This is a genomic window from Methylocaldum sp. RMAD-M, from assembly GCF_017832375.1.
GTDB lineage: Bacteria > Pseudomonadota > Gammaproteobacteria > Methylococcales > Methylococcaceae > Methylocaldum.
This window is the reverse complement of sequence record NZ_JAFIBZ010000002.1, coordinates 1-111,114: the sequence shown is the minus strand read 5'-3', so window position 1 is coordinate 111,114 and position 111,114 is coordinate 1. Positions and strand designations below refer to the sequence as shown.

Here is a 111,114-nt window from a genome sequence, read left to right as displayed (position 1 = left end):
CCTGTGGCGGATCGGCAGGGTTTCCGGTAGCGCGTTTCTCGAGCAATGCGAGCGCTGTCAGACCGGCTGCGTCCCCGGCACTGCTGGGGTTGTTGTAGGCGCCTACGTTGGCTAAATATTCCAAGCCGCGGTCGATCGCCACGGCCACATCCTGCTCGAAAGGCGTGACCGCTTGCGCGCCCGTTCCGGCCAGGCTCAGCACCGTGCCCAGTATCACGGGTTTCAATCGTAAGTTTTTCATTGGTTTTCTCTCTCTCTTCTCAAACTCGTCTCGATAGGCTTCCCTGCGCCCATGTCCGGGAATCCCCTCTCTCCAAGCGATTCCGGAAACAAGGAGGTTCCGAGCAAGAGTCGAGCCACGATGAAAGGTGACTTAAAAATCAAGTGGGTGGCTGCTTTCTTTGAAAAAGTGTTCACGATCGAGCCAACTGCTGTAAAAAAAACTGACAGTGATCCGGGCCTTCACGAAAGGTTGATGTAGACTTGCCGCTTCACTAGCATTCCGATTCGTCAAAAGTCGATTGGTCATGGCAAGAGCAAGCCTTTTGAGCCGGCACGCGCTCCGGAACTGGACACCCAGCATTTATCTGAAACTGATGGTTCCCTTTTCGGTGGTTTTGCTGGTGACAGCCGCTATCGCTTGGTGGCTCACGACGCGTATGTTTTCCATAGCGCTGGAGGAGCGTGTCAACGAACAGCTTACGAATGTCGCGACCGTCTTGGCCAAGGGCAATCTTCCGCTGACCGACGATTTGGTATTCAAGGTTCGGCAATTGCTCGAGACCGAAATCGTGCTGATACAAAGGGATGGCTATATCGCGATGTCGACCTGGGGTAATGGCCGGGATGAAGCACATCGCCAAATATCGAAAATCTTCGCGCAGTGTCCTCAGGAAAGTGGCTGTATACGCCCGATACCGATGCAATTGCCAAGCGGTCTTTACAGTGTGGTTCTCAGGCTAGTTCCGGCAGGGCGCGACTCCCGCTATCGGGCGGTGGCCGTCCTGTCATCGCTTGCCGACGTTCAGTCGGCTACCCGCAATGCGGCGGTTTGGATCGGCGCAGCCACGCTGCTGGGGGGCATGCTGATCGCGTGGGCAGGTCAGCGGATTGCGGCGGGCATCATCAATCCGCTGCGCGATCTCGCTCGCATGGCCGAAAGACTCGCCGGAGGCGACAGGGATGTGCGCGTCGAGTCTCGTCGATCCGATGAGATCGGTGAATTGATGGGCGCTTTGAACACCATGGCGGAAAAACTCCAATCTTTCGAACAGGCCCTGTCGCGAAGAACCAGGCTGGAAGCCCTGGGCGAAATGTCCGCCCGTATCGCCCACGAGGTGAGAAACCCGCTCACGGCAATCAAATTGCAACTGCAACTGATGCAGGAGAATGTCGATGAGGCTCAGGCGGAACCGATACGACAAACGCTCGACGAGATCCGTCGTCTGGAATTGGTGGTCTCCGGTGCCCTGGACTTCGGGCGGCCCCGGAGTCTCGATCCGGTCGAGGTCGACCTGAACGATCTGGTCGGCGACGTAAGGCGCCTGTTCGGTCCGCAACTGCAACACCGGGCCATTTCTCTCGAATGCCGGCTCGACTCTTCGCTGCCGCAGGTTCGCCTGGATGCCGACCGCATCAAGCAGGTGTTGCTGAATCTGCTCGTCAATGCCGCCGAAGCAATGACGACGGGCGGGCTGATCCGAATCGGAACGTGCCGGACGGGAAGCGATCATGTCTCGTTAACGGTCGAGGATTCGGGTTCGGGGATCGATCCGTCGCGGATGGACTTGATTTTCACGCCGCTGCATACCGACAAAAAAGGTGGCTTCGGGCTAGGGTTGCCCATTTCCAAAGAGCTCGTCGAGCTCCATGGGGGCACTATAGAGATATCGCGAAGCGATTTGGGCGGTGCGCGTTTCGCCGTTTTGTTGCCGATTGAGTCGATCAGATGACCAAGATTCTGATCGCCGACGACGAACGCGCCATCTGCCTGGCATTCAGTCAGCTGCTGAAGCGGGACGGTTATGAGCCGCTCATCGCTTCCGGGGGACGGGAAGCGTTGGAGCTGGTCGAGAGGGAGAAACCGGCGGCCGTTTTTCTCGATGTCAACATGCCGGATTTGAGCGGTCTGGATGCCCTCGCTCAAATCCGCGCACGCGATCCGCAACTGCCGGTCATCGTCATGACGGCTTACGGAACCATGCAAAGCGCAATGGAGGCGATGCGGCTCGGCGCGTTCGATTATCTCGGAAAACCTCTGGAACTGTCGCAGATTCGAACGTTGCTGCAGCGTGCCCTGTCGAGCCGTGCCGAATCTGCCGCCGGAATCCCGGCTGAGGCTAGCCTGGATACGAATGGCAAAGGTGTCATGATCGGTCAGAGCAAAGCGATGCAGGAAATCTTCAAGCTGATGTCCCTGCTGACCACCAACGATCTCACGATTCTGGTAACCGGAGAAAGCGGCGTGGGCAAGGAATTGGTCGCGCGCGGCATTCATTTCAATAGCCCTAGGCGCGAGCATCCCTTCGTCGCGGTCAATTGCGCCGCCTTGCCCGAGAACATCGTGGAAAGCGAATTGTTCGGCCATGAACGCGGCGCGTTTACCGGAGCGGAGGCGAGACGCATCGGTCGATTCGAAGCGGCCGGCGAGGGTACGCTGTTTCTCGACGAAATCGGAGAACTTCCCCTTCAATTGCAGGGCAAGCTATTAAGGGTTTTACAGGAGCGAAACTTCGAGCGTGTCGGCAGCGTCGCGTCGATTCCATTTAAAGCCAGACTTATCGCCGCCACCAACCGGAATCTGGATGTCGAAACGGCCGCGGGGCGGTTTCGCGAAGATCTCTATTTTCGGCTCAAACTGATTACGGTCGAAATCCCGCCGTTACGAACGCGCCGCGAAGATATCGCGTTACTGGCTCGGCATTTTCTTGGACAGGCAAACAACGAACTCGGCCGGCAAATCACGGGTATAGAGGCCGACGCCATGAAAGCCATTCAAGCCCACGACTGGCCGGGAAATGTCAGGGAGCTGGAACATACGATCAAGCGTGCGGTGTTGCTCTGCCGGGGCAATTCGTTAAGCCTGCACGAACTCGGTATAAAACCGAAGGCTCGCACGGACGGCCATTCCCTGGATTCCACGGATTTGGACGATTTACTGGATGCCGCCCGGCGCGCGCTGCGCGACGCCATTAACGTCGATGGACCCAAAGATTCGACTTTGGGGGTTTTTTATACAGTGGTCGAAGCGGTCGAACGCGCGATTATCGACGAGGCTCTGCAAATCACGAAAGGAAATCAGGTAGCCGCTTCTGAACTTTTGGGCCTGCACCGCACGACCTTGAGAAAAAAATATTTCCCCTCCTGATGCAAAATTGTACAGCGGTACTTGTTTCCTTCTCGGATTCGAATTCCGCAGCTGTACCGGCTTTACAAGCGGTTTTGAGTAAAGACCGAAAAAGGGCGTCTGTACAAAAAACCGACACGCCAACGACCCGTCGTCAGCGTGCCCAAGAAAACCAGGTGATCTAAGTGTCGGAATTTACGGCAGATTCAGTCTTGAATCGGTGAGCTTTAAAACTTGGTCTATAGTTTGCTCTAAAATCAATCGAAAACTCTCTTCTCACGAAAGCCGACTCAATCTCTCTCCTGGGTCGGCTACTTTCTGGAACGGGTGAGCCGTGCGCGTTCTGGCTCGGAGTCCAAATTCCGACAGAGACACCTGCGCAGGTCCGGCGTCCGTACATCCAAGCCGCACGCTCGCCGGAGTTTCAAAGCCGGTAAACACCTGGGGCTGCTGGATCTACGGTCAGTGAGTTCTGTTGGTCAGCCCTCTGACTTTTTGCCTGGCACGCATCGAGCGGCCTATTCGCTTCCGCAGCGGTCGTCCGCGCCTGAAAAGGATCGTGCCTCGATCAAAACGATAATAAGGTTTCATAAAAATGGTCTCGAAAACTGGAGTTTTCATAATCGGTGCCTTGGGGGACATCGCAAACACGCTGTTCGTGGGGTGTTCGGCGATACGGCGGGGATTAGTCTCCGGCGCCGGACTCGTCACAGACCTGCCGCCTTTTGCCGATCTGAATTTGGTTGCCTTGGAGAATCTCGAATTCGGCGGGCACGACATTGCCGAGGGCTCCGTGCCGGAGTCCGCCGACCGCATTTACCGCGAGTCGCGGACCTTTTCGCGGGAAATTCTGGATGCGGTTCAGGCCGATCTGCAACGCATCAACGGTAACGTCGTCATCGATTCCTCCCTGCAATGGAACGTATTGAGTCCGTCAGACCGTCTGCCGCCGCTCGATGCGCTGATTGAACGGATGCGGGGCTATCTGCGCGGCTTCATCGACAAATTCGGTTTCGATCGTGTGGTGCTGGTCAATCTGACATCGGCCGAGCCGAATCCGCCGCTATCTGAATATCACCTGGATTTGACCGCTTTCGAAAGACTCCTGAACGAGGACAGAAAGGATTTGATTTCGCCGGGCATGGCCTGGGTCTACGCGGCCTTTTCCGAAGGCTGCTCTTACGTCAACTTCACCCCCAATCTGGGCGCGAACGTGGCGGCCCTGCAGCAGCTCGCCGAGGTAAAAGGCGTATCGTACTGCGGCAACGACGGCAAAACCGGCGAAACGCTGGTGAAAACGGCACTGGCGCCGATGTTCGCCTGCCGCAACCTTCGCGTCATGAGCTGGGAGGGCTATAACCTGCTCGGCAATAACGACGGGCGGACACTGAACGATCCCGACAACAGCAAAGCGAAAATCGGCAATAAGGAAGCCGTTCTGGAGAGAATACTCGGTTATCCGGTTCAAGCGGGAGTTTCCATCAATTTCGTGCCTTCCTTGGGCGATTGGAAAACGGCGTGGGACTTGATCCACTTTCAGGGATTCATGGATGTGCCCATGACGATGCAGTTCACCTGGCAAGGCTGCGATTCCATACTGGCCGCTCCCTTGGTACTGGATCTGATCCGTCTGATCCATTTCGCCGGCTGTCAAGGAGAGTCCGGACCGACGCCACACCTCGCCAGTTTCTTCAAGAATCCGATCGGCGTGGCCGAGCAGTCGTTATCCGCCCAGTTCGGGCTGTTGCTCGAGTACGTCGAGCGCCATCGGTCCAAAATTGCAGCCCAGTCAGGCGGTAAGCACCTCGCCGGATTAAGGGCAGCGACTTAGGGAATTCACGGCTAACAGCACGAAGGATGATAGCCGGCTATGTGGCGCGGAAATCCACTGGTGGCCATGATCCCGCCGTATCTGCTGGGAATCGGGATCTCGCTGCTGATGACGCTCGATTTTTGGCGTGGCGGCGAATCGGGTTCTTCCACGCATGCGCTATTTCTGTATGCGATAGTCGGCACGGCGGTCGGCTATATTCTCTACCCTGTCAAATCGTCGGTTTGTTCTAGCCCGCTCCTGGCCATTTTCGTCTGGAGTTCCGGAGCCGCCATTAGCGTCTTTGCGTTTTGGCTCGTGGTTTCGGTCACCCTGGCCCTGCCGCTGGTCATTCGGCTCGGCCTGGCCATCGGACTGATCCAAGCCACCATTCTTCTCTTGAGACACGTGATCGGCCGACGTTTTTCACAAGCTCGCGCCGGCGTTCTCGTCGCGGCTCTGACGATACTCTGCGCCTCATCGCCAATATGGCTGAGCCCATGGCTGGAATGGTCGGGCGAGCACAGCCCGTTGATGGATCTGGCATTGGCCATGAGCCCGCCGACCTGCTTTGCCGTGGCGCTTGACTACGATTACTTGCGGAGCCCCTGGTTCTACAAGCACACGGCCTACGCCATGCACCGATACGAATACCCTTCGGCGGGCCTACTGATTTTCGTTTACGGATTCCTGTGTCTGGCTGCGGTACGGATAGACCGCCGATTCCGGAAAAGCAGTCCGAACGAACCGTTTGGAAAATTCCAACATGATACGTAATCGTCCGTTAATCCGAATAAAGAGCCAAACTATGAAATATCTGCCTATATTGGTCGCGTTGATGATGTCGGCGACGACGGTTTCCGCTGCCGCCAAGGAAACGAATAAATCGACGTCACGGAAAACCATCGAAAAGACCGTGATGCAGCAGGATGAAAAGCTCGCGGAAGAGGCCAAGCGTGCCATCGATCGAGGACTTCATTATCTGCGCGAGAATCAGGCGGAAGACGGTTCCTGGTCCAAGAACGTCGGCATAACCGCCCTGGCGCTGCGGGCATTTTTGGAAAGCCCCCGGAAATACACCGAGGACGACGGCGCTTTCATCACCAAGCCTGTCCAATACGTTCTATCCCGTGTTCGAGAGGACGGGGCGATCAGCGGTGAAATGCAGAATCTGAGCTACAACACAGCAGTCGCCATTACGGCGCTTCAGGCCACCGGAAATCCGAAGTATCAAGAGGCCATCAAAGGCGGCCAGAGTTTCCTGAAAAAACATCTGATCGACGAGGGGGAGGGCTATTCGAAGGACCATAAATATTATGGCGGCATAGGCTATGGCGGCGATGAACGCCCCGACCTCTCCAACGCCTACCTGGCGCTCGAGTCGCTGAAAGCCACGGCCTTGGATCCCAAGGACCCGGCCTGGGAAAAAGCCCTGGTGTTCATCAACCGCTGTCAAAACCGCAGCGAAAGCAACGACCAGACTTGGGCAGCCAACGACGGCGGCTTTACCTATATGCCCGGATACAGCCCGCACGAAGCCACCGCCTCCTATGGCGGCATGACCCACGCGGGTCTGCTCAGCTTGCTGTTTGCCGGCGCGGACAAGCAAGATCCACGCGTTCAGGCGGCTTACGACTGGATTCGTAACCATTACAGCGTCGACGAAAATCCCGGAGCGCCTAATAAGCAGGGTCTTTATTACTATTACAACGCTTTTGCGAAGAGCATGTACGCCTACGGGGAAGCGGAAATTACCGACGGGAAAGGAAGCAAGCACAATTGGCGGGAAGATTTGATGCGCAAGCTCGTCAGCCTTCAGAATCCCGACGGATCCTGGGTCAACTCGACCACGAAATGGTGGGAGGGCGACAAGAATCTGGTCACGGCATGGAGCATCATTGCGCTCAATTTGGCAGTGCGCTGAGTTTGACGCGATGATCGGCCGTCCGCTTCTGAAGTTGCTTCCCGTCTTCTTGGCGTTGAGCCTCGACGCGGGAGCGGACGAGCCGGAACAACTGACAGCGAAAATCGCTTGGGGCGGGTATTTTCGGAGCGGCGTCCCGACCGAGATCGGGCTCACCCTGATTTCCGCCGAGGGAGGCAGGGCCGCCGTTCGGCTCGTCTCCGGAGATACGGCCCCGATCGACGCGGCATTAGCGGTAGACCCCGGCACTCCCCGGTTTATCTCGATACCCGTCACGCCATCCGCGGAACAACCGATTCGGATAAGCGGTTTCCTGCCGAACCGTCGGACTTTCGAAGCGGAGATCGCGGCCTCGTACCCGATCAGCGGCAGGGCGGTGGCGGTCGCGGCCGAAGGCGTCGAGACAAATAGCCTATTGGAATCCCTGGCCGGAACCGCCGCGGTCATAAGCGCGCACGCGTCCGACTTGCCCAGAATGGCTCAATCCTACCAGGTCGTCGACATGATTCTCCTGGGCGACCGGGAATTCGCCGAGCTCGATCCGGAGCAGTTCGAGGCTCTGTCGGACTATCTCCGGGATTGCGGGCGTCTCGTATTTCTGGGAGCGGAGGAAACCTGGGAAAACCTCGAAGCCGAGGCGGGATGCGGAGGTGCGTTCGCTATCCGCGCCGAACATCCCGGCCAGGGGGCGGAGCTTGCCGGTGAACTGCTCGACCGCGCGCAGCCGTCTCTGCCCGGCATTCAAGATCTCCGGGATTTGTCCGCGGCGCAGCCTCCCATGGCCTTGCGCACGGCGGCCGTTCTATTGTTTTGTTATTTCACCGCCTTGAGCGTGGCCGGCCTCACATCGTCGCGTCCCTGGCCCCTGTTTTTATTGCCCTTGGCTTTCAGCGCCTTGGCCGCGGCTTTGCTGACCGGCAAGCCGCCGGAGATGCGGCTGACCGGCTGGACCGAAACCAGCGTGGGAGACGACAACGCTCGCTTCGTCGCGCTCCTGACCGTGTCGGGCACCGGCCGCTGGCAAGGCAGGCTGCCGGCGCCGATCAAATTCTGGCTACCGAAGGCAGAGACCTACCCGGACATTCAATTGGACATCGACCGGCCCGAAACTCACGGGCTGGCGCTAAAGACCGAATTGTTTTCGTACGACGAGCTGCTGTTTCGGGGAACCATCCGCCGATTCCATCTGCCATTGACGCTCGATCTCGACCAGGATGCCGTCGCCGTCGCGAATCCCGGCGGAACGACTCAGCCGGCTGGACTGCTAGCCTGGGACGGCAAGCTGTTCGCTCTGCCGTCATTGCGTCCCGGCGAGCGCTGGTCTGCCGAGAACCAAGCTCCGGTCGCTCCTGACAGTCCCGAAGCCTACAAGCTGCGCCCCTACCTAAATCGGGATCGGATGGCGGCGCTGCTTATTCCCTATGCATCGCGCCTGTGGCGCGGGAACGAAGTGCCGGGCGATGCGGAATGGCTGCTTATCAAGGCCCGCTTATGAATTCGGTTCGCTTCGGTTTGTTGATGGCGCTGTTGTGCTGCGGACCCGTACTGATCTGGACGGCCGGACAATTAATGTCGGATTCGACGGCAGCGTCGGCGAAAACGGATGAGACGTTGAGAACTGCCGTCGAAGCGTTGTGGCTGGTTCAAGCTTGCGCGGCGGCGCTGATGGCAACGATGCCGGTCGAGAATGATCCGATTGAACACGCCCAAGGAATGCTGGCGTTCTGGCTCGTGCCGCTTCCCTTGCTTACCCTCGTTTGGGCAGGCGGTGCCGCGGATGCATGGATGTTGGCGAGAGGATTGGCGGCGGCTCTTGCATTCTCGTCGGCGCTTCTGGCCATTAATCGCGGGCTCGGGAGGATCAGTCACAGCTCTCCTTGGCCGTGGCACGGCGTCTTGAGTCTGGTGCTCGTCTATTTCGTCTGCCGGTTCGACAAGGTATGGCTCGGCTGGATCACCCATTAGCGCGTTTTTCACCCCGGTTTAGCGGTACGGGTCGGAAGATCGTAGGTCGGCAATCCATTGCCGACGCACAAGATCGGCAAGGGGTTTTGTCGGCAAAGGATTGCCGACCTACATTTGGGTTCCGCTACGCCGAATCGGAAAATGCACTAGTCGATTGCCCGAACCTTTCCGCGCTGCTTAAGACAACAGCCGCGCGGCTTCGGTGGTGCGGCGCGTGGAAGCTGTTCCGAATCGGGTCATGGTGTTCCGCTGTGCTTATGGCTCTGGCAGGGGCCGTTCATCTCGGGCTACGTCCGCTGCCGCTTTCTGCGACGTTTGCGATTTCATTACTGCCCGTACTGATTCCTCCCGTGTTTTTCATGTGCTTTTCCCGTTCCGATTATCGGAAAGCCGCAAAACGACTGGATGAAACATTCGACGGCAAGAACCTGTTCATTACGAGCCTCGATCTGGTGCTCCAGGATTCCGTCGACCGGAGCCGCATGAGGTTTTATGTGCTCGAGCAAGCTGAATTGTCCGCCGCCTCCTGGAAACAATATCCCGAGCGACTGCCCCGCCTCGAGGCCTGGTCCAATGCCTGGATACCGCTCGGACTGGGGCTGGGCGGCTTTTTCGTGCTGTTTTCCGTGGGCGCGGACCGAACATTTCCGGTTGCGGCCGATGGGAAGACGCCCCTTGAACAAGTCGGACAATTCACGCCGGAAAAGCCGATTTCGTTTTCCGAAAATCCCGATACCCACTCCAAGGTTTCGCAATTCGTTGCGGCGAGCAGTCTTCGTGAGGAAACGGAGCGAAATCCTCGACTAGCGCAGCCGCCGAAATCCCATACGAGCGAAACGCCGATTCGGAACGCCGCGAGTGCGAAAAACTCGGGACAGGAAACCGGGGGACGACAGTCCATAAGGTCCATGCCGTCGCCGGATCGATCCGGCGGGCAGTCGACGACATCGGATCACGTATCGCCCGATGATCGGGCCGCTCAAAAAACCTCTGCGGCGGGCGAGGGCTCGGATTTTTCGAGAACCTACGGCCGTAGCACGGAGCAAGCGGAACTCACGCTTCGTTGGACCGACCTCGAACGGGGCAAAGGCGAACACGCTTCGAACCGGCGCCGGGCGCTGAAGCACAGTTCGGTAACGCGGCCGGCATCGGGGAAACTCGCGCCGCCGTCCGGGGCGTCCAGACACGGAGAATCGCGAGCATTCGTTCCCTTGTCTCCGGCCATGCGCCGCTATTCGGACCGCTACTTTCAATTTTTGACGAAACACTCGGATTGACACCATGGCGCTATCGACTTCCCGTCGTGCGGACCCGGATATCGGAACGGCAATCAAGCATTTCCGGGATGATATGAATCGGCTGTGCGAATCCCTGGCCCGGGTCATCGTGGGCCAGGAAGCACTGATCCGGGATATGGTCAGCGCGATGCTGGCGGGCGGACACGTTCTGCTCGAAGGCTATCCCGGCCTCGGCAAGACCCATCTGGCCAAGGGGCTGGCCTGCTGTATCGGGGTTCCCATGTCGCGGGTGCAATGCACGCCCGATCTGATGCCCGCCGATATCACCGGGAGCGAAGTTCTGCTGAGAGCCGAGGATGATCGCGAACACCGTCTGGAGTTCCGGCCGGGGCCGATCTTCGCGCCCATGGTACTGGTTGACGAGATCAATCGTGCGACTCCGAAGACGCAGGCGGCGCTGCTGGAAGCCATGCAGGAGCGGCAAGTGACCGCCGCCGGCAGAAGCCATCGTCTACCCGATCCGTTCTGGCTCATCGCCACCCAAAACCCGATCGAGATCGAAGGGACCTTTCCGCTTCCCGAGGCACAAACCGATCGGTTTCTGTTCAAGTTGTCCGTGGGGTACCCGGCGGTGGACGCGATGCTCAGACTGATCGACATCTCCCTGGACGAAGAACCCACCGAAAACATGAACGCCGTGATCTCGCTTCAGCGGATCAGCGAGATGATGGCCTTGTGCCGCGAAGTCGTGATCGCCGACGAGATGAAGCGGGCGGCGGTTTCCTTGGTACTCGCCACTCATCCCGAGCACGGTGCGGGCAGCGAGGAGGCGCGCCGTCATTTTCGTTACGGCGCGAGTCCGCGGGGCTTGCAGGCTCTCTTGCGGGCCGCGCGCGTCCGAGCTTTGCAAAGCGGACGCGGGCACGTGGCTGCGGACGATATCGCCGGCGTAGCGCTGCCGGCTTTGCGGCACCGCGTACTCCTCAACATCGAAAGCGAAATGGACGGTATCGCGATCGACTCTGCACTGGAGAGAGTGATCGGCTCATGGCGACGTTCGATCTAGATGAATGCTTTATCGATGAGCCGACCCTCCGCAGACTTGCATCCGTAGCCGGACATCTGTTCCGCGGCCGGGCGGCGGCTCTGCCCGGACGTCGTCCGCGGCGAAGCCCCACCGCATCCGGCAACGATTTTCTGGGCTATCGCGACTATCGGGCGGGCGACGATCTGCGAGCCCTCGATTGGCGCGCTTCGGCGCGCGCCTGGCATCCCCAGGTGAAACAATTCGGAAGCGAATGCTCGACGCGTTGGTTCATCTGCCTGGATCGCAGCGCGTCCATGCGTTTGCCGGAAAGCGGCAAGTGGGCGCTGGCCTCGCATCTGACGGCAGCTTTCGCCTATGTCTTGCTCCACGCGGGCAACCGGGTCGGTCTGATCGTCTTCAGCGGCGGAATCGATACGCTGTGCGCGTCCGGAAGCGGACGGGAACAATACACCCGGCTGCTGGACGTCGTGCGCCGCTGCCGCCCTCGAGAGGAGGGAGGCGGTTCGAATCTGGCTGCCTGCATCCCCGCCCTGCGCGCCGATGCTTCCGTGTTGGTGATCAGCGACTTGCTGACGGAGGACGGCATGCGGCCCGCCTTGGACCTTCTGCTGCGGCGCGGCCACGAAGTGCAGGTCGTGCAGACGCTCTCGGCCGAGGAATGCACGCTGCATCGGACCGGGTCGACGCTTATCCGGGACGTCGAAAACGGCGTCGGTCTGCCCGTCGATGCTTCGGAATCCGGCCGAGCCGCCGCCCAAACTAGCTTAAACCGGTTTCGAGAATCGTCGGACGCGTATTGCCGTCGGCGCGGCATACCGTTCAGTTCCTGCGAGACCACGCGGACGTGGGACCGATGGCTGATCGATCACATCCGAAAGCTCGAGGCCTCGAATGATTGAGTGGTCCTCGCCCGGCTGGCTCTGGGGCCTCGTCGTTCTGCCGCTGGTTTGGGCTTTGCACAAACTGCGGGCCAGACGCGGAGAACTTGAGGTGTCCGCCGTTTTTCTGTGGCGATTTGCGGCATCCGAAGAAACAACGGGAAGTCGCTGGAGTTCCGCCGATCCGGCGTGGCGCCGACGTGCTCTGATCCTCGCCCTGCTGATTCTCGCCGAGGCCGGAGCCCGCTGGACCGATTCGCGCTCTATCGAAATCTGGCTGGACGATTCCGTGAGCATGCTGGTCGACGAGGGTGAAGCGAAGCGCCACGAGATGGCCTTGCAGGCTTTGCGCGAAGCCCTGGAAGACTTGTCTCCCTTCCGGGCGGTCATTCATTCGTTGACGTATCCCGGCCGTTCCGTCCGTTTTGATTCCTTATCCGCGAACCGCTGGGAAGGGGAAGTCGACAGTTGGTTTCAAGATCCCGGACCGGGTGTCCAGATGCCTCTGGCGATGGAAATGGGTCCCGACGCCGTTCATTGGCTGGTCACCGATGGGGCTGATTCCGATGTAAATCGCTGGGCGGATACCGCGCCATTGAGTCGTATCGTGCAAGTGGGCAGGGCGCGCGACAACCTGGCGCTCACCGCTCTCGCTCTGCGGCCGTCGCTCAAGAGCGAGAACGGATTGAACGGCGTTCTGGAATTGGCGAACACGGGCGATGCGGAAGCCCGGCGGACGATCGAGCTTTACGTGGGCGAACATATGCTTCGAAGCTGGTCGGTGGTCGTATCGAGCGGAGGCACCGAAACGCTTGCATTCGATCTGCCGGACCCGGTCGACGGTCCGCTCATTGCGCGCAGCAAACCGGCCGATGCGCTCGCTTACGACGACGAATTGGCCCTGGCTTATCCGCAAAGAATTCGTGCACGACTTTTCGGCGCTTGCGGGCGTCACTTATCGACGGCCTTGAGCGTGCATCCCGCCCTGACGTTTCCATCGGGCGACGGAAACGATGTCGATCTCGCCGTCGTCTGCGGAAACGGCGAAGCCGGCGCGAGCCGGGCGCGGCTTCGTTTTCAACGAACGGGGCGTTCCCACACCCTCGGTAAACCGGTCCTGTGGACATCCGGGGCGCGAGAACTGAAACACGTGTTTCTCGACCACCGATGGCTACGCGCTTTTCCCGCCGGTGCGTTTGGCCCCGATTCCGGCAAGGCGCTCCTCGCTGCGGGATCGGAGTGGCTGATCGCCTCTAATGAAAATCCCAGTGAGATTGATGTTCGCCTCGACATGGAATTTCAGGCGTTCGCGGAACAGCCCGAATATCCCGTGCTGATCGCCGGATTGATCGAACGGCTCTTGCCGGAGGCGCGTCTCGACCGGGTGCATGCGGCCCGGCGCTCGAGCGGCGAATCGCGGATAGCCCCCTTACCGATGCCCGAACCGATGGCTGGGCCGGATCGGATTTCAGGCGGAGCCGGTGTCGATCTGAGTCCTTATCTGATCATCGGAGCGATTGGGCTGCTGGTGCTGGATATGCGGCGATGCATCGGGCGGGCGGAAAAATTCGCCAAGCCGGTTTGAACGCCCATGACCGGTGATATCCCGTCATCCCGCGCTCTGTACGCCCGCTTGGGCGTTTTGGGCCTTTTGCTGCTGGCTCTGTTCAATCCGACGATATCCCGGAATACCGCCATCGAAGAGTTTTTCATTCTCCTGGACGACTCCGCGAGCATGGGGAACGGACTCGATACGACATGGCCGGTGTTGGCGCAACAGCTCGCCGAAGCTCCGGGCGCGGAACTCCATATCATCCGTTTCGCCGCCGCAGCGGTCGACGATTACTCCGCATCCATAGACGGACAGAAAGGGCGGGAAAAATTACTGTCGTCACCGAGTTATCCCCGGCGGCTGCCCTTGGACCGTAGCGCTACCGACCTCGAGACGGCTTTGCGAGCCGCGCTCCGGCGGGTTCGCCCCGATCGGTCATCCGCCCTGCTGGTGGTCAGCGACATGCGTGAAACCCGTGGCCAAGCGGAACATGCCCTGAAAATAGCCGCCGCATCGAGTGTTCCGGTCTACGGCTTTATTCCATCCGGTGAAGCCGACCCTGGAGATGGCGCGATTCTGGACGTCCAATACCCGACTTACGTTCATGCCGGGCAGAAGATTCCTGTCATCGTTCGCGTATCCGGCTCTCCCTCGACGACGGGGCGGCTGGCCTTGCGGGTGAACGGGCAGGATCGCGAAAGCATCGAAATCGATTTCGGGCGACGGGGCGAAAACGTCGCCCAGATTCCGATCGACCCCTGCCCGCCGGGCATATGCAGGCTCGAATTCTCACTTGAATCCGGTACGGACCGGGATTTCAGCAATAACGCGCGTATCGCACTGATCAATGCAGTCGACCCGCGGCCCATCCTTTACGTCAGCTCGGCAAACCGCCCGCCGCCCGCCGCGCTCGGCTTACAGCGAATAGGGCGGGCCGTGCGGATCATCCCGCCGGTGGAGTTTCCCCGGCGTGAGCTCGACATGCAAAGCTGGGGCGCAGTGGTTTTGGACGACGTGGCCATCGGCGACATGGTTCCGGATGCCTGGTCGGCCTTGATCGACGGCGTGCGTCGGTCGGGGCTTGGGCTCCTGGTGCTGGGCGGTGCGAACAGCTTCGGCGCAGGCGCTTACCGCCATTCGGCCCTGGAGAAAATCTTGCCGGTGACGGCCGAAGGCCGGGACACCCAGCAGGCGGCATCGGTTTTATTCCTGCTCGACAAGTCGGGCAGCATGGACCAGGACCGCGGCGGAGTCAGCCGCTTGGGCATGGCCCGTCGAGCCGTGCTGGAAACGGTCCGGGGTTTATGGGAGAGGGACCGCGTAGGTCTCACCGTATTCGACGCCGGCGTTCACGAGGTCCTGCCTCTCGGCGTTTACGAGGAGCCGGCGAAAATGCTGGAACGGACTTTGGCCTTCACGCCTTCCGGCGGCACCCGCTTGCTGCCGGCCCTCGAATCGGCGGTCGAACGTTTGTCACACGACGGGACCGAAAGGCGCATCCTGGTGCTGGTCAGCGACGGCCGCTTCCTGGAGGGCGATTTCGGCGGCATCGAGAAAAAACTCGCGGACGCCGATATCGAAGTGATCGCTCTGGCAGTGGGCAACCAAGCTGCCATGCCCGCGCTCGAGCGGCTCGCCCGTATGGGGCGCGGCAAGGTCATGCATGTTCGGCAATTGGCCCAACTTCCCCGGCTCATGCGGCGCGAAGTGGAAAAATACCGCGATGCGGCGGAATTGGGAAAAGTCGCTCCCCAATCGCGAAAAACGCTGCCTTTCTTTACCGATGTCGTGTCCTGGCCGGTCTTGTCCGGGTATATGGTCACCAGCCCCCAACCTGAAGCGACGGTCTTTCTGGAATCGCCGAACGGCGATCCGCTGCTGGCGGTCAGGCAGGTCGGCGGCGGTAAGGTCGCGGCTCTTCCGGCCGGCTTGAACGCGTGGGCCCCGGCTTGGCTGGCGTGGTCCGACTGGGGGCGTTTTTTCGGCGGTCTCATCGATTGGATCAGTGCCGCCACCCTCAGTCCCTTGCTGCATGCCCAAATCCATGACCGTCCGGGCCGTCTGGAGCTGGAACTCGAAGCTTTGGCTTCCGATAAGAGCGAGTGGGCCGAGTACCCGGCGGTTGAGTCCGTCGTCACCACGCCTTCGGGCGGCACGTACCGGATTCCCCTGAATCGCATCGCTCCCGGCCGCTATCGGGGCGATCTGCCGGTCAGTCTGCCGGGTATCTATCGCGCGGTATTCAAAGCCGGGGACCGGAGCCTGCAAACGGCGGCCCTGCATGAATCGGAGGAAGAGGCCGGTTCTTCCGGAAACGGCGAGTCCCTGGGGGATAGATGGTTTCGGGAGGGGCTGATTCGCCCTTGGCCGAGCGATGGCGAAATCGCCGTCGATTCGCCGGTCGCCGTGAGCTTGCGCCCCCTTTTGGCGGGGTTGGCGGGCGCGAGCTATCTGTTGCTGCTGGTTTGCGAAAGGGTCGGCGGTTTTCGGGGGTTTTTGTGCAAGAAGACAACAAAAAATGACTAAGCATCCCTTCACCTTCACATTGCTGACGATCAGCCTGATCAATGGATCTCCGGCCCGTGCCGATACGGCAAAGCGGGACTCACTATCGCCCGGAACCGAGTTCTTCGAATTTGCCCCGATCATGATCACCGGTACCCGGACCGATAAGCCCGCTTTCGATCTGCCTTACAGCACCGAGCGCGTCACCGACGGGGATATTCAGAACCGCCGCATGTCACGGACGGTGCCCGAAGCACTTAGCGGGATGCCGGGGGTTATGGTGCAAAAGACCGGCCACGGCCAGGGTTCGCCATTTCTGCGCGGCTTCACGGGTTTCCGGACCCTGTTCCTGATCGACGGCATCCGGCTCAATAATTCGGTCTTCCGCGACGGTCCCAACCAATACTGGAACACTGTCGATCCGCTCACCGTCCGGAGCTTGGAAGTCATCAAGGGGCCGAGTTCCGTGCTTTACGGCAGCGATGCCGTCGGCGGCACCGTCAATGCTTTGACCCGCGGCCGCGATGAGTACGGCGACGGTTTTCTGTGGGACCGGCGAGTCTATTATCGTTTCGCCGATGCCGAGGACTCCCACACCGGCCGGGCGGAAATCAGCGGCAGTTGGGATCAGCGCATCGGCTTCCTGGCCGGCGCGTCGATCAAGAGCTATGGAGATTTGGAGGCAGGCGAGCCTACCGGCAAGCAGCCGATGACCGGCTACGACGAGCAGGATGCCGATTTGAAGCTGGAGTATTTCCTCAATCCAGACCACAAGTTCGTGCTGGCTCATCAGAGGGTCGATCCGGACAATGCGTGGCGTACGCACAGAACCGCGTTCGGCAAGAGTTTCGCCGGCACTCAAGTCGGAACCGACCGGGAACTCTCCTTGGATCAGTATCGGGAGCTGACCTATCTCCAGTACCATGGCAGGAATTTCGATTCTTTCGTGGACGGCGCTCGGGTCAGCGTTTCCTATCATCTCCAGAGCGAGGACCAGTTGCGGGTCCGGAACAATCTTCGCAGCGAGCGAAACGGATTCGACGTGGGCACCACCGGCTTTTTCGCCCAGCTCGACAGTTTTAGCCCGGTGGGGTTTTGGACTTACGGCGTCGAGTACTACCATGACGAGGTGCGTTCCTATCAGAATAACTACAATGCCGCCGGGCGGTTGACATCGAAGGAAATTCAGGGCCCGGTCGCCGACGATGCGCGCTACGACACGCTGGGGGTCTTCGTTCAGGACGATATCAGGCTGATCGATTCGCTCGATTTGGTCATAGGCGGCCGTTACAACCACATCGAAGCGGGCGCCGATCGCGTCAAGCACCCCCTGACCGGCCGGCAGACACGGCTTGAAAGAAGCTGGGACAACGTGCTCGGGACTGTCCGAGCCACCTACCACGTCGACGATGCGGAACATTGGCACGTGTTCGGCGGCATCTCCCAAGGATTCCGCGCGCCGAACCTTTCCGACCTGACCCGCTTCGACATCGCCCGATCGGGGGAGTTGGAGACTCCGGCGCCAAATTTGAGGCCGGAAGACTTCATCGCCTACGAGTTCGGCATCAAGACCCAGCACGAAAACTTTTCGAGCCAGATTGCTTATTTTTACACCGACGTCGAAGACATGATCGTTCGAAAACCCACGGGCAGAACCGTGAACGGAAGCCGAGAGGTGACCAAGAGCAATGCCGGAGACGGATATATCCACGGCGTCGAAATCGCCGGGAGCTATCGGTTTCTGTCCCAGTTCACCGCGTTCGGCGCATTCACCTGGATGCACGGGCGTATCGACGGATATCCGTCGGCGAGTTCTTCTCCGACCGAGGAATACATCGATCGGCTGATGCCGACCATGGGCAACGTAGGGCTCCGATGGGATCATCCGGACGGCAAGTTATGGGCGGAAGGCGTGGTGACGGTCGCCGAGGAACAGGACCGGCTGAGTTCTTCCGATCGTGCCGACAATCAGCGCATTCCTCCGGGAGGAACGCCGGGCTACACGGTTTTGACGCTGCGCGGCGGCTGGCAAGTCTACCGCGACCTCAAGCTGAGCCTGGCCCTGGAAAACGTGACCGACGAAGACTACCGCATTCACGGATCGGGTCTGAATGAACCCGGCCGGAATTTCGTTTTGGCGGCCGACTGGAAGTTTTGATTGGGGGACTTAGATGCAGCTCGCGTATAGCACAAACGCCTTTACCCGCTTCGATTTGCCGGAATCACTCCGGCAAATCGCCTCGCTGGGATTCGCCGGCGTCGAGATACTTTGCGATCGTCCTCACTGGTTTCCGGGGCAGGTCGACCGCGGCGCGTTGGACGAAGTAAAGGCGATCTTGAACGAGACGGGACTGGGGGTAAGCAATCTGAATGCGAATACGGCCAATGGATACTATTCGCCTTCGCCGCCGGAAAACGTGTTCGAACCGGCTCTCACAAACCCGGACGAAAAGCTGCGGCGGTGGCGCGAAAACTACACCATCGAAGCTGTCCGGCTGGCCAGAGAGGTCGGCGCGCGCTGTGTGAGCGTGACCTCCGGCCGGCCGACGTCAGCCTGCGAACCGGAGCGGTCGATAGCCTATTTCGTCGAAAGCCTAGTCAGAATCTGTGGCGTGGCTGCCGATTACGGCGTTCGAATCGGCATCGAGTACGAACCGGGCTTGCTGGTCGAGCGGGCCTCCGAAGCGCTGGACGTGATCCGCGCCGTGGGTTCGCCTGTGCTCGGCGTCAACCTCGATATCGGCCACTCGTTCCTTGACGGCGAGCCTGTCGAGGAAACCGTTTCCGCTCTGGAGGGACGCATCTGGAACGTGCACGTCGAGGACATCAAAGACCGAAAACATTTCCATCGAGTTCCCGGCGACGGCGAACTGCCTTTCCAGCGTTACTTGCACGCCTTGCGGGGTATCGGCTACGGGGGATTTATTACCGTCGAACTCTACAGCTACCCCGATAAACCCGTGGAAGCGGGAAGCCGGGCGCTCGCTTATCTCACTGCGCTGTTGGGAGAAAACCCGTGATCGCCGAGAGAATCTGGCTGCCTTATTTGCAATTGGTGCGCATTCCCAACGCCTTTACCGCCGTTTCGAACAGCCTGGCAGCCCATCTGATTGCAACGGGTGGGCAGATACGCTGGGGAAGCTTGCTGCTTCTCATGCTGGCCTCGGCATTTCTTTATTCGGGCGGAATGGTCTTCAACGATTGTTTCGACTACGAGGAAGATCGCCGCGATCGTCCGTTCCGACCGCTCCCCTCCGGTCGAGTCCCGATTTCGACGGCATGGTTGCTGGGGGGGCTGCTCCTGGCGTTAGGCGTCGTCTCCGCGGGGATGGTCGGCGAGACTCAGTTGTATTGGGCGCTCGCGCTGGCCGCGCTCATCTTTATCTACGACGGCTTGGCCAAAGGGAGTGCCGTCGGCGCCCTGGCGATGGGCGGCTGCCGCTATTTGAACTGGGTACTCGGGTTGTCCATCGTCGATCTCGACGGCGCGCTGCTGTCCGTGCCCTTTGTGATCCTGATTTACGTGATCAGCCTGACTCGGCTCAGTTCCATAGAGACGTCCGGATTCTCCCGAAGGCCTATCGTGCAGTGCATTGTAGGAGTCATCGGCGCCGCTCTGCTTCTTGTCGGTCTGGTTATGTCGGGAACGCTGCCGCACGCTTGGCCTTTGGTCCTTTTGGTGCTCGCTCTATGGAGCGTTCTGCGGGAACTGATAGCGACCTACCGCGAGCCGACACCGGAGAGCGTGCAGCGTTCCGTCAAGAGCCTGGTGCTGGGCATCATTCCGCTCGACGCCTTGCTGGCTTTCTGCGGCGGACCTTGGTGGGGTGGAGTACTGGTGTTATTCTTCGTTTTGCCAAGCCGCCTGCTCGCCCGGCATATCAGGGTTACATAAACAAGAATCGATCGCTCCCGTGGCAGGCTTTTTACCGGATTCATCAATGACTGAGATGTTGAACAGCCTGGTCAGCGCGATTGGCGACGTTTGCTCCGACCAGCAGAATGACTGGCTGCGGGAAGCGCTGACTAAACTCGAGAACAGCAAAGCGCCGGCAACCGATCTAGGCCGGTGTTCAACCCAGGCCCGCCGGCAGCTTGGCCGCCAACCGCTTGGCGCCGGATATTCGCCTTTGATTAGCTCAGTCGGGCCGGTCGCGATAGATCACTGGGAAAGCGGCGACGCAGGCCGTATTGCCATGATTCTTCTATGTTTGCAGCGGGAGCCGGAGCAGGCGGAGACGCTGGTAACGAGCCTTTTTCGCCAAGGGGATGAATCCGAGCGTGCCGCGATCGTCAGAGGGCTGGCACTGTTTCCTTCCGCCGATCGCTTGAAGCCCCTGGCGCTGGAAGCCGGACGTGCCAACAGCCTTGTACTGGTTTCGTCGGTTGCACTGCTGAATCCTTATCCCGCAGCCTATTATTCCGATCGGGAATTCAATCAGATGGTGCTCAAGGCTCTCTTCGTACGCCTTAACGCCGATTTGATCTACGGTCTCGGACAACGCGTGAATTCCGAACTCTCGCGCATGTGCGAGGACTACGTCGACGAACTGTTGGCGGCCGATCGCGACGTGCCTCCGGAAATCTGGATGGCCCTTTTACCCTATGCCTCAGTGAAGGGTGTCGAGTTTGTAAGTCGTTATCTTGACGACCCGAATCCACTGCATCGGTACTACTCGGCGAAGGCCATGGTGCAGTCGTTAAAGCGGTTTCCGGAGCTGCGCGCCGCGCTCGATCAGCGGTTTAGCCTCGAAACGGACGAGCACGTGCGGGAAGTCCTAGGCGCCGCCGCAGGTGGTTGATATCAGTTGAAGTCCAGGAGTTTTTCATGCGCTATTTCGACCCTCACATCCATATGCTTTCCCGTACCACCGACGACTACGAGAACATGGCCGCCGCCGGCATCGTGGCCTTAGTGGAACCCGCTTTCTGGCAGGGGCAACCGCGTACCCAGCCGGGCACTTTTATAGATTACTTCGACTCGCTCGTCGGTTGGGAGCGGTTCCGGGCCAGTCAGTTCGGCATTCGGCATTATTGCACTATCGGACTGAACCCGAAGGAAGCCAACAACACGGCTCTAGCCGAAGAGGTCATGAAACTCATACCGCTTTATTGCGAGAAGGACGGTGTCGTCGGCGTAGGCGAGATCGGCTACGACGACATGACCGACGGGGAAGAGCGATTCTTCGCCGAGCAGTTGCAAATCGCCAAGGACTTGAACCTGCCGGTGCTGGTGCACACCCCCCATCGGGATAAAAAGCGCGGCACCGAGCGAACCATTGCCCTCATTCGGGAGATGAACATGGATGAAGAAATGGTGTTGATCGATCATCTGAACGAGGAGACGCTGCCTTTGGTTTTGGAGACCGGTTGCTGGCGCGGACATTCGGTATATCCGCACACCAAGATGAGCGAGGACCGCATGGTGGCCCTGCTGCAGAAATACGGGTTGGAAAAGATGGTCGTCAACAGCGCCGCTGACTGGGGGCGGAGCGATCCGCTCAAAGTGCCGAAGACGGGCGAAGCCATGCGTCAGGCCGGGTTCAACGAGGATCAGATCGAGTACGTGCTGTACGTCAACCCAATCAACTTTTATGCGCAGAGTGGCCGCATTTCCCTGGAAGAAGTGGGACCTGTCAAAATCGACCAGACCCGACTCTGGGAGAACAATTCGGTGCTGCGCGGACAACTACCGGTCGTGCAGTGAGTGACGCATCTCGACCCAAATGGCATCGCCATGAGCTCACTTATTGCGCCAACGTTCACCCGGGAGAAACCTTCGACGAGGTTCGCCGCGTAATCAGCTATTCGGTCAACGGCGTGCGCGAGCGTCGCCGGATTGCATCCATGGGAACCGGGCTCTGGCTCAGCCAAAGCGTTGCGGCAGAGTTGCGGGAAATATCCCGGCAGGGCCTCGAATTTATCGATCTTCTCAATCGATGCAGGCTCGAACTCTTTACCTTGAACGGGTTTCCATACGGCGGATTTCACTCGATCTCGCTCAAGGAACGGGTCTACCTGCCCGCTTGGACGGAACCGGCACGTTACGATTACACCCTCGATCTCGCCCAATTGCTCGCGGCATGCTTACCGGAATGGCAAAGCGAGGCCACCATATCGACGGTTCCCCTTGGATACAGGTATGGGTGGACGATCGAGCAAACCCGAAAAGCGGCAGATACTTTGTGCAGACTTGCAGCAGCACTGGAACGGCTGCACGAAGTCAGCGGCAAACGTATCCGCGTGTGTCTGGAAATGGAGCCCGATGCCGCACTGGAGTCCACCGATGAAGCCATTGTTTTTTTTCAGCGCGATCTCCCGGAAGCGGCACAGCGCGCACGCCTGAAACCCGAACTGATTCGCGAGTACTTGGGCGTATGCCTCGATGTCTGCCACCAAGCCGTCATGTTCGAAGATGTTGCCGCGTCATTGGCTCGACTTCGAAACGCAGGCATTGAAATCGGAAAAATTCAGCTTTCCAGCGCATTGGAGGTCATCGACCCGTCGGACCCGGAAGTTCGGCAAGTTTTACAAGGTTTTGCCGAGCCGCGGTACCTTCATCAAGTACGTTCGCAACTTGGCGATGGACGAGTAATAGGTGCAAGGGATCTTCCCATCGTATTGAATGACTCCGCTTGGGCGGCGCATGCACCTTGGCGTATTCACTTCCATGTCCCGTTACAAATCAGCGGGTTCGGAAATGGAGCATTAGGAACGACCCGTGATCAGATCGGTAAGGTGTTCGACTTTCTCAGGAACACGTCGGACTCAAAACCGCACCTGGAAATTGAAACCTACACCTGGCATGTTCTGCCCGAAGAGCTAAGACCCCAGACCGAGGACGGTCTTCTGACAAGCCTTGTGCAGGAAATTCAATGGGTTGAAGCAGAAATGAACGAGCGAGAGCTGCTTCATGGCTCGGAGTGTGATCAAGAAATAAGCATGTAAGACGAGGATATTCTTGATGCAACGGGTCTATCAAAGGGTAAAGGTCTGTGCCACGTCTCGATCCTGTCTAAGGACCTGTCTTCAAACCTAGCACTTGGTTAGAGCAGCGAGGTTTGAAAAGAATGTGGTCCAATGAGCGAGGCGGCCATGTGCCAAGCGACTTGAAAGATGCGTATTGTCCTTTCTTGATCCCATCCGGTCCCTTTGCCGGTGTTCCAGCCGGCACAAAAAGGGCGAGCCGCGGTTATGTGCCGCCGGCAAGGAGGTGATCCCAAATCGCTTTCAATAAGGCATTAATTTTTGTAGGGTGGGTTAGGCCGCAAGGCCGTAACCCACCGAGCGACCTCGAATCGGTGGGTTACGCTGCGCTAACCCACCCTACGATTAATGTTCACTCGAATGCCGAATGGAATCAGACCGCTTGGTCGTGGCCTACATGCGCTTCAGAGAAACAACTCCATGCTCGGTTTTTTCCACCAACCCCTGCGCCAGCAGGTTTTTCCAATCGCGGCTTTCCGTAGCTGCAGAAACATTGCGGTAAATAGAGCGATACCAAAGATTGCGTTCATAAAGCTTAATTCCGCTCGGACGGGACGCCAAATATTCCAGTACCTGGTACTGTCGTGGGTTGATTTCTTTACTATTCAACAGCTTTTTAATGCTTCTAGTTTGGCCCCGACGCGAAACGTGAATGGTCCTGCCCGATGGGTTTCGACAGTGATGTCCGACATTGGTGAACACTTTTGTGCAAGTCAATATGCAAACGTATTATGTTGATTTTTTTATAAAAAAGAGAACTTCGCGCCAAATGATGCAAAGTTGTGTGCAAAGCATCTTGCTAGATGTCGCTTGTCACAAGACATGATCTTTTGATCAATCATCCGATAAAAACCCGGCCAAACCGGGTTTTCCGCCCGATAAACATAACCAAGAAGGAGAGTTAGCGGTGCTTCCCCCCCGTAATTTCCTGTATTGATCGTGTAACGCCCCGAGCGCATTCTCTCGCCGGAGTGGGCAGCGAAATCCATCCTGGGGATTTCGAGGGCGATCATTCGGTCTTTGCCGAGACTGCCGATCGAGGAAACGCTCCGAATAACGGCGGCCTGAGTATGGAGAAGTAAGGGGCCGTGAGGCCAACAACAGGGAGGAACGATGGCAAAGGACGACAGCACCGAATCCGGCAAGACGGCCGCGTCCTCTGATGAGGGGACGGCGCAGCATCAAGCTTCTATGTCATACGAATATTGGCTGGACATCGCCAGCGCGATCCTGCTGTCGGTTGCGGCTCTGGCTTCGTCGTGGGCCGGTTACCAGTCCAAACGCTGGAGCGGCGTTCAATCGACCAACTACAACACTTCCTCCATACGGTGGGTCCAAGCGACCCGCATGTCCACGTTCGCCTATCTTTACCGATCCGTCGACCTGGAGCTTTTCATCGAGTGGCTCAATGCCTATAAGGACGGCGACAAAGAACGGGCGAGATTCTTCGAACAACGCTTTCGACCCGAATTCAGGCCGGCCTTCGAAGCCTGGATAGCCAGCCGGCCGCTGGAAAATGCTGCCGCACCCAGCTCGCCCTTCGTCCTGCCGGAGTACCGGCAGGAACTTTCCGACCGGGCTGCTCAATTGGAACAGGACGCGGGAACGGCTTCCGATCAGGCCCAGGCAGCCAACCAGCAAGGCGATGATTATGTACTCACAACGGTGATCTTTTCCGCCGCCCTGTTCTTCACGGGCATCGCCGCGCATTTCAGTAAGTTTCGGGTCCGCGTCGCATTGTTGAGCATCGCCGGGGTGATGGTTTTGGTTGGGCTGGGCCAGTTGGCGACCTATCCGGTTAGATAGAAAGGCGAAACCACTCGGCCGGCCGTTGGTAAACCGGGGATCAGGACGAAATCACAATCCTGCTCATCATCTGCTTAACGCATTTTCGGAGGATTTTTCTCGATGAAACCCAAAGTCGCCATCGCCTGCCAGGGAGGCGGAAGCCAAACCGCGTTTACGGCCGGCGTCTTCAAAGCCCTTGCGGAAAACAATGTTCAAGATCATTTCAACATCGTCAGCATTAGCGGAACCTCGGGCGGTGCCATCTGCGGTTTCATGCTTTGGTACGCCTTGAAACACGGCGAAAAACCCTTTTGCAAGCGGGTTTTGGATTTCTGGAACGACAATACCGCCCAGACGTATCAGGAACGCCTTTTCAATGATTCCGTTATCCACTCGCTTTATCTGACGGGAAAGGGACTGATGCCCCAGTACAACGTGAGCCCCTCGTCTCCGGTGGCGCGCAGTTCCTTTTCGGTTGCGACTCTCGGTATTCGGAACGAATTCACGGATCTTCGGACGCTGTTGGAAACCCATATCGATGCAGACAAACTGGCCGCTCTGGGTCAGCAAACGGAGCCGCCGATTCTGATCATAGGCGCTTGCAATGTGCTCACCGGCCGACTGCATAAGTTCAGTTCATACCTCGAGCCGATCAAAATCGACTATCTCCTCGCTTCGGCGTGCGTTCCCAGCATCTTCCCGGCGGTGTCGATTGGCGAAATGGCCTATTGGGACGGGCTGTTTTCCGACAATCCGCCGATTTCTACTTTGATCGATCCCCGGTTCGTCGGCGCTCGAAACATCCCCAATGAAATCTGGGTGATTAAGATCAATCCAACCACGGCCGATGAAATCCCGGTCGCGCCGGACGACATTCTTGATCGCCATAACGAACTGACGGGCAACATATCCTTGTTTCACAGTCTGCGCCAAATCGAGCGGATCAACGATTTCATCGTCGCAGGAGCGTTCAAGGACGAATTTTTGGCCGAATTCGATATCAAGGAACCAATAAAGATTCCTCGATCGTTCCCCGACGATCCGGACGCGCCCTACCATATCCCGAGAATAGAGATGTCGGTCGAATTGGCGAAAAGCTTGAATTACGAAAGCAAACTCGATCGCTGCCCCGAACATATCGCCCGTCTCGTCCAGGATGGCGAAGAGCAAGGACGGCGGTTTTTGGAATCAAGGTTAAAACAAACGAGTTCCCGTCCGCCGATGGACCCATAAAAAACCCGGCTACGGGGTGCGAGCCGGGTTGTCGCCGAAGACAATCACAAGAATTGATGCGACATATTCAGCGTAGACCAAATTCTCCGGACGGCAAACCGTAATATCCCGGAATACGCATTAATACGCATTTCCGCGCGGGTAGCGGTGCGACAGAATGGCGCCGCCAACCAGGTTCACGGACGAACCGCCCCGACAAACGGGGCTTTTTTTATTCCCAATAAAAAACCCGGCCGAAGCCGGGTTAACTCAACACTCGTTGAAGTGGGAGGATAAGATATGCCGATAATCTTTAAGCAACGGTTGTGCCAGATATTGATCATCCGATAAGTGTTTGAACTATAGCGCAATTTTCGAAGGTATGATTCGGCCACGGAAAACGTATCCGCCAGCTATGCGCTAATATGGTGCCGCGCCGTCCATAGTGGTTCAGCGCGAACCGCAAATCCTCACGAAAAACTCAACGACTGCACTATAAGGGGCAAGCTTGTGCCCCATCCGCGATCGTCTCGAATCTCCAAGAATCGTTTGGACGACGAGAACGGATTCGCCACCCGAATTTGTAAGAAGTCTCACAATTAATTACGGATTGTCGTGTTTGCCACTATCGGCTTCGATCGGCATACGTCCGCCAAGCATTGATTTAAAGGCATTTTGGTCTGGATTTGCCATGGCATGAGGCATGCTTCCGAAGAACCAAATCATTGCCGAATGGCTGTACGCGAATGCGAATTCATCAAACCGAGGCCACCGTCAGTCGGTATTTCTCCACGAGTACTTTTCAAGCCGTCAACGGCCCACGAGCGAGATAGAGGTAGCGGGACCATGAGACATCAAGCGAGCTATGAGATTCTGGACCGCAAAGTTGAATCTCTCTCGGATTCGGACGCTCGGCCCGCATCGGCCCCGTCGCCAAGACCGTCCGCCGGTTCCCGGGCGCAGAATCTATTCGCGGAATGGCGAGAAGACGTGGCCTGCGTTTTCGGCCGCGATCCCGCCGCCCGTACTCGCTTCGAAGTGTTGACGACTTACCCCGGCCTGCATGCCGTTCTCATACACCGCGTGGCCCATCGTCTGTGGCAACGCGGATTTTTTTACGGGGCGCGCTTGCTGGCGTTCTTGACGCGGCTTTGGACCAATATCGACATTCATCCCGGAGCGACCATCGGCCGCCGCTTTTTCATCGATCACGGAGCCGGGGTGGTCATAGGCGAAACGGCGGAAATCGGCGATGACGTCACGCTTTACCATGGCGTCACGCTGGGAGGTACGAGCTGGAACAAAGGCAAGCGCCACCCGACTCTGGGCGACGGCGTTCTGGTCGGCGCCGGCGCCAAGATTCTCGGGCCGATTACCCTTGGCGACAATGTGCGCGTAGGCGCCAATTCGGTCGTCGTCAAGGACGTGCCGGCAAACCGGACCGTGGTCGGCATTCCAGGGAGGATCGTGCAGCCCAAGGAAGGCGTTACCATGAATCCGCAGCGGATCGATCTCGATCATCACCACATCCCGGATGTCGTGAATCAGACCATGGCCGACATGAAGGCTCGCATCGAGTCGCTGGAAAATCTGGTTGCCGCGATGACTCCTCCTGAAAATGACCGTTTATACGCATTGCGAAACGTCGGCAATATAAGAGGTGGGCGGCTCTGAGCCAGGCTTGCCCGACGTGGTGAGGATGGGATGAACTCCGGCCTCGAATACAGCAAATCTCCGCCAATCTTGAACCGTTTATCGACGTGCCCCATGCCGCATTTTCCGTAGCTTGATCGAACCAGTCCCGCCGGTCCGATGGCGACCGGCATTGCCCTTCGGGGCTACCTATGACCAAGGCAGCCGTTCCGGATCGTAACCGGGCGGCCGAGGTCCATTTCCAAAGCCGAAACCGGGCATAAAACCTGCTTCATCCCTTTAATCGAGTTCTGAAGTTGCCAGCGGAGGCTCATCAGAGCTGCAGTCGAGCATGTCAGGGAATTGCGGGCTAATCCCACCGTACGAGGCCGGCTATGTCAGCAAGAGAAGCAGCTAACCCATTGGAAAAGCAAAGGAATTTGGAGCTGATCACGATTTACGAGATCAGCAAGATTCTCAGCTCCTCCCTGGATCTCCATAAAACCCTCCGGGAGGCGCTCAACGTTCTTTCATCGCACATGCACATGCTGCGCTGCATGATCAGCTTGGTGCAGGACAACGCCGACGTGCATGTTATTGGGGCGGCGGGTTTGTCTCGCGATGAAATCGAGCGAGGACAATTCCGGAAGGGCGAAGGAATCGTCGGCAAGATCATCAAGACAGGCGTTCCCATCGTCGTTCGCAATATCGCCGAAGAGCCGCAGTTTCTGAACAGGACGGGCTCGCGCGATCTTTCGAGCGGGCAAAGGATCGCGTTCATAGGCATTCCGATCAAGGCCATGGGGGACACGATAGGCGTCCTCAGCGCCGACCGCGACATGACGACCTACCATGGGCATCTGGAGCACGACGTCCGTTTGCTCAAGATGGTGGCCAATCTGGTCGGCCAGGCGATCAGGCTCCACCAGCTCGTGGCTGCGGAACGCGAACAGCGGATCATAGAGCAGCACCGCTTGCAAAAGGCGGCCCAGCCCGTTCGAGGACTGGTCAACGTCATCGGCCAGAGCCAGCGCATGCAAGAGGTGTTTGCGGACGTGGAACGGGCGGCCTCGGTTCATTCCACGGTGCTGCTGCGCGGCGAAACCGGGACCGGCAAGGAGATGATCGCGCACGCGATTCACCATCTGAGCGCGCGCAAAGACGGGCCTTTCGTGCGGGTCAATTGCGCCGCCTTGTCCGAGACCCTGCTGGAATCCGAGTTGTTCGGCCACGAGAAAGGATCTTTCACCGGCGCGACGCAGGAGCGAAAAGGCCGCTTCGAGCTGGCCCACGGCGGAACGCTGTTTCTCGACGAAATCGGCGACGTATCTCCCAATTTCCAGGTCAAGCTTCTGCGCGTGCTGCAGGAACGGGAATTCGAACGGGTGGGCGGCAATAAACCGATACAGGTCGACGTACGGCTGATCGTGGCCACCAACCGCAATCTCGAGGATGCGGTGCTCAAGGGCGAATTCCGGGCCGACCTTTATTTTCGGATCAATGTGATATCCATTCTCCTGCCGGCGCTGCGCGAACGGCGCGAAGACATCTTTCCATTGGCCGATCATTTCCTGGAACGCTTCAACCACGCCAATCAGCGCCAGCTCATGCTGTCGCCGGAGGCGAAACAGATCCTGGCGGAATGCTATTGGCCCGGCAACGTCCGCGAGCTGGAAAACTGCGTGGAGCGGACTGCGGCCATGTCCCGCGGCAAAACGATTCGCGACATCAATCTGCCATGCCAGAAAAACATGTGTTTTTCGCTGGCGCTGAGGCCGATCTCGCAAATGTCGAGCCCGGTTCCGGCCGTTTCCGCGGAAGCTCCCGCCGCAGCCGAACCCGATCACGATTCGCAAGCGGGAAGAGGAGTGCCGGAATTCAAATCGACGCGCGAAAGGCTGATCTGGGCGATGGAGGAGTGCGGGTGGGTGCAGGCCAAGGCCGCGCGGCTGCTCGGGATGACGACGCGGCAGATGCACTACGCTCTTCAGAAATACAACATCGAGATCAAGAAGCTTTAGAGCCTTTCCCAGTTGGCTGCCCGCCTTGAGTCCATAGGACGCGGTGAGGCATGAACCGCATCGTTCGCGATGACCCAGGAATCGAAACCTGTTCGAAGTGAAAAGGCGCTAACGCTCGATCTCCGCTTCCTCGACGAGCTCCGGCGCTTGCGTAACGAAGCGGCGGGGGCATCGGTCGAGGCGATCGGCCCAGATTTTCAGCTTAAGCCATAGTCCGCTGACGAGCCGCCAGGCGATGACCCTTTCCCAGTAAACGCCGACCTCGACCGGAAATTCCTCCGCGTCGAAGCGGTCCTCGGTCAGCGTGAATTCATGCCGATAGAAGCATCGTTCTCCGGCATCATCGAATCCTAGCTCCTTGCTGGCATGAGCGAAGGTATCCACGTGGCGCTCGAAACTCACGGGCGCTATGGCTTGCCGGTGATAGTCGTCCGGCAGATCGGCGTTCCACTGAATGGTCATGGCGAACCCCATCGATCAGGAAAGTTGTGCAGATTCGGCAGCCCGTCGAGTGCGATGCAAGCCCCGAACGCGCCGATTCTACATTCTTGCGCTATTTAGTAAAGGAAATAGCGAGCTCGCGATTTGTAAATAGCGGCGGGGACTTCCGAACCTCGATGAACCCCGTTTTGTCGGAAATGCGCCTCGGGGTCGCGACAAGAGGAATACGGAGACAGGGTTTTGTCACGAACCTGACATAGCGAAAAATCGAATCAGGCGCTGGCGATTTCAAAAACATCCTTATAAAACAGTATTGTGCGTCTATATTGAGAATGGGCATCGTTATTGCTTGATGCTTGGCGACGGCTTTTTATTCTCATTGAGCGCGATGGATACCCAACTCGACTGGTCGGCCTATGACAGCTACGGTGCTGGCGACGCCTACGCGGCGGTACCTGCCGCGGGCGGCGCCTTCGGCAAGGCCGCGGCCGTCTGTATCGGCAACCGACAGTGCCAGCGCACCGAAAAGGGCGTGATGTGCCCGAGCTTTCGCGCCACTCAGGATGTCGCACACTCGACTCAGCACCGGGCTGCCACGCTCAAGGCTGCCTTGAACGGCGAGTACGGCGTTAAGCCTTTTGTCGGTCCGGAACTCGCCGAGGCAATGGATTTGTGCGTGGGCTGCAAAGGCTGCAAGCGCGAGTGCCCGAACGGCGTGGACATGGCGCTGCTTCGCGTCGAAACGCTCGCTCAGCGCTGGGCAGCGCTCGGCGGAGCGCCGTTACGCGAGCGTCTCTTCGCCCATCTGCCGCGTTTCGCCCACCGGCTCGCGGCGCTGAATCCGCTGATTTCTTTCCGTGAACGCTTCCCCTTTTTGGCGCGATGGGTCGAACGCGTGTTTGGTATCGCCGCCAAGCGTTCGCTGCCGCGTGGCGCAGCCCGGAGTTTTCTTGCTTCTGCACCGAGAGAAGGCATCGGTGCTCCGGACGGCCGCGAAATCGTCCTGCTAGTGGATACCTTCTCCAACCATTTCGATACCGAAACCGCGGAGGCCGCGCTGGAAGTACTGCTGGCGGGAGGCTATCGGATACACATCGCGAGGCCGCCGGCCGGAGAACGGCCTCTATGCTGCGGGCGCACTTTTCTTTCTCACGGCTTGATCGCGGAAACACGGGCAGAGGCCCGGCGCATGGTCGAAACGCTGTGGCCCTATGTGGAGCGCGGGCTCCCCGTGGTCGGACTGGAGCCGTCCTGTCTCCTCATGCTGCGCGACGAGTATTACAGCCTCGGATTGGGGGAGAAGGTCGACAAGATCGCCAAGGCGGCGGTCCTCCTGGAAGAGTTTTTGGCCCGCGAACACGACGCCAAGCGCCTCAAGCTGGCGTTCAAATCCGTGCCTGGCGCGCGGGCGATGGTACACGGACATTGCCACCAAAAGGCCTTTGGCGCATTGAAAGCGATGCGGAAAGTCTTGGGTCTGGTGCCGGAACTCCAGGTCGAGTTCATCGAGTCGAGCTGCTGCGGGATGGCCGGCGCCTTCGGGCTGGAGGCCGAACACTACGAAGTGTCCATGCGGATGGCCGAGCTCGCGTTGTTGCCGAAAGTGCGGGAAGCCGATACCGATACCTTATTGATCGCCAACGGTACCAGTTGCCGTCATCAGATTCGCGACGGCGCACAACGCGAGAGCGTGCATTTCGCACGGGTGCTGCGGATGGCCTTGGCTACTTGAAGCAGAGGGGAGAAGAGAGCATGACGGTTGCATCGGGTTTTTTCGTGGATTGGGCCGGCAATGCCCGTCGGATCGAGGAGCCGGGCGGCGGTTACCGCTGCGAGGTCGATACCGTGGCGCGTTATGTCGCGGTGCTGTCCCAGAAAGGCACGCTCATCCATGAAGGCACCTTTTACAAAACCCTGGCGGACATGGAAGCGGCCGGAATCAAGGCCAAGCTGGTAGACGCCTCGGTCCCCTGGTAGGTGGTGACGGTGAGTTACACCAGCCTATGCAAGCACAGAAACCTCGGCGAAGGCGACATGGTGCCTTTTACCGTGGAAGGCCGCGAAATATTGCTGGTCTGGCCGGATGGCGGGGAGCTCAAGGCCTTTCAAGGCACCTGCCCGCATCACAACGCCCGTTTGAAATACGGCGGGTTCAACGGACGGACCATCACTTGCACCTTCCACAACTGGGTGTTCGACGCGCGTACCGGCCAAGGCCTGATTCCGCCGCGCTGCGCGCTGGAAGAGTATCCGCTTCGGATCGAAGACGGGATGGTTCAGGTCGATCTTTCGGGGTGCTCCCCGTCCTGATGCGGAGAGCGTTCTCACGAATCTTGGGGTTTTTTATTGGTAGTAACTTGGGAAGACTGTTATGGCGAATTACGAAAAATTAAAGAACGACATGTCGATCTGCGACGGTGAAAGGATCGGCGGGTATGCCAGTGCCTGCAGGGGCCAGCTCTACCGCTGCACGGCCTGCGGAGCCGTGGGCTGCCGGCAAGCCAAGGAACATGCCTGCAGCAAGCAGGGATTCAGCGTCGCGTTCAAGTGTTATGCCTGCGGCGCGATCGGAAAGGAAGAGCTCGTCGCTTCTGGTCATGAGGCCAGCAAAAGCGCCGCGAGCACGCCCGCGCGAATGGAGAATACGGACTGACGGATACGGCAATCGGCGGAGGCGAGAACACGATGCGCGATTACTTGATGCTTTTGCTGGGGACTGCGTTGGTCAACAACGTGGTGCTGGTCAAGTTCCTGGGGCTGTGTCCCTTCATGGGCGTGTCGAAGAAGCTGGATTCGGCGCTCGGCATGGGTTTGGCGACCACCTTCGTGCTCACGCTGACCGCCGTGGCCAGTTGGCTCCTGGAGCACTACCTGCTGGCCCCCCTCGACATCGGCTTCCTCAGGATTCTGTCGTTCATCCTGGTCATCGCCGCCGTGGTTCAGTTCACCGAAATGGTCGTTCGCAAGACCAGCCCGGTACTTTATCAAGTCCTCGGCATTTTTCTGCCGCTCATCACGACCAACTGCGCCGTGCTGGGAGTGGCCCTTCTGAACATCCAGCAGGAATACGATTTCCTGCACAGCGCCCTATTCGGATTCGGTTCCGCCCTGGGATTCACCCTGGTCATGGTCATTTTCGCCGGCATTCGGGAGCGCCTGGCCCTCATGAGCGTTCCGGAAGCTTTCGCCGGCGTGCCGATCGCTTTCATCTCCGCCGGGATTCTGTCCCTGGCATTCATGGGATTCGCAGGACTCAACACACATTAGGCCAGCTTATGTACATCCTATTCGCCGTACTCAGTCTTACCGCTTTAGGACTTGCTCTGGGCTTCATGCTGGGCGCCGCCGCCCGCTACTTCAAGGTCGAAGACAACCCGCTGGTCGACGAGATCGAAAAGATGATGCCGGGCTCGCAATGCGGCCAATGCGGCTATCCCGGCTGCCGGCCGGCGGCGGAAGCCCTGGTGGCCGGCAAGGCGTCCGCCACGCTGTGTCCGCCCGGCGGAAAGGCCTTGGCCGAACAGTTGGCGAGCAAGCTCTCGCTGGACATCGATCTGGCCGGCGTGGAAGACCAGGTTCCCATGGTGGCGAGAGTCAGCGAAGCGACCTGCATCGGCTGCACCCGCTGCTTCAAGGTGTGTCCTACGGACGCCATCGTGGGAGCGCCCAAGCAGATTCATGCCGTGGTCGCCGATGCCTGCATCGCCTGCGGAAAGTGCGTGGAGGTCTGCCCGACCGAATGTCTCGGGATGCAGCCCATCAAAACCACCTTGCGTAACTGGCGCTGGGCCAAACCCGATCTCGCTGCAGCGGGAGCCTGAAAATGGTCGTACTGGACATCAATGCGCTATGGCGCCGACGCAGCAAAATCCGGGGCGGTGTCCATCCGGAATCCCGCAAGGAATCGACCGCCGATAAACCCATAGTCACAGATTTCCCTTTGCCGGAACGGCTTTACCTGCCGCTGCAGCAACACTTGGGGCAACCTGCGGAACCGGTGGTCCGGGCGGGCGACAAGGTGCTGAAAGGGCAATTGCTCGCGGCGAGCCGGGGTGCGGTCTCGGCCTCGGTGCATGCCTCGACTTCCGGAACCGTGGCCGGCATCGAAGAATATCCGGCGCCGCATCCTTCGGGACTCCCGACCCCGACCATCGTTCTCGAACCGGACGGGGAGGATCGCTGGATCGAGGGGGCTGGCGAAGCTGATCCGTTCAGCCTGACACCCGAGGAACTCTGCGCCCGCGTCGACCAGGCCGGCATCGTCGGCCTGGGAGGAGCCGCCTTCCCGTCGGCGATGAAGCTGAACCTCGGATGGCGGACTCGGATCAACACGCTCATCATCAACGGCGGCGAGTGCGAACCGTATCTGACCTGCGACGATCGGCTGATGCGGGAGCGCGCCGCGGAGATCGTCGAGGGCGTCCGGATCATGCTGCACGGGTTGCAATGCCCGACCGCCTTGATCGCGATCGAGGACAACAAGCCGGAAGCGTATGCCGCCATGCTCGATGCGGCGAAAAAACACGGCCGCATCGAGGTCGTGCAGGTGCCGTCCCTGTATCCCATGGGCTGGGAAAAGAATCTCGTCACCCATCTGACCGGCAAGGAAGTGCCCGCGGGGGGGCGTCCCACCGACGTGGGCGTGCTGCTGCACAACGTCGCGACCGCTTATGCCGTGCAACGGGCCGTTCGTTACGGACGGCCGCTGATCAGCCGGGTGGTTACGGTAAGCGGCGAAGCGGTGGAGTCGCCGCGCAACGTGGAGGCGCCGTTCGGTACGCTGTTGTCCGAGCTGCTCGCCTTCTGCGGGCACAAGCCCGAACGGACGGCCCGCTACGTGATGGGCGGGCCGATGATGGGCGATCATCTGCCTCACGTTCAAGTGCCCTTGGTCAAGCGCACCAGCGGCATCCTGGCGCTGACGCCCGAAGAAATCCAGGCTGCGGACGCCAGGCCCTGCATCCGCTGCGGGCGTTGCGTCTCGGCTTGTCCGGTCGGATTGCTGCCGTTGGAAATGATGACCCGCATCCGCGCCGGCCAGCTGGACGCCGCAGTGAGTTTCGGGCTTAGGGACTGCATCAGCTGTAGTTCATGTTCCTATGTCTGTCCGTCGCGAATTCCCCTGGTGCATTACTTCAAATATGCGAGCGGGGAATTGATGGCGCGCCAACAGGCGCAGCAGAAAACCGAGCAGACCAATCGCCTGGCCGAGGAGAAGCGGCTGCGGCTGGAAAGGGCCAAACAAGCGGCTGCGGCGCGCAAGGCGCAGGCTTCCGCCAAGGAGGATGCGTCATGAGCAAGGTATACCTGCCCGTCGCTCCGTTAACCGGCGCCGACCATCCGGTGCAAGCCATCATGGCGCAGGTGGTATTGGCACTGGTGCCGGCTACCGCTTTCGGCCTGTTTCTATTCGGCTGGCCGGCCCTTTATCTGTTTTCGACTACTGTCTTGTCAGCGGTGCTGTTCGAAGCCGTTTGCCTGAAGTTGGCAGGCAAACCGGCTTCGCTTTTTTTGTTGGACGGTTCCGCACTGTTGACCGGGTGGTTGCTGGCTTTGAGCCTTCCGCCCTGGGCGCCCTGGTGGATAGGCGTGACCGGAGCGGGCCTCGCCATCATCGTCGGCAAGCAGATCTACGGCGGCATCGGCCAAAATCTGTTCAATCCGGCGATGCTCGCGCGTGTCGCCCTGCTGGTGTCGTTTCCGCTGGAAATGACGACCTGGGTCCAGCCGGCGCCTCTATTCTCCGGGCACGCCCCCGGCCTGCTCCAGGCATTGGGAATCACCTTTGGCGGTGCCGGCATCGATGGTTTCGCCAGTGCGACCGTCATAGGCCATGCCAAGACCGAATTGTCTCAAGGCAAAACGCTAGTCGAGGCGTTTGCGAACGGACAGTTCGGCCTGGCCGGAGCATGGCTGGGCTGGATTCCCGGCAGCCTTGGCGAAACCTCGGCCCTGCTGGTGGCGGTCGGCGGCGTATGGCTGCTTTGGAAGCGGATCATCACTTGGCACATCCCGGTAGCCTTGCTGGTCACCGTTGCCGGCCTCGCAACCATCTTCCACCTCATCGACGGCGATCGTTATCTCGGTCCGCTGTGGCACCTCGGAGCCGGCGGCGTGATGCTGGCCGCGTTCTTTATCGCAACCGATTACGTCACCTCGCCCGGCAGCCCAAAAGGGCAGCTGATTTTCGGTGCCGGCTGCGGACTCTTGATCTTCGTCATCCGCACTTGGGGCGGGTTTCCCGAGGGCGTGGGCTTCGCCGTGCTGTTGATGAACGCGCTGACGCCGGTGATCGACTATTACGTCCGGCCCCGCATCTACGGGCGCGATTACAAGGGCAAGCCCTTGAAATTGCCGGAGGGTAAAGAATGATCGCCTTGAATAAAGAGGCGCTTCTGCAATTTGCACTCCTGCGATGGCAAAGACTGCGCCGAAACTTCGATGATCTGGATGCGCTTCGGCAGCGTTTGGACTATCAGACTTATTTGCTGGCCGTTTGCGCCCTGGCTGCCAGTCTGCTCTTAGGGATAGGCGATCTGGTCACCAAAGAGGCGATCGCGGAGCGCCAGGCCGAAGATCTCCGGGCGACGCTGGGACAGGTGCTGCCGGAAGCGCTTTACGATAACGACGTGCTTGCAAGCCTGCGGGTGATTCCGTCGGCGGGAGAAGGGACCGGCCTTGATCAAACCGAGGTTTTCGTCGCCAAGAAGGGCGGCGAAGTCACCGCCGTGGCGTTCAAGATGCTGGCTACCGGCGGCTATGCCGGCGACCTTACCCTGATGGTGGGCGTGGACCGCGACGGAAAAATCCTGGGCGTTCGGGTTATCTCGCATGCCGAGACGCCGGGCTTGGGCGATAAGGTCGAAACCTCCAAGTCCGGCTGGATTCTGGGGTTTAACGGCCGATCCCTGAGCAATACGTCCCCGCAAGGCTGGCGGGTCAAAAAGGACGGCGGCGACTTCGACCAATTCGCCGGCGCCACCATTACGCCGCGGGCGGTGGTCAAGGGCGTCGAAGGCGGGCTCAAATTTTTCGAGCGCCACCGCCAGGAGCTTTTAGCGGCAACCGAATAGCGGAGGAAAGCCGTCATGTCCGAATCCTTGAGCAGAATCGCCAAAGAAGGTTTGTGGAGCAACAACATCGTCTTCAGCCAGAGCATCGCTTTGTGCCCGCTCCTGGCGGTCACCGGCACGACCACCAACGGGCTCGGCATGGGGCTCGCCACGACCGCCGTTCTGATGGTATGCAATCTGTTGATTTCTTACGGCCGGCTGCTCATACCGTCGGAAATCCGAATTCCCGTCTTCGTGGCGCTGATCGCGATGGTCGTCACCCTGGTGGACATGCTGATGAACGCCTGGCTGCATGAATTGCACAAGGTGCTGGGGCTCTTTATTCCGCTGATCGTGACCAACTGCGCCATTCTCGGCCGGGCGGAAGCGTACGCTTCGCGCAAGCAGCCGGTTTACGCCCTGTTCGACGGGCTCATGATGGGGCTTGGGTTTACGCTGGCTCTGGTCGTCCTGGGCGCGGCTCGGGAAGTCAGCGGCTCGGGAACGCTGTTCGCCAATGCTTCCCTGCTGTTGGGGCAGGGGTTCGCCTGGCTGGAAACCACGCTGATCCCGGAGTATCGCGGATTCCTGCTGATGGCCTTGCCGCCGGGCGGTTTCCTGATGCTGGGTTTTATTCTTGCCGGAAAAAGATTGCTGGATAAGCGTTTGGCGCGCAGGCCGCTGCGAAACGCGGCGATCGAACAGCCTTTGGCCGAAAACGTCTAATTGGGTGAAGAGATATGCACGTCGGTGTATGTTACGCGGAAGCGGATCGCCAGGTATGGATGCGGCTGGAGGTCCCGGACAACAGCGTGGTGGAAGAAGCGATCCGCCGCTCGGGCATCTTGGAGTGCTTCCCGGAAATCGATCTGACCAGGCAAAAGGTCGGTATATTCGGCAAGCTGGTGAAGCTGGACAGTCCGATCAACGATGGAGACCGCATCGAAATTTACCGTCCCATCACGGCCGACCCGAAAACCGTCAAGCGTCGCCGCACCGCAAGCGATGACGACGATGACGATTGAGCGCGCCGCGCTTGGGCTACTTTTTCAATAACAATACAAACGGAGAACTTTCCCCGTGAAAGGCGACAGCAAGGTTATCGAATATCTCAACAAAGTCCTCACCAACGAATTGACCGCGATCAACCAGTATTTCCTGCACGCGCGGATGTTCAAGAACTGGGGGCTGCATAAACTCAACGAGAAGGAGTACCACGAATCCATCGACGAGATGAAGCATGCCGATCAGGTGATCGAACGCGTGCTATTCCTCGAAGGCCTGCCGAACCTCCAGGATTTGGGCAAGCTCAAGGTCGGCGAGCATACCGTGGAAATGCTGGAATGCGACTTGGCCCTGGAAATGGACGCCATTCCGCTGTTGCGCGAGGCCATCGCCTATTGCGAGCAGGTCAACGATTACGTGAGCCGTGAACTCCTCGAACACATTCTCGAAAGCGAGGAAGAACATGTCGACTGGCTGGAAACGCAATTGGGTCTGATCGCCAAGATCGGCATCCAGAATTACGAGCAGTCGATGATGTAAACGCTATCGCATGCGAAAGGCGAACTCGGGCGGTCGTTGACCGCCTTTTTTTTGTCCGCTTTTAAACAAATTCCCATGAATGTTGGCTGCTTTGTATTTGTCCGGACATTCCCATACCGGCTGGCATGAATCTATCCACTTGAATATAAAGGCGTATATGGATGGTACGCGGATTGCACTGTAAACCATCGGTACTAGGTTCAACGGATGTTTCGGCTCTGACGGTCAAGCCGCACGATGAGGAAGTGCCGCTATGCCCGCACTGAGACGGAACAGCGCGAATAGACAGACAGGAGCAAGCCATGCAGACAGTGCAGCATCAATCGGGTGCCGAGGGCGTCGACACGCACGCCGGAGCGGACGTAGACGAAATCATGCAAAAGGTCGCCGAGCATAAAGGCTGCGGGACCTCGGGAGGATCCGGGAAAGCCAGTTGCGGTTCCGGTGCGGGCGAAAACGACCTGCCGCCCGAAATCTGGGAGAAGGTCAAAAACCATCCCTGTTACAGCGAGGAGGCCCACCACCATTACGCGCGCATGCACGTGGCGGTGGCTCCGGCCTGCAATATCCAATGCAATTACTGCAATCGAAAATACGATTGCGCCAATGAAAGCCGTCCGGGCGTGGTGAGCGAGAAACTCACTCCGGAACAGGCCGCGAAGAAGGTTCTGGCGGTGGCGTCCACCATTCCCCAGATGACCGTGCTCGGCATCGCCGGTCCCGGCGATCCTCTCGCCAATCCGGAAAAGACCTTCAAAACCTTCGAACTGATAGCCAAAACGGCGCCGGACATCAAGCTGTGCGTGTCCACGAACGGCCTGGCGCTGCCCGACCACGTGGAGCAGCTTTCCAAGTACAACATCGATCACGTCACCATCACCATCAACATGATCGACCCGGAAGTCGGGGCCAAGATCTATCCCTGGATCTACTACAAGAAAAAGCGCTATCACGGCGTCGAAGCGGCCAAGATCCTGACCGATCGGCAATTGCAAGGGCTCGAGATGCTGACCGAGCGCGGCATCCTGTCCAAGATCAATTCGGTGATGATCCCGGGGATCAATGACCAGCACCTGGTCGAAGTCAACAAAGCCGTCAAATCGCGCGGCGCGTTCCTGCACAACATCATGCCGCTCATCTCGGCGCCCGAGCACGGCACGGTGTTCGGCCTGACCGGTCAGCGCGGCCCCACGGCCCAGGAGCTCAAGGCGCTGCAGGACAGCTGCGAGGGCGAGATGAACATGATGCGCCACTGCCGCCAGTGCCGAGCCGACGCGGTGGGGCTGCTGGGCGAGGACCGCAGCGCCGAGTTCACCACCGACAAGATCATGGAAATGGAAGTCAGTTATGACCTCGAATCCCGCAAGGCCTATCAGGCGGCGGTGGAGAAGGAGCGTGACGCGGTGGTCGCGGCCAAGAAAGCCGAGATGGAATCCCTGGCGGGCGAGCATTCCGACATCAAGATGCTCATCGCCGTGGCCACCAAGGGGGGCGGCAAGGTCAACGAGCATTTCGGACACGCCAAGGAGTTCCAGGTCTACGAGCTCTCGACCGCGGGCGCCAAATTCGTCGGCCACCGCCGGGTCGATCTTTACTGCCAGGGCGGCTATGGCGAGGAAGATTCTCTCGCGACCATCATCCGCGCCATCAACGACTGCCACGCGGTATTCGTGGCCAAGATCGGCGGCTGTCCGAAGAACGATCTGAAGGCGGCCGGCATCGATCCCGTCGATCAATTCGCGGGCGAGTTCATCGAGCAATCCGCGATCGCCTACTTCAAGGATTATTTGGACAAGGTGAAAAGCGGCGAAGTCGAGCACGTGGAACGCGGCGACGCGCAAATCCGCCAGGGTGCGCTGACCTCCGCGGAAGCGGCTTAGAGCTACCGTTTTCCGGTATTCACCCGCCTTTCGGGACGGCTAGTCCCGGAAGGCGGCCCCACCACTGACAGAGGAGTAAACACATGGCCTACAAGATCGTGAAAGACAACTGCACCGGTTGTTCCGCTTGCGAGCCCGAATGCCCGAACCAGGCGATTTCCGAGACGAAGGACGGTCTTTTCGTCATCGACCCCGCCAAGTGCACCGAGTGCATCGGGCATCACGACGAAGCGCAATGCGTCGCCGTCTGCCCCATCGACGACACTTGCATCATCGACGACAACTATCCCCGTTACCAAGCGGCCTAGGTGGATACCATGGATCTGACTATTACCCCGACTGCGGAAAAGTTCATCCGGCGCATGGTGCGCTTCGGCGGCGTCGGTGAAGACGCTGGGTTTCGCCTGTCGGTGAGCCCCGGCGGCTGTTCCGGCCTGGCATCGGAATTCAGCGTGGAAGCCGAGCCCAAGGCGGGCGACGCCGTGGTCGTAGTTAACGGCCTCAAACTGTTCCTGCCGGCGGAAAGCCGTTTGCTGCTGCAGGGCGTCACCATCGACTTTTCCGAGACGCCGACGTCCAGCGGATTCGTGTTCCATAACCCCAATTCGACGGGTTGCGGCACTTGTAGCAGCAGCAGTAGTTCGGCGGGCGCAGCGACGGTGTCGGTGTCCTCCATCCAGGTCAAGAGCAGTCATTGACGGACGGTTGCGCCGACATGCAGAACAGTTTCGCGCAAGCACAATCCTCAGAGGCGCCATCGCTCATGCCGGATGCTTCGGACTTCGGACTTGGTATAGATGCCGCCGCGGCAGCCTGCCTGGGCTCGGGATTGCCCGAAGAGGCCGAGCGGCATCTGCGCCAGGCCGGGCTTAGCTACCACCGGGACGAGGAAGCGCTTGCGCACCTGCAAGCCGCCTGGCAGGCGGCACCTGGCCACGCCGCCGTGTATATCGGCCTGTACCGGTTCTATTTTTACAAGAACCGGTTGCAGGAGGCCCTGGACGTTGCCCGCGACTGTCTGAAGAAAGCCGCTCTCGACAACGGCTTGCCGGAAGACTGGCGTGCAGCGAAAGCGACGGACGCCGATTTCGGCAGCTTTGACGCGATTCTGCCCCGATTCTTCCTGTTTACCCTTAAGGGTTACGGTTATCTGAATCTGCGATTGGGACAGATTGAGGAAGGGCGGGCCGCCGTCGAGAAACTGGTCGAACTCGACCCGGGCGACAAGCTCGGCGGCAAGGTGCTGCTGGATGTCCTTGAGAGGCAAGCCAATGGGGACGACGACTGAAATCGACGAAGCCCGCGACTGGCACGGCAATCTGCTGGACTGCTCCGGATGCGAGCGCCTTGCGGAATCGGCGAATGGGCGGTGCCGATTGGGCCATGCTTGCGTGCATGACCGTTACGCCCGCCGTATCGACCGGTTCTTCCGGTGGAATCCGCATCTCGCCAAGGAGTATCTGGAGCACCCGTATTTCGAGACGCGGGCCGTGGCGGCGAAATACGTGGAGGTGTTTCAGTTGCCGCGCCTGATCGCGGACCCGGACGAAACCGTGCGGCAGAGCGTAGCGCAGCGCCTGCCGCTTCGCTCCCGGCATCTGAAGGCGCTCGGCCGGGACCCGCATCGGGAGGTGCGCATCCGGGTGGCGGAACGCCTGGAGCTTAGTGATCTCGCCTCGATGATCGACGATCCCGACTACTACGTCAGGCAGATCGTAGCCCGGCGTCTTCCGCCGAGCATGCTGGTTCGGATGCTGCACGATCCGGATCGGGAAGTGCGCAAGGTCGTGGCGCGGCGCGCAGGCGCCGAATGGCTGCACACGATGGCGAAAGACCCGGAACTGGACGTGCGGCTGGAAGCGATTAGACGCATGGATGCCGGTCAACTGAAACATTATCGGGACGACCCCGACTGGCGCGTGCGCTACGAGGTCGCCAGCCGGCTGGATCTCGCCGAGCTCGCGCCGATGCGCGGCGATTCCGACGCCACGGTGCGGGACTTGGTCGAGCAGCGCCTCGCCGGGCGGCACGATGCCGATGTTTTACCGGAAGCTTGTTAAACCACAATCACTCATCGAGGAGCGATATGGCTACCACTATTGTACGCGACAGCGATGTCAACGAATTGAACGATCCGCCGCGCTTCAAGTTCGGCGAAAAGGTGAAGTCGAAAAAGGTGGTCCGGAACGACGGCACGTTTAACGGCCGCGATATCGGCGAGGTCCTGGTCAAGAAAGGTGAGGTGGGATACATCAAGAGCATCAACACCTTCCTTCAACAGTTTTACATCTACGCCGTGGATTTTCCGGAACGGGGTTACGCGGTGGGCATGAAGGGCCGCGAAATCGAATCCCTGGACAATCCGCCGCCCCCGAAAACCGTTCCGGTTCCCGAAGGAGGGGAGACGGCATGATCGAGCCACGCACACCGATTTATCAATGGGGACAGAAGGTCTGGGCGGAAACGGATCTCTTCAATGACGGCACTTATCCTGATCGCGAGCCGGGAGCCTTGCTGGTGGCAGCGGGCAGCGAAGGCGAGATCGTGCAGGTGGGGTTCCACGAGGAAGCGAAAATTCCCGTGTACCTGGTCGAGTTTCCGAACGGCTGCGTCGTGGGCTGCTTAGAAGAGGAGCTTCGATCCGACCAAGCCAGAGGGCAGGTGGCCGGGATTCTGTAGAAGGCATACGCATTGCGTTGGTTCCCGACTTCTGGTTGGGAACCGGATCTTTAGGAAGCTCCGGCTTCCTGTGTCGCGAAGCGGGAGCTTCTCGAGGCCGCGTTCCCGAGCGGGAGCTTGGGAACGAGCGAGAGCGAACGGACGGAACATGGACGGAAAGAGTTGTGCGGAGGTCTTGATCCGATGAACGGCAATCTTGCGGTATCCAATTTGATGTCCGTGTGTCCTCATCCCAACGAGGTGGATCGGAAGCGTATCGACCGCGCGCTCGGGAAGCGCAAGCGCTACCGCTACGTGACTCCGGTGGTCCGTCCGATCGAGGCCGGATATGAAATCGTCAGCCCGTGCTGCTCGCGGAACATCGATCCCGATGGCGGGGTGATCGATATCGCCCGGCTGGAATTTCAGGATAGTTCGCGGTGCTGGAGGCTGTACCGCAAGGATCACAAGGCGGGCCTATGGATCGAGCACGGCGAATACCACGCCTTGTCTCAGATTCTCGAACTTTTGAACGAAGACCCGGATAGGCAGTTCTGGCAATGAGCGACCCAATCATTTATCTGGACAACAACGCCACCACGGCGGTAGCGCCGGAGTGCGCCGACGCGATGGCCCGGTGTCTCAGGGAGAGTTACGGCAATCCGTCCAGCAAGCACCGGGCCGGCGAAGCGGCCAAGGTCGAGAGCATCGCCGGCCGCGCCAAAGTGGCGGCGCTCCTGGGCGCCACGCCGCCGGAAATCGTCTTTACCAGCGGCGGCACCGAGGCCAATCACCAGGCTGTTCTGGGAGCGCTCGCCCTGTCGCCGGGGCGGCGCCACATCGTCACCAGCCGGGTGGAACATCCGTCAACGCTGGCCCTATTGCGCCATCTCGAATCCCAGGGCGTGCGGGTGACCTATTTGCCGGTGGACGGACAGGGGCGGCTCGATCTCGGAGAACTCGAACGCGCCCTGACCGAGGATACGGCCCTGGTTTCGCTGATGTGGGCCAATAACGAGACCGGCGTCCTGTTCCCCGTCGAGGAAGCCGTGGCGATAGCCCAGGCCAGGGGCGCGCTGTTTCATACCGACGCGGTTCAGGCGGTCGGCAAGACGCCCATCGATTTAGCCCGAGTTCCGGTGGATTTCCTGTCCTTTTCGGGCCACAAGATTCATGCACCCAAAGGCATTGGCGTGCTGTTCGTGCGCAAGGGCCGAAAGCTTCCGCCGCTTTTGTTCGGACACCAGGAGCGCGGGCGCCGCGGCAGCACCGAGAACGTGCCGGGGATCGTCGCCCTCGGGGTGGCGGCCGAATTGGCCGCAGCCGCTCCGGCAAACTCCGGGTCCCGGATCGGGGCTTTGCGCGATCGTCTCGAGGCGGAACTGCTGGCGCGTATTCCCGGTGCCTTCGTTAACGGCGGCGGCGCCGAGCGGGTGGCGAACACCACCAGCCTGTGCCTGGGAACGATCGAGGCCGAGCCGGTTCTCGACAAGCTCGACCGGGCTGGAATCTGCGCCTCGGCCGGAGCGGCCTGCACCGCCTCCGGAACCGAACCCTCGCACGTGTTGACCGCCATGGGCTTGGCCCCGGAAGCCTCGCTGGCCACGATCCGCTTCTCCTTGAGCCGCTATACCACGGCAGAGGAAATCGACCGGATCATAGCGGTGCTTCCGGAAATCGTCCGAATGTTCGAGGCGGAGGCCGCATGACTCCTAGGAGCACCGGCCTTTGTCTCCCCTCACAGCGTGAGAAAGGGCAAGACGTAGGATGCGCTGAGGTACGAAGCGCCCTTCGACTAGGCTCAGGACAGGCCCTTCGACTGAGCTCAGGACAGGCATCAATCGCGAACGATGCGGTTCACTTCGTTCAGCACATCCTACAAGTTACAAAACTACAAAACATTGATTTTTTGAAACCAACTGGAGTACCGCATGAAGGTCATGATCAGAAGAAATTCCGCCGGCGAGCTGTCCGTTTACGTTCCGAAAAAAGACCTGGAGGAACCCATCGTTTCCCAGGAAAAGCCGGAACTGTGGGGCGGAATGGTGACGCTGGCGAACGGCTGGGAGCTGTCGCTGCCTGCCATGGCCGCCGATACCGCGCTGCCGATCACGGTCGACGCGCGTCGGGTGAGCGGGGACTGACCATGGCGCTCAGTAACGAGGCGCTCGGGGAAATCCGGATGCTTCTGGAAGGCGAGGCGCCCGCCGCCGAACGCTGTGCGAGCGTGCGCAAGAATTTTCCGGGGCTGTCGCTGACACGTTGCGACGCCAGCGACATGAGTTCCGAAACTCCGACATTCGAAACTCCCGAGTTCTGCGTTTACCTGATAGACACCTCGGAACACTGCGTACGCATTACCGGCGATCCGGCCGCGGCAACCGGTCTGATCGTCGCCCAGAAACGGTAGTTATCGACCATGAAAAACTCACCTACCATCTTGCTCTCGGACCCCGACATCAGCCTGTCCGAACTCGAAGCCGTGGAAGAGGTCCTGAAATCGCCGCGGCTGAGCGCGGGGCCCACGGTCGAAGCTTTCGAAGAGGCTTTCGCCCAATATCTCGGGCGCAAACACGCCGTGGCGGTGAGCAGCGCCACCATCGGCCTGATGCTGGCGCTCAAGGCCTACGGCATAGGTCCGGGGGACGAAGTCATCGCGTCCGCGTTCGGTTTCCGCGAAACCGTTCACGGCATCGCGCTGGCCGGGGCGACGCCGATCTTTGCCGACATCGATTATTGGTCGGGGACGCTGGTTCCCGAAAAGGCCGCGGCGGGAATCACGTCGAAAACCCGCGCCATAGTCGCCGGCAATACCAACGGCCATCCGGCGATGTGGCCGGCGTTCCGTGAATTGGCCACGAAACACGGCCTGCTGCTCATCGAAGATTCCAGCGAGGCGATCGGTTCGCGTTACCAGGGGAAGCTGGTGGGCAGCTTCGGGGACTGTTCGGTGTTCGATTTGTCCCAGCCGTCGCCGCTGACCTGCGGCGAGGGCGGCATGGTGGTGACCGACGACGGTGATCTGGCCGCTCGGCTGCGGAGCTTCCGAGGCCGCCGCCTCGACGAACGGCATTCGGTGGTACTGGGCGAAACGCCGCCGTATCGGGCGGAACTCAGCGAACTCGGCGCCGCTCTCGGGCTGGTGCAGCTCAAGCGTCTTCCGGGAATCCTGGAGCGCCGGAAAGAGATCGAAGCCTATTACAACGCCCACATGCAATCCTTCGAGGGCATCAAGCCGCCGTATCTCGCTCCGGACGTGGACGAGGCGCACTGGTTTCTCTACCTGGTCCATCTCGGCACCCGTTTTTCCCGTTCCAGCCGGGACGCCATCATTCACGATTTGGCAACCGAGCAGATCGAGGCCGTGGCCTATTGCCGGCCACTGCATCAGCAGCGTTTTTACGGAAATCTGGGCTATCGCAAGGGCGATTTCTTCGTCACCGAGAAGCTGGCGGACCGCGCCGTTGCGCTGCCTTTCCACAACCATATCACGGAGGACCAGGTGGGCTTCATCGTCAAGACCGCCAAGGACGCCTCGATCAATATCGGGGCGGGATCGGCCATTTACCTCTGACGCCGCTCCGAAACCATGTCGGGCTTTTTGCGGACCGAAAAGAGGCGGAATGCAAAAGCCTGGGTGACCGTACTGCCTTCGGGCAAGACGGTGCAGGTGGCGAGAGGCGCCAATTTGCTCGAGGCCATCGCGGCGGCGGGCGAGGCTGTCGCCCACCGTTGCGGTGGACGGGCCCGCTGCGGCGAGTGCCATGTGCTCGTGCGGCAGGGCTGGCGCGGCCTATCCAAGGTGCGCCAGGCAGAACGCGATCGGCTCACGCAGCTTTGCGGGGCGGAATCGCTGTCCAGGCTGGCTTGTCAGGCCGCCCTGGGCGTTCATAACAAAGTAATAATTGAACTTATAAACCATTAACCAGAGGATCATTGTTATGGATACCAAAGAAGCTGTCGCTACTCCTTCTGAACCCCAATCGGCCGTCGTCGCGTCCGGCGCGACGCTCGATGCCGAGCAGCGGACGGAATGCGTCATTCACCTGCGTTTCTTTCCGGACGGCACCGTGGCCGAAATCGGCGAGCGTCCGTCAGGGGTGGAGCCGCACGACTGGTACAAATACCTGTGCAACAACACCCAGAACAGTTACCAGGCCTTGTCCGGCGGACGCGGGCTGTTCCGCCTGCTGCGCACCGAGGTGGACGCCTTGAAGGCCTCTTGCGCCGCGGGGATGACATCATGAGCACGCCGTTTCCGAGTCAATTGGCAGAAGATTTGGCGGCGGGACGGGTCATTCCGTATCTCGGCCCGGAGATTCTGAGTCTGGCGCCCGGCGGCGCGATTCCGAGTTCGCCGGAGGCCTTGGTGGAACTGATTACGGCCAAGGTCACCGTGCCCCACAAGATCCGGAAGAATCTTACCGCCGCCAGTCAATACATCGAGAATTTCAAGCATCGGAAGACGCTGGTCGGACTTTTGCAGGAAGCCTTTCGGAGCCCGCCGGAACCGACCGTTCTGCACGGTTTCCTGGCGAATCTCCCGAACCCGCTGCCCTTGATCGTCGACGTCTGGTACGACGCCAGCATGGCGGCGGCCCTGGCTTCGCGCCGCGATTTCGGGCAAGTGCAGGGCGTGAGCCGCGCGGAGCACCTGGGAGACTGGGTTCACTATTTCCATGCCGACGACACAAAGGCGGAGCCGGGGGAAGCCGCGGGATGGGCGACCCTGCTCTACAAGCCGCTGGGTTCCATCGCCCCCGCGTCCAACTTCATCGTCTCGGATTCCGACTACGTGGAAGTTCTCACCGAAATCGATATCCAGACGCCGATTCCGGACCGGGTAAAGGACATCAGGACGGGCCGCAGCTTCCTGTTCCTGGGCTGCCGTTTCCGCAACCAGCTGGAGCGCAATTATGCGCGGCAGATCATGAAGCGTTCCAGCGATCGGCATTTCGCGGTGCTGGAAGGCGACCTCACCCGCAACGAGGCGCGGTTCCTCGCGGAACAGGGCATCGAACGGATCGACATGCCCTTGGCCGAGTTCGTCGCCGGGCTCACCGGAACGCCGGCGGAGTCCCGCAGGGCCGTGGCCTAATCCGAATCTCGTAGGCAGCGGCGTACGGAGGTTAGGGAGGCGTCGGCGGTTCCGTAGGTCGGAAATCCTTTTCCGACGCAAGGCGCGGATCAACCGCTTTGTCGGCAAGGGATTGCCGACCTACGAACCGCATGGCTCGGGAGAGATCGTTTATACCTTTGAGATGAATCGCGGAGGCAACGGCTCATGACTACGAATCGCGGCGCCCGTCTTCGGGCGCTTTTGGAACAGGCCTTCGAGCCGGTTCACCTGGAAATCGTCGACGACAGCCGGTCCCACGCCGGCCATGCCCATGAGGGTGGCGGCCACTTTTTCGTGACCGTGTGTTCCCGCCGTTTCGAGGGCCGTTCGACGCTGGAGCGCCATCGACTGGTTTATTCGGCGGTGAGCGAAATGATGCCGGGCGACATCCATGCCCTGAGCATCACTGCCTTGACGCCAACGGAGCAGGCGGCTTAGCACGAGGTTCATAAACGGCTTTTTGGGGATAAGCAGAGAATGAAGCTTCAGATCGAGCGGCCTTACATCGAAGCGATGGTCGAAGAGTTCCCGGATTTGGCGCACTTGAAGGAACAATTGCGTTTCGGCAATCGCGTCGAGGTGCCGTTCAGGCAACTGTCGAGCCCTGCGCTCGCGTTTTTAGGGAATCTTTACCGGCAGGCGGGGCCGGAGATGCAGGCCAAGGCCGCGCAACTCGCCACCTTGCAGCAGGCCATGAACGACGACGGAGTGCGCTTCGAAGCCGAAGACCTCGAGATGGTGCTGCCTGCGATTGCCCGCTACTTGGCGGCGGATGCCATCCGCGGCTGGCTGTTCACCGCGAGCGTGGCCGGCCGACCCCTGCCTTACGTCATCACGCGGCTCGACTACACCCCGACCTCGAACGACGAGATCGGGAAAGTCTTCATCGAGCTGAAAGCCAATGCCAAAGGGGCAATCGCCACCCAAACCATCCGAATCATGCCGAGCGACATCGCCGGCAAGACGGTGGCCGAGATTTTCGCCGCCAAGGGGTTCCTCAAGGAAACGCCCGAACTCATCCGCAATTACGACGAGACCGCGGAGCGTTACTTCGATTGGCGTGCCCGTTACGGCGCTCAGTTTTCCGGAAAAGGCACCGGTTTCTACGCGGAGGACCCGACGGCTTCGCACCGGGATACCGATTGGTCCCGCAAGGACGTTGTGGTGCTCTCGTCCGGCGGCGGCAGCGCGCGCCTGGTCAACGATGAGGGCATCCTGAGCTCGCGCGCGCTGACCCTGGATGCGCCCGGGGATATTCTGGGGCCTTATCTGCGCAAGGCGGCCAAGAGCAATCACTATGAGGCCGAGGACGAGGTCCGGGAGTCTCAGGACGCCATGCCCAAGGGACTGTTCACCCAGTTGCCGGTGCATTTCTACATCCTCATGTTCCACCTTGACCTGCACCATTATCTCTGGGTGCACGTGGACGACATCACACCCTACGAGTATCAGCCGGCCCTGAAGCAAAAGCTGATTCTGCCGGAGGAACAGACCGATCTCATCGACATCCTGACCGCCGAGATGGATGTCCTGATGGACGATATCGTCGCCGGCAAGTCCGGAGGCACGACCGTGCTGTGCGCCGGTCCTCCCGGCGTCGGCAAGACTTTGACCGCGGAGGTCTATTCCGAAATCATCCAGCGGCCGCTGTACCGGGTGCATTCCGGTCAGCTGGGGCTGAATGTCGCTGCCATGGAAACGGCGCTCAAGGACGTTCTGACCCGTGCCCAGCGCTGGGGTGCGGTGATGCTTATCGACGAGGCGGACGTCTACATCAAGCGGCGCGACGACAACATCACCATGAATGCCGTGGTCGGGGTGTTTCTGAGGGTGCTCGAATATTTCAACGGCCTGTTGTTTCTCACCACCAACCGGGTGGACGACATCGACGAGGCCATCGTGTCGCGCTGTATCGCGCTGATCAAGTTCTACCCGCCGGATCGGGAAAATCGGATCAAGATCTGGAAAGTGATGACCGAACAGTTCGCGTTGGAGGTCGCCCCGCCGCTGATCGACGAGCTGGCGGATCTGTTTCCGGCAGCCACCGGGCGTGACATCAAGGGACTGGCCAAGCTGGTGGCGAAATACTGTCAGCAGAAGCGGGTGCCGCCGTCCCTGGAAGTTTTCAAGCGCTGCTCGATTTTCCGGGGGATGGACTTGGGTCTGGCTGCATAGCGTTTCCCGCAGAGCGGTACACGGAAGCCATTCGGCGGAATACGCTTCGCTATTCCGCCCTACGGATGAGCCTTGATGGCCTCGAAGGTGCTCGCCATTTCGTCGAGGCTGATTTCGGTCGCCAAAGCGTCGGCGAAGACGTCGTCGCCCGCCGTCCAGCGTTCCTGGAGCTTGCCGTCGGCCAAGGCCATGGAGACCGCCTGGTTGAGCTCGTAGGCGCCGAACGCGTAGCCGGCATCCCGAAGCGCCGATTGCATTGCGTGCTGAACCAGGCTGCGGACGGTCATGTGCGGGGCGGAGAAGGGGATGTCGCCGGCGCGTCCGGCCGCGGCCTCGACACAAGCGCGCTTGTCGTAGGAGGCATGGCCTCGGCAGGCGAGTGGCCGTACCGGGTAAATGACGCAGACGCCGTTGGCAATGAAGGGACACCGGCGCCTGAGAGCCACCCGTTGCTCTTCGCTCAAGCCTCGGGTTACGCGATCGGCATCGGCTAGGCGCTGCTCGAGATCGACTTCGGCGCGTTTCAGGGCGTCGGAGGCCCAACGAACGTAACGCGCGATCAGCAGAATTTCGGGCGCCGTCGCCGTGACGCGGAGCGTGCAGCAGGTGGAGCATCCCTTGTGGCAGGCCAAGGGGGGCAGTCCCTCGGACTGAATTTCGACATTGCCTTCGAAACTGCTGAAGGCCTGTTCCAAGAGTCCGTCGATCAGGTCTTCGCGACCGCGCCGGGCGGCGAGGGTTTCGGTAAAGGCTTGGTGCTGCGCCTTGAAGAAGGCCAGAGGACCGGATTCATCCGGCATCGTTTCTTCCGACATGGGTGATTTTGTCATGTGTGAAAGTGCGCATATTGCGATCTCGACGTATCCGGGTCAATGCACCTGTCCAGCTTTCGAGCTTTTCGGCGCCTCGGCGTACGGGATGGGGTATTCGACTAAGGATCGGGTTTTCCTATGAGCACGGTGGCACTTGCCTGGGGTGCCCACCCCGATTTTCCCTTGATTCTGATTGCCAACCGGGACGAAAGGCATGCACGCGCGACCGCACAGGCGGCATGGTGGTCGGAGGAGCCCTCCTGTCTCGGCGGTCGCGACCTGGCGCGGGGCGGAACCTGGTTCGGCGTGGCCCGCGACGGACGCTTCGCGCTGGTCACGCCGTTTCGCGACGGCGCGCCTTCGGACCCGGACGCGCCGTCGCGCGGCCAACTGCCGCTGGACTATCTCTCTTCCGGCGAGGAGCCGGTCGTCCACGCCCGCCGCTTCGCTCGTAGCCGCGGCGGACATTCGCCTTTCAATCTGCTGATCGGCTCGCCGCGTCACATGTACTACGCCGCCACCCGCGCCCGCTTGCCGTTGGCGCTGACTCCCGGCATTCACACCTTGTCCGACGGGTTGCTGGACGAACCCTGGCCCAAGTGCGTGCGCCTGGACACGCTGCTGGGTTCTTATCTGAGAACGCACGGCGGCTTCGCGATGCTGCTGGGCGCCTATTCGGATCTGTCCAAGGCCGGCGTTCGGGGCGCCGACGATCCGATCTGCACCGCCAAGCCGGTCGCGCCGGCCGACTTCGCGAAAGCGGGTTTCGCCATGCTGGCGGATCGCGAAACCACAAACGAAGGGCTGCCCGATACCGGCATCGGCCGCGCGGAAGAAGAACGCCTGTCCGCCTGTTTCGTTGTGGGGGTGGAATCCGGAACCCGCTCCAGCACCGCCTTGGTCATGGCTCGGGACGGCCGGGTTTACTTCGAGGAACGCAGCTTCGATCCGGAAGGCGCCGAATCCGGGCGTGTGGTCGAAGAATGGAGCATCGACCCTCAAGTCTTTTCCGGGAGCGCCGGCGATGACTGAGACTCGTAACGCCCACACCGGCGCCATGCCCGCACGTCGGAAAGCTTCAACGAGGCGGGGTCAGGCGGACCGTGCGCCGTTGCGATCCGAAATGATGCACGGGTTTTCTCCGCGCCATTCTCATCGGGAGCTCCCCTTGGCTCCGCGCTACAAGGAATTGGGCGAGCCCTATCATGTCCCGGTGTCGGCAGCACTCTTGCCGGAGCCGAGGATGGTCCATTTCAACGGGTCTCTGGCCCTGGAACTGGGGCTCGACGTCAGCGAAGCCGATTCTCCGAAACTCTTGGAGATTCTCGCGGGCAACCGGCCGTGGCCGAAATACGAGCCTTCGGCATCGGTCTACGCCGGGCATCAGTTCGGGGCATGGGTTCCTCAGCTCGGGGACGGGCGTGCCCTCCTGATCGCCGAAGTTCGGACGCCCGCCGGGGCGAGGATGGAGCTTCAACTCAAGGGTTCCGGGCCGACGCCGTATTCGCGCGGGCTCGACGGGCGCGCGGTGCTGCGTTCCTCGATACGGGAATATCTCTGTTCGGAGGCGATGCACGCCCTCGGCGTACCGACCACCCGCTGCCTGAGCCTGGTGGCGTCGCCGGAGCCGGTGTACCGCGAAACGGTGGAAACCGCGGCCGTGGTCTGCCGGGTGTCCCCCAGTTTCGTCCGCTTCGGACAGTTCGAGTTTTTCTATCACAACGGACAGGGCCAGCACCTTGCTCCCTTGGCCGACCATGTGATCGACGAGCATTTCCCGCATCTGAAAGACCGTTCCGACCGTCATGCCGCCTGGCTCGGCGAGGTGGTCGAGCGCACCGCCCGGCTGATGACGCAGTGGCAGACCTTCGGGTTCTGCCACGGCGTCATGAACACCGACAATTTCTCGGTTCTGGGCTTGACCCTGGATTACGGTCCCTTCGGCTTCATGGACGCGTTCCGGCAATACCATATCTGCAACCATTCCGATTTCGAGGGCCGCTACGCCTATTACGCACAGCCCGAAATCGGCCAGTGGAATTGCTCGAGGCTGCTGCGGGCGACCTTGCCGCTGCTCTCGGACAGCGAGGAGGAGGCCCTGGAAATCGCGACCGGCATTTTCGAGCGCTACGCCCCGGTGTATACCCAGGCGATCATGCGCCGCTGGGCCGACAAGCTGGGCCTTTACGAGGTGCGTGACGGCGATGTCGATCTGGTCAACCGATTCCTGGCCATCCTTCAGCGCGGCAAGAGCGATTTCACGCGGAGCTTCCGTCATCTTTCCAAGGTGCGTACCGACAGCGACGAGCCGGCGGTCGGGGCCCGCGAGGAGATCGTGGACCTGGAAGCCTACGACGCCTGGATCGCCGATTACCGGGCACGATTGCGCGCCGAAGGAAACACCGACGACGAGGCCCGTGCCTGGGACATGAACCGCGTCAACCCCAAGTACGTGCTGCGCAACCATCTGGCCCAGGCCGCCATCGAAAGGGCCGAAGCCGGGGACGATACCGAAGTCGCCAAGCTCGTTCGTCTGCTCGCCCGGCCTTACGACGAGCAGCCGGAGATGGACGCCTATGCCACCCCGCCTCCGCAAGAAGTGCGGAACATCGAAGTCAGCTGCTCGTCATGATTACCTATGCCATCCCACCCGCTCTAGGCGAGGATCCGCTGGACATCCTGCGGCTGGCGGCGTGCGCCGCGCACATCCCGGATTTCGTGGTGCCACCCGAATCCATGGTCAGGCTCGTCGCCCTGGTGGCGGACGGCGCTCTCGACGCGGTGAATCCCGAGGCGGCCTGGCCGGAATTGTCCCAAGGCCTGATGGGCGGGCGTCCGTCGCGGATGCTGGAAGTCCTGCGCGGTTGCGGCGCTCTGGCTCGATTGCTGCCGGAACTGAACGCGCTGTTCGGAATTCCGCAGAGCGCGGACGATCCGCCGGAAGTCGACGTGGGCGAACACCAGCTGCTTCTGATCGACGAAACCGCGCGGATAGACGCCCCGCTCGCGACGCGTTGGGCGGCGCTGCTGCACAAGGTGGGGAAAGCGGCGTCGCCGCGCGAATTCTGGCCCGCCCATTACCGTCACGAAGCACGCGGCGAACCCCTGGTCGAAGCGGTTTGCGAACGCTTCAAGGTTCCCGCCGAATGCCGCGACCTGGCGCTTCTGGTGCTGCGCGAATGCGATCGAGTCCATCGCGCGGTAGACATGCGGGCCGCGGCGATCGCCGCCATGCTCGAACGGGTAGAAGCGGTCCGTTACCCCGAGCGTTTCGAACAGTTGTTGGCGGTATGCGCCTGCGACTATCGAGCCTATCCGGGGCGGGCCGGTGCGGAGTATCCCAAGGCCGAGCTGCTTCGGCTAGCTTTTAAGGCTTTCGCCGGACAGATGGCGCCCACCTCCGAGCCGACCGAAACCGACCCGGAAGTTTCGGCGCAGGCGTTCGAAAAGCGAGCTCGGGCCATTGCCGAAGCATTGCGCAGCGAACGCTGGGCCGACGCGTAATTCCATTCGGCATTCGAGTGAACATTACGTAGGGTGGGTTAGCGAAGCGTAACCCACCGATTCGAGGCCGCTCGGTGGGTTACGGCCTCGCGGCCTAACCCACCCTACAAAAATTAATTCCTTATTGAAAGCAATTTGGAATAACACGGGTTTTCCAGTCCAGACTTCATCACCAACCTTCTCTTGAGGAGCAAGCCCATGAAATGGAGCGATACCTTCGACATCGCCATCGCGCTGGCCGAGAGCCATCCCGACGTCGATCCCAAGTATGTGCGGTTCACCGATCTGCTCGACTGGATCATGCGCCTGGACGGCTTCGACGACAGCGCCGAGAAATGCAACGAGAAAGTGCTCGAAGCCGTGCAGATGGCCTGGATAGACGAGGTGAGCTAACCCCGCAGAAAGGATTGCAGCACGCGATCCGCCCTGCCAATCGGGTTTGGTCGTTTTTTGTTGGATATGTGCCGTTTTCGTATTCGCATGGAAGTAGGTCATGACCAAATTTACGACATATCGTATTAGATACGAATTGACGTAAAAAACGGCCTCGGCTGGGTCGAGCCGAGAACCCGCCGCTTTTCCTCCTTGTTCAATAATTTGATGCTAAAACAAAGCCTTGGAGCGTTGTTCCCGTTTCTCTCACGACCTGGCATCGCTTTTGAGACAGAGAAGTCACGCGACAGGAATTATTCCCCTGCGTTATTTCACTTCCACTCGAAAGGAGATTACGGTCATGAAACACATTGCTGGTTTGACTCTGGCTCTCGGACTTGTCTCGATCACTTCAACCGCGGCGGCTGGCGGACTGCCGGTCAATAGTTCGCCGGGGAGTTCCAGCTACTCTGCGAATATCGATAGTTCCAGCGATCCGGCTTCCGGAATGGTCTTTGAATTGCAGGCCGGTGAGTTCCACGTTTACTTCAGCAATTGCACACTCGGTTCGGAGACCGAGGTGACGGAGCATAAAGTTGTAAGTCAGAAAGGCCGGGAGGATATTGTGCAAAAGATTCCCGGTCGATTGAAAATGAATAGCGTGGTGTGCATGAAAGCTCTGGATTCCGGTGCCGACCTTTGGGCTTGGCGACAGATGATCATTGAAGGGAAGTTGAGGGAAGCGCGCAAGAGTGGGTCACTGATTGCTTACGACTACACCATGGCGCCCATAGCAACGTGGTCGTTTTTCAATGGATGGCCTTCTTCGGTCAGCCTCGGCAATAAGGATCACAAACTGGTCGAGATCGTGGTATTGGCTGTGGATGGCATCCGGCGTGACCGGTAGGTCCTCGGGATGTGCCGAATACCACAGCTCCGCTCTCTTGAATATACAAACGATAACCGGGATTTAGTGGGGTGGGTTAGGCGCACTCCGGTATGCGCTGATGGTCGATCACCGTACTTCGAGTGCGCCGTAACCCACCGATGTTCGGTAGCCTTGTGTTGGTGGGTTACCGTGCGCGCCAAAGTTAGAGCGTTTTCATCCCGCTCGTACGGCAAAACAGGCTTGGCGGAAGTCGCTGGCGCCTTCGGCCAGGGTAGATCGACTCAAGCATTCGTAGGTCGGCAATCCCTTGCCGACGAACCCGTTGGCCCAACCGCACCTTGTGTGAGGGCGTACCTAACTCACCCTACCATGGACATGCGCGTTCCGGGCCAGTAGATCGGGAATCCGTTCCCGACGAGTTCTGCGTCGGCAAGGGATTGCCGACCTACTTTAGGGTGCCGCTCGTAGTCAGCGGCTTTAGATCGGTTCGCCGTTCTCGTCGAACGCCATCCCGTTCAATTCGCCGTCGGCGTCGACGATTTCGACCGACTTGAGGGCGCCGTTGGCGTGGTAGGCATAGCGGTGTTCCATTTCCACTTCCCCGTAGACCAGCTTTTGCAGGCCGACCAGCCGGCCCTCATCGTCGAAATATCCCCGGAAATAGGTGTTGCGGTTTTCCAGTTGGGCGGGTTCCAGTTCGGTCATCAGCTTGAGCGGCAGTTTCACGCCGGTGTAGGTGAGGAAATAGCGGCAACGACCTTCGATCGCATCGGTCATGGTGTGTTGGTTTCCTTGGAAATGAAAAGATGGAACACGAGCTAATAGACGCTCAAACACGATAGCCTTCTTCCCGCAATACCCTCTGCACGGCCGGTCGGGCCAGCATGCGCCGATAATGCGTCCGGCAGTTTTCCGGCAGTTCGAGCTTGAGCTTGTCGCCCCAGAATTCCACGTAGAACAGCGCCGCATCGGCGATGGAAAACCGCCCCGCCACGTATTCCCGCCCGCTCAGCAGCGTATCCAGCACCGCGTAACCCTTGGCGACGATCTCTATGCCACGCCGTTTGACCGCGTCTTGGTCGGCTTCGTTGGACGTGAATTGATCGGTGGTAAATATGCGCGCGAAACCCTGCATGTGGATCGTGCCCACGGCATAGGTCATGGCCTCGATCACCCGCGCTTCGCCGTCCGGATCGTCCGGCAGCAGTTTCGCCTTGGGGTAGGCGCGGGCCAGCCACCAGGCGATGGCCTGAAACTCGGTCAGCGCCGAGCCGTCATCGCGTACCAGGGTGGGAATCGTGCCTTTCGGATTCAGGGCCAGATAATCGGGCCGGTTCTGATCGCCCGCCAGGAGATTGACCAGATACGCCTCGAAAGGCAGGTCCAATTCTTCCAACAAAATGTGTATGCCGGTCGAGCACGAACCGGGCGTCATATAGAGTTTCATGATCCTATGGTGATGATTAAGGGTTCGAGCCCCGCAACCGTCGCTTCGATGACATCGCCCTTGACCACGGGAGCGGTCCCGGCCGGCGTGCCGGTAAAGATCAGGTCGCCGGGACAGATTTCCACCAGGGTGGACAGATAGCTGATGGTCTCGGGTATCTTCCAGATCATGTCCGAAACGTCGGCGCTCTGACGGACCTCACCGTTGACCTTGAGCTCGATCTTGCCCTGGGCGATCACGCCCGTATAGAACTCCGGAGTGATCGCCGAACAGGGCGCCGAGTGATCGAATCCCTTGGCCATATCCCAGGGCAGTCCCTTTTCGCGCGCGGTCTTTTGCACATCCCTCAGTGTCATGTCCAGGCCGACCGCGTAGCCGAAGATGTAATCATTGGCAATCTCGATGGGGATTTGCCTGCCTCCGAGCTGCATGGCGACGACCAGTTCCACTTCCGGTTGCAGATTCTCGGTTCCGGGAGGATAGGGCAGGACCGAGTTGTTGGGCAGGATGGCATCGGTTGGTTTCATGAAGAAGAACGGCGGCTCGCACTCCGGGTCGGCGCCCATTTCCCGCGCATGCTCCGGATAATTGCGCCCGACGCAGAAGATGCGCCGCACCGGAAACGGATTGCACGACATGGCTGGAAGCGTAACGATCTGAGGAGGGGCAAAAGCGTATTTCATGGTTTTAAACCTCTTCGAATAACGGATAGGCTGGCGGCTTCTTTGACGCCGTGTATCGACAAACCGGCGATTGTTCGTTCAGCAAAGAGACCGTATCGGGTTGCAAAATAACCATACTTTTTGTGGTAGAATTTGGCCCCGAAGTGCCTCGCGCGCACTTAGATAAGTTCTTATTTTTATTAACCAAAAATAATCCAAGATCAGGAGGTAACATGGTGCGTGAATTCTCGTATCGGGGAGAAACCTTCAGGGCCACGGTACACGGACGCCCCGGCATCGAAGAGCTTTTCCTCATCCACATGATCGACGGTGAAGAAGGCCCGGAGATTTCTCTGGACCGGTTCGAAGACCCCAATAATGATCCGGCTCAAAGCCTGGAAAGTAAGCTCGCGGATCTGGCTGACCAGCTCATGCAGGAGCATGGGCTGGCGCCGATGGACCCGGACGCGGGATTCGCCTGGGCGGAGCCCAAGACCGGAGTGAAGGTGCATAGCGGGGTTCAACACCACGCCATGGAAGCCTAGGCCGGTCGACAAATCTGCGCGCAGCGGCACGGATCGCTACCGTGCCGCTGCGCGCAGCAAGTTCAAGCAATCCAGATTGGCGGCCATGTCCAGGGCGGTGAAATCGTCCAGGGTCTTGATGCCGGTATCGGCGCCGGCTGCCAGCAACCGAGCGACGACCGCTGTTTTGCCGGTGGATGCGGCGTACATAAGACAAGTCGCACCGTTCTCGTTCTGATGGTCTACGGCGATGCCCCGCTCGATCAAGCGACCTATGACGCCGAGGTTTTCCCCGTAACAGGCCAGCCAGAGGGCATTGTTGCCGTCGCTGTTGAGGGGTTCCAGCGAGGCGCCGGCTTCGAGCAGCGCCTCCACGATGGCTTCGTCGCCGAGCCGGCAGGCGTGCATCAGGGGCGTCATCCGGTTGTCGCGGGTTGCCTCGATGTCGTCGGGCGGGAAACCCTGTTCGCTCAGCCAGTCGCGAAGGGCAGGGCTCAAGTCCGCGGAACCCGGCGCGGGCACGGTGGCGCGCCAGGCCTCGTAGCCGTCGATCAGATCGTAGATCGTCTTGAAGCCGAAGTCCCGGAACATTTGCGCATAGGTCTGGCTGGCATTGCCGTGATAGCAGTAGATCAGCACCGGCTGCGATTTGGGCGTCCGCATGAGCACCTGCTCCAGATTGGCACCCGACAGATGCCGAGCGGCTCCTATGCATCCCGCCGCGAACGAATCCGCGTCTCGCACATCGAAAATCAACAGCTCCGGCTGTTCCAGCAAAGCTTGGGTTTCGGCGACGTTCAGCCGTCGCCACGCGGTTTCCGCGGTCATAACGTCTCCTCGATATTCAAAGTACTTGCCCGGTTCGTTCATTCCTCGTCCGGAGTCGCCATCCAGCTATAGCCGCCTTGGTCCCAAAGCTGGGCCAGCAGCCGATCGGTGTCGTAGTTCGGGTACTGCGCCTTCACTGTGTCGAATTCCGTGAGAAACGCCGCGACATCGTCCCCCTCGATGTAAGTCGATGCCCGGTCTTCCTTTGAGCGGAGTATGTAGGTGGCGCCGTTTCCGCTGGACAAGAGCGCATACTGTTCGCCTTCCGCCACGACGATTACAGGTTCCTGTGTGTCAGGCATCGCTTGATTCTCCTTCCGCAGTCGTACCATCAGTGATCTTGCTCATGTATCTATCCACCGTAATGCTCAATGAACTGTTCTCGGGATTCGTAAAAAGTTGTACTGTCATGCGCGGATCAGTCCGGATCGCGCCCCGCATAGGGCGGCAGGGTGAGTATCCGCGTGTCGGTCAGCGGGAAACCCACCGTGAAGTGGTACAGGGACTGAAAGGCCCGGCCGGAAAGTCCGAGGAGGTCGTGAAAGACATCGTCGAAATAGCAGCCGATGCCGGTCCCGCGGATGCCGACGGCTTCCGCCTCCAGATAGAGCACCTGGCCCAATAGCCCCGCCTCCCAGAATAATTCCCGATAGCGCCACGGCTGCGCGGCGACGATCGGCTCGAATTCCGTCAGCATCCCCAAGGCGAAAGCGCAGTCAGAGCCGATCGCCTGGTGGCAATGGAGGGCTCTGGACAGCTTGCCGCAGTCGGCCTCCGCGATCCTGAACAAGGGCAGATGTTCCGGGCAACCCGCCGGCTTGGTCCAGGAGAAATCGCTACGGAAGGCGGCTCTCAGTTCGGGTTCGATCGCGGTCCGTCGCGGAAGGGCATAGAGTCCCGGCTCCAGCCCCTCGACGCGATGCACGAAGAACACCGGGTGCACGCGCGGGGTGAGGTTCCACACGTCCCAGGGCGTAATCCGGCGGGGCAGCAGGGCATCCAGCAGATGGTAAAAGCCCGCAGTGCTCAGTACTTCTCGCCGGTCGAAATGTTGCGCGCTGCGCCTTTGCCGGATGAGCGCGGCAGCCGGCTCCGGGCAATCGGTCCGCCTCGGCGGGTAGGTTTCGATCACGCCGGGTTCGGGCGGAGTGGCGAGCGCTCGGGTTGCTTCCGCGACCTCTTCGATTATCGGCCAGCGGTACATGGGATGGGGATCGAGCACGTTGGCTTGACCGCTCCACGCGCTTCCGGGCGGAACCAGTTCCGAGGGATCGAACTTCCCGGAATTCGCGTCCTCGGGATCGGCGATCACTTCCAGCAGAAGCTCCGCTTCCTCCCGCTCGGCTCCGGAAAAGTCCTCGTTCCGATCGAGCCCGAGACCGGCGGCCAATTCGGCAAAGCCGATACCGCTCACCCAACTAAGGCGCCAGCCCAAGGTTGCTGCTGCGTAGCGCAATGCGCCGATGGCATGGCCGGTATCCAGTTGGCAATAGCGGAAGGCCCGTTCGCCGTATTTCCAGGCTTCCCTCCAGTGGATCGAACTCAAGGCGACGAACAGTCGCGGGGCCGTGGGGGGCTCGGCAAACCGGCAGCGCTGCTCCAGTACATGATCGCGGCTGACATAGTGGTACACGCCGTCGGGAACCTCGGGAACCGATAGGCAGACGACATAGCCCTCGGTAGGATGCAGATTGCCGCTGGACGGATTGCAGCGCAGCGCCCAGCGGTCCGGGCCGTACTCTTTCCAGGCCGAGAGTCCCAGGGACAATTCCAGCAAAATACCGACCGTTTCGAGCGAAAGCGCTTGCGGCGTCACGGTTTCGGGTGTAGACAAAGCGCCGAAGGGCGTCGCCAGCCGATCCGCGGCCAAGGGCAGTCGGATCGCGGGGGCGCCCTCGAAACGGCGGAACGGGTCGGGCTGGCTGTCCCAATCGAGCGTTTCCGGCCCCGCGGCATAACGCTCCAGCCGATGCTTGGTCCGCTCGTGATAGGCCAGTACCCGCGCCAGAGCGTCCGATACGGTATTCATGGTTGCGCCCCCGGTAGCTTCATGGCGTCGGCAAAGGATTGCCGACCTACCCGGCGTTCCTCGGTGGTGGGTTGGTAGGTCGGGAATCCTTTCCCGACGCACGCCCTAAAGTCGGCAAAGGATTGCCGACCTACTCGGCGTTCCCCGGTGGCGGATTCGTAGGTCGGGAATCCTTTCCCGACGCAGGCCTTATCAGAATTCATCAGACTGAATGCTTCCCGGCCGGCGTCGGACAGTGTTCGGCGCGCCGGCACTGTTCGAGGTTCGCGGTTTCGCCCGTGCTCGGAGCCAGACCGATCCAGTCGTGGACGCGCTGCGTGTCGAAACCCGCTTCCCGGCGCTCGCCCACTTGCATCAAGGGCCGTCTTATCAGCAGGGGATCTTCGAGCATGAGAGCCAGCGCTTCCTGTTCACCGAACGCTTCCGGCACCACCTCTCCGGATTTCACTCTGGGCGCCGCCCGGTTGAACCATTCGGACACCGGCTTATCGCCAAAGAACGCGCGCAGATCTTCGGCGGTCCAGCGGGTTTCGAGAAGATTGCGAACGATGAGCTCGTGTCCGGCTTCCAATAAGAGGTGCTTCTGCCGGGCGTTGTTGGCGCAGCCGGGTTTTTCGTAAAAAAGAATGGTTGCCATGGATTCGATCCGCTTTGTAGGAGAATTCATAGGATGCGCTGAGGTACGAAGCGCCCTTGGACTAGGCTCAGGACAGGCATCACTCGCGAACGATGCGCTTCACTGCGTTCAGCACATCCTACGCCTCTGCTCGGGCTAGCCGACGAACACGGGCGTAATCCCGTCGGTATCGATCAGCACCTCCTCGCCCTCGATCTTCAGGGGATATTCGGCGAGCGTGCAGGGCTTGCCCTTGACACAGGCCCCGGTAGCGCCTTCGAATGCCCAATCGTGGTGCGCGCAGGTCAGGGTTTTGCCATCGAATCGGGCATCGGCCAGCGGCTCCTTGAAATGCGGACACAGCCCCTGAAACGCACGGGGCTGGTCGCCTTGTGGCCAAACCACCAGCATCAGGGTGCGGTTGACCGCCACCACTTCGTATTTTCCCTCCCGGAGTTCGTTCAAGTCGCAGGCTTTCGTAAACATGTTGAAAATCCTCACACGGTAAATGATTTGGACAGAAATCCGGCGGTACCGGACAGGGTGAGACTGGTGGTATCGAACGGAAAGTCGCGGACGTATTCGCTGTTTTCCGGCGGTTTGTGCTTGAAGATCAGCGCCGCCGCGCAGCGTTCGAGCGTTTCGGCATCCATCGGGGCGAAGTTGAAGCAGAGTTCTTCGCCGGTGTCGATGTGGGATTCCCAATCGGCCTGTTTGACGTGATCCTCAAGGCAGTCGCGAACGTTTTCCGAGGCGCCGATATAGATGAGCTTCTGCGGCGAGCAGGTCTGCTTCTTGCCGCTGTAGATGCAGGTGTAAACGCAATAGACCCCGGATTTAGCGGGTATCCCTCTCTTTTTCTTTTCTCTCCAATAGCCTTCGAACGCGATCGAAAAATTGCCCATGATTTCCGTCCTCTCGAAGTCAAGTGCCGGTTGGCGGAACCCAGCCCGGCGATTGCGCGTGTTCGTCCGCGATTCCGAGCAAGGCGGCGGTCTGCCGCTCGATGTGCCGTACCACCTCGGTGTCCAGGCTTTTCAGCCAGCGCGCGGGGATGGCGGAGACTCCGTAAGCCGCACCCGCCAGCATGCCGGCGAGCGCGCCCGTGGTGTCGGCGTCATCGCCTTGATTGACGACGCCCACGACGCAGCCGGCGAAGGAGTCCGTGCCGAGGAAAAAATGCAGCACGGTTTGTACGGTGTCGACGATGTAGCCGCTGGCGCGTCCGGGATAGGGATCGAAGCAGAATTCCGGATGGGTCTCGACCAGCGCCGCGACGAGCGGACGGCATTCTTCCGGCGAGCCGCCGCAAACCAGGCGCTGCACCATGCGGCCCAGAGTCAGCGTGGCCGCGTCCGAAAGCGGATGGTGGTGGGTGAAATGGCACTGCTCCAGCGTCCACAGGGAGAAGGCGTCCGCATCGCCCAAGGTGGCGAGGGCCACCGGCAGGTTGCGCATGCAGGCGCCGTTGCCGGCGTCGCCGGGGTTCGGAGGTCCGGAAAGGCTTCCGTCCAGCAGATAGCGGCGAATGCCGCGGCGGCAAGTGTTGCCCACGTCCGGCGGTTTTCGCTTGAGCCACGCGGCGAAGGCTTCCGCCACGGCCTTGAGGTCCCAGCCGCCGCTTTCGATGATCGCCCCGCCCAGTGCCAGGGACATTTCGGTATCGTCGGTCACCTGTCCGGCTTTGAGTTTGAGCCAGCCGCCGCCGACGATCTTGTCGTGGACGCCGTATTGATGCCGGATTTCCCGCGGCGTCATGAACTCCACGGTGGCGCCCAGAGCGTCGCCGACGGCGAGTCCCAAATAAGCACCGAGGGCGCGGTCATGGAGTAGTTGCGTGTCCATCAGTAGTAGGAGGCCTTGACCCGATACTCGCCGCCGATGACCAGGTATTCCCATTCGCCTTTGAGCGGATGGCGCGGCAAAAGGTTATTGAAGAAGAAGATTTTCACCACGGGCACCTGTACCTCCAGGATGAAGTCGCCGAACTCGCAGGCGGTCTCCCGGTTTGCCGTGAACGACACCAGGTTGTTGAGCCGCACATTGAGCCAGCGGCCCTCGCGGGGACCGATCTGACGCTGTTCGTCGAAGTGATTCTCGCCCCGGTATAGGGTGACATGGCGTCGACCCCACAAGCCGAAACGGGCGATGGCCCATTGGCAGAATTCATACATCAGGTCGAGCTGGAGATTGATGCTGTTGTTGTGGAAACGGCTCGACATCTTTTCCTCGATATAGGCGATCCAGGCCGGAGAGGTGAAGCGCGTCAAGGGCTCCTTGTGGAAGGTCGGAAACAGGCCGAAGCGGCTTTCCACCCAGCCCTTGAGAACCGCGCCCTGGGGATTGTTGGAATCGAACCCCCAGCCGCTCAAGAGCTTCAGATAGCTGGAACGGAAGCGGCGCGGACCGGTACCGTCCTGCCCGGCCGGCGGTTCGCCGTTGAGGCCGAACAGGACGTACATGTATTCCTGAAAGATCTCCGCCGCCGTTTGAGCGTCCTCGGCTTCCCTGAGCCGATCGAACAATCCGTAATTCGCTTCCCGCACGCCGCTGATATGCAGCGGCAGCGGGTGCTCGTTGAATGCCGTGCTGGCCAAGAGCCCGGTCGGGACGCCTACCAGATTGGTGCTGTGACCGATGCGGGCGATGTCTTGCGCCATGCAAGGGCGAATCCCATTCCGTCTAAACGGGCCGATTCTCGGGGATCTTGATCGGCCCCATGATCTTCAGGCCTTCCTCGAAGGTGATTTCCGGAAACTTCTCGGTGAACTCGACCGCCGCATCGGCGATGATCTGCAGCTTGCCGGCGGTGTCGAGCTTTTTCAGATCGCCGCGATCGATGTTGAACAAGTCGCGGAGTTCGTTGTACACGGTCGCTTCCTCCAGCGGCAGCACCCAGAAGGTGGTCCCGCCGTAAGCGATCTGATAGCGGCTCGAGATATCCAGGTTGCCGGCGAAGAAGAAATATTTTCCGGTGGGCGACAGCTTGTCCCCCATGACCTCGCACAACAGCTTGAGGTGCTCCAGGGACAGCGCCACGCCCGCCAGAAACGGGATGGTCGGCTCGCCGGCCTTGGCGACGATCATGACCTGATCGAAGCGGATCTCAGGGGGCCGCGCCTCATCGCTGAATTGTTGCGCGAACTTCAAGGCGATCTCGCCCCGGAAACCGAAATATCCCGGTTTGGTCTCTCCCTTGAAAACCGGAGAGATGAGACGCTTTTCGGCGTCCAGGCTGGCGAGAGGTGTTTCGGTGATAGTGGTCATAACACTCCTTCAGGGTTGGTTGCGAAGAAAATCTGCGGTTTTGAAAAAAGAAGCGGCGAGTTGGGCTCGCAGATCGGCGTCGGAAACTTGCTCCTCCAGCGCCCGGTTCATGCAAGCCATCCAGGCATCCCGCGCGGCGGTGTCGATGGGGAAGGGCAGATGCTTCTGCCGAAGCCGTGGCGGTCCATGGCGCTCGGCATACAGCGGCGGGCCGCCGAGCCAGCCGGACAGAAACAGGAACAGCTTCTCCTTGGCCGGAGCGAGATCCGGAGGATGCATCGCCCGAATGGCCCGCGCTTCGGGCAGCTCGTCCATCAACTGGTAGAAACGCTCGACCAAGCGGCGTACGGCTTGCTCACCCCCGATCTGGCGGTAGTGAGGATTGTCGACCGACGCCGGAAGCGTGACCGCCGTGGCGAGTGGAAGCGTGGGCGACCGTTTCACACCACTTGAACCGGTATGCTCAGTTTCACCTTCCGTCCCAACTGCGCATCGACCTTTTGCCGGGTCTTTTCGATGGTCAGGGGTTTCGGCAGGATGGAATTCACGCCGTTCTTGAGACATTCCTTGGCCAGGGGATCGGTTGCGGAGTCCGCGACCAGGATGATCTTGAGGTCGGCAATCTTCGACCGGATATCCGCCAGGACTTCGATGCCTTTTTCCTGCACGATGCCTATCCCTAAAAGCAGCACGTCCGGTTTCCAGTCCTTCGCCTTGGCATAGGCGGCGTCCAGGCTGGACAACTCGTGCGTTTCGATTTCGTCGTGAAGCATGAACTGTAGGGCGGCGCTGGTGATTTCGTCGCTGTCGACGACGAACACCCGTCTGTTGTCCACGGCCCTTTCTGTGTCTACACCGATCTGCATGGGCTACTCCTCGAGTGTATTGAAGCGATCGCGCAAGCGGCGGGAAATATTCTCGGACTGCCATAAGGCATAGGAGACGACCCGCGCACGCTCACGAGTGACGCCTAACCTTTAGCAATCTTCGTTCCATTAGCTCGGCGGGAGATGACGGCGGCCGAAGTGCCTGATTTTCCGTTTATCGGGCGATCGACATTGGATTCGGAGCAGTCCGGATCGTTTGTATCGTTCCTTACAAACCGTATGGTTTTGTCCGGTTAGTAACACCTGATCGCTGCTCGAAAAGCTACAAAAACGGCGAGGAATGGGAAACTTTCAGCTGAAGAAACAAGGGCTTAAGTGTCGTATTTTGCGTGTGGCACATTCGTTGCTCGGTAGCTGTCGACCAGTACTCGTCCATTCACCGAAAGAAACGGTGAGCGGCAGAAGAAAAAAAAGAAAAGCTCGCCGTGTTTGAGCCAGACATTTTTTCTTTCGGCGGATTTGCTGGCCACAGAGGTTTTATCGATCAACGTGTTTATTGACTGGAGATTGATCATGTCAGATTTGAGACAAATCGCTTTTTACGGGAAAGGCGGCATCGGCAAATCCACCACTTCCCAAAACACCCTGGCGGCTCTGGCCGAAATGGGTCAGCGCATCCTTATCGTCGGCTGCGATCCGAAAGCCGACTCCACCCGTCTGATCCTTCACGCAAAGGCGCAGGATACCATCCTCAGCCTCGCGGCCGCTGCCGGCAGCGTAGAAGACCTCGAGCTCGAGGACGTAATGAAAGTCGGCTATCGCGACATCCGTTGCGTTGAATCGGGTGGTCCGGAGCCGGGCGTCGGCTGCGCAGGTCGCGGCGTTATCACCTCCATCAACTTCCTGGAGGAAGAAGGCGCCTACGAGGACATCGACTACGTCTCCTATGACGTACTCGGCGACGTCGTGTGCGGCGGTTTCGCGATGCCCATCCGCGAAAACAAGGCGCAGGAAATCTACATCGTCATGTCCGGCGAAATGATGGCCATGTACGCGGCCAACAACATTTCCAAGGGCATTCTGAAATACGCCAACTCGGGCGGCGTGCGTTTGGGCGGCTTGGTCTGCAACGAACGCCAGACCGACAAGGAGCTGGAATTGGCAGAAGCTTTGGCCGGTAAGCTCGGCACCAAGCTGATCCACTTCGTGCCGCGCGACAACATCGTGCAGCACGCGGAACTCCGCCGCATGACCGTCATGGAATATGCTCCGGATTCGAAGCAGGCCAACGAGTACCGTCAGTTGGCTCAGAAGATCCACAACAATTCCGGCAACGGCATCATCCCGACCCCGATCACCATGGACGAGCTCGAGGATCTCTTGATGGCCCACGGCATCATGAAGCAGATCGACGAGTCGCAGGTCGGCAAGACCGCGGCGGAAATCGCGGCGTAAGAAGTTGGTTGGGGAGCGGGACCTCACGGCAAACGATCCGCCCGGCCCGCTCCTCTCCTTCAAGCGTCATCCATCCAACAACTGAATCTGGAGAGCAACATGAGCCTCACAGTTGAGCAAACCAAACAGAGAAACAAGGAACTCATTAGCGAGGTCCTGTCGGTCTACCCGGAGAAGACCGCGAAAAGGCGTGCCAAGCACCTCGGCACATTTGAGGAAGGCAAGCCCGACTGCGGGGTGAAATCCAACGTCAAGTCGATCCCCGGGGTCATGACCATCCGCGGCTGCGCTTACGCCGGCTCCAAGGGTGTGGTCTGGGGTCCCATCAAGGACATGATCCACATCAGCCACGGTCCGGTCGGTTGCGGCCAGTACTCCTGGGCATCGCGCCGCAATTACTACATCGGCACCACCGGCATCGACACCTTCGTCACGATGCAGTTCACCTCCGACTTCCAGGAGAAGGACATCGTCTTCGGCGGCGACAAGAAGCTGGAGAAAATCATCGACGAGATCCAGGATCTGTTCCCGCTGAACCACGGCATCACCGTGCAGTCGGAGTGCCCGATCGGTCTCATCGGCGACGACATCGAAGCGGTCTCCAAGAAAAAATCCAAGGAATACGACGGCAAGACCATAGTGCCGGTGCGCTGCGAAGGTTTCCGCGGCGTTTCGCAGTCCTTGGGCCACCACATCGCAAACGACTCGATCCGCGACTGGGTATTCGACAAGTCGGGCGACAAGCATCCCGAGTTCAAGACCACGCCTTACGACGTATCCATCATCGGCGACTACAACATCGGCGGTGATGCCTGGGCGTCCCGCATCCTGCTCGAGGAAATGGGTCTCCGCGTGATCGCCCAATGGTCCGGCGACGGTTCTTTGGCCGAATTGGAGAACACTCCGAAGGCCAAGCTGAACGTGCTCCACTGCTACCGCTCGATGAACTACATCTCGCGTCACATGGAAGAGAAGTACGGGATTCCGTGGGTGGAATACAACTTCTTCGGCCCGACCAAGATCGAGGAGTCGTTGCGCAATATAGCCAGCCACTTCGACGACAAGATCAAGGAAGGTGCCGAGCGCGTCATCGCGAAGTACCGTCCGCTGATGGATGCGGTGATCGCCAAGTACCGTCCGCGTCTGGAAGGCAAGAAAGTCATGCTGTTCGTCGGCGGCCTGCGCCCGCGTCACGTGATCGGCGCTTACGAGGATCTCGGCATGGAAATCGTCGGTACCGGCTACGAGTTCGGCCACAACGACGACTACCAGCGTACCACTCACTACGTCAAGGACGGCACCCTGATCTACGACGACGTGACTGGCTTTGAGTTCGAGAAGTTCGTCGAAGCGATCCAGCCCGACCTGGTCGGTTCGGGTATCAAGGAAAAGTACGTCTTCCAGAAGATGGGCGTGCCGTTCCGTCAGATGCACTCCTGGGATTATTCGGGTCCTTACCACGGCTATGACGGCTTCGCCATCTTCGCCCGCGACATGGACATGGCCATCAACAATCCGGTCTGGAGTTTGGCCAAGACACCCTGGAAACGGAACGGGGCCCACGCCTAGTCCGGTGAGGGAGAGTAGGGTGCGCCGCGCGCACCATCCAGACCGACCCGGTGCGCACGTCGCACCCTACAACCGCTACTTTGGAGTTACATCATGAGCCAGAATGCAGAGAAGGTGCTCGATCACTTCAACCTGTTCCGCCAACCGGAATATGTGGAATTGTTCGAGAACAAAAAGAAAGAATTCGAATTCGCCGAATCGGACGATAAAGTCGAGGAGGTGAGGGAATGGGCCAAGACCTGGGAATACCGGGAGAAGAACTTTGCCCGCGAAGCCCTGACGGTCAATCCGGCCAAGGCCTGCCAACCGTTGGGTGCGGTGTTCGCCGCCGTGGGATTCGAGGGGACCATTCCCTTCGTGCACGGTTCGCAAGGTTGCGTCGCCTACTACCGCAGCCACTTCAGCCGCCATTTCAAGGAACCGTCGTCGTGCGTGTCTTCGTCCATGACCGAAGATGCCGCAGTATTCGGGGGCTTGAGCAACATGGTCGACGGCTTGGCCAACACGTACAACATGTACCAGCCGAAGATGATCTCGGTATCGACCACCTGCATGGCTGAAGTGATCGGCGACGACCTCAACGCCTTCATAAAGACCGCCAAGGAAAAGGGCAGCCTGCCGGCGGAATTCGATGTGCCTTTCGCCCATACCCCGGCCTTCGTCGGCAGCCATATCACCGGCTACGACAACGTGCTCAAGGGTATTTTGTGGCACTTCTGGGACGGCAAGGCGGGTACCACGGCTCCCTTGACGCGCGTGCCCAACGAGAAGATCAACTTCATCGGCGGTTTCGACGGCTACACGGTCGGCAATCTGCGTGAAGTCAAACGCATATTCGAAGTGATGGGCGTCGAATACACCATTCTCGCGGATAACAGCGACGTTTGGGATACGCCCACCGACGGCACCTTCCGCATGTACGACGGCGGCACCACTCTGGAAGAAACCGCTAACGCTCTGCACGCCAAGGCAACCATCTCCATGCAGGAATTCAGCACGGAAAAGACCCTGCCGTTCATCGCGGAGCACGGCCAGGAAACGGTCGCGTTCAATCATCCCATCGGCGTAAAGGCGACCGACGCATTCCTGATGGAGATCTCGCGCATCACCGGCAAGCCGATTCCGGAAGCCCTGGAGAAGGAACGCGGACGCCTGGTGGATGCGATCGCCGATTCGACCGCGCACATTCACGGTCAGAAGTTCGCCATCTACGGCGACCCCGACCTCTGCCTGGGGTTGGCCGCCTTCTTGCTCGAACTGGGGGCCGAACCGACCCACGTGCTGGCCACCAACGGCGGTAAAGCCTGGGAAAAGAAGGTGCAGGAGCTGTTCGATTCCTCGCCCTTCGGCAAGAACTGCCACGTGTACGCCGGCAAGGATCTGTGGCACATGCGCTCGCTGCTGTTCACCGAGCCGGTCGACTTCCTGATCGGCAACACCTATGGCAAGTACCTGGAGCGCGACACCGGAACCCCGCTGATCCGCATCGGCTTCCCGGTATTCGATCGGCATCACCATCACCGCTATCCGGTATGGGGCTACCAAGGCGCGATGAACGTTCTCGTCTGGATTCTGGACAAGATCTTCGACGAGATGGACAAGAACACCATCGTGCCGGCCAAAACCGACTACAGCTACGACATCATTCGGTAGGGCTGGAAGCTATCAGGTCGGACACATCCAGAGTCGTAGGGCGGGTTAGCGGAGCGTAACCCGCCTATCGCGGAATCGGCGGGTTACGCCGGATTACCGGCTAACCCGCCCTACGGCACTTTTTAACCAAGCAGAGGATTATTAATGGCTAATGTGACTTTCAGTTCGCCCGCGATGCGCAAGGACGTCACGGTGTATGCCACCGCCGGCGACTGCCATACGCTGCTCGCGGTGGCGCAGAAGAACAAGATTCCCATCCATTTCGAGTGCGAAAACGGGGAATGCGGTTCCTGCGCCGTGGAAGTTACGGTTCTTTCCGACAAGCTGCCCATGGGCATGCACTTGACCGAAAAGGAAAAGACCGTGCTCCGGCTGGCCGGAAAAATCACCCGAGAGCAGATCGAGCAGGCGGAACTGACGGACGAACCGCCGCCCTGGCGGCTGGCCTGCCAGTACATCGTCCGTGACGAGGACATCGTAGTGCGATTCTAAAGGGCCGATAGCCTAAGCCGGAGGGGTTATGAGCAGCTTGAACGATATGGTCGTAGGTCGGCAATCCTTTGCCGACGAAGGCGTCGGGAAGAGATTCCCGACCTACTCTAGGGCACCTCGAAAAACCTACTGCGCGCCCCCATGTGCTGCGTTGCGCGGTGCTCGGAATCCTCATGTACTCCATGTACACTCCGGTTCCTGTGCTCCGGGCGCCTTGCACTCGGGGCGCTCGCGACGGTTTTTCGAGGTGCCCCTACTGTCGCAGCGCCCTGGAGAGCGGAGTAACCCATGAGCAGCTTATCCAACAAGATTCAAGACGTTTTCAACGAGCCCGGTTGCGGAAAAAACCAGGGCAAGTCGGAAAAGGAGCGCAAGAAAGGCTGCACGAAGCAGTTGCAGCCTGGCGGAGCGGCCGGCGGTTGCGCTTTCGACGGCGCCAAGATCGCGTTGCAGCCCATCACCGACGTGGCTCACCTGGTTCACGGGCCCATCGCCTGCGAGGGCAACTCCTGGGACAACCGCGGCTCCAAATCCTCCGGCTCCAATCTCTGGCGCACCGGCTTCACCACCGACATCAACGAAACCGACGTGGTTTTCGGCGGCGAGAAGCGACTGTTCAAATCGATCAAGGAAATCATCGACAAATACGATCCGCCGGCGGTCTTCGTCTACCAGACCTGCGTGCCGGCCATGATCGGCGACGATATCGAAGCCGTGTGCAAAGCGGCCTCGAAAAAATTCGGGAAGCCGGTCGTACCGGTCAATTCGCCCGGCTTCGTGGGTCCCAAGAACCTCGGCAACAAACTGGCGGGCGAGGCCATCCTCGACCACGTCATCGGCACCGAGGAGCCCGAATACACCACGCCTTACGACATCAACATCATCGGCGAATACAACCTTTCCGGCGAGCTGTGGCAGGTCAAGCCGCTGCTGGACGAGCTCGGCATCCGCATCCTGTGCTGCATCTCCGGCGACGCCAAATACAAGGACGTGGCCAGCTCCCACCGCGCCAGGGCGGCCATGATGGTGTGCTCGAAATCCATGATCAACATCGCCCGCAAGATGGAGGAACGCTACGAAATTCCGTTCTTCGAAGGCTCCTTCTACGGCATCGAGGATACCAGCGAGGCGCTTCGGGAAATCTCGCGCCTGCTGATCGAGCGCGGCGCGCCCGCCGAACTCATGGAACGCACCGAAGCCCTGATCGCCCGGGAGGAAGCGCGGGCGTGGGCCGCCATCGAGCCGTACAAGAAGCGCCTGACCGGCAAAAAGGTGCTGCTCATCACCGGCGGCGTGAAATCCTGGTCGGTGGTGGCCGCGCTTCAGGAAGCCGGCATGGAGATCGTCGGGACCAGCGTCAAGAAGTCGACCAAGGAAGACAAGGAGCGGATCAAGGAGATCATGGGCGAAGACGCCCACATGATCGACGACATGACGCCGCGCGAAATGTACAAGATGCTCAAGGATGCCAAGGCCGACATCATGCTGTCCGGGGGCCGTTCGCAGTTCGTCGCCCTCAAGGCCAAGATGCCGTGGCTGGACATCAACCAGGAACGCCATCACGCCTATATGGGTTACGTCGGCATGGTCGAACTGGTCAAGGAAATCGACAAGGCGCTGTACAACCCGGTCTGGGAACAGGTGCGGAAGCGCGCGCCCTGGGAAGAAGCGACGTGGGAAGAGGTGGCCGATTCCGCCATCGCCGCCGAGGCGGCTGTCTTGGCCGCGAATCCTGAACTGGCTCGCGAAAAACGCCGCTCCACTCCGGTTTGCAATTGCAAATCGGTCGCTCGCGGCGCTATCGAGGACGCCATCGTCGAGCATGGATTGAGCTCGGCGGACGCGGTGTCGGAAAAGACCCAGGCGGGAACGGGCTGCGGCAGTTGCAAAGGCAAGCTGGAAAAGATTCTCGAAACGATGGACCACTGGCACCCGGACGCAGGGAAAGCCGCGTCGCAAGCTCAGCAGGCCGCATGAGGTAACGCCATGGCCACCGTGATCACCCCGAAGAAATCCTGCTCGGTCAACCCCTTGAAGATGAGCCAGCCGATCGGCAGCGCGCTCGCTTTCATGGGGATCAAGAACTGCATGCCGCTTTTCCACGGCTCGCAGGGCTGCACCTCGTTCGGACTGGTCCTGTTCGTGCGGCATTTCAAGGAAGCGATTCCGTTGCAGACTACCGCCATGAGCGAAGTGGCGACCGTGCTCGGCGGACTCGAAAACGTGGAGCAGGCGGTCATCACGATCGCCAACCGGCAAAAGCCTTCCATCATCGGCATCTCGTCGACCGGCGTGACCGAGACCAAGGGCGACGACGTGGACGCCTATATCAAGCTGATCCGGGAGAAGCATCCCGAGCTGGACCACATCGCTCTTGTTTATGTGTCGACGCCCGATTTCAAGGACGCGTTTCAGGACGGCTGGGCCAAGACCGTGACCAAGCTGGTCGAGCAACTGGTCGAACCGGTTCCGGTCGGCGCCGCGCGCCTTCCCAACCGGGTGAATCTTTTGCCGGGCGCCCATCTTACGCCCGGAGACATCGACGAACTCCGCGACGTGCTCGAAGCCTTCGGCCTTGAGGTCCTGGTCCTGCCGGACCTCTCGGGCTCCCTGGACGGCCACATCCCTGACGATTTCACGCCGACCACCCTGGGCGGCATTTCCCTGGAAGAAATCGCTAGCCTCGGACGATCCGCGCATACCATCGCGGTCGGCGAACAGATGCGCGAGGCCGCGGTCGCCCTGGAAGCCAAGACCGGGGTTCCCTACACCCTGTTCGATCGGCTCACGGGGCTCGAGCCGAACGATGCGCTAATCAGCCTGTGTGCCCGAATCAGCGGACGGCTGGTTCCGACCAAGATCCGCCGCCAGCGCGGCCAGCTGGTCGACGCCATGCTCGACGGCCATTTCCATTTCGGCGGCAAGAAAATCGCCATAGGCGCCGAGCCCGACTTGCTCTGGACCCTGAGCGAATGGGCCAGGGAACTCGGCGCCGAAACCGCCGCGGCGGTGACGACCACGGCCTCTCCGCTGCTGGAGCGAATCTCCACAGAGGAAGTCCTGATCGGCGACTTGGAAGACCTGGAAGCTCGCGCTGCCGGCTGCGATCTTCTGATGACTCACTCTCACGGGAGGCAAGCGGCGGAAAGACTGAAGATTCCGTTCTACCGCATCGGCATCCCCATGTTCGATCGACTAGGCGCCGCGCATCAGACCATCGTCGGTTATCGCGGGACCCGCAACCTCATTTTCGAGATTGCCAATATGTTCATCGCCAACGGCCATGAGCCCACGCCTGAAACCTGGTATCGATCCGAGGAGAACGAACGTGCTGGCACGGCGGCGGTTGCGGCTCATTAAGCCGGAAGCTCAATCAAACGAATCCTTTTATCGCGGAGGAAGCATGAAGGTCGCATTCTCTACCCAAGACCTACAACGGGTCGACGCCCATTTCGGATGGGCCAAGAACATCGCCATCTATGAATTGTCGGCGGAGGGCTATCGCTTCCTCGAAGCCGTGCAATTCGAGGGCGACCTGCAGGAAGACGGCAACGAAGACAAGCTGGCTCCGAAGCTCGAAGCCATCAAGGACTGCGCAATTCTTTACGTCGCCGCCATCGGCGGTTCCGGCGCGGCGCGGGTGGTGGCCCAGGGCATACATCCCATGAAGGTTCCGCAGCCCGAGCCTATCACCGATCTCTTGGACAAACTCCAGCAGGTCCTCAAAGGCACTCCGCCGCCCTGGCTCCGCAAGGTGCTGGCGAAGGAAGGCAAGGGGCAGGACCGTGAATTCGATTTTGAAGAAGAAGAGGTGGAACATGGCTGAAGCATTGGCAGTAAAAACCGAAGGCGCGGCATCGCCCATGGAGTCGGCGTTCATCAAGGAATTGGTCAAGCAATGGCGCGCGCAGGATTCCTACGGCACCTGGGACGGCAAGAGCGACGAAATGCTGCTCGAACCTTACATCCTCACCAAGGAGAAGCGGCAGGCGATTCCCATCGTCGGCGATCCCGACCCCGAGATTTTGTGGCGTCTGGAACTGTTCTATAACGCCGTCGGCCTTTCCATCGAGCGGGCCAGCGGGGTCATGGTGACGCCCATGATGAAGATGTCGCACGAAGGCTTCGGCCGCATGGTACTGATCGCCGGCCGGCTGATCGTGGTGAACAAGCAGTTGCGCGACGTTCACCGGTTCGGATTTCCGTCCATGGAAAAACTCGCGGAGGAAGGCGAGAAACTCGTGGCCGCAGGAGTGGACATGATCAACAAATATTCCGAAGTGGCCCGCTACAGTTGAGAACAACGTAGGGTGGGTCAGGCCGGATCCGGCCGTAACCCGCCGGAAACCGCGAGAAGGCGGGGCACAGTCATCGACGGAACCCCGCCCGAACCGGCAAACCAACGAGGCACCCATGACAGACGCAGAAGATACGAAAGCCAAACTGAAAAAACTGAACGCCCAGGCGACCGCGCTGAAAATGGATCTCCACGACTTGGCCGAGGATTTGCCCACCGGCTGGGAGCGAATCCTGGAAGTCGCGGAGAAAACCTATCAGGCCTATCGTGAACTGGACGAATTCCGCAAAACCAGCGCTGGTTAGGAGTCTACGATGAGCGAATTTACGGTCACCCTACCCGGGGGCAAGGTATGGACCCCCAAATTTGTCGAGATCATCGACCAGGAGAAATGTATCGGCTGCGGACGCTGCTATAAGGTCTGCGGACGCGAAGTCCTGGAGATGGTCGGAGTCAACGAGGACGGCGAAATAGTCACGCTCAGCCAGGACGAGGACGAGGACGACGAATACGACAAGAAAGTGATGTCGATCGCCAACGTCGCGAACTGCGTGGGGTGTGAGGCTTGCGCCAAGATATGCCCCAAGCAGTGCTATACCCACGAAGCGGCGGCAGCCTGATGCCAGCCCCCATGCGCCAGCCCATCCCGAACGCTTCGGCGCCCGTTCCCTCGGCGGTCCATTACGATCCGCTGATGGGCTACGCCCGCGACCCGCAGGACTCCGTGACCCGCACCTTCGTTTCGGCGATCGAGATGGCGCGGAGTTCGTCCAGGCTGACGGGGCGGGCGGCCTTCGGGCTCGATGCGGATGAGTTCGAGGGGCTGCTCGACCGGTATTTTCCGGGCGCCGCGAGCATTTATCTCACGCCGGCGTTGAAAGCATCGCTTGCGGGCACCAAAACCCGCCGGATAGAGACGGACGAATTCGAAGATCTCGTGGCGCTGCTTTTGGAACACCGCGGCGACGACAGCCGGGAGAGCCGCTGGCTGGCTTACGCGATCGCCGCCTGCTGCATGGGGGACGACCATCTCTGGCAGGACATGGGCTTGCCCGACCGAAAGGCCCTATCCGACCTTCTGGCACGCCGTTTTCCCGCGCTGTTCGCTCGAAATACCGGCGGCATGCGCTGGAAGAAGTTTTTCTACAAACAGCTCTGCGAACGCGATGGGGCCTTCGTCTGCCGCTCCCCCAGCTGCGCGGAGTGCGTCGAATATTCCAATTGTTTCGGACCCGAGGAGGAAAGCGCATGGCAACCGGCGAAGCGATGACCGTACCGGGACTCGGCAAGGCGCCTCCCGCGGGCGCTTGCACCGCGGCGGAATCGCCCCCCGAGTTATGGCAGGCGGTTTTGGAACAAAGCGGAGCGCGGTTCGACGATTCCGGAGTCATCGACTTCGGGCATGTCGAAGCCGAGCGCCGGCAAGCGCTGAGCGCCGATGTGATGGCGGACCTGTCCCATTACGGACTGATCGAAGTCAAGGGCGACGACGCCCAGAAATTTCTGGCGAGTCTATTCACCGGCGACGTGCGCCTGGTGTCGGCGGAAAAGGGACTGTTCACCGCCTGGTGCGACGCCAAGGGAAGGGCGCAGGCGACGTTCTGGCTGTTCGTGCACGACGGCGCCTTTTACCTTCTTCTGCCGAAAGGTCTCGTGAAGTCGGTTTTAACCGGATTGAAACTATACCTTCTCAGGGTCAAGGCGACTCTCACTGATGCCGGCAGCGACCTGGTCCGCGTCGGTTTATCCGGTCCGAGCATGGAATCCCGGCTCGCCGCCTTGTTCGGCGCGCCGCTGCCCGAACAGGCCGGGGATACCCGCAGCTACGGGGCTTGCACCCTAATGGCGATCACCGGACAACCACACCCCCGCTGGGTTCTTGTCGGCAGCGCGGCGGCGGTTGCCGAAACGTGGCAAAACCTTCTGTCCAGTGTTTCGCCCGTAGGGCGGGACGCCTGGTCTCTGCTGGACATTTTGGCCGGCATACCGCTGCTGGTGCCGGAAACGGCCGGCGAGTTCATCCCGCAGATGCTGAACATGGAGGCCCTGGGCGGCCTGTGTTTCACCAAAGGCTGTTATCCGGGACAGGAAGTCATCGCGCGGCTGCATTACCGCGGGCAGCTCAAACGGCGCCTATACCTGGCCTACGTCGCCGGCGATTCGGTTCCGCCGCCCGGTACCACGCTTCATATCGAAGGCATTGCGGAAAGCGTCGGAACAGTGGTCTCCGCCACGCGCCATCCGGATGGGCGGACGGCTCTTCTCGCGGTGGTGAAGATCGAAGAAAAGGATCAAGGGGAAGTTCGGTTAGCGGATGCTCAAGGACCTGGGCTTCGCTTCATCGAATAGCGGAGTTCCAGACGTAGGTCGGCAATCCTTTGCCGACACCGCAGGTCGAACATCCGTTTTTGTCGGCAAAGCATTGCCGACCTACATCTGGGATTTAGAAAAATCAGGAGTCCCCTCTCTCCGCGAAAGGGAGAGGGAATCGAAAAACGGGCGAGTTGGACGGTAGGCGAAATCGCCTTATCGCGGTGCCCGGCGGGTTACGGCCGCCGCCTAATCCGCCCAACAACGCTACAAGCCACCGAAAGACAATCGATCCAAGAACAAATGGAGACGTTATGACCAGCAGAATCCGCGAACTCAAAGTCGACGTTAAAACCGTTTATCTCGGAGAAGAAACCCATCGCGACGGAGAACGTTACGTATTCGCCTACACCGTGACCATGGAAAACACCGGCACCGTTCCGGCGAGGCTGCTCGGCCGACGCTGGGTGATTACCGACGCCAACGGCAAGACGATCGAAGTCGTCGGTGAGGGCGTGGTGGGGGAGCATCCGTATTTGCGCCCCGGCGAAGCGTTTCAGTACACCAGCTCGGCAATGATCGAAACCCCGGTGGGCAGCATGCAGGGCAGCTATCAGCTGCTGGCCGACGACGGGGTGCCTTTCGAAGCGCCCATCGCGCCCTTCCGACTGGCGATTCCGCGTACTCTCCATTGACCGGCAACCAGACAAGAGCATGACCTTGAACCATCCGCCCAACCAAACCTATGCCCCTTCAGCCGCCGCCGGCTTGGTGCCCATCGTCGTCGAGCAGTCCCCGCGTGGCGAAAGAGCGTTCGATATCTATTCGAGGCTGCTGAAAGAGCGGGTCATCTTCCTGGTCGGCCAGGTCGAAGACTATATGGCCAACCTGATCATCGCCCAATTGCTGTTTCTGGAATCGGAAAACCCCGACAAGGACATTCACCTTTACATCAATTCTCCGGGCGGGTTGGTCACCGCAGGCCTCGCCATTTACGACACCATGCAGTTCATCAAACCCGATGTCAGCACCCTGTGCATAGGCCAGGCGGCCAGCATGGGCGCCTTGCTGCTCGCGGGCGGCGCGGCGGGGAAACGTTTTTCTCTACCCCATTCCAGGATCATGATCCACCAGCCTCTGGGCGGGTTTCGGGGACAGGCCAGCGATATCGACATCCACGCGCGGGAGATCCTGTCGCTCCGCGATCGCCTGAACGGGATACTCGCCAGGCACACCGGGCAGCCCATCGAAAAAATCCGGACCGATACCGACCGCGACAATTTCATGAGCGGGGACGACGCCAAAAGATATGGCCTCATCGATAACGTACTCAGCCAGCGGAATCGGCCTGGCGACGAGCTTTGACGCGAAAGGCGGCATGCCGGCCGGACACGGGCATGACCGAATCAACATCCAGCTAAGAGGGTAAAAGCAATGAGCGACGAAAAAAACGGCAAGGAAAGAGGCGGAAAGCTTCTCTACTGTTCATTTTGCGGAAAAACCCAGCATGAGGTCAGAAAGCTTATTGCAGGTCCGGCGGTATTCGTCTGCGACGAATGCATCGAATTATGCAACGACATCCTGCGCGAGGAGTTGGAAAGTACTTCCGATGGTGGGGATAAGCTTCCCACGCCCAAGGAAATCAAGGCCATATTGGACGACTATGTCATCGGCCAGGAAAGACCCAAGCGGATTCTCGCGGTCGCGGTTTACAACCACTACAAAAGGCTGCGCGTCAAAGCCCACGCCGGGAAAAACGACGTCGAACTGGCCAAGAGCAACATCCTCCTCATAGGGCCTACCGGTTCCGGCAAAACCCTGCTGGCGGAAACCCTGGCGCGTATCCTCAACGTGCCCTTCACCATCGCCGACGCCACCACCCTGACGGAAGCCGGCTATGTCGGCGAGGACGTGGAAAACATCATCCAAAAGCTCTTGCAGAAATGCGATTACGATGTCCAAAAAGCCGAGTCGGGCATCGTCTATATCGACGAGATCGACAAGATCTCGCGCAAATCGGCCAATCCCTCGATTACCCGCGACGTGTCCGGCGAGGGCGTGCAGCAGGCCTTGCTCAAGCTGATCGAGGGCACCGTCGCATTGATCCCGCCCCAGGGCGGGCGCAAGCATCCGCAGCAGGAATTCCTGCAAGTCAACACGGCGAACATTCTGTTCATCTGCGGAGGTGCGTTCGCGGGTCTCGACAGGACCATCCGGGCGCGTTCCGAAAAAGGCGGCATCGGTTTTTCCGCCGAGGTGAAAAGCAAGGAGGACCGCCGCAATGTGGGCGAGATCTTAGCCGGAGTCGAAGCGGAAGATTTGATCCGTTACGGCCTGATCCCCGAGTTCGTCGGACGGCTGCCGGTGGTGGCGACGCTCGAAGAGCTGGACGAGGAGGCGCTGGTCAAGATCCTGACCGAGCCGAAAAACGCCCTGGTCAAGCAGTACCAAAAACTGTTCGAGATGGAAGGCTGCGACCTCGACATCCATTCCGACGCCCTGAAGCTGATCGCCCAGCGCGCCATCGAGCGCAAGACCGGCGCGCGCGGCCTCAGAACCATACTCGAGAACGTTCTGCTCGACACGATGTACGAACTGCCGTCCGACGAGTCGGTGACCAAGGCCGTCGTCGACGAAAGCGTGGTGCGCGGCAACAACCCGCCCTATCTGGTCTATCGAACCGAAGAAAAGCAATGCGCGTCGGCTTGAGCCGCCCAGCGGAGTCTTGGCTTATCAACCCGGCGCGGCGACAAGCCGCGTGAGTTAGGCCTAAGCGCGTACCGGCTTGGGCGGCGACCCGAAAGACCAGGAGGGTATTTACGGGCCTGATTAATAGTTTGGAGGGCTTTTATCGTGGAAACTGAATCGACCGACAACGTTCATCCTGCGGAGAACCGCGTTCCGGTGCTGCCTTTGCGCGATGTGGTGGTCTATCCGCAAATGGTCGTCACCCTGTTCGTCGGGCGGGAGAAATCCATCGCGGCGCTGGACGATGCCGTGCAATCCGGCCAGAAAATCCTGGCCGTGACGCAGAAGGACCCCAAATGCGACGAGCCGGAGTTCGCGGACTTATACGAAACCGGCACCCTGTGTGCGGTCGATCAGCTTTTCAAGCTGCCGGACGGTACCGTGAAGGCGTCGATCAAAGGCGCAAGGCGCTGCCGAATTAAGGAGTATCAGGTGGCCGACAGCCATGACATGGCCCTCGTCGCGCCGCTGCACGATCAAGTCAATTTAAGCATCGCGGAGATGGACGCCCTCATGCGTATCGTCACCGGCGCTCTCGACCAGTATGTCAAACTCGATCATCAGATTCCGCGGGAAATCGTAAACGCTCTTCCGGATATCTCAGAGCCAGGCCGGCTGGCCGATACCATCGCCGCGCACATGGCTCTCAAGATCGAAGACAAGCAGGCGCTGCTGGAAACGGTCGATATCGCCGCCCGCTTCGAAAGACTGATCATGGCGATGGAAAGCACGGTCGACCGCCTTGAGGTGGAAAAGCGCATCCGCGGACGAGTCAAGCAGCAGGTGGAAGACAACCAGCGCGAGTATTATCTGAACGAACAGATGAAAGCGATCCGGAAGGAACTGGGGGAACTGGGCGAGACGCCCGACGAGTTCGACGCGCTGGCCGAAAAGATCGTCAAGGCGAGAATGCCCAAAGCCGCCCGCGCCAAGGCCGAATCCGAGCTGGACAAGCTCAGGCGGATGCCTCCGATGTCGTCGGAATCGACGGTGGTTCGGAATTACCTCGATTGGATGATTGACCTGCCCTGGAAAAAACGCAGCAAGGCCCGCTTCGATCTGAAGCAGGCGGAAGCGCTGCTCGAGGCCGAGCATTACGGCCTCGACAAGGTCAAGGAACGCATCTTGGAGTACCTGGCGGTGCAACAGCGCGCCGGTAACGCGAAGGGACCGATCTTGTGTCTGGTCGGGCCGCCCGGCGTAGGCAAGACATCATTGGGCCAATCCATCGCCCGCACCACTAACCGCAAATATGTCCGCATGGCCCTGGGCGGGGTGCGGGACGAAGCCGAAATCCGCGGGCACCGGCGCACCTATATCGGCGCACGGCCCGGCAGGATCCTTCAGCACCTGGCCAAGGCGAAGACCCGCAATCCCTTGTTCCTCCTCGACGAGATCGACAAGATGGCGATGGATTCGCGCGGCGATCCCGCCTCGGCCCTGCTCGAAGTGCTGGACCCCGAACAGAACCGCGCGTTCAACGATCATTTTCTCGAGGTCGATTTCGATTTGTCGGAGGTGATGTTCGTCGCCACCGCCAATACCCTCAACATCCCCGGCCCTCTCCTGGACCGTATGGAAGTGATCCGCATCGCCGGCTATACCGACGACGAGAAGATCAATATCGCCGCTCGCTATCTCGTTCCCCGGCAAGTCGGGCGGAACGGTCTTAGGGAAAATGAAATCCAGATCACCGATTCTGCCTTGCAGTCCATGATCCGCCATTACACCCGGGAAGCCGGGGTGCGGAGCCTCGAACGGGAAATCGCCACGATTTGCCGCAAGGTCGTCAAGAATCTGCTGCTCAAACCCGGAACCAAGAAATGCGTGGTGACGCACCATAACCTGGAAGATTTTCTGGGCGTGCAGCGCTACCGTTACGGCCGCGCCGAGGAGACCGACCGGGTCGGCCAGGTGACCGGGCTCGCGTGGACCGAAGTGGGCGGCGAATTGCTCACCATCGAATCCGCCGTCATGCCGGGCACGGGCCAGCAGATCTATACCGGGAGGCTGGGCGAAGTCATGCAGGAGTCGATCCGCGCCGCGATGACCGTGGCCCGTTCCCGCGCCGTCGAGCTGGGTATTTCTCCCGGTTTCTATCAAGCCAGCGATATGCATATTCACGTGCCGGAAGGGGCCACGCCCAAGGACGGCCCCAGCGCCGGGATCGGCATGTGTACCGCCCTGGTCTCGGCCTTGACCGATATTCCGGTGCGGGCCGATGTCGCGATGACCGGCGAGATCACCCTTCGCGGCGAGGTACTGCCTATCGGCGGCTTGAAGGAAAAGCTCCTGGCCGCCCATCGCGCAGGCATCAAGACGGTGGTGATCCCTTACGAAAACGAGAAGGATCTGGCCGAGATTCCCAAAAACGTCAAAAAGGATCTCAGCATTCTTCCGGTTCGCCGGATCGACGAAGTGCTCGGCGCCGCGCTGCTGCGCCAGCCCGAATCCCAGGACGCGCCATCCCTGCCCATCGAACAGGACCGCGCTGCCCATGGCGTCGAAAGCGGGGTGGCGATTGCTCATTAAGAATCCTAAACAAGCCTTTGCCCTTAGGGCAGAGATATCTACACAAGGCGCCACCCCGGCAGGGAGTACTCGCCCCTTCCTTGGGGCTTGTCCTTCGGACCGTGCTCCACACGTCCAAATTCGCTCCCCGCGAATTTGTGCCGGGGGCCAGAAGCCAAGGACGGCAACGGCTGGTCACATCCATGTGTCCTGGATTCCGGCAATCCATGCCGGAATGATGGCTGTAGGAACTTGCGTAGATACCTGTGCAACTTTGGAGGGGGTGGGTGAGGACCGTTTAGTCATAGGTCGGCAATCTCTTGCCAACGAGCTCTGCTCAAACAGTTACGCGCTTCAGCGTTTTTTATAGAGGAACCTTATGGCCAACAAGATCGGTATATTTTTCGGCTCGGACACGGGTAACACGCGGCGCGTCGCGAAATCGATCGCCAAGAAACTGGGCGATGCCGCGGATGCACCCGTCGACGTGAAGAAAGCCAGCCCCGACGACCTGCTCAAATACGATGCGCTGATCCTCGGCACCCCGACCCTGGGCGACGGCGAGCTGCCGGGCCTTTCCGCGGGCTGTAGCGACGAAAGCTGGGAAGAGTTTCTGCCGAAACTGGAGGGCAAGGATCTGAACGGAAAGGTCGTGGCCCTGTTCGGACTGGGCGATCAGGAAGCCTATGGTCACGAGTTCGTCGACGCTCTGATCCTTCTGTACAACTTCGTCGTCGAAGCCGGCGCCAAGGTGGTCGGTTTCTGGTCCACCGACGGATACACGTTCGAGAAATCCAATTCGATCATCGACGATAAGTTCGTCGGTTTGGTCATCGACCACGAAAACCAGAGCGACGAGACCGAAGAGCGCATCGATACCTGGCTGGCCGAGATCAAGCCGGCTCTGCTGGGTTAAAGCGCTTTTCGCTACAGTGGCGGCGGCGTAGGTCGGCAATCCCTTGCCGACGTAAACGATTGGTCGGCCCTCTGCATCGGGAAAGGATTCCCGACCTACTTCCGGGGCAGCGGCGTAGGTCGGCAATCCCTTGCCGACGGAAACGGTTGGTCGGCCCTCTGCGTCGGGAAAGGATTCCCGACCTACTTCCGGGGCAGCGGCGTAGGTCGGCAACCCCTTGCCGACGGAAACGGTTGGTCGGCCCTCTGCGTCGGGAAAGGATTCTCGACCTACGTTACGAGGGCTCATAAGTCGGCGATCTTGCCGATGTACGGATTGAAGAGAGAGGTGATGTCATGCTGGATACGGTCATAGTCGGAGGCGGATTGTGCGGCTTGGCGCTGGCCGCCGATCTGGAGCGCCAAGGGCGATCCTATCTCCTGTTCGAGGCTCGCTCTCGCCTGGGCGGGCGTATTCTCTCGGTGCCATCGGGCACGTCCGGGATGGCGCTGGACTTGGGTCCGACCTGGTTCTGGCCTGACATCCATCCGCGCATCTCGCGCCTGGTGGCCGATCTGGGACTCGCCTCCTTCGCCCAGCACGACCAGGACGATGTCCTCGGCCTCAAGAACGCGGACGGCAAGCTCGAATCCCTGGGCAGTGCTCCGGTCCATAACGGCGCCATGCGATTGGAAGGCGGCATGGCGGCTTTGGTGCATGCCCTCGTGGACCGGATTCCCGAAAGCCGGCTGCGCCTGGAACAGGCACTTATTGCCGTGGAAGAGCGGGGCGATCGCGTCGCTCTCCATTTTCGCTGCGGCAATGCCTTATCGGTAGTCGAAGCTCGCCGGGCGGTACTCGCCATTCCGCCCCGTGTGCTGGAGGAGCAGGTCCGGATGGAACCCGCGCTCGACGACGAACTGCGCCGGGCGATGCGGGAAACGCCCACCTGGATGGCCGGAGAGGCCAAGGCCATGGCGGCCTTCGCTCGCCCCTTTTGGCGCGAGGCGGGCTTGTCCGGCAACGGTTTCGCCCGGCATGAGCAGGCGGTACTCGGCGAGATTTTCGACGCCTGCGACGCCACCGGAGAGAAGGCCGCCCTGGGAGGCTTCGTCGCGCTGTCGCCGGAGCAGCGCGAGGCGTTTAGAGTGGGCATGCCGATGCTGATCCGGAGCCAGTTGGTCCAATTCTTCGGCTCGGAGGCGGAGCTGGGCGAACAGCATTATCAGGATTGGGCGACGGAACCGTTCACCTGTAGCCGACTGGACCTCGTGCCGCCGGATCAGCACCCGGAATACGATAATCCTGTCCTGAGCCGGGCGTACTGGGACGGAAAGCTTTTGTTCGGCGCTTCGGAAACCGCCCGCTACGGCGGCGGCTATATGGAAGGCGCACTGGAGGCCGCCGCGCGGATTCAGCGGCAGTTGGCGGAAGTTCCGGTCAACTCGACCAACTCCAACAGCCTCGCGCGCTTCCGCGAATGGGTGAGCGGTCAAAGGCCCGCCGCCCTCGAGCATTACCAGCGGAGCCTGCACCGCCATCTCTCCACCCAGCAACGGGATCAATTGACTCAACTCTCACTGTTGGAGACGGTGGAGGACATTTACCGCGAAGCCTTGCGGCAACTCGATGAACTGCCTCTCGAAGGGGGCTCGGTGGCTGTCGTCGCCGGCCGGTCGGACCTCACCCCTCCGATTCTTGCGCCGTTCACGGGATTCAACGATGCGCTGATCGACGAGGCGCTGCGCTTCAATCGCAGCTCGTGCGCCCTGTCCAACTTTCCGGTAGAGCACGATCCGTCGCCCGATTACGTGCAGACCATCCGCAGGGATCTGGCCGCCGCTTGGCGCGAATTCGCGCTTACGGTCAACGCCCGAATCGTGGCACGCACCGCGGCTCCGGAGCTGGCCGACTGCGCATGAGTGCGTTGGTTTAATTTCAGGCGAAAGGGCAGCGAGGCGTGCTCGGAACAAAACGCTTTTCAAGGTTCAGAAAGCCATGATCTATATCGTCGAAATTCCCCATGAAGGCCGGGCGTCCGCGTGGTTCGCATTCGACCGGGACGATTTCGTCCGCAAGGTCCGGGCCGCGAAAGAATCCGGAGACACCACGGTCTTCGCCGCGCTGAGCCCGCGCCAGCGTCTCGAAGCGGCAAGCCTTGCGCCCGACTCACCCGGCGCCCGGGCGGCGCAGCCGGCCGTTTTCGACGATGCGGACCGCCACGGCTGGGACACCGTTCTGTACCGGGCCGATTTTCTTCTGAGCCCCGGTCTCTGGCAGGCCGAGCCGGTATCGGAACTCGAGGCTTGCGCCGCCGCCGTCGCCCACGAACGGAAAGCCTGCCGCGTGTATCTGTCCGATAACGCCGCGGTAGCGGCGCTGTATGGAGACCCGCTCTATGACGGACGGGACGGGTTTTACGCACACATGGCCCTGCGCGAGCAGCTCATCGCCATGGAAGCCATTTCGGACGATTTATGACGGTCGAACAACTGATAACTGCCTTGCTGGAAATGCCGAAAAACGCGGTCGTGCTTTACGAAGGCGATGCCGGCTACGCTCTTGTCGGCGGCCTGCATTTGCAGGAAAACGGAAACGAGCTGCCGGACGAGGTTATCCTGTTTCCCGATATGAACGAATGAGGCTAGGGATACCAGGCTCGATGGATGCCACGGCTGTGCTGTTTGCCAACGAAGCCTTCTATCACGCGTTTTCCCAGCGCGATTTCGACGCCATGGAGCGCTTGTGGGCGCGGGAGTGGCCGGTGCTCTGCATTCATCCCGGCTGGCCGGTGCTGACCGAACATGCCGCCATCATCGAAAGCTGGCGGCGTATTTTCCGGAATCCGGCGACCGGCACGGTAACTCCGCATTACGCCAGAGCCTTTGTCTACGGCACCGTCGCCACGGTGGTGTGCTACGAAGAAATTCAGGGAGCGCTGCTGGTCGCCAACAATACGTTCGCGATCGAGAGGGACGAGATCCGCATCGTCCATCATCACGCATCCCATTGCGCCAATCCGCCGCCGCCGGAACCTAAGGCCGCACCGGCGGTGCAGTAATGCGCCGGGATAGTTGAGGTTTTATTCCATTCGGCATTCGAGTGGACATTGATCGTAGGATGGGTTAGGCCGCCAGGCCACAACCCACCGAGCGGCCTCGGACCTGTCCTGAGCCAAGTCGAAGGGGCGGTGGGTTACGCTCGGCTAACCCACCCTACAAAAATGAATTCCTTAATTGAAAACGATTTGGAATTATTTCGGCTAATTAAGTTAGGTGGTCAAATGCAAAGCACGATCAGGCAAGAAACGATACCCCAACGAACCATCACGATAGAAGGCGAGCACGCGAAATTGGCGTCCCCGGAAGAGATTGCCGATGGCATTCGGGCGGCCGTGGAGGTGTTCGAGCGCAACGGCGTCGATCCGCTGGATTGCGCCGCGGCGATCGAAAAGCTCGAAAAGGATGAGTTGCTCAACCGTGACGAAGCCTTGCTCTGCGTCATCTGGGATCAGGCCGAGGAAGCAGCCTTCAGAGCCGTTACCGTGGGTTGGCTAAGCCGCGCCGTGGACATTCGGATCGCGGTTTCCTGAGCGATAGAACAGGACTGTCGGCAAGGGATTGCCGACGGATCAACATCGTCAAGTAGGTCGGGAATCCTTTCCCGACGCGGCTGAGCTCGGCAGTCGTACTTCGCTCTTTCAGCGCCCCTGTCGCTTCCGACGAACGACGTTTGTCGCGCATGCGGTATGATCCGCCAAACTCAACCCTTCTCACCTCAACTCGAAGCTGTGAAGTTAAGGCGTTATTAGTTCGTAGGGCGGAATAGCGTACTCGCGTATTCCGCCGAATGAGAACTGAATGTTAGGCTATCAATAAGACCATTATGTACGAACTGGCAATATTGATTCATGTTATCGGCGCAACGGTTTGGACCGGAGGTCATATAGTCCTTTCGGTTGCAGTATTGCCTGATGTGTTGAAACATAAGGATTTAAACTATATTCGCCGGTTTGAATCCGGTTACGAAAAGATAGGGATTCCAGCCTTAATCGTCCAAATAGTATCCGGTTTATATCTGGCAAGCTTTCTCATACCAGAGGTTTCGCAGATCTTTGATTGGGCGAATCCTGCGGTTAAGTTGCTATGGGTAAAATTATCTTTGTTGCTGATTACAGCCCTGTTGGCGGCCGACGCTAGGCTGCGAGTAATACCGAATCTGAGCGCTTCAAATTTAAATTCTCTTGCGTTCCGTATCATTCCTGTAACGGTGGTTTCAGTGCTGTTTGTGATATCCGGCGTTTTGTACAGATTTGGGTGGTTCGCTTAACTCGAACGATGCGCTTCGTGCCTCAGCGCATCCTACGCGGGCTTATTTCGGTCTACAAAGTTGCGGCAGCATGGGGAAAATTGCGGACTGGAGCATTTTGGGTTCCGATGTATAGTCTAAGTTCGTAGCGGCCGTTTACGGCGCCTGGTTTCGAGCCGGTCTGTCCTGTACGCCGGCGACTTTTGTAAAACCCTTTTCGGGTTCCTTCCGGTTACGTCTCTTAGTCCAGGGTGTCACGTTCCGGATACCGTTTGTCTCTGATGCGACAAGTGCCCGGTTTTTGTTTCGAGAAACAGATTTCGGCTATCCGGCGTGCAGGATTTCCGTATGAACAAGGAGGATCAATACATGACTGCTTTCGGCTTCAGCAGAGTTCCTCGTAGACATTTGCTGCTTTTCGCGGCGCTGTTCGGTTCGACAGTAGAGTCCGCCGAGGCGACCACCCTCACGGTGGGTGCGATTGACGCCAACGGCGTGGCTTGCACCTTGGCCGATGCCATCGTCGCGGCCGATAACAATATCAGCGCCGGCGGCTGCCCCGCGGGTTCCGAGGACGATACCGACATCATTGAACTCACCGGCGACGTCATCCTGGCGGAAGCCTTGCCCGAGGTGAGGAGCTACTGCAGTCCGGAGCCCGATCCTTGTGCTGAGAGTGTTCAAACCCGCATCACGATCAACGGCCACGGTCATTCGATCGCACGCTCGCGCGATCCGGATACCCCGGAATTCGACCTGCTCACGCTTTTTGCGCTCTGTGGCGAGGGCATCTTTATGCCCCCGCCGATCGTCATGCTGAATGACGTTGTGCTGAAACATGGCCAAACCGGCATTTCGTTGAAGGTTGCGACCCTCGGCATCGAGTGTCCGCCGGAGCTTGAGCTGGTGAATAGCCGTATTACCGACAACAGCGGCGATGGCATCTCGGCGCGCTTTGCCTCGATGCGGCTCACGAACAGCGTGATCGAGAGCAATGGCGGCCGCGGCATCGGAGGATACGCTACCGACATTCATTTGACGGACAGCACCGTCGCTCATAATGCGGATCGTGGTGTCTCGGCCCTTGGCGGCCTTCCATTTTATGAGAGACGAGGGGTGCTCTCCGTGACCCGCAGCACCCTCGCCGGCAATACCGGCGGTGGCGTCGAAGTTGCCGGTCTACACGCCACGCTCGTGAACAGTACCGTGTCCGGAAACGGAAATACCAAGACTACGGGAGGCGGCATTCACGTGATACCCAGCGATAGCAGCGATGAGCAGCCGGTAACCGAATTAACGCTCATCAACACCACCGTTTCCGATAACGTCGCTGAGCTTGGCGGAGGCGTATACCGCGACAGCGGAGAGCACCGGATCTTTATCGACAGAAGCACCGTGATCAATTCGATTCTTGCCGATAACACCGGCGGTGACTGCATGAGCGCCCCCGGCACCACGCGCATCGCCTTCAGCGGGCAAAATCTGATCGAGGACGGCGGGTGTTTCGACCCGAGCTATTCGAATCCCCCGCTGATCGGCGATCCCAAGCTCGGTCCCCTTGAGGACAATGGCGGGCCGACGCTGACCCACGCGCTTCGAAGGGACAGCATAGCGCTGAATCGGATTGCCTTCATTCACGACGTGAACGGCAATCCTCTGGGCTGCGAAGGTACGACCGACGGCGTTTCCGCCGGAGTCGTCACCGATCAGCGCGGGGTCAGCCGGGCGCGGCCCGATGACGACTTTTGCGACATCGGCGCTTTCGAACGCGCCTTCCCATCCGCCGCGGGCGAATGCAAGAACGGCGGCTACAGGAAATTCGGCTTCGATAGGCTTGAACAGTGTCTCCGGTACCTGACCCAGCGGAAAACGCAGTCGCATTAGAGCGTTTTTGCGTCAGGCTAACGGGAATGAGAAGTCTTCTGTTCGGGTTGAAAAAGCCGCAGGACGCAACCCCCGACAGGAGCACAAATCATGACGAAATGGGAGTTTGTCGGCGGGCCTGCTGACGGCGGAGATGGCCCAGTGGGTACCGGCCGAAGAGAAACCGCCGCGCAGCGGCTTATCTGAACGACGGCTTCCCCTGCGGCTAGAGCGTTTTCCGAGTCGGTGTAAGGGATTCGGATATGTAGGTCGGCAATCCCTTGCCGACGTATCGGCTCGGCGAAGGGCGTTGTCGGAAGGGCAGCTCTGGCGCTCCCAGAGATGCCGTTTGCGATTGGAAGGGTCGCGACTAAAGCGACCGTTTGCGATTGGAAGGGTCGCGACTAAAGCGACCGTTTGCGATTGGAGGGATTCCCAACCTACGCGCGAGTGCCCGTACAGTAGGTATGAAAATGCTCTAAGTACATTCCGTAAACTTTTACGGAATCTCGACAGATTAGTTTGATTGGCGGGTTTCTCCTGTAGTGGTGCGTATGCCGCAAGACATTCCCTGAATGTACTTAGATCTTGCATTAGACGGGCATTAACTTACTCGGAGGTAAAGCGATGAAGAAGCGTATAGTCAGGATCGTGTCCATCGGAATTGTCCTTAACCTGTTCCTGGCGGGCACTACATGGTCGGAGGAGGCTAAGGTCAAGTATCCCGAAGCTTATCGAGACTGGACGCACGTAAAGTCAATGGTGATCCAGCAAGGGCATCCTCTCTATGATTCCTTCGGCGGAATTCATCATATCTATGCCAATGACGAGGCACTGAAGGCCATGACCAAGGGCGATACCTATCCCGATGGTTCAGTGCTGATTTTCGATCTCCTCGAGGCGAAGAGCGAGAACAATGCCATCGTGGAGGGTGACCGAAAAGTTCTTGGGGTAATGGAGAAGGATTCCGAGAAGTTCAAGGAAACCGGAGGATGGGGTTTCGAGGGATTCAAAGGAGATACCCAGGAAAGAGTGGTCAAGGACGCGAAGAACGAATGTTTTTCTTGCCATGTACCCCAGAAGCAGTCGGATTACGTATACAGCACTTACCGCAAGTAGTCATCCGATATCGATCGGGTATCCAGTCGGTTGCCTGGTGGGTTACGGCATTGCGGCCGCGACGACAGCGGAGGCGATGCGCCAGGCGGTTCATCAGTTCCAGCCCGACCTGGTGCTATGTCCGATGCTCGCCTAGGTCGGTCATTCCCCGCGACATTTGGAAACGGTACACGTGCATCATCCTCCATCCCGGAATCGTCGGTGACCGTGGCGGCAATTCGCTCGATTGGGCGATTCTGAACGAGGAAACGCATAAGGGGCCTCACCGCGGTGGAGGCCGCGGACCAGGTTGATTCCGGTGCGATCTGGGCGACCTACGAATTCAAGATGCGGTCGGCGAGCAAGAGCAGCCTGTACCGAGATGAGGTGGCGCGCGCAGCGGTCAAGGCCATGTTGGTCGCGGTGAGGCGCTTCGAAAGCCGCTTGTTCGTGTCGTGAAGGCCGAGTAGCGGCAAATCGACTGGAAATGCGATCCCGTCGCCACGATCCCGAGGAAGATCCGTTCCGCCGACGGCGCCCCCGGCGTGCTGGACGGGATCAGCGGGCGGCCTGAGCGATGGCGTGAACAGCCCCCGTAGAGCGGAGTAGGGTACTCCGGTATTCCAATCACAAACGGTCATCCGGGGAGCGCCGGAACCGCCATTCCACCGAATGCGCCCTACGCGAGCTAATCCGTGAGATAGAAGGTGATGGTCGTAACGAGCCGGACCTCTTTCTCAATGCTCTTGGTGTCGCCGTACTCCTCGCCGACATCACGAATAATGAAGCCACCCTGCTGCGCGTCCCTTATGCCGCCAACCTTGACTCCGGCATCGGCCGCGAACTCGTTCGCGGCAATACGAGCGTTTGTAGTCGCTTCCTTTACCATGGCTGGCTTTATCTCGTTTAGCTTCGTGAAGTGATAGGCTGGCGCGTTGTTCTGTATATCAATGCCCTGGGCTATTAGCCTGTTTAGCTTCGATCTCGCTTCCGAAACCAAACGAACTTTGCCGGTTTCGACATCAATCGATCCGACAAGCATATGCCTCTCTTCGACAAGCTGTTGCTTGTCGTCCCGGAACTCTTTCTTCTCGTAGTCAATGACACCGGGCGAAACTTCCGACTTCTCAAAACCGCTTTCCAGGAGCAGCGACACGATCCGCGACTGATCAGCTTCCGACTGTTCATAGAGTTTTGACACCGGGGTCGTTCCGCTTCCGGATACGGTGTACTGGATCTTCCAATAGGCCCGATCCGCCTCGACCCGCCTCTCGGCTAGGCCCTTCACCTCCGCGGTGTTAATGCCGACCTTGGCGTTATACAACGTTTGGCTGACAAAGTAGCCGCCAACAGCGATTCCTAGGGAAAGGGCCAAAGAAACTACTAGAAGCTCAGCTCGACCAATGTTGTTCATCACATCTTCCCCCTGTTGTCCCCACTGTATCGCCTAGCGCCCTGCCGAGCGGCGCGGGGCATGAAAGCAAACAGACACCGCGGACGATCTTACGGAGTCCGGATACATTCGTTTAAGCCCTGGAACAAAGTTTAGGCGGTTTCCCGCGTCGGTCCGCCCGCCAACGCCAGTTCGTCGCTGCCGCGACGTGCTCGCATGATATGCCGGCATGAGCGTTCCGCCATTTTCCCGTCTGGCGCTTTTCCGATCAACCGAAAGGAACCGGCCGCAAGACTGAGAATCCAGCCAAACAATCCGCCGTAATGGAGTGATTCCGTTGTATCTTCCGCGACTCTTCTATCACATCGTTGGAGCCCGCATCCTATGCGGGTCAGATGATTTATAGCCGCAGGATGGGCAAAGCATAGCGTGCCCATCGAGTACATTCGTCGGCAAGGAATTGCTGACCTACAAAATCTCAATCCCGGTTTGCGATAGCGTTTCTTTGTGCCATGCGTATGCGTTCCGCGATTCCTAGCGGGCTGGATTCGTAAGCGGCCTTCGCCTCGTCCAGCGCGGCTTGGGCGGTGGCGGCTTCTTCCGCCGTCAGCGGCAAGCGGCCTGCGATATGGGTGGCGTCCGGCACGGCCTTTAGTATGGCTGCCCAGTTCGGGTGCTCGTGGATCGGAATCAGTCGGTCGGCCTCCTTCTTGCCTTCGAGACAGATGGCCATACCGATGACCTCAACCTTGCGGCCGTCTTCTGTGGTTTTGATATAAGTAGCCATGGCGGTTTTATCCTGAGATTCGGAATTTCTGTATCGATGACTTATCGCTACGACTTGATGCGCGGACGCTCGGAAGCGGAGTAGTTGCTGAAATGGCCTTCCCGCGCGGCTTGCGCTCGGGCCTTCGACACCAGGCCGGCCGTTTTGCCTTGAGGGGCCGTCAGTGAAGGTAGTTTTTCCAAGGTCTGTGCCCCGCACTCCGGACAGGACGGAACGGCGGACAGGCTGACCAGTAATTCGAAGGTTTTGTCACATTGCTTGCAATGAAAGTCGTAAATCGGCATAGATCGATCTCTCGTCAGTCAATCAAAAACCATCCCGCGGGCCTACTCCGTAGACGGAGCGTTAGGCGCGGCGCCCGTTCCGCCTTGCTGTTCCCGCTGCCATTCGGAAGGCGTATAGACCTTCATGCTGATGGCGTGCAACGCGCCGCTTGCCAGGGGTTCTTTGACGGTTGCCAGAACTTTTTGCTGACGCCGGACCGGCGATAAGCCTTCGAAAGCCTCCCCGATGATCACGATCGAGAAATTACAGCCTTCGCCTTCAACCGAGAGTTGGCAATCGGGCAGGGCGGTTTCGATCAGGCTACGGACTTCCGCGATCTCCATGGCGATCAGTCCGCTTTTTTGCCGGCGACGGCTTTTTCCAGCATGGGCTTGAGCTCGCCCTTCTGCGCGATTTCCGCAACGATATCGCTGCCGCCGACGAGTTCGCCGTTCACGAACAATTGGGGAAAGGTGGGCCACTCCGAGATGCTGGGCAGCTTCTCCCGGATCGAAGGCGCCTGGAGCACATTGACGTAAGCGAAGGGAACGCCGGTGGACTGAAGTGCCGCAACGGCCTTGGCGGAAAAACCGCATTGCGGCATATCGGGTACCCCTTTCATGTAGAGGAGGACCGGATGGGTCGCGATCTGTTCGCGGATGGTATTTTCGATGCTCATTGCTGATCCTCTCATTAGTTAATCAATCGGCTTATTCCATTCGGCATTCGAGTGAACATTAATCGTAGGGTGGGTTAGCGAAGCGTAACCCACCGATTCGAGGTTGCTCGGTGGGTTACGGCCTTGCGGCCTAACCCACCCTACAAAAATGAATTCCTTAATTGAAAGCGATTTGGAATTTGGAATTAGGTCTGCCGGCAGGTGCGAATTTGTCGCACCCGCCACGATTATGACGGCCGGATCTCAAAATCCGGACGCAAAGCCCAGCAACTCGACGGTGATGTCTTCCGTCCCCAGAACCTTGGCTTGGCACGCCAGGCGGGATTTGGAGCCCACGCCCACGATCGTGTCCAGTTTCGCGTGCTCCGGAGCAGCGGTCCTGGATACCCCCTTTTTGCCGGCTTGCACGAAGATGTGGCAGCTGCCGCACTCGGCGTTGCCGCCGCACTTGTGCATGATTTCTTCGCCGGCCGCCAGTATCGCCTCCAAAAGGCTCATCCCTTCCTGGACCTCGACGGTTTTTCCGGATGGCATTATGGTCAGAGTCGACATGTGATTACCTCGTTTTGTTTTTTGTGGATTGAAAATTCAATACGTCACGGAGATTGAGTGGGTCGGATCTTCCATGACGGATTACAATCCCGCGGCGAGGGAGCCGATCACCGAGCCGCCGACCGTGTCGGCGGAGTCCAGTTCCCTCAATTTACCGAGTATTTCCTCGCAGCCGCGAGCATCGCCCTGGCGCAAGCGGATGAAGGCCAGCGCCTTGAGCGAAAAAAGGTAGAAATGCTGGGGACTGTTGTGCAGGGTCCAGTCCGCAGTTTCCGGGGTCAGGCTCGCATAGCTTTCCGGAAAGCCGCCTTGACGCGCGGCGGTTTTCAAGGCCGAGCGCGCCGCTTCCTCGGCGTCCGCCAGCCGGCCCTTGTAGAAATAGAATTTGTAGAGCGAGAAATACACCGGCAGAGCTTCGGGCGCCTCTTGCCGCGCCTGCTGCAACAGCGCTTCGGCTCGCGCCGTGTCGGCATAGGCGCTCATGGCTTCCTCGAGCAGGCCGCCGACCTTGGGCGGCACGTCGCCGGCATAAAAGACTTCACGCATGGCTGTTCCGCGCTCCACGATCGGGATTCCTCAAGACCAAACCGCCGCGGGTGCTAACAGGCGTTCCACGGGTTCGCCTTTTTGCAGGTGCTCGCTGACGATCTCGCCCACGTCTTCCGGCTTGACCTTGGTGTACATCACGGCATCGGGGTAAACGATGACGGTGGGCCCCAAGTCGCACGCGCCGAGACAGCCGGTGCTGGTCAGCTGGAATTTTCCGTGGAGCTGGCCGGCCTCGAATTGCTGGGCGAAGGTCTGGAGCACCGCCGCGCAGCCCAATTGCGCGCAAGATCCGCGCGGATGTCCGGGAGGTCTCGATTGGGCGCAGACGAACACGTGTTTTTCGGGTTTAGCCATTCTTTATTCCTCGTAGCAAGATCAAACGGATTCGTTTTTAGATGGTGCCGGGCTTGCCGTCGCTAGCCTCTCGTTTCCGGGTCGAAAGGCTGGCCTTCATGCTCTCCAGCGAAATGCTCTTGCCGTCCTGATCCTGAAAGACCTTGAACACTTTTTCCTGGGCCGCGTTCGAGGTCACGAAATCATCATGTGCGCGGGTCAGATATTCCTTGCAGATGTTCCAGGCCGAAGCTTCGTCCAGGTCGTCCGGGATCGGCGATCTGGCAAGGTATTGGTTGAAGCGCTTCAGGATGTGCAGGCGGTTGACGTTCACGACGTCGGCTTGATACGGAATGCCGAAAAAATCGAAGAACTCCTCGGCCGCGGAGAAACCTTCTATGCGTTGCAGTACCGGATTCATGGAGATGCCTTTCTAAGGTTGATTTCGGATCGTAAGCGCATCGGGCAGGCCGGGCAGGGCGGGGATGGGTTCCGACGCCGCCGTTTCCCGATAAAAACTCATGAGCTCGGCCGTGCTCGGCGCGCGCTTGGTTTGATTCGCATGCAGGCGGATTCTGCGCAGAAGCTGGGCGGCGGCGATTTCGGTCAGCTCTATCCCGAGGTCGCGAAAGCGCTGGATGACGCCGTGCGTTCCCGAATGCTTGCCAAGCACCAGGCGGTGTTCGCGCCCGAGATCCTTGGGATTTACGCCCTGATAATTGAGTACGTTCTTGAGGATGCCATCGACGTGTATGCCCGCCTCGTGGGTAAACACGGCCTCGCCGACGATGCTCTTGTTGGGCGCTACCGGACGTCCCGACGCTTTGGCGACGAGCTCGGAAATCGCTCCGAATCGGCTGACATCGATGCCGGTGGGCAACTGATACAACTGGTGCAGGGCCATGACCGTCTCTTCGAGGGCGGCATTGCCGGCGCGTTCGCCGAGGCCGTTGACCGTGGTGTTGACATGGCTGGCGCCCGCCTGGATCGCAACCAGGGTATTGGCGGTGGCGAGGCCGAAATCGTTGTGGGCATGCATCTCGACTTCGAGATCCACGGCGTCGACCAGCCGCCGGATACGTTCGAAGGTGGCAATCGGGTCGAGTATCCCCAGGGTGTCGGCAAAGCGGATGCGCCTCGCACCCGCCCGCTGGGCGGTTTCCGCGACCCGCAGCAGAAATTCGGGGTCGGCGCGCGAGGCGTCCTCGGCGCCCACGCAAACATCCATGCCGGTAGCCAGCGCGCGTGGCACGACACGGCTTATCGTCGCGATAGCCCAGTCGCGATCGCGGCCGACCTTATGGCGCAACTGGATATCCGATACCGGAATCGACAAATTGACCAGATGCGCCCCGCAGCCGGTAGCCGCTTCCAGATCGGCCTCGCACATCCGGCCCCAGACCATCAGCCGCGAGGGCAGGTCGAGCGCCGCAATGGCGGCGATGATCTCGCGTTCCTCCGGTCCCATCGTCGGGATGCCGACTTCCATTTCGGGAACACCGGCGGCGGCCAGGGCGCTAGCGATGGCGAGCTTCTCCTCCCAGTTGAAGGCGACCCCGGCGGTCTGTTCGCCGTCGCGCAGAGTGGTATCGTTGATGACGACCTTCCTGGATTCCATCGTCAGGCCTTCTTTTCCTTCGCCAGGTTGCGGCTGTAGCGCGGAATCTCGATGGTCAGATCGGCGCCGGTGACGAAAGCCTGGCAAGCCAGCCGGGAATGAGGTTCAAGACCCCAGGCGCGGTCCAGCATGTCTTCCTCGTTCTCGTCGGCGCTATCCAGCGTCGAGTAGCCTTCCCTCACGATGACGTGGCAGGTGGAGCAGGCGCAGGCGTGTTCGCAGGCGTGCTCGATTTCGATGCCGGCGTCGAGCAGCGCTTCGCAGATGGTCTGTCCTCTGCGGGCAGGTACGACCGCACCTTCCGGGCAGAGTTCGGAATGAGGGAGGATGGTGATGTTCGGCATGGTCATGTACTACCTCTGACGTGGCAGTTGTCGGTGCGTGTGCTCATCTCTTCTTCCTTTATGTAGAGTAAATTAGGCGCGCACAGACGCGGCGTTTCCATTTCGCACCGACCTCCCCGCGCGCCCTAACCCTCCATGCCGGCGTCGCACCTCGAACGTTGGGTTACGACGCGCGTGAGGCTTCATGGACATCGATCGGCTCCGAGGTGATGCGCGTCTAACCCACCCTACGAAAACGCGGGTTTTTAGGAAAAATGAGAATTGCCGCGTGTTCATAGTCATGCGTCCAATTCTTCGAGTTTCTGTCCGGCCAATGCCTTCTTGATGCTGTGGTCCATGCGCCGTCCGGCGAACTCGGTGCTCGCCTCGTTGAGTGCATCGGCGGCTTTCTTGATTGCCTCCCAATCGGTGCCGTCGACGGCTTGTTTTAGGACCTGCATCCCCTCGGTAATGATCGCGAGCTCGTCCGCGGACAGAAGTTCGGAATCTTCGGCCAAGGCCGCTTCGGTCGCCTCGAGCAGGCGGAGCGCCTCGACTTTCTGTTCGCGCAGGCGCCGCGCCTCGATGTCGTCCTGAGCGTGCTTGTAAGAGTCCTCGATCATACGGGTGATATCGGCATCGTTCAGACCATAGGACGGCTTGACCTCGATCTTGGCCTCGACCCCGCTGGTCTGCTCGGCGGCCGATACGCTCAAGAGACCGTCGGCGTCCACCTGGAATGTCACCCGGACGCGGGCCGCGCCCGCCACCATCGGAGGGATGCCGCGCAGCTCGAAGCGCGCCAGCGAGCGGCATTCGCTGACCAGTTCGCGTTCGCCCTGTACCACATGGATGCTCATGGCGGTTTGCCCGTCCTTCCAGGTTGTGAATTCCTGGGCGCGCGCCAGCGGCAGGGTGGAGTTCCTGGGAATGATCTTTTCGGTCAGTCCGCCCATGGTCTCGATGCCCAGCGAGAGCGGAATCACGTCGAGCAACAGCCAGTCGTCGTCGCCGCGGTTCCCCGCCAGGGCGTTGGCCTGCAGGGCGGCGCCGATGGCTACCACCTTGTCCGGGTCCAGATCTACGAGCGGCTGCTGCTGAAAGAAATCCGCCACGGCCTTGCGGATGCAGGGCATGCGGGTGGCTCCGCCCACCAGGACGACGCCCTTGATGTCGCCGATCGACAGGCCGGCATCGCGGAGCGCCTTGCGGACCGGCGCCATGCTTCGCTTTACCAGATCTTCGGTCAGCGCATCGAAGGTTTCCCGCGACAGGCTGCACTTCACCACGGAGCCGTTGGACAGCGGCGTGGAAATTTGCGCTGTGGATTGTTCGGAGAGGCGTTCCTTGGCCGCACGTGCCGCGGTCAGCAGCCTGCGCGCGTCGCCGGCAGTCGGGGCCGGGGTGGCGGTTTCCCCGAGCAGCCAGTCATAAACGGCCCGGTCGAAATCGTCCCCGCCCAGCGCCGGATCGCCGTTGGTCGCCAGCACTTCGAAGACGCCCCGGGTGAGTTTGAGTATTGAAATATCGAAGGTGCCGCCGCCGAGATCATAAACCGCGTAGACGCCTTCGGCGGCCTGATCGAGTCCATACGCCACGGCGGCCGCGGTGGGCTCGTTCAACAGGCGGAACACTTCGAGGCCGGCGAGTTTCGCGGCATCCTTGGTCGCTTGGCGCTGGGCATCGTCGAAATAGGCGGGGACCGTGATCACCGCGCCGGCGATTTCGTCGCCCAGGGCCTGGATTGCCCGCTCGCGCAGGGCTTTGAGAATTTCCGCCGAAACCTGGACCGGACTCACCGTTCCTGCCTGAGTTTCGAACTGCACCATGCCGGGCGTATCGGCAAATCGGTAAGGGGCGCCGTGCCGTTCCGGCAGATCGTCGCGGCCGCGGCCCATATAGCGTTTGACCGATACGAAAGTATTCTCGGGATCGTCGTTCTGCCACGCCATGGCGTCATGGCCGACATCCACCGCGCGATCGGCACGGTAGTGCACCACCGAAGGCAGCAGGACGCGGCCCTGTCCGTCTTCGAGTACCTGCGGGCCCTGATCGTTGACCGTGGCGACCAGAGAATGGGTGGTGCCGAGGTCGATCCCCACCGCAATACGCCGCGGTTTAGGGGCTTTGATGCCGGGTTCGGAAATTTGCAGCAGCATCATTCCTCCAATTCGGTTTGGGCTTGATCGATATCGCGACCGAGCTTCTCGAGAAAGGCGAGCTGGCGGACCACGTCCGCCGCCGCCGGATGACGCCGTTCCACATCGAGCAGAGTGGCGAGCGAGCCCAGCAAGCTGTTCATCTCCGTTCTCAGGCGCGCTGCCAGGCTATCGAGTGCCGTAAGGCTCTTGAGGGCCATCGCGGCATGCAGCTCCTCGCGCCACTCGATTTGTTCCAGCAGAAACTCCGCCGGCATTGCCGTATTGTCTTCTTCCCGCGTGTCGACGCCGTGAATCCGGAGCAGATAGCGCGCCCGGTCCAAGGGGCGTTTCAAGGTGCTGTAGGCCTCGTTGGCGAGCGTCGCCCATTGCAGGAACAGACGCTTTTCCGTGTCGCTCAGGTGCGCCGCCTTGTCGGGATGCACGCGGGCCTGCATCTCCCGATACTGACGATCGAGCTGGTCCAGATCGAGCTGGAACAGGGGCGGCAGTTGGAACAACTCGAAATAATTGCGGGTCGCCTCCGGGGTCATGGTCACACCTTGATCAAACGTTGAAACTCTCGCCGCAACCGCACTCGGCCTTAACGTTGGGATTGTTGAACTTGAAACCCTCGTTCAGGCCTTCGCGCACGTAATCCAGCTCGGTTCCGTCGAGATAGGCCAGGCTTTTCGGGTCGACCAGCAAAGTGACGCCGAAACTTTCGAAAGTGCAATCTTCCGGAGCGGATTCGTCGACGAACTCCAGGGCGTAAGCGAGGCCGGAACACCCGGAGGTTTTGACGGCCACCCTAAGCCCCAGACCCGTGCCGCGGGCGGCCAGGTGTTTCTGCACCTGGCGCGCCGCTTTTTCGGTCAAGGTTACTGCCATAATCTGAACTCCCGTTTGTCGCCGAAGATTTACTGGGACGAGCAGCCGGAGCCGCCGACCGAGAACGAGCTGCCGCAGCTGCACGTCGAAGCGGCGTTGGGGTTCTTGATCACGAAGCGCGATCCTTCCAGCCCTTCCTGATAATCGATCTCGGCGCCGGCCAGATATTGCAGGCTGGCGGGGTCGACCATGAGGATCACCCCGTCGGTTTCGACCGTGGTGTCGTCATCGGCGATGACTTCCTCGAAGGAAAAACCGTACTGAAAGCCGGAACAGCCGCCCCCGGAGACATAGACCCTAAGCTTCAGGTCGGGATTGCCTTCTTCGGCGATCAGTTCGCTGACCTTGGCGGCCGCGTTGCTGCTGAAGATGACGGGAGAAGGGGGAGGGGTCAGGTCCTGAATGTCAACCATGGCACTCATAATGCTCTCCTCGTTTTACGCAGCGGATTTGCAGACGTCGTAGCCGGCTTCGTCCGTGCCGCTTTTCGCCCGGTAATCGTTGACGGCGGCCTTGATCGCATCCTCGGCGAGAACCGAGCAGTGGATTTTTACCGGCGGCAGGGCCAGGGCCTCGGCGATCTCGGTGTTCTTGATGGCCAGCGCCTCCTCGACGGTCTTGCCCTTGACCCACTCGGTCACCAATGAGCTGGAGGCGATTGCCGAGCCGCAGCCGTAGGTTTTGAACTTCGCGTCTTCGATCACGCCTTCGTCGTTGACCTTGATTTGCAGTTTCATCACGTCGCCGCAAGCGGGCGCGCCGACCACGCCGGTGCCTACGCCTTCTTCCTCTTTGCCGAAGGAGCCGACGTTGCGGGGATTTTCGTAGTGATCGATAACTTTTTCGTTGTACGCCATGGTGGTCTCCAATTGGTGAATGATTGACGATATCCGCTTAATGCGCGGCGGCCCATTGAACCGAGTTGAGATCGATGCCTTCCTTGTACATCTCCCACAACGGAGACAGGTCGCGCAGTCGATCGACTTTTTCCTTGATCAGGGAGATCGCGAAATCCACTTCCTCCTCGGTGGTGTAGCGGCCAAGGGTGAACCGGATGGAACTGTGCGCCAGCTCGTCGCTGCGTCCGAGCGCCCGGAGAACGTAGGAGGGTTCGAGGCTGGCGGAGGTGCAGGCGGAACCGCTGGATACGGCGAGATCCTTGAGCGCCATCATCAGGGATTCGCCTTCCACGTAGTTGAAGCTGATGTTGAGGTTATGCGGTATCCGCTGTTCGAGGTCGCCGTTGATATAAACCTCCTCGATATTCTTTACGGCAGCGAGCAGCTTGTCCCGAAGGCGGCCTATGCGCTTCGTTTCCTCCGCCATATCCTCGCGGGCCAGACGGAACGCTTCGCCCATGCCGACGATCTGGTGGGTGGCCAGGGTGCCGGAACGCAGACCCCGCTCGTGGCCGCCGCCGTGCATCATCGCCTTCAGGCGCACCCGCGGCTGGCGCCGCACGTAGAGCGCGCCGATCCCCTTGGGGCCGTAGGTCTTGTGAGCGGAAAACGACATCAGGTCGACCGGCAGCTTGGCGAGGTCGATTTCGACCTTGCCGGTGGATTGCGCCGCGTCGACGTGGAAAATCACGCCCTTCTCTCGGCAGATGGCGCCGATGGCGGCGATGTCCTGAATCACGCCGATCTCGTTGTTGACGTGCATCACCGAGGCGACGATGGTGTCGGGACGTATCGCCGCGCGAAATGCGTCCAGATCGAGGAGGCCGTTGGGCATGGGGTCGAGGTAGGTTACCTCGAAACCCTGGGCTTCCAGTTCCCGCATGGTATCGAGCACCGCCTTGTGTTCGGTCTTGACGGTGATGAGATGGCGTCCCTTGGTCTGGTAAAAATAAGCCGCGCCTTTGATCGCCAGGTTGTCCGACTCGGTCGCGCCGGAGGTCCAAACGATTTCCTTGGGATCGGCGTTGACCAGCTTCGCTACCTCGGCCCGGGCGTCTTCCACCGCCTTTTCGGCGGTCCAGCCGAAGCTATGGGAGCGGCTGGCCGGATTGCCGAACTCTTCGGTCAGAAAGGGAATCATTTTTTCCGCCACGCGCGGATCAACCGGGGTCGTCGCCGAATAGTCGAGATAAATCGGTAGTTTCGTGGGCATTGGTTTCTCCGGGTTCGCTTTCAACAAAAAGCCGGGCCGCTCGCCCCGAGCGGTCGGTTTTGCCGGGTTACCTAGGACTAAGCAAGGCCCGTACCAATGCGATGGTTATTCGTAAGGCTTTGAGTTCTAAATTAAAATTTCGCCGAGCGTGGCGGAGGGATTTGTCGGGTTTTCAACAAAGTCGGCCCGAATGGTTCGATGCAAGGGGCTTGCCCGACATTCGCAGGTTCTTCTTCGGTACCGAAACGCGGTATCGAGGCCAATGAAATCCAAGCCTTGTCTGGACTTTCGCTCGGCGGCTCTCCCGATTCCGAGGCGTCGGTTCGAGCGGAGGCTCGCCTGTTTGTCACGTTCACTACAAAAACATTCAAACCGGCCGGATTTCGTAACAAAGATAACAAGCGGCTTCGATCCGAATATCGGTCAAAAAACCCTATTCTCGGTAGGCTTTAGATGAAAAACGATCGATGGCATGCCTTCTGCTTGAGACGGACCCAAATACCGTACGAGTCAAGGGGTAAATTCGATCATGAATCTTACGCAGCGCTGCGCCACGGTCGGCGAGCCATTCGCCCGACGCGACTTTACCTTGGGCGTTCCGGGTTTCGACTACCGGGACTTGTACGACCCGGAGCGTCTTAAGGAACTTTACGATGTCTTCGATGAGACTCTGGCGGCGGAAGACCCGGAGGTTCATCGCGCCTACATTGCTTGCCGCGAGGATAAGGACGGCAAGCTGCCTCCCGCCGAGGTCGCGAACGCGTTGCTCAGCACGGCGCCTTACCTCGGGCGCTTCGTCGCGCGCCTGTTCAACGTGGAAGGAGAGCGCGAGACTCAATGCGCCGCTGCGGCCCGTGAGTTCGAAACCGTTTTCGCCTACAAGAATTCGGTGGTCAAACGCGCCGCGCAAAAGTTCGACGCCGAAGCGCTGGCCGGCTTCGATCTCGATGAACTCGATTCCGCGATCGAAGACTTGAAGCGGATAAGCCTCGAGGATGGCGCGCCGGATCTCGATCCCGAGCAGGCGCTCGCTGTGGTCGCGATGCGGCTGGATGCGCTGGCGAAGCATTATCAGGCGCAGGCCAAGGGAGAAACGGCATCGTATCAAGGTGATGCCGACGCCGATGCAGCCGAGTTGCGCCAAAGTCTCAAAGCCGACGACGGCGCCCGCCTACGTTTCGCCGCGGCGCTAGCGGAGGCCGAGTACCCGGCTTTCGTCCAGCGGCTGCTCGATTGGGTGGAACGCTGGAGCTACGCGGCCCTGCACCATCCCACCATCCGCGCGAAGGTCACGGATTGGGTCTCCCTGAAACAGCCGGAGCGCATCGATTACGAGCATCTGGTCGAATGCCATGCCGAACCGCGCAAGGGCTTCGAGGTGCTGGCGGGTCCTCTGGATAAACGTCGCCGGCGCGACGGGTTCGCCTTGACCGACCTACGCGCCTCGGCGCGCGAAGCGAATTACGAAGTGGATCGCTGCGTCATCTGTCACGAGCGCAACAACGATTACTGCTCCAAGGGGCAGCGCACCAAAGAGGGCGAGTTCCGCCACAATCCGCTGGATGTGACGCAGATCGGCTGTCCTTTGGAGGAACGCATTTCGGAAGCCTTCGCCCTGAAGCGGCAGGGAGACAACATCGCCGCCCTGGCCATGATCGTGGCGGACAACCCCATGGCCCCCGGCACCGGCCATCGCATCTGCAACGAATGCATGAAGGCCTGCGTGTTCCAGCGCGTCACCGAGCCGGTCAACATTCCGCAAGTGGAAACCAACATTCTCACGGACGTGCTGTTCATGCCGTACGGCTTCGAGATCTACAGCCTCCTGACCCGCTGGAATCCGCTGAATCTCAAAAGGCCCTACGCCTTGCCTTATAACGGGAAGAAGGTACTGGTGGTGGGCTTGGGACCGGCCGGCTATACGCTTTCCCACTATCTACTCAACGAAGGTTTCGGGGTAGTGGCCATCGATGCCCTGAAGATCGAGCCTTTGCCGGAAGAGCTGACCGGAAAGGATGCGGGGATTCCCGAAGCGGTGGACGATTTCCACATGCTGTACGAGAACCTCGACGAGCGCGTCCTGATGGGCTTCGGCGGCGTCGCCGAATACGGCATCACCGTGCGCTGGGACAAGAACTTCCTCAAGGTGGTTTATCTGACCCTGGCCCGGCGCCGAAACTTCAGCATCTACGGCGGGGTACGCCTGGGCAGCACGCTGTCCATAGACGACGCCTGGGAACTGGGCTTCGACCATATCGCCATCGCCAGCGGGGCGGGCAAGCCGACCATGATCGGCCTCAAGAACAATCTCGCCCGCGGCATCCGCAAGGCTTCGGATTTTCTCATGGCATTGCAACTCTCCGGGGCGGCGAAACAGTCTTCGCTCTCCAATCTTCAAGTGCGGCTGCCGGCCGGCGTAATCGGGGGCGGCCTCACCGCGACCGACGCCGTAACCGAGCTCCTGGCATATTACCCGGTGCAGGTGGAAAAGACGCTCGACCGTTACGAGCGCCTCGTCGCCCGGTACGGAGACACCCAGGTTCGTTCGCGTTTCGACGGTGAAGAGTTGGCCATTTTGGATGAATTCCTGGACCATGGCCGCGCCGTTCGCGCCGAGCGCTGGCGCGCCGAAGCAACCGGGGAAACGCCCGATTTCGAGCCGCTCATCCGGCAATGGGGCGGCGTGACGCTGTTCTACCGCAAGGGCATGAACGATTCGCCGGCCTATCGCCAGAACCACGAGGAAATCATCAAGGCGATGGAAGAGGGTTTGGTGTTCGCCGAAGGCATGAACCCGCAAGAGGCGATCACGGACGAGTACGGTTATTTGCAGGCCGTGCGTTTCGAAAAGCTCGTCAAGCGCGACGACGGACGCTGGGTCGATTCGGGCGAACAGCCAGTGGTGCCCATGCGTACCCTCCTGGTCGCCGCCGGCACCTCGCCGAACACCATCTACGAAAACGAATTCCCCGGCACGTTCCAGCTCGACGGCAATTTCTTCCAGCGCTTCGAACCTGCGTGGAGCGAGAACGGCTCGCCGCAAATGGAAGCCAAGAACGGCTGGGGCATGCCGAAAGAATTGGTCCCGGCCCCCTTCACCTCCTATGGAAAGGACGGAAAGTACATCACCTATTACGGCGACAATCACCCGGTATACGCCGGCAACGTGGTCAAGGCCATGGCCAGCGCCAAGGACGGGTACCCTTACGTGGTCAAGCTGTTCGCGGAAGAACTCAGCCGCCTCGATGCCGCGGCGCAATCCGAGCGGGACGCGGAACTCGCGGCGTTTCAGGCGCAATTGGACGAACTGCTGACGGCCAGGGTCGTGGAGGTCAAGCGGCTGACGCCCACCATCGTCGAGATCGTCATCGAGGCGCCCATGGCCGCCCGCAAATTTCAGCCGGGGCAGTTCTACCGGGTGCAGAACTTCGAATTCTACGCGCCTCGGCTGAACGGCACCTCGCTGGCAACGGAAGGCATCGCTCTCACCGGCGCCTGGGTGGACCGGGAGAAAGGCATGGTCGGCGTCATCGCCCTGGAAATGGGCACCTCCTCGCGCCTCTGCGCCACCTGGAAACCCGGCGATCCGGTCGTGCTGATGGGCCCGACCGGCGCGCCCACCGAGATACCCGAGGGCGAAACCGTGCTCCTGCTCGGCGGCGGCCTCGGCAATGCCGTGCTGTTCTCCATCGGCAAGGCGCTCCGCGAGAACGGCAACCGGGTTTTGTATTTCGCCGGCTACCGGAGCGCCCAGGATGTCTTCAAGGTCAAGGAAATCGAGGACGCTTCCGACGTGATCGTGTGGTCCGTCGACAAGGGCAAGGGCGGTACTCCGATCTCCACCACCCGTCCGCAGGACAAATCCTTCGTCGGCAACATCGTGGAGGCTATGGTCGCCTACGCCAGCGGAGCCTTGGGGGAGATTCCCATTCCGCTCGATGCCGCCGACCGCATCATCGCGATCGGTTCGGACCGCATGATGGCGGCGGTCAAAGCGGCTCGGTTCGGAGTATTGCAGCCCTATCTCAAGGAAAACCACGTCGCCATAGGGTCCATCAACTCGCCCATGCAATGCATGATGAAAGGCGTGTGCGCCCAGTGCATGTGCAAGCAGACGGACCCGGAGACCGGCAAGGAGCGCTTCGTCTATACCTGTTTCAATCAGGACCAGGATCTGGACCAGGTCGATTTCCCGCACCTGAACGCCCGTTTGCGGCAGAACACGACTCTGGAGAAAGTGTCCAATTTATGGCTCGACTATCTCTTCGAGGCCAATCCGATGCCGCGCGATTGAACGACGATGATTTGAGGCATCTCCATGTATATCTGTATCTGCAAAGCGGTTACCGAAAGCCAAATCTGCGAGGCGATACGCTCGGGGGCGTGCACGCGCAAGGAGATCACCGACTGCCTCAACGTCGGCACCGCCTGCGGCAAGTGCAATCGCGAGATTCGTGATCTATTGCGCCTCGCCCGATCGGAGAGTGGCGGCATCCCGAGGGTGCGGGCGGGCGAGGCGGCGGGTTACGGAAGCCGGGCAAGCGGCGGTCAGGAGCTCCGCTTGTAAGAACCGCCGGCTTTAGCGTTCGGCAGGTTGGTTCGGTATTCGGGGACGGCCATTTTCAGCGGGAAGCAAAGTCGTCCCAGCTTAGAGAACGTTTTGGTATTCGCCATGTTTTGCCGCGGAACGGTTGTTAGGTCGCCGTTTCGCGGTCTTTTTTTCATTTGGTTTTCGGGTTTGCGGCCGTAAGTTCCAGATCTAAGTTCGTGCTCGACTATCCACAATTCCCGTGGACAACCCTGTGGATAAGCTTGGGGATGGACAGCGCGGTCGCCCATTTCTTCGGGGTATTCGTCAGCTTGGTCAGGTTCTGTTCAAGTTTGATGACAAATTGCTATGTCATTGATTGTTCGGGCGCATCAGCGACCTGACCTTGAATCAAAGGCTTAGGACCGGCATGTCGGCAGAAAACGGCACACGACGAGATTGTTTGATTCTGACAGTGGATAACGGACCGCCCCTGTATCGAATCCGTCGCAGCATAAGCCGATCTATATTGTTTCCATAGGATGGCATTATGCTAAAAGAAAAAAGCGATTATTTCCTATTTAGGTACGAAAATAGCCAGCACAGCCCCGAAGTTTTGGTTATGATTATTTCCGTAATTTAAATGATGGAGGTGGTTATGCATATTTTGTTGCTTATTGGGATCGTCCCATTCGTATTGCTGTTCGTGGCGGTAAGTTTTTTTGTTTTGATGGCGGTGGCCGCTGCCGTAGTTGAATTCCCGCTGATCGTGCTCTTGCTGATCGCCGTGGGGCTCGGTTTAAGTCGCAAAGTCCTGCCGAATCTGAGCAAAAAGCCGAACACGCTATGCGAGCAGATGTAATGCCTTGGTTCTTATCAACGTTGACCAAATCCCAGTCCCTTCGGCTGGGATTTGTTGTTTTAGCGACCTGAAAATCGTTTCTTGTAGCCTTTCCGACAGGTGAAAGGCGAGTAGCCTTTTAGAAATCAACAAGCTAGAAGTGGCATTGCCATTGCTTGATTCCTGGCGGACCAAAGCCGATGGGATCAGGCATGAAATCGACCATAAACTTCACCCGACTGCTTCACAAAACGGTTTCCGAGCCTAGCAAGGAGCCGAAACCCGGAACTCCGCTTCGCGGAACCGCCGAACCGAGCCTTGGTTGAATCGCCGGGGCCCTGACATGAATACTACCGAGCCGATGATGAAAGCCCATCAGCTTTTGGGCGAAGCTATTTGCGCGCGGCTGATCACGGAAATTCACGGATTGGGGTTTCTGCCGGAACAGATCACGATGAAACCGGTTTTCAGCGAGGCCCGCTTCGAAACCAGCCGCGATCCTTTCAGCGGCAAGGATACCCTTTGTGCCTATTGGCACCATCCGAACGGACACCGGGTCGGCGAGATGAAGTTTCATGCCGATGGCACCTTCTTCGCCGAATACGATGTCGTTTTGCCACACCCTAAAGACCCGCGCTGGTTCGTAGAGGGCGTGGTCGCCTGGGGGCGTGATGATGTCATCAAATCGGAACCTAAGCTGTTGCCTGCGCTAGGGGATTGATTACGCCTCGTCGCAAAGAGCCATTTTGATGTACGCGGCTCCCGATCAAAAAAGGCTTCGCAGGCGCGGCTCATCCCATACAGGCTACCGTTGAAACTCAGTGCGTAGGGTGATTCGCACAGCACAAACCACCGAAACCGCATCCTCGGATTTTTACCGCTGCGTTGTAGGATGGGTACCGGATCGATGACAGCGGCCATTCGGCCGGAACTGGAATCGGACAAACCCCGTTTGCCGTCGAGCCGAGGCGCGGATGGTCCTGATCAAACCGTTTGATCAAGCGAAGCCCGGCCGCTGGGCCAGTAAAGTGCAGCGTCCTCGTCGAAAGATCCTCCAACGCCCATCAGGCAGACCATGAACAATCCTTACGAAATCTACGATCTGTTACAGGATTACGCCTCCAGTCCATCGCCGGTTCGGGAGGTATTGATCGGGCTGGTATGGACCTATTGCGAGGCCGACGCCGTCGGATTGGCAATGAGTCCCGGCATCCCCACCCGGACGCTGCCCTGGGCCGGGACCCTGAGCGGAAAATCCCTCTCCGGACTGGTAGCGTGGGTTCGCGACTTCGATCCCTATCGGGCGACGATCGGCATGGCGGCCGTTAATGCCGGTATCAATCGCCTGCAACTTCCGCCGCCCGGCGTTACGCTGGCGCCCCACCCGGAAGGCGGGAACAATCTAGCGGTTTTCGAACACTTCTTGTCCGAAATGAAAGGACGGCGCGTCGTCGTGATCGGCCGCTATCCGGGGCTGGATCGATTTGCCGCCGAGCACGGGCTGGACCTCACCGTACTGGAGCGCCAGCCGGTGCCGGGCGACCTGCCCGATGCAGCCTGCGAGTATCTGCTACCCGAGGCGGAATGGGTATTCATCACGGCGAGTTCGATTCCCAACAAGACTTTCCCGCGTTTGGCCGAGCTGTCCCGCAACGCCGTCAGCGTGCTGATGGGGCCGACTACGCCGTGGCTGCCGGAGTTCTACCATTTCGGCATCGATTATCTGGCCGGCGTCGAAATGTCCGACCATGAATCCCTGCGCCGAACCGTGGCGGAAGGCGGCGGCGTGAGGATCTTCGAAACAGGCTTGCGCTACCGCGTAGCGCCGCTCACGCCCGCCGCCACCCAGGAATGGACGCGCCAGCTCATCGCCCGCACCGTACAGGAGAAGGAAAGTCTGAAACGGGATATGACCGCGTGGTATGACGCTGGAAATTCCCAGCGCTTCCCCGATTACGATCGTCTCGAAGCCTCCAATACCCGATTATCCCGGCTCGACACCTGTTTCAAGCGGCTGTGGGACGAGCATCGCGATCGATCGGCCGAACCGCAGACGGGGCTCTAGTCAAACCCTTACTTGCCGAGGTAAGGATTTCGTTTTATTTTCCTCACAAACACTAAGTTAACTTTATTTGGGGACGAGGGATGGCCTTCGGCCGATGGCCCATGAAAAGGGGACTGGGCCATTTTCTACTTAGCGTTTAATCTGTTACCGCCCTGGACATTTCAGTACGAGTGTGGGTACCTGGACACGAACGGCTTAGAGCGTTTTCCATCCCGGTGTACGGATTCGTGCCAGGAGGGGAGAACGTAGGTCGGCAATCCCTTGCCGACAAAGCCCTTCGCCGAGCCGA

Annotated in this window: 124 protein-coding genes and 1 pseudogene (1 of these 125 only partly in view); 87 read left to right on the top strand and 38 right to left on the bottom strand. The window is 59.8% G+C overall.

The window, feature by feature from the left end; all coding sequences use genetic code 11:
• On the bottom strand, positions 1-241 hold the start of the coding sequence (locus JOD69_RS02640) for a thrombospondin type 3 repeat-containing protein (protein ID WP_240507115.1). The gene continues 1,475 nt to the left of window position 1, outside the view; only the first 241 of its 1,716 coding nucleotides appear in the window; the start codon lies at positions 239-241; its stop codon lies beyond the left edge, outside the window.
• Positions 242-527: 286 nt separating this feature from the next.
• Here JOD69_RS02640 and JOD69_RS02635 point away from each other — a divergent pair, with 286 nt between their 5' ends.
• The 18 genes from JOD69_RS02635 to eboE all read left to right on the top strand — a co-directional run bounded on the left by JOD69_RS02635 (position 528) and on the right by eboE (position 23,214).
• Positions 528-1,952 carry a HAMP domain-containing sensor histidine kinase gene (locus tag JOD69_RS02635; RefSeq protein ID WP_086135344.1) on the top strand — a complete coding sequence of 475 codons (1,425 nt, stop codon included), beginning with the start codon at positions 528-530 and terminating at the stop codon, positions 1,950-1,952.
• The gene (locus tag JOD69_RS02630) at positions 1,949-3,367 is read left to right on the top strand and encodes a sigma-54 dependent transcriptional regulator (protein WP_086135345.1); all 1,419 of its coding nucleotides are present in this window, start codon (positions 1,949-1,951) and stop codon (positions 3,365-3,367) included. The genes JOD69_RS02635 and JOD69_RS02630 overlap by 4 nt, the downstream gene beginning before the upstream one ends.
• 574 nt (positions 3,368-3,941) lie before the next feature.
• Positions 3,942-5,177 carry an inositol-3-phosphate synthase gene (locus tag JOD69_RS02625; protein ID WP_086135346.1) on the top strand — a complete coding sequence of 412 codons (1,236 nt, stop codon included), beginning with the start codon at positions 3,942-3,944 and terminating at the stop codon, positions 5,175-5,177.
• Between the two features lie 39 nt (positions 5,178-5,216).
• Positions 5,217-5,933: a hypothetical protein gene (locus JOD69_RS02620; protein ID WP_086135347.1), complete on the top strand. Its 717-nt coding sequence runs from the start codon at positions 5,217-5,219 to the stop codon at positions 5,931-5,933.
• Between the two features lie 31 nt (positions 5,934-5,964).
• Entirely contained in the window at positions 5,965-7,080 is a 1,116-nt protein-coding gene (locus JOD69_RS02615; protein WP_077729000.1) for a prenyltransferase/squalene oxidase repeat-containing protein, read from the top strand.
• 10 nt (positions 7,081-7,090) lie between these two features.
• The gene (locus JOD69_RS02610; RefSeq protein WP_086135348.1) at positions 7,091-8,575 is read left to right on the top strand and encodes a hypothetical protein; all 1,485 of its coding nucleotides are present in this window, start codon (positions 7,091-7,093) and stop codon (positions 8,573-8,575) included.
• A complete protein-coding gene (locus JOD69_RS02605) occupies positions 8,572-9,045 on the top strand; it encodes a hypothetical protein (RefSeq protein ID WP_086135349.1) in 474 nt (157 codons plus the stop codon). Before JOD69_RS02610 ends, JOD69_RS02605 begins: the two co-directional genes overlap by 4 nt.
• A gap of 257 nt (positions 9,046-9,302) precedes the next feature.
• Positions 9,303-10,322 (top strand): hypothetical protein, encoded by a 1,020-nt coding sequence (locus JOD69_RS02600; protein ID WP_086135350.1) that lies wholly within the window; start codon positions 9,303-9,305, stop codon positions 10,320-10,322.
• A 4-nt stretch (positions 10,323-10,326) separates the two neighbouring features.
• Entirely contained in the window at positions 10,327-11,349 is a 1,023-nt protein-coding gene (locus JOD69_RS02595) for a MoxR family ATPase (RefSeq protein WP_205781138.1), read from the top strand.
• Positions 11,331-12,230, top strand: a complete 900-nt coding sequence (locus JOD69_RS02590; RefSeq protein ID WP_086135351.1) for a DUF58 domain-containing protein — start codon at positions 11,331-11,333, stop codon at positions 12,228-12,230. The genes JOD69_RS02595 and JOD69_RS02590 overlap by 19 nt, the downstream gene beginning before the upstream one ends.
• Entirely contained in the window at positions 12,223-13,794 is a 1,572-nt protein-coding gene (locus JOD69_RS02585; protein ID WP_086135352.1) for a BatA domain-containing protein, read from the top strand. The genes JOD69_RS02590 and JOD69_RS02585 overlap by 8 nt, the downstream gene beginning before the upstream one ends.
• 6 nt (positions 13,795-13,800) lie before the next feature.
• Entirely contained in the window at positions 13,801-16,287 is a 2,487-nt protein-coding gene (locus JOD69_RS02580) for a VWA domain-containing protein (protein ID WP_086135353.1), read from the top strand.
• The gene (locus tag JOD69_RS02575) at positions 16,280-18,424 is read left to right on the top strand and encodes a TonB-dependent receptor (protein ID WP_086135354.1); all 2,145 of its coding nucleotides are present in this window, start codon (positions 16,280-16,282) and stop codon (positions 18,422-18,424) included. Before JOD69_RS02580 ends, JOD69_RS02575 begins: the two co-directional genes overlap by 8 nt.
• A 13-nt stretch (positions 18,425-18,437) precedes the next feature.
• Positions 18,438-19,286 carry a sugar phosphate isomerase/epimerase gene (locus tag JOD69_RS02570; protein WP_086135355.1) on the top strand — a complete coding sequence of 283 codons (849 nt, stop codon included), beginning with the start codon at positions 18,438-18,440 and terminating at the stop codon, positions 19,284-19,286.
• Positions 19,283-20,161 carry a UbiA family prenyltransferase gene (locus JOD69_RS02565; protein WP_086135356.1) on the top strand — a complete coding sequence of 293 codons (879 nt, stop codon included), beginning with the start codon at positions 19,283-19,285 and terminating at the stop codon, positions 20,159-20,161. The genes JOD69_RS02570 and JOD69_RS02565 overlap by 4 nt, the downstream gene beginning before the upstream one ends.
• Before the next feature lie 46 nt (positions 20,162-20,207).
• Positions 20,208-21,068, top strand: a complete 861-nt coding sequence (locus tag JOD69_RS02560; RefSeq protein WP_139841155.1) for an EboA domain-containing protein — start codon at positions 20,208-20,210, stop codon at positions 21,066-21,068.
• Between the two features lie 26 nt (positions 21,069-21,094).
• A complete protein-coding gene (locus tag JOD69_RS02555) occupies positions 21,095-21,973 on the top strand; it encodes a TatD family hydrolase (protein ID WP_086135358.1) in 879 nt (292 codons plus the stop codon).
• A complete protein-coding gene (eboE, locus tag JOD69_RS02550) occupies positions 21,970-23,214 on the top strand; it encodes a metabolite traffic protein EboE (RefSeq protein ID WP_086135359.1) in 1,245 nt (414 codons plus the stop codon). Before JOD69_RS02555 ends, eboE begins: the two co-directional genes overlap by 4 nt.
• Positions 23,215-23,646: 432 nt before the next feature.
• On the opposite strand, the gene JOD69_RS02545 is transcribed toward eboE, so the two are convergent.
• Both JOD69_RS02545 and JOD69_RS02540 read right to left on the bottom strand, forming a co-directional pair.
• The gene (locus JOD69_RS02545) at positions 23,647-23,862 is read right to left on the bottom strand and encodes a hypothetical protein (RefSeq protein ID WP_139841156.1); all 216 of its coding nucleotides are present in this window, start codon (positions 23,860-23,862) and stop codon (positions 23,647-23,649) included.
• Positions 23,863-23,996: 134 nt separating this feature from the next.
• A complete protein-coding gene (locus JOD69_RS02540) occupies positions 23,997-24,266 on the bottom strand; it encodes a hypothetical protein (protein WP_086135360.1) in 270 nt (89 codons plus the stop codon).
• Between the two features lie 100 nt (positions 24,267-24,366).
• On the opposite strand from JOD69_RS02540, the gene JOD69_RS02535 reads away from it, so the two are divergent.
• The 4 genes from JOD69_RS02535 (at position 24,367) to nifA (ending at position 29,906) form a co-directional block, all read left to right on the top strand.
• A complete protein-coding gene (locus tag JOD69_RS02535; RefSeq protein WP_086135361.1) occupies positions 24,367-25,059 on the top strand; it encodes a hypothetical protein in 693 nt (230 codons plus the stop codon).
• A 102-nt stretch (positions 25,060-25,161) separates the two neighbouring features.
• Complete coding sequence (locus tag JOD69_RS02530) at positions 25,162-26,274, top strand: patatin-like phospholipase family protein (protein WP_077729016.1); 1,113 nt, start codon at positions 25,162-25,164, stop codon at positions 26,272-26,274.
• Positions 26,275-27,099: 825 nt separating this feature from the next.
• Positions 27,100-27,927 carry a serine O-acetyltransferase gene (gene cysE / locus JOD69_RS02525; RefSeq protein ID WP_086135362.1) on the top strand — a complete coding sequence of 276 codons (828 nt, stop codon included), beginning with the start codon at positions 27,100-27,102 and terminating at the stop codon, positions 27,925-27,927.
• 353 nt (positions 27,928-28,280) lie between these two features.
• Positions 28,281-29,906 carry a nif-specific transcriptional activator NifA gene (gene nifA, locus JOD69_RS02520; RefSeq protein WP_086135363.1) on the top strand — a complete coding sequence of 542 codons (1,626 nt, stop codon included), beginning with the start codon at positions 28,281-28,283 and terminating at the stop codon, positions 29,904-29,906.
• 108 nt (positions 29,907-30,014) lie between these two features.
• On the opposite strand, the gene JOD69_RS02515 is transcribed toward nifA, so the two are convergent.
• Positions 30,015-30,368 (bottom strand): hypothetical protein, encoded by a 354-nt coding sequence (locus tag JOD69_RS02515; RefSeq protein ID WP_139841157.1) that lies wholly within the window; start codon positions 30,366-30,368, stop codon positions 30,015-30,017.
• A 367-nt stretch (positions 30,369-30,735) separates the two neighbouring features.
• Here JOD69_RS02515 and JOD69_RS02510 point away from each other — a divergent pair, with 367 nt between their 5' ends.
• From JOD69_RS02510 to JOD69_RS02370, 29 genes are all read left to right on the top strand, one after another.
• On the top strand, positions 30,736-32,079 hold the full coding sequence (locus tag JOD69_RS02510) for a 4Fe-4S dicluster domain-containing protein (RefSeq protein WP_086135500.1): 1,344 nt from the start codon (positions 30,736-30,738) through the stop codon (positions 32,077-32,079).
• A 20-nt stretch (positions 32,080-32,099) separates the two neighbouring features.
• Entirely contained in the window at positions 32,100-32,324 is a 225-nt protein-coding gene (locus JOD69_RS02505) for a hypothetical protein (RefSeq protein WP_210023784.1), read from the top strand.
• A 9-nt stretch (positions 32,325-32,333) separates the two neighbouring features.
• Complete coding sequence (locus tag JOD69_RS02500) at positions 32,334-32,657, top strand: Rieske 2Fe-2S domain-containing protein (RefSeq protein WP_086135501.1); 324 nt, start codon at positions 32,334-32,336, stop codon at positions 32,655-32,657.
• A 61-nt stretch (positions 32,658-32,718) separates the two neighbouring features.
• Complete coding sequence (locus tag JOD69_RS02495; protein WP_077729021.1) at positions 32,719-33,000, top strand: hypothetical protein; 282 nt, start codon at positions 32,719-32,721, stop codon at positions 32,998-33,000.
• Positions 33,001-33,032: 32 nt separating this feature from the next.
• Positions 33,033-33,614, top strand: a complete 582-nt coding sequence (rsxA, locus tag JOD69_RS02490; protein WP_077729022.1) for an electron transport complex subunit RsxA — start codon at positions 33,033-33,035, stop codon at positions 33,612-33,614.
• An 8-nt stretch (positions 33,615-33,622) separates the two neighbouring features.
• Positions 33,623-34,168 carry an electron transport complex subunit RsxB gene (rsxB, locus tag JOD69_RS02485; RefSeq protein WP_077729023.1) on the top strand — a complete coding sequence of 182 codons (546 nt, stop codon included), beginning with the start codon at positions 33,623-33,625 and terminating at the stop codon, positions 34,166-34,168.
• Positions 34,169-34,170: 2 nt separating this feature from the next.
• Complete coding sequence (gene rsxC / locus JOD69_RS02480) at positions 34,171-35,643, top strand: electron transport complex subunit RsxC (RefSeq protein WP_086135365.1); 1,473 nt, start codon at positions 34,171-34,173, stop codon at positions 35,641-35,643.
• A complete protein-coding gene (locus tag JOD69_RS02475; protein ID WP_086135366.1) occupies positions 35,640-36,719 on the top strand; it encodes an RnfABCDGE type electron transport complex subunit D in 1,080 nt (359 codons plus the stop codon). Before rsxC ends, JOD69_RS02475 begins: the two co-directional genes overlap by 4 nt.
• A complete protein-coding gene (rsxG, locus tag JOD69_RS02470) occupies positions 36,716-37,420 on the top strand; it encodes an electron transport complex subunit RsxG (RefSeq protein ID WP_086135367.1) in 705 nt (234 codons plus the stop codon). The genes JOD69_RS02475 and rsxG overlap by 4 nt, the downstream gene beginning before the upstream one ends.
• A 15-nt stretch (positions 37,421-37,435) precedes the next feature.
• Positions 37,436-38,125, top strand: a complete 690-nt coding sequence (locus JOD69_RS02465; RefSeq protein ID WP_086135368.1) for an electron transport complex subunit E — start codon at positions 37,436-37,438, stop codon at positions 38,123-38,125.
• A 14-nt stretch (positions 38,126-38,139) separates the two neighbouring features.
• Positions 38,140-38,424, top strand: coding sequence for an RnfH family protein (locus JOD69_RS02460; protein WP_077729028.1), 285 nt, complete (start codon positions 38,140-38,142; stop codon positions 38,422-38,424).
• Between the two features lie 55 nt (positions 38,425-38,479).
• Positions 38,480-38,944: a bacterioferritin gene (gene bfr, locus JOD69_RS02455; protein WP_077729029.1), complete on the top strand. Its 465-nt coding sequence runs from the start codon at positions 38,480-38,482 to the stop codon at positions 38,942-38,944.
• A 302-nt stretch (positions 38,945-39,246) separates the two neighbouring features.
• Positions 39,247-40,824 carry a nitrogenase cofactor biosynthesis protein NifB gene (gene nifB / locus JOD69_RS02450; RefSeq protein ID WP_205780683.1) on the top strand — a complete coding sequence of 526 codons (1,578 nt, stop codon included), beginning with the start codon at positions 39,247-39,249 and terminating at the stop codon, positions 40,822-40,824.
• 83 nt (positions 40,825-40,907) lie between these two features.
• The gene (locus tag JOD69_RS02445; protein ID WP_077729030.1) at positions 40,908-41,132 is read left to right on the top strand and encodes a 4Fe-4S binding protein; all 225 of its coding nucleotides are present in this window, start codon (positions 40,908-40,910) and stop codon (positions 41,130-41,132) included.
• Between the two features lie 9 nt (positions 41,133-41,141).
• The gene (locus tag JOD69_RS02440) at positions 41,142-41,522 is read left to right on the top strand and encodes an iron-sulfur cluster assembly accessory protein (protein WP_086135502.1); all 381 of its coding nucleotides are present in this window, start codon (positions 41,142-41,144) and stop codon (positions 41,520-41,522) included.
• Positions 41,523-41,539: 17 nt separating this feature from the next.
• Positions 41,540-42,112 (top strand): tetratricopeptide repeat protein, encoded by a 573-nt coding sequence (locus JOD69_RS02435; RefSeq protein ID WP_240502427.1) that lies wholly within the window; start codon positions 41,540-41,542, stop codon positions 42,110-42,112.
• On the top strand, positions 42,096-42,884 hold the full coding sequence (locus JOD69_RS02430) for a 4Fe4S-binding leucine-rich repeat protein (protein ID WP_077729032.1): 789 nt from the start codon (positions 42,096-42,098) through the stop codon (positions 42,882-42,884). Before JOD69_RS02435 ends, JOD69_RS02430 begins: the two co-directional genes overlap by 17 nt.
• A gap of 26 nt (positions 42,885-42,910) precedes the next feature.
• Positions 42,911-43,237 (top strand): nitrogen fixation protein NifZ, encoded by a 327-nt coding sequence (locus tag JOD69_RS02425; RefSeq protein ID WP_077729033.1) that lies wholly within the window; start codon positions 42,911-42,913, stop codon positions 43,235-43,237.
• Entirely contained in the window at positions 43,234-43,503 is a 270-nt protein-coding gene (locus tag JOD69_RS02420; RefSeq protein WP_077729034.1) for a nitrogen fixation protein NifZ, read from the top strand. The genes JOD69_RS02425 and JOD69_RS02420 overlap by 4 nt, the downstream gene beginning before the upstream one ends.
• Positions 43,504-43,686: 183 nt before the next feature.
• On the top strand, positions 43,687-44,046 hold the full coding sequence (locus JOD69_RS02415; RefSeq protein WP_077729035.1) for a DUF3024 domain-containing protein: 360 nt from the start codon (positions 43,687-43,689) through the stop codon (positions 44,044-44,046).
• Positions 44,043-45,191 (top strand): aminotransferase class V-fold PLP-dependent enzyme, encoded by a 1,149-nt coding sequence (locus tag JOD69_RS02410; RefSeq protein ID WP_077729036.1) that lies wholly within the window; start codon positions 44,043-44,045, stop codon positions 45,189-45,191. The genes JOD69_RS02415 and JOD69_RS02410 overlap by 4 nt, the downstream gene beginning before the upstream one ends.
• A 222-nt stretch (positions 45,192-45,413) precedes the next feature.
• On the top strand, positions 45,414-45,626 hold the full coding sequence (nifT, locus tag JOD69_RS02405) for a putative nitrogen fixation protein NifT (protein ID WP_077729037.1): 213 nt from the start codon (positions 45,414-45,416) through the stop codon (positions 45,624-45,626).
• A gap of 2 nt (positions 45,627-45,628) precedes the next feature.
• The gene (locus JOD69_RS02400; RefSeq protein WP_077729038.1) at positions 45,629-45,892 is read left to right on the top strand and encodes a hypothetical protein; all 264 of its coding nucleotides are present in this window, start codon (positions 45,629-45,631) and stop codon (positions 45,890-45,892) included.
• A gap of 9 nt (positions 45,893-45,901) precedes the next feature.
• The gene (locus JOD69_RS02395) at positions 45,902-47,056 is read left to right on the top strand and encodes a DegT/DnrJ/EryC1/StrS family aminotransferase (RefSeq protein ID WP_077729039.1); all 1,155 of its coding nucleotides are present in this window, start codon (positions 45,902-45,904) and stop codon (positions 47,054-47,056) included.
• Positions 47,057-47,071: 15 nt separating this feature from the next.
• Positions 47,072-47,407 carry a 2Fe-2S iron-sulfur cluster-binding protein gene (locus JOD69_RS02390; RefSeq protein ID WP_077729040.1) on the top strand — a complete coding sequence of 112 codons (336 nt, stop codon included), beginning with the start codon at positions 47,072-47,074 and terminating at the stop codon, positions 47,405-47,407.
• 16 nt (positions 47,408-47,423) lie between these two features.
• Positions 47,424-47,729, top strand: a complete 306-nt coding sequence (locus tag JOD69_RS02385) for a hypothetical protein (RefSeq protein WP_240507116.1) — start codon at positions 47,424-47,426, stop codon at positions 47,727-47,729.
• The gene (locus JOD69_RS02380; protein ID WP_086135369.1) at positions 47,726-48,580 is read left to right on the top strand and encodes an SIR2 family protein; all 855 of its coding nucleotides are present in this window, start codon (positions 47,726-47,728) and stop codon (positions 48,578-48,580) included. Before JOD69_RS02385 ends, JOD69_RS02380 begins: the two co-directional genes overlap by 4 nt.
• Positions 48,581-48,766: 186 nt before the next feature.
• Entirely contained in the window at positions 48,767-49,039 is a 273-nt protein-coding gene (locus JOD69_RS02375) for a BolA family protein (RefSeq protein WP_077729042.1), read from the top strand.
• A 39-nt stretch (positions 49,040-49,078) separates the two neighbouring features.
• Positions 49,079-50,776: an ATP-binding protein gene (locus JOD69_RS02370; protein WP_077729043.1), complete on the top strand. Its 1,698-nt coding sequence runs from the start codon at positions 49,079-49,081 to the stop codon at positions 50,774-50,776.
• A 59-nt stretch (positions 50,777-50,835) separates the two neighbouring features.
• Here the strand turns inward: JOD69_RS02370 and JOD69_RS02365 are convergent, their stop codons facing one another.
• On the bottom strand, positions 50,836-51,591 hold the full coding sequence (locus JOD69_RS02365) for a YkgJ family cysteine cluster protein (RefSeq protein ID WP_205780684.1): 756 nt from the start codon (positions 51,589-51,591) through the stop codon (positions 50,836-50,838).
• 135 nt (positions 51,592-51,726) lie between these two features.
• On the opposite strand from JOD69_RS02365, the gene JOD69_RS02360 reads away from it, so the two are divergent.
• From JOD69_RS02360 to JOD69_RS02340, 5 genes are all read left to right on the top strand, one after another.
• Entirely contained in the window at positions 51,727-52,620 is an 894-nt protein-coding gene (locus JOD69_RS02360) for an NRDE family protein (RefSeq protein WP_077729044.1), read from the top strand.
• A 136-nt stretch (positions 52,621-52,756) separates the two neighbouring features.
• A complete protein-coding gene (locus JOD69_RS02355) occupies positions 52,757-54,220 on the top strand; it encodes a protein adenylyltransferase SelO (RefSeq protein WP_240507118.1) in 1,464 nt (487 codons plus the stop codon).
• The gene (locus JOD69_RS02350; protein ID WP_086135371.1) at positions 54,217-55,092 is read left to right on the top strand and encodes a tRNA nucleotidyltransferase; all 876 of its coding nucleotides are present in this window, start codon (positions 54,217-54,219) and stop codon (positions 55,090-55,092) included. Before JOD69_RS02355 ends, JOD69_RS02350 begins: the two co-directional genes overlap by 4 nt.
• A 198-nt stretch (positions 55,093-55,290) precedes the next feature.
• Positions 55,291-55,485, top strand: a complete 195-nt coding sequence (gene iscX / locus JOD69_RS02345; protein WP_077729047.1) for a Fe-S cluster assembly protein IscX — start codon at positions 55,291-55,293, stop codon at positions 55,483-55,485.
• A gap of 340 nt (positions 55,486-55,825) precedes the next feature.
• Positions 55,826-56,371 carry a phage tail protein gene (locus tag JOD69_RS02340; RefSeq protein WP_077729048.1) on the top strand — a complete coding sequence of 182 codons (546 nt, stop codon included), beginning with the start codon at positions 55,826-55,828 and terminating at the stop codon, positions 56,369-56,371.
• Positions 56,372-56,830: 459 nt separating this feature from the next.
• On the opposite strand, the gene JOD69_RS02335 is transcribed toward JOD69_RS02340, so the two are convergent.
• From JOD69_RS02335 to JOD69_RS02325, 3 genes are read right to left on the bottom strand one after another with little or no spacing between them, the layout of a single operon-like run.
• Entirely contained in the window at positions 56,831-57,130 is a 300-nt protein-coding gene (locus JOD69_RS02335) for a DUF6156 family protein (protein ID WP_077729049.1), read from the bottom strand.
• Between the two features lie 52 nt (positions 57,131-57,182).
• On the bottom strand, positions 57,183-57,800 hold the full coding sequence (locus tag JOD69_RS02330; protein WP_086135372.1) for a glutathione S-transferase family protein: 618 nt from the start codon (positions 57,798-57,800) through the stop codon (positions 57,183-57,185).
• Positions 57,797-58,483 (bottom strand): fumarylacetoacetate hydrolase family protein, encoded by a 687-nt coding sequence (locus JOD69_RS02325; RefSeq protein WP_077729051.1) that lies wholly within the window; start codon positions 58,481-58,483, stop codon positions 57,797-57,799. Before JOD69_RS02325 ends, JOD69_RS02330 begins: the two co-directional genes overlap by 4 nt.
• A gap of 212 nt (positions 58,484-58,695) precedes the next feature.
• Between JOD69_RS02325 and JOD69_RS02320 the strand changes: the two genes are divergently transcribed.
• Complete coding sequence (locus JOD69_RS02320) at positions 58,696-59,007, top strand: hypothetical protein (RefSeq protein ID WP_077729052.1); 312 nt, start codon at positions 58,696-58,698, stop codon at positions 59,005-59,007.
• Positions 59,008-59,043: 36 nt separating this feature from the next.
• On the opposite strand, the gene JOD69_RS02315 is transcribed toward JOD69_RS02320, so the two are convergent.
• The 12 genes from JOD69_RS02315 to JOD69_RS02260 all read right to left on the bottom strand — a co-directional run bounded on the left by JOD69_RS02315 (position 59,044) and on the right by JOD69_RS02260 (position 67,128).
• Positions 59,044-59,814: an ankyrin repeat domain-containing protein gene (locus tag JOD69_RS02315; RefSeq protein ID WP_086135504.1), complete on the bottom strand. Its 771-nt coding sequence runs from the start codon at positions 59,812-59,814 to the stop codon at positions 59,044-59,046.
• Between the two features lie 38 nt (positions 59,815-59,852).
• Positions 59,853-60,116 carry a hypothetical protein gene (locus JOD69_RS02310; protein WP_077729053.1) on the bottom strand — a complete coding sequence of 88 codons (264 nt, stop codon included), beginning with the start codon at positions 60,114-60,116 and terminating at the stop codon, positions 59,853-59,855.
• A 116-nt stretch (positions 60,117-60,232) separates the two neighbouring features.
• On the bottom strand, positions 60,233-61,843 hold the full coding sequence (locus JOD69_RS02305) for a SagB/ThcOx family dehydrogenase (protein ID WP_086135373.1): 1,611 nt from the start codon (positions 61,841-61,843) through the stop codon (positions 60,233-60,235).
• A gap of 202 nt (positions 61,844-62,045) precedes the next feature.
• Complete coding sequence (locus JOD69_RS02300) at positions 62,046-62,480, bottom strand: ArsC/Spx/MgsR family protein (RefSeq protein ID WP_086135375.1); 435 nt, start codon at positions 62,478-62,480, stop codon at positions 62,046-62,048.
• Between the two features lie 135 nt (positions 62,481-62,615).
• Positions 62,616-62,945 carry a Rieske 2Fe-2S domain-containing protein gene (locus tag JOD69_RS02295; RefSeq protein WP_077729056.1) on the bottom strand — a complete coding sequence of 110 codons (330 nt, stop codon included), beginning with the start codon at positions 62,943-62,945 and terminating at the stop codon, positions 62,616-62,618.
• A gap of 11 nt (positions 62,946-62,956) precedes the next feature.
• Positions 62,957-63,364, bottom strand: a complete 408-nt coding sequence (locus JOD69_RS02290; RefSeq protein ID WP_077729057.1) for a GIY-YIG nuclease family protein — start codon at positions 63,362-63,364, stop codon at positions 62,957-62,959.
• Between the two features lie 19 nt (positions 63,365-63,383).
• The gene (gene draG, locus JOD69_RS02285; protein WP_077729058.1) at positions 63,384-64,304 is read right to left on the bottom strand and encodes an ADP-ribosyl-[dinitrogen reductase] hydrolase; all 921 of its coding nucleotides are present in this window, start codon (positions 64,302-64,304) and stop codon (positions 63,384-63,386) included.
• Positions 64,304-65,119, bottom strand: coding sequence for an NAD(+)--dinitrogen-reductase ADP-D-ribosyltransferase (locus tag JOD69_RS02280; protein WP_077729059.1), 816 nt, complete (start codon positions 65,117-65,119; stop codon positions 64,304-64,306). Before JOD69_RS02280 ends, draG begins: the two co-directional genes overlap by 1 nt.
• A 22-nt stretch (positions 65,120-65,141) precedes the next feature.
• Positions 65,142-65,726 (bottom strand): hypothetical protein, encoded by a 585-nt coding sequence (locus JOD69_RS02275; RefSeq protein WP_086135376.1) that lies wholly within the window; start codon positions 65,724-65,726, stop codon positions 65,142-65,144.
• A gap of 9 nt (positions 65,727-65,735) precedes the next feature.
• A complete protein-coding gene (locus JOD69_RS02270) occupies positions 65,736-66,170 on the bottom strand; it encodes a group II truncated hemoglobin (protein WP_077729061.1) in 435 nt (144 codons plus the stop codon).
• On the bottom strand, positions 66,167-66,592 hold the full coding sequence (locus JOD69_RS02265) for a response regulator (protein WP_077729062.1): 426 nt from the start codon (positions 66,590-66,592) through the stop codon (positions 66,167-66,169). The genes JOD69_RS02270 and JOD69_RS02265 overlap by 4 nt, the downstream gene beginning before the upstream one ends.
• Before the next feature lie 332 nt (positions 66,593-66,924).
• Positions 66,925-67,128, bottom strand: coding sequence for a hypothetical protein (locus tag JOD69_RS02260; protein WP_086135377.1), 204 nt, complete (start codon positions 67,126-67,128; stop codon positions 66,925-66,927).
• Here JOD69_RS02260 and nifH point away from each other — a divergent pair.
• From nifH to JOD69_RS02135, 25 genes and pseudogenes are all read left to right on the top strand, one after another.
• Positions 67,127-68,008 (top strand): nitrogenase iron protein, encoded by an 882-nt coding sequence (gene nifH, locus JOD69_RS02255; protein ID WP_077729123.1) that lies wholly within the window; start codon positions 67,127-67,129, stop codon positions 68,006-68,008. The genes JOD69_RS02260 and nifH overlap by 2 nt on opposite strands.
• Positions 68,009-68,107: 99 nt before the next feature.
• On the top strand, positions 68,108-69,577 hold the full coding sequence (gene nifD, locus JOD69_RS02250) for a nitrogenase molybdenum-iron protein alpha chain (protein WP_077729063.1): 1,470 nt from the start codon (positions 68,108-68,110) through the stop codon (positions 69,575-69,577).
• A 93-nt stretch (positions 69,578-69,670) separates the two neighbouring features.
• Positions 69,671-71,230, top strand: coding sequence for a nitrogenase molybdenum-iron protein subunit beta (nifK, locus tag JOD69_RS02245; protein WP_086135378.1), 1,560 nt, complete (start codon positions 69,671-69,673; stop codon positions 71,228-71,230).
• A gap of 144 nt (positions 71,231-71,374) precedes the next feature.
• A complete protein-coding gene (locus tag JOD69_RS02240) occupies positions 71,375-71,722 on the top strand; it encodes a 2Fe-2S iron-sulfur cluster-binding protein (protein WP_077729065.1) in 348 nt (115 codons plus the stop codon).
• Positions 71,723-72,010: 288 nt separating this feature from the next.
• A complete protein-coding gene (gene nifE / locus JOD69_RS02235) occupies positions 72,011-73,699 on the top strand; it encodes a nitrogenase iron-molybdenum cofactor biosynthesis protein NifE (RefSeq protein ID WP_077729066.1) in 1,689 nt (562 codons plus the stop codon).
• A 9-nt stretch (positions 73,700-73,708) separates the two neighbouring features.
• Positions 73,709-75,082: a nitrogenase iron-molybdenum cofactor biosynthesis protein NifN gene (nifN, locus tag JOD69_RS02230; RefSeq protein ID WP_077729067.1), complete on the top strand. Its 1,374-nt coding sequence runs from the start codon at positions 73,709-73,711 to the stop codon at positions 75,080-75,082.
• 43 nt (positions 75,083-75,125) lie between these two features.
• The gene (gene nifX, locus JOD69_RS02225; protein WP_077729124.1) at positions 75,126-75,548 is read left to right on the top strand and encodes a nitrogen fixation protein NifX; all 423 of its coding nucleotides are present in this window, start codon (positions 75,126-75,128) and stop codon (positions 75,546-75,548) included.
• Positions 75,541-76,020: a NifX-associated nitrogen fixation protein gene (locus JOD69_RS02220; protein WP_077729068.1), complete on the top strand. Its 480-nt coding sequence runs from the start codon at positions 75,541-75,543 to the stop codon at positions 76,018-76,020. Before nifX ends, JOD69_RS02220 begins: the two co-directional genes overlap by 8 nt.
• Positions 76,021-76,135: 115 nt before the next feature.
• Positions 76,136-76,324 carry a CCE_0567 family metalloprotein gene (locus tag JOD69_RS02215; RefSeq protein ID WP_077729069.1) on the top strand — a complete coding sequence of 63 codons (189 nt, stop codon included), beginning with the start codon at positions 76,136-76,138 and terminating at the stop codon, positions 76,322-76,324.
• 9 nt (positions 76,325-76,333) lie between these two features.
• The gene (gene fdxB / locus JOD69_RS02210; RefSeq protein WP_077729070.1) at positions 76,334-76,639 is read left to right on the top strand and encodes a ferredoxin III, nif-specific; all 306 of its coding nucleotides are present in this window, start codon (positions 76,334-76,336) and stop codon (positions 76,637-76,639) included.
• Entirely contained in the window at positions 76,639-77,289 is a 651-nt protein-coding gene (locus JOD69_RS02205; RefSeq protein ID WP_240502431.1) for a nitrogen fixation protein NifQ, read from the top strand. Before fdxB ends, JOD69_RS02205 begins: the two co-directional genes overlap by 1 nt.
• Entirely contained in the window at positions 77,268-78,368 is a 1,101-nt protein-coding gene (locus JOD69_RS02200; protein ID WP_240507119.1) for a folate-binding protein, read from the top strand. The genes JOD69_RS02205 and JOD69_RS02200 overlap by 22 nt, the downstream gene beginning before the upstream one ends.
• Positions 78,369-78,643: 275 nt before the next feature.
• Positions 78,644-79,024 carry a Co2+/Mg2+ efflux protein ApaG gene (apaG, locus tag JOD69_RS02195; protein WP_077729073.1) on the top strand — a complete coding sequence of 127 codons (381 nt, stop codon included), beginning with the start codon at positions 78,644-78,646 and terminating at the stop codon, positions 79,022-79,024.
• Positions 79,025-79,049: 25 nt separating this feature from the next.
• On the top strand, positions 79,050-79,694 hold the full coding sequence (gene clpP / locus JOD69_RS02190) for an ATP-dependent Clp endopeptidase proteolytic subunit ClpP (protein WP_280858277.1): 645 nt from the start codon (positions 79,050-79,052) through the stop codon (positions 79,692-79,694).
• 69 nt (positions 79,695-79,763) lie between these two features.
• A complete protein-coding gene (gene clpX / locus JOD69_RS02185) occupies positions 79,764-81,038 on the top strand; it encodes an ATP-dependent Clp protease ATP-binding subunit ClpX (RefSeq protein ID WP_077729075.1) in 1,275 nt (424 codons plus the stop codon).
• 144 nt (positions 81,039-81,182) lie between these two features.
• Positions 81,183-83,525 (top strand): annotated as a pseudogene (lon, locus tag JOD69_RS02180) (endopeptidase La); the annotation flags it as partial.
• 442 nt (positions 83,526-83,967) lie between these two features.
• The gene (locus JOD69_RS02175) at positions 83,968-84,504 is read left to right on the top strand and encodes a flavodoxin (RefSeq protein ID WP_086135380.1); all 537 of its coding nucleotides are present in this window, start codon (positions 83,968-83,970) and stop codon (positions 84,502-84,504) included.
• 335 nt (positions 84,505-84,839) lie between these two features.
• A complete protein-coding gene (locus JOD69_RS02170; protein ID WP_086135381.1) occupies positions 84,840-86,405 on the top strand; it encodes an FAD-dependent oxidoreductase in 1,566 nt (521 codons plus the stop codon).
• Positions 86,406-86,481: 76 nt separating this feature from the next.
• Positions 86,482-86,964, top strand: a complete 483-nt coding sequence (locus JOD69_RS02165; protein ID WP_086135382.1) for a hypothetical protein — start codon at positions 86,482-86,484, stop codon at positions 86,962-86,964.
• Positions 86,961-87,125: a hypothetical protein gene (locus JOD69_RS02160; protein ID WP_166642633.1), complete on the top strand. Its 165-nt coding sequence runs from the start codon at positions 86,961-86,963 to the stop codon at positions 87,123-87,125. Before JOD69_RS02165 ends, JOD69_RS02160 begins: the two co-directional genes overlap by 4 nt.
• A gap of 20 nt (positions 87,126-87,145) precedes the next feature.
• Positions 87,146-87,544: a nuclear transport factor 2 family protein gene (locus JOD69_RS02155; protein WP_166642634.1), complete on the top strand. Its 399-nt coding sequence runs from the start codon at positions 87,146-87,148 to the stop codon at positions 87,542-87,544.
• Positions 87,545-87,766: 222 nt separating this feature from the next.
• A complete protein-coding gene (locus JOD69_RS02150; RefSeq protein ID WP_086135384.1) occupies positions 87,767-88,075 on the top strand; it encodes a hypothetical protein in 309 nt (102 codons plus the stop codon).
• 293 nt (positions 88,076-88,368) lie between these two features.
• Positions 88,369-88,812, top strand: coding sequence for a CopD family protein (locus JOD69_RS02145; protein ID WP_086135385.1), 444 nt, complete (start codon positions 88,369-88,371; stop codon positions 88,810-88,812).
• 348 nt (positions 88,813-89,160) lie between these two features.
• On the top strand, positions 89,161-90,675 hold the full coding sequence (locus JOD69_RS02140) for a right-handed parallel beta-helix repeat-containing protein (RefSeq protein WP_210023783.1): 1,515 nt from the start codon (positions 89,161-89,163) through the stop codon (positions 90,673-90,675).
• A 606-nt stretch (positions 90,676-91,281) separates the two neighbouring features.
• A complete protein-coding gene (locus JOD69_RS02135) occupies positions 91,282-91,773 on the top strand; it encodes a cytochrome P460 family protein (RefSeq protein WP_086135387.1) in 492 nt (163 codons plus the stop codon).
• Between the two features lie 314 nt (positions 91,774-92,087).
• Here JOD69_RS02135 and JOD69_RS02130 read toward each other — a convergent pair whose 3' ends face one another.
• From JOD69_RS02130 to JOD69_RS02045, 18 genes are all read right to left on the bottom strand, one after another.
• Positions 92,088-92,393 (bottom strand): hypothetical protein, encoded by a 306-nt coding sequence (locus JOD69_RS02130; RefSeq protein WP_139841160.1) that lies wholly within the window; start codon positions 92,391-92,393, stop codon positions 92,088-92,090.
• Between the two features lie 47 nt (positions 92,394-92,440).
• Positions 92,441-93,166, bottom strand: coding sequence for an SIMPL domain-containing protein (locus JOD69_RS02125; protein ID WP_086135388.1), 726 nt, complete (start codon positions 93,164-93,166; stop codon positions 92,441-92,443).
• A 457-nt stretch (positions 93,167-93,623) separates the two neighbouring features.
• Positions 93,624-93,932 (bottom strand): hypothetical protein, encoded by a 309-nt coding sequence (locus JOD69_RS02120; RefSeq protein ID WP_077729087.1) that lies wholly within the window; start codon positions 93,930-93,932, stop codon positions 93,624-93,626.
• Between the two features lie 47 nt (positions 93,933-93,979).
• Positions 93,980-94,216, bottom strand: a complete 237-nt coding sequence (locus JOD69_RS02115) for a zinc ribbon domain-containing protein (RefSeq protein ID WP_077729088.1) — start codon at positions 94,214-94,216, stop codon at positions 93,980-93,982.
• Positions 94,217-94,258: 42 nt separating this feature from the next.
• Positions 94,259-94,540, bottom strand: coding sequence for a BolA/IbaG family iron-sulfur metabolism protein (locus tag JOD69_RS02110; RefSeq protein WP_086135389.1), 282 nt, complete (start codon positions 94,538-94,540; stop codon positions 94,259-94,261).
• A 5-nt stretch (positions 94,541-94,545) separates the two neighbouring features.
• Positions 94,546-94,875 (bottom strand): Grx4 family monothiol glutaredoxin, encoded by a 330-nt coding sequence (grxD, locus tag JOD69_RS02105; RefSeq protein ID WP_086135390.1) that lies wholly within the window; start codon positions 94,873-94,875, stop codon positions 94,546-94,548.
• A 243-nt stretch (positions 94,876-95,118) separates the two neighbouring features.
• Positions 95,119-95,427 (bottom strand): 2Fe-2S iron-sulfur cluster-binding protein, encoded by a 309-nt coding sequence (locus JOD69_RS02100; RefSeq protein ID WP_077729091.1) that lies wholly within the window; start codon positions 95,425-95,427, stop codon positions 95,119-95,121.
• Between the two features lie 81 nt (positions 95,428-95,508).
• Entirely contained in the window at positions 95,509-95,973 is a 465-nt protein-coding gene (locus tag JOD69_RS02095; RefSeq protein WP_077729092.1) for a hypothetical protein, read from the bottom strand.
• A gap of 30 nt (positions 95,974-96,003) precedes the next feature.
• Complete coding sequence (locus JOD69_RS02090) at positions 96,004-96,330, bottom strand: (2Fe-2S) ferredoxin domain-containing protein (protein ID WP_077729093.1); 327 nt, start codon at positions 96,328-96,330, stop codon at positions 96,004-96,006.
• A gap of 37 nt (positions 96,331-96,367) precedes the next feature.
• Complete coding sequence (locus JOD69_RS02085; protein ID WP_077729094.1) at positions 96,368-96,730, bottom strand: nitrogenase-stabilizing/protective protein NifW; 363 nt, start codon at positions 96,728-96,730, stop codon at positions 96,368-96,370.
• 12 nt (positions 96,731-96,742) lie between these two features.
• Entirely contained in the window at positions 96,743-97,927 is a 1,185-nt protein-coding gene (nifV, locus tag JOD69_RS02080; protein ID WP_077729095.1) for a homocitrate synthase, read from the bottom strand.
• 2 nt (positions 97,928-97,929) lie between these two features.
• Positions 97,930-98,271, bottom strand: a complete 342-nt coding sequence (gene fdx / locus JOD69_RS02075) for an ISC system 2Fe-2S type ferredoxin (protein WP_086135507.1) — start codon at positions 98,269-98,271, stop codon at positions 97,930-97,932.
• Between the two features lie 278 nt (positions 98,272-98,549).
• Positions 98,550-100,412 (bottom strand): Fe-S protein assembly chaperone HscA, encoded by a 1,863-nt coding sequence (hscA, locus tag JOD69_RS02070; RefSeq protein WP_168183897.1) that lies wholly within the window; start codon positions 100,410-100,412, stop codon positions 98,550-98,552.
• Positions 100,409-100,942 carry a Fe-S protein assembly co-chaperone HscB gene (hscB, locus tag JOD69_RS02065; protein WP_077729097.1) on the bottom strand — a complete coding sequence of 178 codons (534 nt, stop codon included), beginning with the start codon at positions 100,940-100,942 and terminating at the stop codon, positions 100,409-100,411. Before hscB ends, hscA begins: the two co-directional genes overlap by 4 nt.
• 13 nt (positions 100,943-100,955) lie before the next feature.
• Positions 100,956-101,279: an iron-sulfur cluster assembly protein IscA gene (gene iscA / locus JOD69_RS02060; RefSeq protein ID WP_077729098.1), complete on the bottom strand. Its 324-nt coding sequence runs from the start codon at positions 101,277-101,279 to the stop codon at positions 100,956-100,958.
• A 29-nt stretch (positions 101,280-101,308) separates the two neighbouring features.
• Positions 101,309-101,692: an iron-sulfur cluster insertion protein ErpA gene (gene erpA / locus JOD69_RS02055; protein ID WP_240502434.1), complete on the bottom strand. Its 384-nt coding sequence runs from the start codon at positions 101,690-101,692 to the stop codon at positions 101,309-101,311.
• A gap of 24 nt (positions 101,693-101,716) precedes the next feature.
• On the bottom strand, positions 101,717-102,136 hold the full coding sequence (gene iscU, locus JOD69_RS02050; protein ID WP_077729100.1) for a Fe-S cluster assembly scaffold IscU: 420 nt from the start codon (positions 102,134-102,136) through the stop codon (positions 101,717-101,719).
• A gap of 37 nt (positions 102,137-102,173) precedes the next feature.
• Positions 102,174-103,391: an IscS subfamily cysteine desulfurase gene (locus JOD69_RS02045; RefSeq protein WP_086135392.1), complete on the bottom strand. Its 1,218-nt coding sequence runs from the start codon at positions 103,389-103,391 to the stop codon at positions 102,174-102,176.
• A gap of 529 nt (positions 103,392-103,920) precedes the next feature.
• On the opposite strand from JOD69_RS02045, the gene JOD69_RS02040 reads away from it, so the two are divergent.
• The 5 genes from JOD69_RS02040 to JOD69_RS02020 all read left to right on the top strand — a co-directional run bounded on the left by JOD69_RS02040 (position 103,921) and on the right by JOD69_RS02020 (position 110,825).
• The gene (locus JOD69_RS02040) at positions 103,921-107,685 is read left to right on the top strand and encodes an FAD-dependent oxidoreductase (protein ID WP_086135393.1); all 3,765 of its coding nucleotides are present in this window, start codon (positions 103,921-103,923) and stop codon (positions 107,683-107,685) included.
• A gap of 24 nt (positions 107,686-107,709) precedes the next feature.
• Entirely contained in the window at positions 107,710-107,958 is a 249-nt protein-coding gene (locus JOD69_RS02035) for a (2Fe-2S)-binding protein (protein ID WP_077729103.1), read from the top strand.
• A gap of 619 nt (positions 107,959-108,577) precedes the next feature.
• Entirely contained in the window at positions 108,578-108,781 is a 204-nt protein-coding gene (locus JOD69_RS02030) for a hypothetical protein (RefSeq protein WP_077729104.1), read from the top strand.
• A 322-nt stretch (positions 108,782-109,103) separates the two neighbouring features.
• Entirely contained in the window at positions 109,104-109,481 is a 378-nt protein-coding gene (locus tag JOD69_RS02025) for a hypothetical protein (protein ID WP_077729105.1), read from the top strand.
• Positions 109,482-109,835: 354 nt separating this feature from the next.
• A complete protein-coding gene (locus JOD69_RS02020) occupies positions 109,836-110,825 on the top strand; it encodes a DUF364 domain-containing protein (protein ID WP_077729106.1) in 990 nt (329 codons plus the stop codon).
• Positions 110,826-111,114: the final 289 nt, after the last annotated feature.

Excerpts from the sequence above, each read along its gene's own strand:
- rsxC (WP_086135365.1), top strand. The coding sequence starts at position 34,171 with ATGGTCGTACTGGACATCAATGCGCTATGGCGCCGACGCAGCAAAATC.
- JOD69_RS02390 (WP_077729040.1), top strand. The coding sequence starts at position 47,072 with ATGTCGGGCTTTTTGCGGACCGAAAAGAGGCGGAATGCAAAAGCCTGG.
- JOD69_RS02305 (WP_086135373.1), bottom strand. The coding sequence starts at position 61,843 with ATGAATACCGTATCGGACGCTCTGGCGCGGGTACTGGCCTATCACGAG.
- fdxB (WP_077729070.1), top strand. The coding sequence starts at position 76,334 with ATGAGCGAATTTACGGTCACCCTACCCGGGGGCAAGGTATGGACCCCC.
- nifX (WP_077729124.1), top strand. The coding sequence starts at position 75,126 with ATGAAGGTCGCATTCTCTACCCAAGACCTACAACGGGTCGACGCCCAT.
- JOD69_RS02130 (WP_139841160.1), bottom strand. The coding sequence starts at position 92,393 with ATGACCGTTTGTGATTGGAATACCGGAGTACCCTACTCCGCTCTACGG.
- fdx (WP_086135507.1), bottom strand. The coding sequence starts at position 98,271 with ATGCCGAACATCACCATCCTCCCTCATTCCGAACTCTGCCCGGAAGGT.
- JOD69_RS02275 (WP_086135376.1), bottom strand. The coding sequence starts at position 65,726 with ATGACCACTATCACCGAAACACCTCTCGCCAGCCTGGACGCCGAAAAG.
- apaG (WP_077729073.1), top strand. The coding sequence starts at position 78,644 with ATGACCAGCAGAATCCGCGAACTCAAAGTCGACGTTAAAACCGTTTAT.
- JOD69_RS02260 (WP_086135377.1), bottom strand. The coding sequence starts at position 67,128 with ATGATCAATCTCCAGTCAATAAACACGTTGATCGATAAAACCTCTGTG.
- JOD69_RS02410 (WP_077729036.1), top strand. The coding sequence starts at position 44,043 with ATGAGCGACCCAATCATTTATCTGGACAACAACGCCACCACGGCGGTA.
- nifA (WP_086135363.1), top strand. The coding sequence starts at position 28,281 with ATGTCAGCAAGAGAAGCAGCTAACCCATTGGAAAAGCAAAGGAATTTG.
- JOD69_RS02435 (WP_240502427.1), top strand. The coding sequence starts at position 41,540 with ATGCAGAACAGTTTCGCGCAAGCACAATCCTCAGAGGCGCCATCGCTC.
- JOD69_RS02320 (WP_077729052.1), top strand. The coding sequence starts at position 58,696 with ATGGTGCGTGAATTCTCGTATCGGGGAGAAACCTTCAGGGCCACGGTA.
- JOD69_RS02020 (WP_077729106.1), top strand. The coding sequence starts at position 109,836 with ATGAACAATCCTTACGAAATCTACGATCTGTTACAGGATTACGCCTCC.
- JOD69_RS02200 (WP_240507119.1), top strand. The coding sequence starts at position 77,268 with ATGGCAACCGGCGAAGCGATGACCGTACCGGGACTCGGCAAGGCGCCT.
- JOD69_RS02115 (WP_077729088.1), bottom strand. The coding sequence starts at position 94,216 with ATGCCGATTTACGACTTTCATTGCAAGCAATGTGACAAAACCTTCGAA.
- JOD69_RS02570 (WP_086135355.1), top strand. The coding sequence starts at position 18,438 with ATGCAGCTCGCGTATAGCACAAACGCCTTTACCCGCTTCGATTTGCCG.
- JOD69_RS02425 (WP_077729033.1), top strand. The coding sequence starts at position 42,911 with ATGGCTACCACTATTGTACGCGACAGCGATGTCAACGAATTGAACGAT.
- iscU (WP_077729100.1), bottom strand. The coding sequence starts at position 102,136 with ATGGCGTACAACGAAAAAGTTATCGATCACTACGAAAATCCCCGCAAC.
- JOD69_RS02300 (WP_086135375.1), bottom strand. The coding sequence starts at position 62,480 with ATGGCAACCATTCTTTTTTACGAAAAACCCGGCTGCGCCAACAACGCC.
- clpX (WP_077729075.1), top strand. The coding sequence starts at position 79,764 with ATGAGCGACGAAAAAAACGGCAAGGAAAGAGGCGGAAAGCTTCTCTAC.
- JOD69_RS02460 (WP_077729028.1), top strand. The coding sequence starts at position 38,140 with ATGCACGTCGGTGTATGTTACGCGGAAGCGGATCGCCAGGTATGGATG.
- JOD69_RS02280 (WP_077729059.1), bottom strand. The coding sequence starts at position 65,119 with ATGGCGCAAGACATCGCCCGCATCGGTCACAGCACCAATCTGGTAGGC.
- JOD69_RS02170 (WP_086135381.1), top strand. The coding sequence starts at position 84,840 with ATGCTGGATACGGTCATAGTCGGAGGCGGATTGTGCGGCTTGGCGCTG.
- JOD69_RS02365 (WP_205780684.1), bottom strand. The coding sequence starts at position 51,591 with ATGTCGGAAGAAACGATGCCGGATGAATCCGGTCCTCTGGCCTTCTTC.
- JOD69_RS02560 (WP_139841155.1), top strand. The coding sequence starts at position 20,208 with ATGACTGAGATGTTGAACAGCCTGGTCAGCGCGATTGGCGACGTTTGC.
- JOD69_RS02040 (WP_086135393.1), top strand. The coding sequence starts at position 103,921 with ATGAATCTTACGCAGCGCTGCGCCACGGTCGGCGAGCCATTCGCCCGA.
- JOD69_RS02030 (WP_077729104.1), top strand. The coding sequence starts at position 108,578 with ATGCATATTTTGTTGCTTATTGGGATCGTCCCATTCGTATTGCTGTTC.
- JOD69_RS02035 (WP_077729103.1), top strand. The coding sequence starts at position 107,710 with ATGTATATCTGTATCTGCAAAGCGGTTACCGAAAGCCAAATCTGCGAG.
- JOD69_RS02540 (WP_086135360.1), bottom strand. The coding sequence starts at position 24,266 with ATGATCGCCCTCGAAATCCCCAGGATGGATTTCGCTGCCCACTCCGGC.
- erpA (WP_240502434.1), bottom strand. The coding sequence starts at position 101,692 with ATGGTTGACATTCAGGACCTGACCCCTCCCCCTTCTCCCGTCATCTTC.
- JOD69_RS02380 (WP_086135369.1), top strand. The coding sequence starts at position 47,726 with ATGAGCACGCCGTTTCCGAGTCAATTGGCAGAAGATTTGGCGGCGGGA.
- JOD69_RS02590 (WP_086135351.1), top strand. The coding sequence starts at position 11,331 with ATGGCGACGTTCGATCTAGATGAATGCTTTATCGATGAGCCGACCCTC.
- JOD69_RS02295 (WP_077729056.1), bottom strand. The coding sequence starts at position 62,945 with ATGTTTACGAAAGCCTGCGACTTGAACGAACTCCGGGAGGGAAAATAC.
- JOD69_RS02110 (WP_086135389.1), bottom strand. The coding sequence starts at position 94,540 with ATGGAGATCGCGGAAGTCCGTAGCCTGATCGAAACCGCCCTGCCCGAT.
- JOD69_RS02575 (WP_086135354.1), top strand. The coding sequence starts at position 16,280 with ATGACTAAGCATCCCTTCACCTTCACATTGCTGACGATCAGCCTGATC.
- nifK (WP_086135378.1), top strand. The coding sequence starts at position 69,671 with ATGAGCCAGAATGCAGAGAAGGTGCTCGATCACTTCAACCTGTTCCGC.
- nifN (WP_077729067.1), top strand. The coding sequence starts at position 73,709 with ATGGCCACCGTGATCACCCCGAAGAAATCCTGCTCGGTCAACCCCTTG.
- nifH (WP_077729123.1), top strand. The coding sequence starts at position 67,127 with ATGTCAGATTTGAGACAAATCGCTTTTTACGGGAAAGGCGGCATCGGC.
- JOD69_RS02350 (WP_086135371.1), top strand. The coding sequence starts at position 54,217 with ATGATTACCTATGCCATCCCACCCGCTCTAGGCGAGGATCCGCTGGAC.
- JOD69_RS02145 (WP_086135385.1), top strand. The coding sequence starts at position 88,369 with ATGTACGAACTGGCAATATTGATTCATGTTATCGGCGCAACGGTTTGG.
- JOD69_RS02620 (WP_086135347.1), top strand. The coding sequence starts at position 5,217 with ATGTGGCGCGGAAATCCACTGGTGGCCATGATCCCGCCGTATCTGCTG.
- JOD69_RS02430 (WP_077729032.1), top strand. The coding sequence starts at position 42,096 with ATGGGGACGACGACTGAAATCGACGAAGCCCGCGACTGGCACGGCAAT.
- JOD69_RS02375 (WP_077729042.1), top strand. The coding sequence starts at position 48,767 with ATGACTACGAATCGCGGCGCCCGTCTTCGGGCGCTTTTGGAACAGGCC.
- JOD69_RS02635 (WP_086135344.1), top strand. The coding sequence starts at position 528 with ATGGCAAGAGCAAGCCTTTTGAGCCGGCACGCGCTCCGGAACTGGACA.
- JOD69_RS02465 (WP_086135368.1), top strand. The coding sequence starts at position 37,436 with ATGTCCGAATCCTTGAGCAGAATCGCCAAAGAAGGTTTGTGGAGCAAC.
- JOD69_RS02125 (WP_086135388.1), bottom strand. The coding sequence starts at position 93,166 with ATGAACAACATTGGTCGAGCTGAGCTTCTAGTAGTTTCTTTGGCCCTT.
- JOD69_RS02140 (WP_210023783.1), top strand. The coding sequence starts at position 89,161 with ATGACTGCTTTCGGCTTCAGCAGAGTTCCTCGTAGACATTTGCTGCTT.
- JOD69_RS02510 (WP_086135500.1), top strand. The coding sequence starts at position 30,736 with ATGGATACCCAACTCGACTGGTCGGCCTATGACAGCTACGGTGCTGGC.
- JOD69_RS02265 (WP_077729062.1), bottom strand. The coding sequence starts at position 66,592 with ATGCAGATCGGTGTAGACACAGAAAGGGCCGTGGACAACAGACGGGTG.
- JOD69_RS02600 (WP_086135350.1), top strand. The coding sequence starts at position 9,303 with ATGGCTCTGGCAGGGGCCGTTCATCTCGGGCTACGTCCGCTGCCGCTT.
- JOD69_RS02220 (WP_077729068.1), top strand. The coding sequence starts at position 75,541 with ATGGCTGAAGCATTGGCAGTAAAAACCGAAGGCGCGGCATCGCCCATG.
- cysE (WP_086135362.1), top strand. The coding sequence starts at position 27,100 with ATGAGACATCAAGCGAGCTATGAGATTCTGGACCGCAAAGTTGAATCT.
- JOD69_RS02215 (WP_077729069.1), top strand. The coding sequence starts at position 76,136 with ATGACAGACGCAGAAGATACGAAAGCCAAACTGAAAAAACTGAACGCC.
- JOD69_RS02165 (WP_086135382.1), top strand. The coding sequence starts at position 86,482 with ATGATCTATATCGTCGAAATTCCCCATGAAGGCCGGGCGTCCGCGTGG.
- JOD69_RS02150 (WP_086135384.1), top strand. The coding sequence starts at position 87,767 with ATGCAAAGCACGATCAGGCAAGAAACGATACCCCAACGAACCATCACG.
- JOD69_RS02175 (WP_086135380.1), top strand. The coding sequence starts at position 83,968 with ATGGCCAACAAGATCGGTATATTTTTCGGCTCGGACACGGGTAACACG.
- JOD69_RS02095 (WP_077729092.1), bottom strand. The coding sequence starts at position 95,973 with ATGCGTGAAGTCTTTTATGCCGGCGACGTGCCGCCCAAGGTCGGCGGC.
- JOD69_RS02160 (WP_166642633.1), top strand. The coding sequence starts at position 86,961 with ATGACGGTCGAACAACTGATAACTGCCTTGCTGGAAATGCCGAAAAAC.
- JOD69_RS02205 (WP_240502431.1), top strand. The coding sequence starts at position 76,639 with ATGCCAGCCCCCATGCGCCAGCCCATCCCGAACGCTTCGGCGCCCGTT.
- JOD69_RS02325 (WP_077729051.1), bottom strand. The coding sequence starts at position 58,483 with ATGAAATACGCTTTTGCCCCTCCTCAGATCGTTACGCTTCCAGCCATG.
- JOD69_RS02045 (WP_086135392.1), bottom strand. The coding sequence starts at position 103,391 with ATGCCCACGAAACTACCGATTTATCTCGACTATTCGGCGACGACCCCG.
- JOD69_RS02335 (WP_077729049.1), bottom strand. The coding sequence starts at position 57,130 with ATGACCGATGCGATCGAAGGTCGTTGCCGCTATTTCCTCACCTACACC.
- JOD69_RS02370 (WP_077729043.1), top strand. The coding sequence starts at position 49,079 with ATGAAGCTTCAGATCGAGCGGCCTTACATCGAAGCGATGGTCGAAGAG.
- JOD69_RS02475 (WP_086135366.1), top strand. The coding sequence starts at position 35,640 with ATGAGCAAGGTATACCTGCCCGTCGCTCCGTTAACCGGCGCCGACCAT.
- JOD69_RS02625 (WP_086135346.1), top strand. The coding sequence starts at position 3,942 with ATGGTCTCGAAAACTGGAGTTTTCATAATCGGTGCCTTGGGGGACATC.
- nifE (WP_077729066.1), top strand. The coding sequence starts at position 72,011 with ATGAGCAGCTTATCCAACAAGATTCAAGACGTTTTCAACGAGCCCGGT.
- JOD69_RS02535 (WP_086135361.1), top strand. The coding sequence starts at position 24,367 with ATGGCAAAGGACGACAGCACCGAATCCGGCAAGACGGCCGCGTCCTCT.
- JOD69_RS02515 (WP_139841157.1), bottom strand. The coding sequence starts at position 30,368 with ATGACCATTCAGTGGAACGCCGATCTGCCGGACGACTATCACCGGCAA.
- JOD69_RS02360 (WP_077729044.1), top strand. The coding sequence starts at position 51,727 with ATGAGCACGGTGGCACTTGCCTGGGGTGCCCACCCCGATTTTCCCTTG.
- iscA (WP_077729098.1), bottom strand. The coding sequence starts at position 101,279 with ATGGCAGTAACCTTGACCGAAAAAGCGGCGCGCCAGGTGCAGAAACAC.
- rsxA (WP_077729022.1), top strand. The coding sequence starts at position 33,033 with ATGCGCGATTACTTGATGCTTTTGCTGGGGACTGCGTTGGTCAACAAC.
- iscX (WP_077729047.1), top strand. The coding sequence starts at position 55,291 with ATGAAATGGAGCGATACCTTCGACATCGCCATCGCGCTGGCCGAGAGC.
- JOD69_RS02315 (WP_086135504.1), bottom strand. The coding sequence starts at position 59,814 with ATGACCGCGGAAACCGCGTGGCGACGGCTGAACGTCGCCGAAACCCAA.
- JOD69_RS02310 (WP_077729053.1), bottom strand. The coding sequence starts at position 60,116 with ATGCCTGACACACAGGAACCTGTAATCGTCGTGGCGGAAGGCGAACAG.
- JOD69_RS02595 (WP_205781138.1), top strand. The coding sequence starts at position 10,327 with ATGGCGCTATCGACTTCCCGTCGTGCGGACCCGGATATCGGAACGGCA.
- JOD69_RS02290 (WP_077729057.1), bottom strand. The coding sequence starts at position 63,364 with ATGGGCAATTTTTCGATCGCGTTCGAAGGCTATTGGAGAGAAAAGAAA.
- nifD (WP_077729063.1), top strand. The coding sequence starts at position 68,108 with ATGAGCCTCACAGTTGAGCAAACCAAACAGAGAAACAAGGAACTCATT.
- rsxB (WP_077729023.1), top strand. The coding sequence starts at position 33,623 with ATGTACATCCTATTCGCCGTACTCAGTCTTACCGCTTTAGGACTTGCT.
- JOD69_RS02135 (WP_086135387.1), top strand. The coding sequence starts at position 91,282 with ATGAAGAAGCGTATAGTCAGGATCGTGTCCATCGGAATTGTCCTTAAC.
- JOD69_RS02155 (WP_166642634.1), top strand. The coding sequence starts at position 87,146 with ATGGATGCCACGGCTGTGCTGTTTGCCAACGAAGCCTTCTATCACGCG.
- JOD69_RS02420 (WP_077729034.1), top strand. The coding sequence starts at position 43,234 with ATGATCGAGCCACGCACACCGATTTATCAATGGGGACAGAAGGTCTGG.
- JOD69_RS02100 (WP_077729091.1), bottom strand. The coding sequence starts at position 95,427 with ATGTCGACTCTGACCATAATGCCATCCGGAAAAACCGTCGAGGTCCAG.
- JOD69_RS02630 (WP_086135345.1), top strand. The coding sequence starts at position 1,949 with ATGACCAAGATTCTGATCGCCGACGACGAACGCGCCATCTGCCTGGCA.
- rsxG (WP_086135367.1), top strand. The coding sequence starts at position 36,716 with ATGATCGCCTTGAATAAAGAGGCGCTTCTGCAATTTGCACTCCTGCGA.
- JOD69_RS02445 (WP_077729030.1), top strand. The coding sequence starts at position 40,908 with ATGGCCTACAAGATCGTGAAAGACAACTGCACCGGTTGTTCCGCTTGC.
- nifB (WP_205780683.1), top strand. The coding sequence starts at position 39,247 with ATGCAGACAGTGCAGCATCAATCGGGTGCCGAGGGCGTCGACACGCAC.
- JOD69_RS02415 (WP_077729035.1), top strand. The coding sequence starts at position 43,687 with ATGAACGGCAATCTTGCGGTATCCAATTTGATGTCCGTGTGTCCTCAT.
- JOD69_RS02440 (WP_086135502.1), top strand. The coding sequence starts at position 41,142 with ATGGATCTGACTATTACCCCGACTGCGGAAAAGTTCATCCGGCGCATG.
- grxD (WP_086135390.1), bottom strand. The coding sequence starts at position 94,875 with ATGAGCATCGAAAATACCATCCGCGAACAGATCGCGACCCATCCGGTC.
- JOD69_RS02120 (WP_077729087.1), bottom strand. The coding sequence starts at position 93,932 with ATGGCTACTTATATCAAAACCACAGAAGACGGCCGCAAGGTTGAGGTC.
- JOD69_RS02615 (WP_077729000.1), top strand. The coding sequence starts at position 5,965 with ATGAAATATCTGCCTATATTGGTCGCGTTGATGATGTCGGCGACGACG.
- JOD69_RS02240 (WP_077729065.1), top strand. The coding sequence starts at position 71,375 with ATGGCTAATGTGACTTTCAGTTCGCCCGCGATGCGCAAGGACGTCACG.
- JOD69_RS02025 (WP_077729105.1), top strand. The coding sequence starts at position 109,104 with ATGAATACTACCGAGCCGATGATGAAAGCCCATCAGCTTTTGGGCGAA.
- JOD69_RS02605 (WP_086135349.1), top strand. The coding sequence starts at position 8,572 with ATGAATTCGGTTCGCTTCGGTTTGTTGATGGCGCTGTTGTGCTGCGGA.
- JOD69_RS02610 (WP_086135348.1), top strand. The coding sequence starts at position 7,091 with ATGATCGGCCGTCCGCTTCTGAAGTTGCTTCCCGTCTTCTTGGCGTTG.
- hscB (WP_077729097.1), bottom strand. The coding sequence starts at position 100,942 with ATGACCCCGGAGGCGACCCGCAATTATTTCGAGTTGTTCCAACTGCCG.
- hscA (WP_168183897.1), bottom strand. The coding sequence starts at position 100,412 with ATGATGCTGCTGCAAATTTCCGAACCCGGCATCAAAGCCCCTAAACCG.
- JOD69_RS02495 (WP_077729021.1), top strand. The coding sequence starts at position 32,719 with ATGGCGAATTACGAAAAATTAAAGAACGACATGTCGATCTGCGACGGT.
- draG (WP_077729058.1), bottom strand. The coding sequence starts at position 64,304 with ATGGACACGCAACTACTCCATGACCGCGCCCTCGGTGCTTATTTGGGA.
- JOD69_RS02585 (WP_086135352.1), top strand. The coding sequence starts at position 12,223 with ATGATTGAGTGGTCCTCGCCCGGCTGGCTCTGGGGCCTCGTCGTTCTG.
- nifV (WP_077729095.1), bottom strand. The coding sequence starts at position 97,927 with ATGGAATCCAGGAAGGTCGTCATCAACGATACCACTCTGCGCGACGGC.
- JOD69_RS02340 (WP_077729048.1), top strand. The coding sequence starts at position 55,826 with ATGAAACACATTGCTGGTTTGACTCTGGCTCTCGGACTTGTCTCGATC.
- nifT (WP_077729037.1), top strand. The coding sequence starts at position 45,414 with ATGAAGGTCATGATCAGAAGAAATTCCGCCGGCGAGCTGTCCGTTTAC.
- JOD69_RS02090 (WP_077729093.1), bottom strand. The coding sequence starts at position 96,330 with ATGGCTAAACCCGAAAAACACGTGTTCGTCTGCGCCCAATCGAGACCT.
- JOD69_RS02395 (WP_077729039.1), top strand. The coding sequence starts at position 45,902 with ATGAAAAACTCACCTACCATCTTGCTCTCGGACCCCGACATCAGCCTG.
- JOD69_RS02085 (WP_077729094.1), bottom strand. The coding sequence starts at position 96,730 with ATGAATCCGGTACTGCAACGCATAGAAGGTTTCTCCGCGGCCGAGGAG.
- JOD69_RS02580 (WP_086135353.1), top strand. The coding sequence starts at position 13,801 with ATGACCGGTGATATCCCGTCATCCCGCGCTCTGTACGCCCGCTTGGGC.
- JOD69_RS02505 (WP_210023784.1), top strand. The coding sequence starts at position 32,100 with ATGACGGTTGCATCGGGTTTTTTCGTGGATTGGGCCGGCAATGCCCGT.
- JOD69_RS02330 (WP_086135372.1), bottom strand. The coding sequence starts at position 57,800 with ATGAAACTCTATATGACGCCCGGTTCGTGCTCGACCGGCATACACATT.
- JOD69_RS02385 (WP_240507116.1), top strand. The coding sequence starts at position 47,424 with ATGGATACCAAAGAAGCTGTCGCTACTCCTTCTGAACCCCAATCGGCC.
- JOD69_RS02555 (WP_086135358.1), top strand. The coding sequence starts at position 21,095 with ATGCGCTATTTCGACCCTCACATCCATATGCTTTCCCGTACCACCGAC.
- JOD69_RS02400 (WP_077729038.1), top strand. The coding sequence starts at position 45,629 with ATGGCGCTCAGTAACGAGGCGCTCGGGGAAATCCGGATGCTTCTGGAA.
- JOD69_RS02530 (WP_077729016.1), top strand. The coding sequence starts at position 25,162 with ATGAAACCCAAAGTCGCCATCGCCTGCCAGGGAGGCGGAAGCCAAACC.